99 protein-coding genes and 1 pseudogene (2 of these 100 running past the window's edge) are annotated in these 115343 nt (G+C 72.3%); 60 read left to right on the top strand and 40 right to left on the bottom strand.

The features are described 5' to 3' along the window. The 3 genes from HAV39_RS01990 to HAV39_RS01980 all read left to right on the top strand — a co-directional run. On the top strand, positions 1 to 1296 hold the 3' portion of the coding sequence (locus tag HAV39_RS01990; protein ID WP_191837397.1) for a DUF4132 domain-containing protein. It extends 1206 nt beyond the left edge of the window; 1296 of the gene's 2502 nt are visible here — the last part of the coding sequence; its start codon lies beyond the left edge, outside the window; it ends in the stop codon at positions 1294 to 1296. 125 nt (positions 1297 to 1421) lie between these two features. After that, positions 1422 to 5255, top strand: coding sequence for a S8 family serine peptidase (locus HAV39_RS01985; protein ID WP_239120703.1), 3834 nt, complete (start codon positions 1422 to 1424; stop codon positions 5253 to 5255). A 234-nt stretch (positions 5256 to 5489) separates the two neighbouring features. After that, on the top strand, positions 5490 to 6149 hold the full coding sequence (locus HAV39_RS01980) for a hypothetical protein (protein ID WP_191837396.1): 660 nt from the start codon (positions 5490 to 5492) through the stop codon (positions 6147 to 6149). On the opposite strand, the gene HAV39_RS01975 is transcribed toward HAV39_RS01980, so the two are convergent. The 4 genes from HAV39_RS01975 to HAV39_RS01960 form a co-directional block, all read right to left on the bottom strand. Next, positions 6112 to 6831, bottom strand: a complete 720-nt coding sequence (locus HAV39_RS01975) for a sulfite exporter TauE/SafE family protein (RefSeq protein WP_239120702.1) — start codon at positions 6829 to 6831, stop codon at positions 6112 to 6114. The genes HAV39_RS01980 and HAV39_RS01975 overlap by 38 nt on opposite strands. Positions 6832 to 6997: 166 nt before the next feature. Beyond that, positions 6998 to 8194 (bottom strand): NAD(P)/FAD-dependent oxidoreductase, encoded by a 1197-nt coding sequence (locus tag HAV39_RS01970; RefSeq protein WP_191837394.1) that lies wholly within the window; start codon positions 8192 to 8194, stop codon positions 6998 to 7000. Positions 8195 to 8286: 92 nt separating this feature from the next. Continuing rightward, positions 8287 to 9231: an RNA polymerase sigma-70 factor gene (locus HAV39_RS01965; protein ID WP_191837393.1), complete on the bottom strand. Its 945-nt coding sequence runs from the start codon at positions 9229 to 9231 to the stop codon at positions 8287 to 8289. 55 nt (positions 9232 to 9286) lie between these two features. Continuing rightward, the gene (locus HAV39_RS01960; RefSeq protein WP_191837392.1) at positions 9287 to 10264 is read right to left on the bottom strand and encodes an HTH domain-containing protein; all 978 of its coding nucleotides are present in this window, start codon (positions 10262 to 10264) and stop codon (positions 9287 to 9289) included. A 187-nt stretch (positions 10265 to 10451) separates the two neighbouring features. On the opposite strand from HAV39_RS01960, the gene HAV39_RS01955 reads away from it, so the two are divergent. Continuing rightward, complete coding sequence (locus HAV39_RS01955; protein WP_239120701.1) at positions 10452 to 10859, top strand: low affinity iron permease family protein; 408 nt, start codon at positions 10452 to 10454, stop codon at positions 10857 to 10859. A gap of 3 nt (positions 10860 to 10862) precedes the next feature. On the opposite strand, the gene HAV39_RS01950 is transcribed toward HAV39_RS01955, so the two are convergent. Continuing rightward, entirely contained in the window at positions 10863 to 11912 is a 1050-nt protein-coding gene (locus HAV39_RS01950; RefSeq protein ID WP_191837550.1) for a PHP domain-containing protein, read from the bottom strand. A 174-nt stretch (positions 11913 to 12086) separates the two neighbouring features. On the opposite strand from HAV39_RS01950, the gene HAV39_RS01945 reads away from it, so the two are divergent. Continuing rightward, positions 12087 to 12614: a hypothetical protein gene (locus HAV39_RS01945; RefSeq protein ID WP_191837391.1), complete on the top strand. Its 528-nt coding sequence runs from the start codon at positions 12087 to 12089 to the stop codon at positions 12612 to 12614. A gap of 113 nt (positions 12615 to 12727) precedes the next feature. Further along, positions 12728 to 12871: a GPGG-motif small membrane protein gene (locus HAV39_RS01940; RefSeq protein WP_191837390.1), complete on the top strand. Its 144-nt coding sequence runs from the start codon at positions 12728 to 12730 to the stop codon at positions 12869 to 12871. A 109-nt stretch (positions 12872 to 12980) separates the two neighbouring features. On the opposite strand, the gene HAV39_RS01935 is transcribed toward HAV39_RS01940, so the two are convergent. From HAV39_RS01935 to HAV39_RS01925, 3 genes are all read right to left on the bottom strand, one after another. After that, entirely contained in the window at positions 12981 to 14183 is a 1203-nt protein-coding gene (locus HAV39_RS01935; RefSeq protein ID WP_191837389.1) for a hypothetical protein, read from the bottom strand. Positions 14184 to 14230: 47 nt separating this feature from the next. Then, a complete protein-coding gene (locus HAV39_RS01930; protein ID WP_191837388.1) occupies positions 14231 to 14908 on the bottom strand; it encodes a TMEM175 family protein in 678 nt (225 codons plus the stop codon). A gap of 79 nt (positions 14909 to 14987) precedes the next feature. Continuing rightward, positions 14988 to 15704 carry an alpha/beta fold hydrolase gene (locus tag HAV39_RS01925; RefSeq protein ID WP_191837387.1) on the bottom strand — a complete coding sequence of 239 codons (717 nt, stop codon included), beginning with the start codon at positions 15702 to 15704 and terminating at the stop codon, positions 14988 to 14990. Between the two features lie 279 nt (positions 15705 to 15983). Between HAV39_RS01925 and HAV39_RS01920 the strand changes: the two genes are divergently transcribed. The 8 genes from HAV39_RS01920 to HAV39_RS01885 all read left to right on the top strand — a co-directional run bounded on the left by HAV39_RS01920 (position 15984) and on the right by HAV39_RS01885 (position 24837). Next, positions 15984 to 16793, top strand: coding sequence for a hypothetical protein (locus HAV39_RS01920; protein WP_191837386.1), 810 nt, complete (start codon positions 15984 to 15986; stop codon positions 16791 to 16793). A 135-nt stretch (positions 16794 to 16928) separates the two neighbouring features. Then, positions 16929 to 17195: a CopG family transcriptional regulator gene (locus HAV39_RS01915; RefSeq protein WP_191837385.1), complete on the top strand. Its 267-nt coding sequence runs from the start codon at positions 16929 to 16931 to the stop codon at positions 17193 to 17195. Beyond that, positions 17192 to 17581 carry a hypothetical protein gene (locus tag HAV39_RS01910; protein ID WP_191837384.1) on the top strand — a complete coding sequence of 130 codons (390 nt, stop codon included), beginning with the start codon at positions 17192 to 17194 and terminating at the stop codon, positions 17579 to 17581. The genes HAV39_RS01915 and HAV39_RS01910 overlap by 4 nt, the downstream gene beginning before the upstream one ends. A gap of 113 nt (positions 17582 to 17694) precedes the next feature. Continuing rightward, complete coding sequence (locus HAV39_RS01905; protein WP_191837383.1) at positions 17695 to 18198, top strand: hypothetical protein; 504 nt, start codon at positions 17695 to 17697, stop codon at positions 18196 to 18198. Beyond that, on the top strand, positions 18198 to 19580 hold the full coding sequence (locus HAV39_RS01900; protein WP_203736354.1) for a hypothetical protein: 1383 nt from the start codon (positions 18198 to 18200) through the stop codon (positions 19578 to 19580). Before HAV39_RS01905 ends, HAV39_RS01900 begins: the two co-directional genes overlap by 1 nt. Beyond that, a complete protein-coding gene (locus HAV39_RS01895) occupies positions 19577 to 20911 on the top strand; it encodes a VWA domain-containing protein (protein WP_191837382.1) in 1335 nt (444 codons plus the stop codon). Before HAV39_RS01900 ends, HAV39_RS01895 begins: the two co-directional genes overlap by 4 nt. A gap of 12 nt (positions 20912 to 20923) precedes the next feature. Beyond that, positions 20924 to 22036 carry an ATP-binding protein gene (locus tag HAV39_RS01890; protein ID WP_191837381.1) on the top strand — a complete coding sequence of 371 codons (1113 nt, stop codon included), beginning with the start codon at positions 20924 to 20926 and terminating at the stop codon, positions 22034 to 22036. Further along, the gene (locus HAV39_RS01885; RefSeq protein WP_191837380.1) at positions 22033 to 24837 is read left to right on the top strand and encodes a DUF5682 family protein; all 2805 of its coding nucleotides are present in this window, start codon (positions 22033 to 22035) and stop codon (positions 24835 to 24837) included. The genes HAV39_RS01890 and HAV39_RS01885 overlap by 4 nt, the downstream gene beginning before the upstream one ends. A gap of 242 nt (positions 24838 to 25079) precedes the next feature. Here HAV39_RS01885 and HAV39_RS01880 read toward each other — a convergent pair whose 3' ends face one another. Then, complete coding sequence (locus tag HAV39_RS01880; protein WP_191837379.1) at positions 25080 to 25586, bottom strand: NUDIX domain-containing protein; 507 nt, start codon at positions 25584 to 25586, stop codon at positions 25080 to 25082. A gap of 207 nt (positions 25587 to 25793) precedes the next feature. After that, on the bottom strand, positions 25794 to 26231 hold the full coding sequence (gene coaD / locus HAV39_RS01875; protein ID WP_191837378.1) for a pantetheine-phosphate adenylyltransferase: 438 nt from the start codon (positions 26229 to 26231) through the stop codon (positions 25794 to 25796). A 91-nt stretch (positions 26232 to 26322) separates the two neighbouring features. Between coaD and HAV39_RS01870 the strand changes: the two genes are divergently transcribed. Further along, a complete protein-coding gene (locus tag HAV39_RS01870) occupies positions 26323 to 26865 on the top strand; it encodes a hypothetical protein (protein WP_191837377.1) in 543 nt (180 codons plus the stop codon). 49 nt (positions 26866 to 26914) lie between these two features. Here HAV39_RS01870 and HAV39_RS01865 read toward each other — a convergent pair whose 3' ends face one another. Then, a complete protein-coding gene (locus HAV39_RS01865; RefSeq protein ID WP_191837376.1) occupies positions 26915 to 27556 on the bottom strand; it encodes a GNAT family N-acetyltransferase in 642 nt (213 codons plus the stop codon). Positions 27557 to 27705: 149 nt separating this feature from the next. On the opposite strand from HAV39_RS01865, the gene HAV39_RS01860 reads away from it, so the two are divergent. Then, entirely contained in the window at positions 27706 to 28800 is a 1095-nt protein-coding gene (locus HAV39_RS01860; protein ID WP_191837375.1) for a winged helix DNA-binding domain-containing protein, read from the top strand. 68 nt (positions 28801 to 28868) lie between these two features. On the opposite strand, the gene HAV39_RS01855 is transcribed toward HAV39_RS01860, so the two are convergent. Next, on the bottom strand, positions 28869 to 32855 hold the full coding sequence (locus HAV39_RS01855; protein WP_191837374.1) for a choice-of-anchor D domain-containing protein: 3987 nt from the start codon (positions 32853 to 32855) through the stop codon (positions 28869 to 28871). 321 nt (positions 32856 to 33176) lie between these two features. Here HAV39_RS01855 and HAV39_RS01850 point away from each other — a divergent pair, with 321 nt between their 5' ends. The 10 genes from HAV39_RS01850 (at position 33177) to HAV39_RS01805 (ending at position 51657) form a co-directional block, all read left to right on the top strand. Further along, positions 33177 to 34376, top strand: a complete 1200-nt coding sequence (locus HAV39_RS01850) for a cytochrome P450 (protein ID WP_191837373.1) — start codon at positions 33177 to 33179, stop codon at positions 34374 to 34376. Then, positions 34366 to 35910 carry an AMP-binding protein gene (locus HAV39_RS01845; protein WP_191837372.1) on the top strand — a complete coding sequence of 515 codons (1545 nt, stop codon included), beginning with the start codon at positions 34366 to 34368 and terminating at the stop codon, positions 35908 to 35910. The genes HAV39_RS01850 and HAV39_RS01845 overlap by 11 nt, the downstream gene beginning before the upstream one ends. Positions 35911 to 36046: 136 nt before the next feature. After that, the gene (gene panD, locus HAV39_RS01840) at positions 36047 to 36418 is read left to right on the top strand and encodes an aspartate 1-decarboxylase (RefSeq protein WP_191837371.1); all 372 of its coding nucleotides are present in this window, start codon (positions 36047 to 36049) and stop codon (positions 36416 to 36418) included. 3 nt (positions 36419 to 36421) lie between these two features. Continuing rightward, positions 36422 to 37510, top strand: a complete 1089-nt coding sequence (locus tag HAV39_RS01835) for a potassium transporter TrkA (RefSeq protein ID WP_191837370.1) — start codon at positions 36422 to 36424, stop codon at positions 37508 to 37510. A gap of 35 nt (positions 37511 to 37545) precedes the next feature. Next, positions 37546 to 38916, top strand: a complete 1371-nt coding sequence (locus HAV39_RS01830) for a DUF6002 family protein (RefSeq protein ID WP_191837369.1) — start codon at positions 37546 to 37548, stop codon at positions 38914 to 38916. After that, positions 38916 to 41339 carry a non-ribosomal peptide synthetase gene (locus HAV39_RS01825; protein WP_191837368.1) on the top strand — a complete coding sequence of 808 codons (2424 nt, stop codon included), beginning with the start codon at positions 38916 to 38918 and terminating at the stop codon, positions 41337 to 41339. The genes HAV39_RS01830 and HAV39_RS01825 overlap by 1 nt, the downstream gene beginning before the upstream one ends. Then, complete coding sequence (locus HAV39_RS01820) at positions 41336 to 42721, top strand: beta-ketoacyl [acyl carrier protein] synthase domain-containing protein (RefSeq protein ID WP_191837367.1); 1386 nt, start codon at positions 41336 to 41338, stop codon at positions 42719 to 42721. The genes HAV39_RS01825 and HAV39_RS01820 overlap by 4 nt, the downstream gene beginning before the upstream one ends. Continuing rightward, complete coding sequence (locus HAV39_RS01815; protein ID WP_191837366.1) at positions 42714 to 45134, top strand: lantibiotic dehydratase; 2421 nt, start codon at positions 42714 to 42716, stop codon at positions 45132 to 45134. Before HAV39_RS01820 ends, HAV39_RS01815 begins: the two co-directional genes overlap by 8 nt. Positions 45135 to 45136: 2 nt before the next feature. Next, entirely contained in the window at positions 45137 to 48724 is a 3588-nt protein-coding gene (locus HAV39_RS01810) for a non-ribosomal peptide synthetase (protein ID WP_191837365.1), read from the top strand. Next, a complete protein-coding gene (locus tag HAV39_RS01805) occupies positions 48721 to 51657 on the top strand; it encodes a type I polyketide synthase (protein WP_191837364.1) in 2937 nt (978 codons plus the stop codon). The genes HAV39_RS01810 and HAV39_RS01805 overlap by 4 nt, the downstream gene beginning before the upstream one ends. A gap of 7 nt (positions 51658 to 51664) precedes the next feature. Here the strand turns inward: HAV39_RS01805 and HAV39_RS01800 are convergent, their stop codons facing one another. Next, positions 51665 to 53038, bottom strand: a complete 1374-nt coding sequence (locus tag HAV39_RS01800; protein ID WP_191837363.1) for a condensation domain-containing protein — start codon at positions 53036 to 53038, stop codon at positions 51665 to 51667. Between the two features lie 52 nt (positions 53039 to 53090). Further along, a complete protein-coding gene (locus HAV39_RS01795) occupies positions 53091 to 54650 on the bottom strand; it encodes an MFS transporter (RefSeq protein ID WP_191837362.1) in 1560 nt (519 codons plus the stop codon). 274 nt (positions 54651 to 54924) lie between these two features. Between HAV39_RS01795 and HAV39_RS01790 the strand changes: the two genes are divergently transcribed. Both HAV39_RS01790 and HAV39_RS01785 read left to right on the top strand, forming a co-directional pair. Continuing rightward, the gene (locus tag HAV39_RS01790; RefSeq protein WP_191837361.1) at positions 54925 to 55422 is read left to right on the top strand and encodes an adenosine-specific kinase; all 498 of its coding nucleotides are present in this window, start codon (positions 54925 to 54927) and stop codon (positions 55420 to 55422) included. A gap of 75 nt (positions 55423 to 55497) precedes the next feature. Next, a complete protein-coding gene (locus HAV39_RS01785) occupies positions 55498 to 56427 on the top strand; it encodes an NADP-dependent oxidoreductase (protein ID WP_203736353.1) in 930 nt (309 codons plus the stop codon). Here HAV39_RS01785 and HAV39_RS01780 read toward each other — a convergent pair. The 3 genes from HAV39_RS01780 to HAV39_RS01770 all read right to left on the bottom strand — a co-directional run bounded on the left by HAV39_RS01780 (position 56424) and on the right by HAV39_RS01770 (position 58692). Beyond that, complete coding sequence (locus HAV39_RS01780) at positions 56424 to 56798, bottom strand: DUF4259 domain-containing protein (RefSeq protein WP_191837360.1); 375 nt, start codon at positions 56796 to 56798, stop codon at positions 56424 to 56426. The genes HAV39_RS01785 and HAV39_RS01780 overlap by 4 nt on opposite strands. 100 nt (positions 56799 to 56898) lie before the next feature. Continuing rightward, positions 56899 to 58116, bottom strand: coding sequence for an esterase-like activity of phytase family protein (locus HAV39_RS01775; protein ID WP_191837359.1), 1218 nt, complete (start codon positions 58114 to 58116; stop codon positions 56899 to 56901). Positions 58117 to 58233: 117 nt separating this feature from the next. After that, positions 58234 to 58692 (bottom strand): hypothetical protein, encoded by a 459-nt coding sequence (locus tag HAV39_RS01770; protein WP_203736352.1) that lies wholly within the window; start codon positions 58690 to 58692, stop codon positions 58234 to 58236. A 65-nt stretch (positions 58693 to 58757) separates the two neighbouring features. Between HAV39_RS01770 and HAV39_RS01765 the strand changes: the two genes are divergently transcribed. Further along, positions 58758 to 59240, top strand: a complete 483-nt coding sequence (locus tag HAV39_RS01765; RefSeq protein ID WP_191837358.1) for a hypothetical protein — start codon at positions 58758 to 58760, stop codon at positions 59238 to 59240. A 4-nt stretch (positions 59241 to 59244) separates the two neighbouring features. On the opposite strand, the gene HAV39_RS01760 is transcribed toward HAV39_RS01765, so the two are convergent. Beyond that, entirely contained in the window at positions 59245 to 60804 is a 1560-nt protein-coding gene (locus tag HAV39_RS01760) for a phospholipase D family protein (protein ID WP_191837357.1), read from the bottom strand. Between the two features lie 126 nt (positions 60805 to 60930). Beyond that, on the bottom strand, positions 60931 to 61914 hold the full coding sequence (locus HAV39_RS01755; protein ID WP_191837356.1) for a hypothetical protein: 984 nt from the start codon (positions 61912 to 61914) through the stop codon (positions 60931 to 60933). Positions 61915 to 62125: 211 nt separating this feature from the next. Here HAV39_RS01755 and HAV39_RS01750 point away from each other — a divergent pair, with 211 nt between their 5' ends. The 6 genes from HAV39_RS01750 to HAV39_RS01725 are packed head-to-tail and all read left to right on the top strand — an operon-like array spanning position 62126 to position 68821. Next, on the top strand, positions 62126 to 63277 hold the full coding sequence (locus HAV39_RS01750) for a LacI family DNA-binding transcriptional regulator (protein ID WP_203736351.1): 1152 nt from the start codon (positions 62126 to 62128) through the stop codon (positions 63275 to 63277). Next, the gene (locus tag HAV39_RS01745; protein ID WP_191837355.1) at positions 63277 to 64851 is read left to right on the top strand and encodes an FAD-dependent oxidoreductase; all 1575 of its coding nucleotides are present in this window, start codon (positions 63277 to 63279) and stop codon (positions 64849 to 64851) included. The genes HAV39_RS01750 and HAV39_RS01745 overlap by 1 nt, the downstream gene beginning before the upstream one ends. A 26-nt stretch (positions 64852 to 64877) precedes the next feature. After that, positions 64878 to 66155: an ABC transporter substrate-binding protein gene (locus HAV39_RS01740; protein WP_191837354.1), complete on the top strand. Its 1278-nt coding sequence runs from the start codon at positions 64878 to 64880 to the stop codon at positions 66153 to 66155. Then, positions 66152 to 67045, top strand: coding sequence for a carbohydrate ABC transporter permease (locus HAV39_RS01735; protein ID WP_191837353.1), 894 nt, complete (start codon positions 66152 to 66154; stop codon positions 67043 to 67045). Before HAV39_RS01740 ends, HAV39_RS01735 begins: the two co-directional genes overlap by 4 nt. Continuing rightward, positions 67035 to 67865, top strand: coding sequence for a carbohydrate ABC transporter permease (locus tag HAV39_RS01730; RefSeq protein ID WP_191837352.1), 831 nt, complete (start codon positions 67035 to 67037; stop codon positions 67863 to 67865). Before HAV39_RS01735 ends, HAV39_RS01730 begins: the two co-directional genes overlap by 11 nt. 2 nt (positions 67866 to 67867) lie before the next feature. Then, positions 67868 to 68821 (top strand): acetylxylan esterase, encoded by a 954-nt coding sequence (locus HAV39_RS01725; RefSeq protein ID WP_191837351.1) that lies wholly within the window; start codon positions 67868 to 67870, stop codon positions 68819 to 68821. 106 nt (positions 68822 to 68927) lie between these two features. Here the strand turns inward: HAV39_RS01725 and HAV39_RS01720 are convergent, their stop codons facing one another. Next, the gene (locus tag HAV39_RS01720; protein WP_239120698.1) at positions 68928 to 69581 is read right to left on the bottom strand and encodes a ribonuclease FAU-1 family protein; all 654 of its coding nucleotides are present in this window, start codon (positions 69579 to 69581) and stop codon (positions 68928 to 68930) included. Positions 69582 to 69680: 99 nt separating this feature from the next. Between HAV39_RS01720 and HAV39_RS01715 the strand changes: the two genes are divergently transcribed. From HAV39_RS01715 to HAV39_RS01705, 3 genes are all read left to right on the top strand, one after another. Beyond that, a complete protein-coding gene (locus HAV39_RS01715; RefSeq protein ID WP_239120697.1) occupies positions 69681 to 69977 on the top strand; it encodes an ArsR/SmtB family transcription factor in 297 nt (98 codons plus the stop codon). Continuing rightward, a complete protein-coding gene (locus tag HAV39_RS01710) occupies positions 69974 to 70360 on the top strand; it encodes a VOC family protein (protein ID WP_191837350.1) in 387 nt (128 codons plus the stop codon). The genes HAV39_RS01715 and HAV39_RS01710 overlap by 4 nt, the downstream gene beginning before the upstream one ends. A gap of 226 nt (positions 70361 to 70586) precedes the next feature. After that, a complete protein-coding gene (locus tag HAV39_RS01705) occupies positions 70587 to 71279 on the top strand; it encodes a hypothetical protein (RefSeq protein WP_191837349.1) in 693 nt (230 codons plus the stop codon). On the opposite strand, the gene HAV39_RS01700 is transcribed toward HAV39_RS01705, so the two are convergent. Beyond that, a complete protein-coding gene (locus HAV39_RS01700; RefSeq protein ID WP_191837348.1) occupies positions 71263 to 71955 on the bottom strand; it encodes an alpha/beta fold hydrolase in 693 nt (230 codons plus the stop codon). The two genes, HAV39_RS01705 and HAV39_RS01700, sit on opposite strands and share 17 nt — an antisense overlap. Positions 71956 to 72040: 85 nt before the next feature. Continuing rightward, positions 72041 to 72610: a TetR/AcrR family transcriptional regulator gene (locus HAV39_RS01695; RefSeq protein ID WP_191837347.1), complete on the bottom strand. Its 570-nt coding sequence runs from the start codon at positions 72608 to 72610 to the stop codon at positions 72041 to 72043. A gap of 105 nt (positions 72611 to 72715) precedes the next feature. On the opposite strand from HAV39_RS01695, the gene HAV39_RS01690 reads away from it, so the two are divergent. The 4 genes from HAV39_RS01690 to HAV39_RS01675 all read left to right on the top strand — a co-directional run bounded on the left by HAV39_RS01690 (position 72716) and on the right by HAV39_RS01675 (position 76751). Next, the gene (locus HAV39_RS01690; RefSeq protein ID WP_191837346.1) at positions 72716 to 73648 is read left to right on the top strand and encodes an SDR family NAD(P)-dependent oxidoreductase; all 933 of its coding nucleotides are present in this window, start codon (positions 72716 to 72718) and stop codon (positions 73646 to 73648) included. A 29-nt stretch (positions 73649 to 73677) separates the two neighbouring features. Then, positions 73678 to 74715 (top strand): MBL fold metallo-hydrolase, encoded by a 1038-nt coding sequence (locus tag HAV39_RS01685; RefSeq protein WP_191837345.1) that lies wholly within the window; start codon positions 73678 to 73680, stop codon positions 74713 to 74715. Positions 74716 to 74828: 113 nt separating this feature from the next. Beyond that, on the top strand, positions 74829 to 76184 hold the full coding sequence (locus HAV39_RS01680; RefSeq protein WP_191837543.1) for an MFS transporter: 1356 nt from the start codon (positions 74829 to 74831) through the stop codon (positions 76182 to 76184). Positions 76185 to 76298: 114 nt separating this feature from the next. Continuing rightward, positions 76299 to 76751, top strand: coding sequence for a hypothetical protein (locus tag HAV39_RS01675; RefSeq protein ID WP_191837344.1), 453 nt, complete (start codon positions 76299 to 76301; stop codon positions 76749 to 76751). Between the two features lie 89 nt (positions 76752 to 76840). Here the strand turns inward: HAV39_RS01675 and HAV39_RS01670 are convergent, their stop codons facing one another. From HAV39_RS01670 to HAV39_RS01660, 3 genes are all read right to left on the bottom strand, one after another. After that, positions 76841 to 77836, bottom strand: a complete 996-nt coding sequence (locus tag HAV39_RS01670; RefSeq protein ID WP_191837343.1) for a DUF6023 family protein — start codon at positions 77834 to 77836, stop codon at positions 76841 to 76843. Then, a complete protein-coding gene (locus tag HAV39_RS01665) occupies positions 77829 to 78443 on the bottom strand; it encodes a SigE family RNA polymerase sigma factor (RefSeq protein WP_239120696.1) in 615 nt (204 codons plus the stop codon). The genes HAV39_RS01670 and HAV39_RS01665 overlap by 8 nt, the downstream gene beginning before the upstream one ends. A gap of 194 nt (positions 78444 to 78637) precedes the next feature. Continuing rightward, positions 78638 to 79480, bottom strand: coding sequence for a CHAP domain-containing protein (locus HAV39_RS01660; protein WP_191837342.1), 843 nt, complete (start codon positions 79478 to 79480; stop codon positions 78638 to 78640). Positions 79481 to 79720: 240 nt separating this feature from the next. Here HAV39_RS01660 and HAV39_RS01655 point away from each other — a divergent pair, with 240 nt between their 5' ends. Then, positions 79721 to 80308 (top strand): GNAT family N-acetyltransferase, encoded by a 588-nt coding sequence (locus HAV39_RS01655; RefSeq protein ID WP_203736350.1) that lies wholly within the window; start codon positions 79721 to 79723, stop codon positions 80306 to 80308. 249 nt (positions 80309 to 80557) lie between these two features. Further along, a complete protein-coding gene (locus HAV39_RS01650; RefSeq protein WP_191837341.1) occupies positions 80558 to 80800 on the top strand; it encodes a hypothetical protein in 243 nt (80 codons plus the stop codon). A gap of 184 nt (positions 80801 to 80984) precedes the next feature. Here the strand turns inward: HAV39_RS01650 and HAV39_RS01645 are convergent, their stop codons facing one another. The 5 genes from HAV39_RS01645 to HAV39_RS01625 form a co-directional block, all read right to left on the bottom strand. Next, a complete protein-coding gene (locus HAV39_RS01645; RefSeq protein ID WP_191837340.1) occupies positions 80985 to 83252 on the bottom strand; it encodes a rhamnogalacturonan lyase family protein in 2268 nt (755 codons plus the stop codon). A 457-nt stretch (positions 83253 to 83709) separates the two neighbouring features. After that, positions 83710 to 84465 (bottom strand): ABC transporter permease, encoded by a 756-nt coding sequence (locus HAV39_RS01640; protein ID WP_203736349.1) that lies wholly within the window; start codon positions 84463 to 84465, stop codon positions 83710 to 83712. Between the two features lie 11 nt (positions 84466 to 84476). Next, positions 84477 to 85265: an ABC transporter permease gene (locus tag HAV39_RS01635; protein ID WP_191837338.1), complete on the bottom strand. Its 789-nt coding sequence runs from the start codon at positions 85263 to 85265 to the stop codon at positions 84477 to 84479. Then, a complete protein-coding gene (locus tag HAV39_RS01630) occupies positions 85265 to 86218 on the bottom strand; it encodes an ABC transporter ATP-binding protein (protein ID WP_373311807.1) in 954 nt (317 codons plus the stop codon). The genes HAV39_RS01635 and HAV39_RS01630 overlap by 1 nt, the downstream gene beginning before the upstream one ends. Positions 86219 to 86286: 68 nt before the next feature. Continuing rightward, positions 86287 to 87285, bottom strand: a complete 999-nt coding sequence (locus HAV39_RS01625; protein WP_191837539.1) for a zinc-binding alcohol dehydrogenase family protein — start codon at positions 87283 to 87285, stop codon at positions 86287 to 86289. 64 nt (positions 87286 to 87349) lie between these two features. Between HAV39_RS01625 and HAV39_RS01620 the strand changes: the two genes are divergently transcribed. The 3 genes from HAV39_RS01620 to HAV39_RS01610 all read left to right on the top strand — a co-directional run bounded on the left by HAV39_RS01620 (position 87350) and on the right by HAV39_RS01610 (position 91324). Continuing rightward, positions 87350 to 87559, top strand: a complete 210-nt coding sequence (locus tag HAV39_RS01620) for a helix-hairpin-helix domain-containing protein (RefSeq protein WP_191837337.1) — start codon at positions 87350 to 87352, stop codon at positions 87557 to 87559. 44 nt (positions 87560 to 87603) lie between these two features. Continuing rightward, positions 87604 to 88683 carry a protein kinase family protein gene (locus tag HAV39_RS01615; RefSeq protein WP_191837336.1) on the top strand — a complete coding sequence of 360 codons (1080 nt, stop codon included), beginning with the start codon at positions 87604 to 87606 and terminating at the stop codon, positions 88681 to 88683. Positions 88684 to 88924: 241 nt separating this feature from the next. Then, positions 88925 to 91324, top strand: a complete 2400-nt coding sequence (locus HAV39_RS01610) for a discoidin domain-containing protein (RefSeq protein ID WP_191837335.1) — start codon at positions 88925 to 88927, stop codon at positions 91322 to 91324. A gap of 156 nt (positions 91325 to 91480) precedes the next feature. Here HAV39_RS01610 and HAV39_RS01605 read toward each other — a convergent pair whose 3' ends face one another. After that, positions 91481 to 92452 carry an ArsR/SmtB family transcription factor gene (locus HAV39_RS01605; RefSeq protein WP_191837334.1) on the bottom strand — a complete coding sequence of 324 codons (972 nt, stop codon included), beginning with the start codon at positions 92450 to 92452 and terminating at the stop codon, positions 91481 to 91483. Positions 92453 to 92515: 63 nt separating this feature from the next. On the opposite strand from HAV39_RS01605, the gene HAV39_RS01600 reads away from it, so the two are divergent. The 3 genes from HAV39_RS01600 to HAV39_RS01590 are packed head-to-tail and all read left to right on the top strand — an operon-like array spanning position 92516 to position 95592. Continuing rightward, on the top strand, positions 92516 to 93724 hold the full coding sequence (locus tag HAV39_RS01600) for an MFS transporter (protein WP_191837333.1): 1209 nt from the start codon (positions 92516 to 92518) through the stop codon (positions 93722 to 93724). 57 nt (positions 93725 to 93781) lie between these two features. Continuing rightward, positions 93782 to 94933, top strand: a complete 1152-nt coding sequence (locus HAV39_RS01595) for a hypothetical protein (RefSeq protein WP_191837332.1) — start codon at positions 93782 to 93784, stop codon at positions 94931 to 94933. After that, the gene (locus HAV39_RS01590) at positions 94930 to 95592 is read left to right on the top strand and encodes a hypothetical protein (RefSeq protein WP_191837331.1); all 663 of its coding nucleotides are present in this window, start codon (positions 94930 to 94932) and stop codon (positions 95590 to 95592) included. Before HAV39_RS01595 ends, HAV39_RS01590 begins: the two co-directional genes overlap by 4 nt. Before the next feature lie 20 nt (positions 95593 to 95612). Here HAV39_RS01590 and HAV39_RS01585 read toward each other — a convergent pair whose 3' ends face one another. Together HAV39_RS01585 and HAV39_RS01580 are read right to left on the bottom strand one after the other, a co-directional pair. Then, on the bottom strand, positions 95613 to 96098 hold the full coding sequence (locus HAV39_RS01585; protein WP_191837330.1) for an SRPBCC family protein: 486 nt from the start codon (positions 96096 to 96098) through the stop codon (positions 95613 to 95615). A gap of 3 nt (positions 96099 to 96101) precedes the next feature. Beyond that, on the bottom strand, positions 96102 to 96443 hold the full coding sequence (locus HAV39_RS01580) for an ArsR/SmtB family transcription factor (protein ID WP_191837329.1): 342 nt from the start codon (positions 96441 to 96443) through the stop codon (positions 96102 to 96104). A 127-nt stretch (positions 96444 to 96570) separates the two neighbouring features. Here HAV39_RS01580 and HAV39_RS01575 point away from each other — a divergent pair, with 127 nt between their 5' ends. Then, on the top strand, positions 96571 to 97101 hold the full coding sequence (locus HAV39_RS01575) for a DUF2510 domain-containing protein (protein WP_191837328.1): 531 nt from the start codon (positions 96571 to 96573) through the stop codon (positions 97099 to 97101). 7 nt (positions 97102 to 97108) lie between these two features. On the opposite strand, the gene HAV39_RS01570 is transcribed toward HAV39_RS01575, so the two are convergent. Both HAV39_RS01570 and HAV39_RS01565 read right to left on the bottom strand, forming a co-directional pair. Beyond that, positions 97109 to 98479, bottom strand: a complete 1371-nt coding sequence (locus HAV39_RS01570; RefSeq protein ID WP_191837327.1) for an FAD-binding oxidoreductase — start codon at positions 98477 to 98479, stop codon at positions 97109 to 97111. Between the two features lie 143 nt (positions 98480 to 98622). Beyond that, entirely contained in the window at positions 98623 to 99336 is a 714-nt protein-coding gene (locus HAV39_RS01565; RefSeq protein ID WP_191837564.1) for an SMI1/KNR4 family protein, read from the bottom strand. 79 nt (positions 99337 to 99415) lie between these two features. Between HAV39_RS01565 and HAV39_RS01560 the strand changes: the two genes are divergently transcribed. Together HAV39_RS01560 and HAV39_RS01555 are read left to right on the top strand one after the other, a co-directional pair. Next, complete coding sequence (locus tag HAV39_RS01560) at positions 99416 to 100315, top strand: LLM class flavin-dependent oxidoreductase (protein ID WP_239120695.1); 900 nt, start codon at positions 99416 to 99418, stop codon at positions 100313 to 100315. A 130-nt stretch (positions 100316 to 100445) separates the two neighbouring features. Next, a complete protein-coding gene (locus HAV39_RS01555; protein ID WP_191837325.1) occupies positions 100446 to 102611 on the top strand; it encodes an FUSC family protein in 2166 nt (721 codons plus the stop codon). Between the two features lie 99 nt (positions 102612 to 102710). Here HAV39_RS01555 and HAV39_RS01550 read toward each other — a convergent pair whose 3' ends face one another. Together HAV39_RS01550 and HAV39_RS01545 are read right to left on the bottom strand one after the other, a co-directional pair. Beyond that, positions 102711 to 103691, bottom strand: coding sequence for a TolB family protein (locus HAV39_RS01550; protein WP_191837324.1), 981 nt, complete (start codon positions 103689 to 103691; stop codon positions 102711 to 102713). Further along, on the bottom strand, positions 103688 to 105052 hold the full coding sequence (locus HAV39_RS01545; RefSeq protein ID WP_239120694.1) for an MFS transporter: 1365 nt from the start codon (positions 105050 to 105052) through the stop codon (positions 103688 to 103690). Before HAV39_RS01545 ends, HAV39_RS01550 begins: the two co-directional genes overlap by 4 nt. Before the next feature lie 334 nt (positions 105053 to 105386). Here HAV39_RS01545 and HAV39_RS01540 point away from each other — a divergent pair, with 334 nt between their 5' ends. The 3 genes from HAV39_RS01540 (at position 105387) to HAV39_RS01530 (ending at position 110344) form a co-directional block, all read left to right on the top strand. Then, positions 105387 to 106808: a CBM96 family carbohydrate-binding protein gene (locus HAV39_RS01540; RefSeq protein ID WP_191837323.1), complete on the top strand. Its 1422-nt coding sequence runs from the start codon at positions 105387 to 105389 to the stop codon at positions 106806 to 106808. Between the two features lie 69 nt (positions 106809 to 106877). Beyond that, the gene (locus tag HAV39_RS01535) at positions 106878 to 108068 is read left to right on the top strand and encodes a hypothetical protein (RefSeq protein ID WP_203736347.1); all 1191 of its coding nucleotides are present in this window, start codon (positions 106878 to 106880) and stop codon (positions 108066 to 108068) included. Between the two features lie 374 nt (positions 108069 to 108442). Further along, positions 108443 to 110344 carry a glycoside hydrolase family 3 protein gene (locus tag HAV39_RS01530; RefSeq protein ID WP_191837322.1) on the top strand — a complete coding sequence of 634 codons (1902 nt, stop codon included), beginning with the start codon at positions 108443 to 108445 and terminating at the stop codon, positions 110342 to 110344. A 37-nt stretch (positions 110345 to 110381) separates the two neighbouring features. On the opposite strand, the gene HAV39_RS01525 is transcribed toward HAV39_RS01530, so the two are convergent. Further along, complete coding sequence (locus HAV39_RS01525; protein ID WP_191837321.1) at positions 110382 to 111482, bottom strand: AI-2E family transporter; 1101 nt, start codon at positions 111480 to 111482, stop codon at positions 110382 to 110384. 117 nt (positions 111483 to 111599) lie between these two features. Between HAV39_RS01525 and HAV39_RS01520 the strand changes: the two genes are divergently transcribed. From HAV39_RS01520 to HAV39_RS01515, 3 genes are all read left to right on the top strand, one after another. Next, positions 111600 to 112337, top strand: a complete 738-nt coding sequence (locus HAV39_RS01520) for a DUF1152 domain-containing protein (protein WP_244958730.1) — start codon at positions 111600 to 111602, stop codon at positions 112335 to 112337. After that, positions 112337 to 112498, top strand: a complete 162-nt coding sequence (locus HAV39_RS42470; protein WP_203736466.1) for a hypothetical protein — start codon at positions 112337 to 112339, stop codon at positions 112496 to 112498. Before HAV39_RS01520 ends, HAV39_RS42470 begins: the two co-directional genes overlap by 1 nt. 93 nt (positions 112499 to 112591) lie before the next feature. After that, positions 112592 to 113002 (top strand): VOC family protein, encoded by a 411-nt coding sequence (locus HAV39_RS01515; protein WP_191837320.1) that lies wholly within the window; start codon positions 112592 to 112594, stop codon positions 113000 to 113002. Between the two features lie 296 nt (positions 113003 to 113298). On the opposite strand, the pseudogene HAV39_RS01510 reads toward HAV39_RS01515, so the two are convergent. Then, positions 113299 to 113616 (bottom strand): annotated as a pseudogene (locus HAV39_RS01510) (metallophosphoesterase family protein); the annotation flags it as partial. A gap of 185 nt (positions 113617 to 113801) precedes the next feature. On the opposite strand from HAV39_RS01510, the gene HAV39_RS01505 reads away from it, so the two are divergent. After that, the gene (locus HAV39_RS01505; protein ID WP_191837318.1) at positions 113802 to 115094 is read left to right on the top strand and encodes a lactonase family protein; all 1293 of its coding nucleotides are present in this window, start codon (positions 113802 to 113804) and stop codon (positions 115092 to 115094) included. Positions 115095 to 115181: 87 nt separating this feature from the next. Here the strand turns inward: HAV39_RS01505 and HAV39_RS01500 are convergent, their stop codons facing one another. Next, on the bottom strand, positions 115182 to 115343 hold the final stretch of the coding sequence (locus HAV39_RS01500) for a LysR family transcriptional regulator (protein ID WP_191837317.1). 738 nt of this gene lie beyond the right edge of the window; 162 of the gene's 900 nt are visible here — the last part of the coding sequence; the start codon falls outside the window, past its right edge — the gene reads right to left on this strand; the stop codon is at positions 115182 to 115184.

Here is a 115343-nt window from a genome sequence, read left to right as displayed (position 1 = left end):
CTCGGTCCGAACCGGCGGCACAGCCACGCCGCCGCGGTCGAGGTCGCCCTGGAGCACCTGGCGCAGCTCGCGGGCCTGCCCGACGCGAGCCGCCTGGAGACCGACTGCGAGGTCCGTCTCGCGGACGACACCCCGCCGCCGTGGTCGATCGGCGACTACGCGGTCGCCGTGGTGATGGACGGCCCCGACCCGGTCATCACGGTGACGGGCAGCGGCAAGCCGCTCAAGACCGTGCCCGCGGCGGTGCGCGCCGACGCCCGCTACACGGCGAGCCGGGAATACCAGGACCTGCTGCGCGACCAAGCCCGGCGGCTGCGCACCGGCGTGATCGAACGGCTCGTCGCCACGGGCGCGGCGGTCACCCCGGACGAGCTGGCCGCGCTGCGGCGCCTGCCCGCGGGCGCGTCAATGCTGCCCGCACTGCTGTGGCGCGACCACAACGGCGCGGTCGGACTGCTCGACGACGTCGACACCACCGGCCCGATCACCGCCGTGCACTCCCACGACCTCTACGCCGACGGGCAGCTCGCCCACTGGCAGGCCGAAGTGGTGCGCCGCCGCCTGCGCCAGCCCGTCAAGCAGGCCTTCCGGGAGCTGTACGTGCTGACACCCGCCGAACGCGACACGGTCGACGCCTCGCGGCGTTTCGCGGGCCACACCGTCTCCGGCCGGGTCGCCGGGCAGCTGCTGGCGGGGCGAGGCTGGCGCACCCACCACCAGTACGCCGACCACCAGGCCACCCGCCCGGCAGGCGGCGGGCTGACGGCGGCCCTGCGCTGCGACTTCCACGGCCACTTCGGCATGGGCCACGTGGAGATCGGCGAGCTGCGCTTCCTGTCCGGACGCGACACCGTGCCGCTGGCCGAGGTGCCACCGATCGTGTTCTCCGAGGTCATGCGCGATCTCGACCTGGTCGTCTCGGTGGCGGGCACCGACCCGGCGCGGCTGGACTCCCCGGCCCGCGCGCAGAGCCGCGCGCAGGTGCTCACCGCGCTCATCGAGGACCTCGGCCTGCGCCGGGTCACCGTCGAGGGCACGGCCGCCGTGGTGCACGGCTCGCGGGCCGTCTACCGGGTGCACCTGACCAGCGGCAGCATCCACGTCGAGCCGGGCGGCTACCTGTGCGTGGTCCCGGACGGGTTCGGCGCCAAGCCGCACCGGCGGCTGTTCCTGCCGTTCGCCGACGACGATCCGATGACGAGCGTGGTGCTCAGCAAGGTGCTGCTGGTGGCCGAGGACGAGAAGATCACCGACCCGTCGATCCTGGCGCAGCTGGCGGTTCTCGGCTCGCGCTGAACCCGGCTGTCCCGGCGGTTTTCCGCCTGGCCGGACCTACCTCAGCCGGGTGCTCGTGCGTGGTGCGGCGGTGAACGCCGGTTGTCCACCTGGTGACATGTCGCCTTTGCGCAGCCCGCGCAGTGGTGACCTTGGACACGTCGCCGCTGAAGAATCCGATCAACTTCGCCGCGGCCAGCGGCGTTGATCGCGAGGAGCTGCACACGATGTGGTCACCCCTGGGCCGCGCCACCGCCGCCGGCGGTATGGCGGCCGTACTCACCTTCACCGTGGTCGCCACGGCGCAGCAGACCGCTGCCGCCGCGGCGTCCGCGCCGGACCGGACCGCGGCGACCCCGACGGCCGGTGCGCAGTCGGTCACGCTGATCACCGGTGACGTCGTCACCGTGAGCGACGCCGGCGGTGGCCGGCACACCGCCGCGGTGCGCCCCGCGGCCGGCCGTGAGCGGATCACCTTCCACACCGTGGAGGTGGACGGCGGGCTGCGGGTGCTGCCGTCCGATGTGGTGCCGTACGTGTCCTCCGGCGCGGTCGACGCCGACCTGTTCGACGTGGAGGAGCTGCTCGCCGCCGGCTACGGTGACGCCTCCGCGACCGGCTTGCCGCTGATCGTCCGCTATGCCGCGGGCGGTGCGAACGCCATGCGCGCCAGCGCCGACGTCACCGCGGTGCGCGACCTGCCCAGCATCGGCGGCGCGGCCGTGACCGCGGGCCGGGCCGGGCTCGCCGGGTTCTGGCGGGCCACCGCCCCGACGGCGCCGACCGCGGCCGGCGTGGTGTCCTCGGCCGGCCGCGCGCGGACCCACGACGAAGCCGGACGCCTCGGCGGCGGCATCGAGCGGATCTGGCTCGACGGCCGCGTCAAGGCCGCGCTGGACCGCAGCGTGGCCCAGATCGGCGCGCCCGCGGCCTGGGCCGCCGGTTACGACGGCAAGGGTGTCGACGTCGCGATCCTCGACACCGGCGTCGACGCGAACCACCCCGACCTGGTCGGGCGGATCGGCCAGGCCCGCAACTTTACCGACAGTCCCGACGCGGTGGACCGGCACGGGCACGGCACCCACGTCGCCGCGACCGTCGGCGGCACCGGCGCCGCCTCGGGCGGCACCCGCAAGGGCGTCGCACCGGCCGCGAACCTGCTGGTGGGCAAGGTGCTCAACGACGGCGGATCCGGCTACGAGTCGTGGATCGTCGCGGGCATGGAGTGGGCCGTCGAGTCCGGCGCCGAGGTCGTCAGCATGAGCCTCGGCGGCTCGGCCACCGACGGCCAGGACCCGATGAGCCTGGCCGTGGACCGGCTGACCGCCGCCAGCGGGACGCTGTTCGTCATCGCCGCGGGCAACGAGGGCAGCGAGTACAGCGTCGGCTCGCCGGGCGCGGCCGCGTCCGCGCTGACCGTCGGGGCCGTCGACCGCGACGACAACCTCGCCGACTTCTCCAGCCGAGGCCCGCGCCTCGGCGACGAAGGCCTCAAGCCCGAGATCACCGCGCCGGGCGTCGGCATCGTCGCGGCCCGCGCGGCCGGGACGTCGATGGGCACCGTGGTCGACGCGAACTACACGACCGCGTCGGGCACCTCGATGGCCACCCCGCACGTGGCGGGCGCGGCCGCGCTGCTGGCCCAGGCCCACCCGGGCTGGAAGGCCGGACAGCTGAAGAACGCCCTGGTCAGCACCGCCCGCGCCAATGCCGCGCTGACGGTCTACCAGCAGGGCGCGGGCCGGGTCGACCTGTCCCGGGCCGTCGCGCAGACCGTGTACGGCACCGCCACCGCCGACTTCGGCCTGCTCACCGTCGCGCCGTCGGCGCAGGTGGCGAGCCGTACGCTGACGTTCACCAACACCGGCAGCGCCGCGGTCACCCTCGACCTCAAGGTCGACGTGCGCAACCTCGACCGGGGCGTGGCGGAGACCGACGCGCTGACCACCGGCGTGTCCCAGGTGACCGTCCCGGCGGGCGGCACCGCCGACGTCAGCGCCACCCTCGACCCGGCCAAGCTGGACCGGGGCCGCCACAGCGGCGTCATCACGGCGACCGGCCCCGTCGGCGTCGCCCTGCGCACCGCCGTCGGCGTCACCATGACCGGCCCGCGCCACAAGGTGACCCTGCGGGCGATCGACCCGGCCGGAAACCCCGGCATGGCGCCGGTCGTGATGCTGCACGGCGAGGACAGCCGCTCCGACACCCTGACCTGGCTCGTCGGCAACGACGGCACCGTCGAGGTGGAGGAGGGCACCTACCTGCTGCAGGGCCTGATCGAACACGGCGCGCCCCTCGACGAGCAGGTCACCCTGATCACCGACCCGGAGCTGAAGGTCACCCGGGACATGACCGTCCTGCTCGACGCGCGCAAGGGCACCCCGATCCGCATCGAGACGCCCAAGCCCGCCGAGCAGCAGGCGATCCTCAGCTACTACGTGCACCGGGTGCACGGCAACGGCCGCAGCATCAGCCACGGCGTCATGCACTTCAGCACCGTGCAGCAGGTCAACGTGACCCCGACCAAGCTGGTCACGGCGGGCACGTACGAGTTCTCCTCGCGCTGGCAGCTGGTCGCGCCGCTGGTCCAGGCCCAGATCGACGGGGTCAAGGGCCCGCTCGACATCAACTTGCTGCACCTGTCGCCCGGCTACGACGGCCCGCGGCGGCTGAAGCTGGTCCGGGCCGGCACCGGCACCGCGCAGCAGCTCGCGGCGGCGCGCGTACGCGGCGCGGTAGCCCTGGTCGAGACCGCATCCGACCGCACCGAGCAGGACCAGATCGCGGCAGCGGCAGCGGCCGGCGCGGCGGCGATCGTCATCGTGCGCCCCGCCGACTGGTCGGCGTGGACGGTCTGGGAGCCGCAGGGCGAGCGGGAGCCGATCCCGGCCATGGTGGTCGCCTATGACGACGGGCAGCAGCTGCTGGCCCGCACCATGCGGTCCGGCGCGACGATCGACCTGACCGTGACCACGTTCAGCCCCTACCTGTACGACGTCTTCCACGTCGAGCACGGCCGCGTCCCGCAGCAGATCGTGCACCGGGTCACCGCCGCCAACTCGATGCGGATCGACACCCGCTACGCGCACAACGGCGGCGAGCCGTTCGCGCGGGAGCAGCGCTTCGGGTGGCGGCCGTGGCAGGACTACTCCTGGAACGACACGACCCGGTTCGTCGCGACGCCGTCGGTGCGCGAGGAGTGGGTGTCGGCCGGTGACTCGGTGTGGCAGCACCGGGTGCACCAGGAGTACCCGTGGGGCGGCTGGGGTCCGCTCGCCGGCGGCATCACCGACCAGCCGCGCAGCTACCGGCCGGGCCGTACGCGGGAGACGTGGTTCGGGCCGGTGGTCCGGCCGGCCGCGGCCGATGGCCTGCTGTCCACGCGGATGGGCGACGTGCTGTCGCTGCGGGTGCCCGAGTTCGTCGACGCCGACGGCCACGCCGGATTCCGGGAGGGCGACCAGGTCGCGGCCAAGCTGTGGCGCGACGGCGCTTTCGTGACCGAACTGCCCCACGCGATGGCCGACGTGGAGGTCCCGGCCGGCGCGGCCGGCTACCGGCTCCAGCTCACCACCGCGCGGGCGACCGCCGAGTGGGCGCGGGCGACCCGCACCGACACGACCTGGGAATTCCGGTCCGCGACGGTGCCGGGTGACAAGGGAGCGCCGTTGCCGCTGCTGCAGGTCGACTACCAGGTGCCGGCCGGGCTCGACGGGTCGGTCGCCGGTCGGCCGCACCCCGTCGGGATCGGGCTGCGCCATCAGGAAGGTCTGCCCACGCCGCGGCACACGACGCTGGTCGTCGAGGTGTCGTTCGACGAGGGCGCGAGCTGGCGGGCGGTGCGGGTGACCGGGCGCGGTGACGCGTACACCGCGCACCTCCCGGCCGGTGCCGGCAGCGTCTCGCTGCGGACCCGGGCCACCGACGGGGCGGGGAACACGGTCACCCAGACCGTCGTCCACGCGTACGACCTGCGCTAGCAGGACCGGATGGGCGTTCTCTGAGCGGGAGGGCGCCCATCCGCCTGAACTCCGCCGCCCCCCTGGTTCGTGCCGGGAGGTTTCTCGAGTCCGGCGACACTGTGCCACCCGCAGGTGTCGCCAACCCCAGCGGCGCATCCGAATGCTCGCGTCAGGGCCAGGGGGTCAGGCTTCTCCGGCTGGAAGATCCAATAATCCACGACGGTCGGCCTGAACTGCAGCCATGATGCACGGGTGACGAGCGACGAGACCTACGTGCTGGCGGGCTATGTGGCGGGTTACCGGTGGAAACCGCCGGCACAGGACTGGACGAAGCATCTCCCGGCCGCCGTTGTCAGCGTCAGCGAATGCCTGACCGATTTCCTTCCCGAGGACCAGGACACCCTCACCGCTCCATGGCATACAACTCTTCAGGACGCTGTCAATGCATCCCATCAGGCATCTGCGGGGGCAGGGGCCGCGCATGTACTGGCCGTGAGCATTCCGGCCTCAGCGGTCCTCGACCTAGCGGCCATGATCGAAAATTGGATCGGCGCCTACCCGCACCCGATCCTGTCGAACCTTACCCAGCCGAACTCTCCGGACGGTATCGTCCAGGGATTCGAGGTGCTCGGCTTCGAGACCGGCCGGTTCCACTCCTGGCTCTGCTACGACCTTCTCGGTGAGGCGATCGGCAAGCTCGACGTCTGCACGAACGACCACGGCCTACTGGATACTATCGCCGAAGCCCGGCAAGTCGCAGATGCGGCTAACAGCAACCGCGGCACACCGCAGGGAACCCCCGAAGAAGTCACGTGGTTTCCAGCGCTCATCACGGAGCACGACCGAAAGCGGCTGCCGGCGCGACGCTGTCCCGTCAGAGTCCGGCGAGGAACAGCAGTCCGGCGATCATGAGGCCGCCTTCGACGAGGTGTACGAACACCCTGTCACTGATCTTGCCGACGAGCCTCTTGCCGGCCCAGGCTCCGGCCAGAGTCGCGGGGATCAGAGCCACACCCAGCAGGAGGACCTGACCGGTGAGCAGATCACCGGCACCGTAGGCGGCGATCTTCGCGGAGTGCAGGGTCAGCGCGCACGCGGCCTCCGTGCCGAGGTAGGCGGCCCGGCGCAGGCCCTTGGCGAGGAAGAACGGTGCGGTGAGCGGGCCGACGGAGCCGAGCAGTGCGGAGCCGAAGCCGGAAACTGCCCCGACGGCGATGAACGCCCTGTCCGAGGGCGGCTTCGGGTGCGGATTCGCCCTCCGCCACACCACCACCGCCAGCAGGAAGACGCCCAGCAGCCGTGTGAGCGGGGACAGCGGCGCGTGCGCGAGGAGCAGCCCGGTGGCGACGGCCAGGGGCACCGCGCCGATGGCGAATCGGCCGATCAGCTGCCGGTCCAGTTCACTGCGGTTGAGCCAGACCCGCCCGGCGTTGCTGGACAGCTGCACGATCGTGAGCACCGGAACCGCGACCCGCAGTCCGAACAGGCCGGTGAACACCGGCAGCAGCAACACGCCCCCGCCGAAACCGGCGACCCCCGACAGCACCGCCAACGCGAACGCGGCCACTGAAGCCGACACCAGAGTCAGGACCACCGCCGCAGCTGCCCCCCACGAACCGGACCGTGGCGAATCCACGGTCAGTGGCCCGACCATCGCAGCTCATCATTGCCCCGGCAACGCCATTACCAGCTCCATGACCAGTGGACCGACGGCGGAGCGGACGGCCTCGCGTCGAGGCCGTCCGCACCGCGTTCGCGCGCTACGCCGTCGCCCTGGCGACCGACCCCGTCGCGGCCCGGTCCCGCGCGACGCGGTGGCGCCGGGTCGGCACGCCGAGCGTCGGGTTCGCCACGCCCCAGGCCGCGCCCTTGCAGATCACTTCCTTGTACGCGGCGGCGAGCCGCCCGGTGAGCACGGCCGACACGGCACGGTCGTCGGCGGTGACGTACTGGATCAGGCCTTCCTTGCGGCCCAGCGAGATGCACTGGTTGAAGTAGCGCAGGTGCGCGGTGGGGAGCTTGCCGCCGGTCAGGCGCGCCGCGATGCTGTCGGCGGCCTGCCATGCCATCGGGGTCCCCGAGGCGCACGACATCCGCAGCGGCTTGTCCCCGGCGCCCATCGCCATGGCCGCGTCGCCGACGGCGTAGACGTCCGGATGAGAGACCGAGCGCATGGTCCCGTCGACCACGATCTGACCGGTGCCGGTGACCTCCAGGGCGGTCGCCTGCGCGATCGGGTGGACGGCGAAGCCGGTGGTCCACACGGTGACCGCGGCCGGGATGGCCCTGCCGTCGGCGGTGGCGACGTGGTCGGCGGCGACGGCGCTGACGGCCGCGTGCTCGTACGCGGTGATCCCGAGCTTGCCGAAGACCTTGCCGAGGTGGTCGCGGCCCTTGGGGGAGAGCCAGCCGCCGAGGCCGCCGCGAGCGGCGAGCGCGACGTCGAGGTCGGGGCGGGCCTCGGCGATCTCGGTAGCCGCCTCCAGGCCGGTGAGGCCGCCGCCGACGATGAGCACGGTCTGCCCGGCGTCGAGGCGGGCCAGGCGTTCCCGCAGCCGGAGCGCTCCGGGGCGGCTGGCGATCTCGTACGCGTGCTCGGCGGTCCCGGGCACGCCCTGGGCGTTCCAGCCGCTGCCGAGGGCGTAGACGAGCGTGTCGTAGGCGAGCTCGTCGGCGCCGTCGGCGTCGGTGACCGCCACGGTCTTGCGGTCGACGTCGACCGCGGTGACCTTCGCGAGCCGCAGCTGGACGCCGGTGTCCGCGAACATCTCGGTGAACGGCCGGGGCTTGAGGTCCTGTCCGACCGCGACCTGGTGCATGCGGACGCGTTCGACGAAGTCGGGCTCGGCGTTGACGAGGGTGATGGCGGCGTCGTCGCGGTGCAGCCGCTTGGCGAGGCGGCCGGCGGCGATCGCGCCGGTGTATCCGGCGCCGAGGACGATGATGCGGTGCTGCATGTTCCTACTCCTGTCCGTCGCGGGTTCGCCTCTTGAACCGGACGGCCCGCCGTTTCCTGACAGGTATCGCTGTGAAGCACCTCACAGCCTGGTCAGAAAGCGTTGAACAGGGGTTTTCCGTGGTCGACCGTCGCCCAGTGCGCGGTCGCGCGGGCGAGCTTGTCAGGGTTGACCTGGTTGCGGAACGCGGCGATGCCCTCGGCGGTGACCTCCAGGCACATGATGCCGACGACCCGGCCGTCCAGGACCGCCACCACCGCGGGGCCGCCGTTGGCCGTCGAGGCGTGGACCTCCGGTGAGCCGCCGACGATGGCCCGCTTGGCCTCGGCAGGTTTGAACAGGCCCCAGAGGAACTTCGCGACCGCGACGGCACCCTCGAACGCCCTGGCACGGGCCGGGACCTTGCCGCCGCCGTCGCCGATCGCGATGGCGTCGGCGGTGAGCAGGCGTATGAGCGGCTCGGTCCGGCCGCTGGTCGCCGCAGCCAGGAACTCCTCGACGATGCGCCGTGCGGCGGCCTCGTCGATCTCGGTGCGGGCCTTGCCGTCCGCGACGTGCTGCTTGGCGCGGTGGAAGATCTGCTGGCTCGCGGCCTCGGTGAGGTCGAGGATCTCGGCGATCTCCCGGTGCGGGTAGTCGAAGGCCTCGCGCAGCACGTACACGGCGCGCTCGTTGGGGGACAGGCGTTCCAGGAGGGTGAGGACCGCGTAGGAGACCGACTCGCGCTGCTCGGCGGTGTCGGCGGGGCCGAGCATCGGGTCGCCGCCGAGCAGCGGCTCGGGCAGCCACTCGCCCACGTAGGACTCGCGGCGCGCCCGCGCCGAGGTGAGCTGGTTGAGGCACAGGTTGGTGAGGACCTTCGTCAGCCAGGCCTCGGGGACCTCGATGCGGTCGACGTCGGTGGCCTGCCAGCGCAGGAACGTCTCCTGCACGGCGTCCTCCGCCTCGGCGGCGGAGCCGAGCAGGCGGTAGGCCACGGCCTCCAGGCGGGGCCTGGCGGCCTCGAACCGGTCGACGTCCTCCGCGGTCAACGGCATGGCCCGATCCTAGCCAGCGGCACGACCGGGCCGCCGCGACGGGCTTGTGCCCTCGTCAGAGCCAGCCGTGGCGGGCGGCGTGGTAGGCCAGCCCGGGGCGGGTGTCGACGCGGGCCAGCGCCATCAGCCGGTCGAGTCGGCGTTGGACGGTGCGTCGGCTGACGCCGAGCTGGGAGGCGATGGCCTTGTCGGGCAGGCCGCCGATCATCAGGGACAGCACGTACAGCTCGGCGTCGTCGGGGGCGTCGGCGGTCGCGGTGTCGGCCTCGCCGGGGGCGTGGACCGGGGTGGCCATGGCCCAGTAGGCGTCGAACAGCGCGGTGAGGGCGTTGAGCAGCTCGCTCGGGCCGATCACGGCGGCGGTGGTCTCGCCGCCGCCCGTCTCGCGGACCAGCGGGCAGATCGCGGTGGTGCGGTCGGCGATGGCGACCCGGATCGGCAGGCTGGGCAGGATCCGCGCCTGCTGGCCGAGCCGCACGCCGGCCAGTGCGTTGTCCAGGACGCCGGGGGAGCCCAGGAACTCGCGGTCGTAGATCACCTGGTAGCGCACCCCTCGGCGCAGCGCGTCCAGCTCGGCCGTGTTCTCGCCGCTGGGCAGCGCCACCGGGTTGGACCGGCAGAACCAGAGCATCTCCTCGCGCGCGCTGTCCTGCAGCTGCTGCAACCGGTCGCGCAGCGCGCCGCCGCCGATGATCACCTCTACCAGGTGGTCGGCCTCCGACCGGCGCACCCCGGCCCGGTATTCGTCGTTCAGCTCGGCGACCAGCTGCCGCGCGCGTTCCAGGGCCTCGTGGCGGCGCAGCAGCTGGTTGCCCAGGGCGACGGCGGGCGGCAGGGGCCGGAACACGGTGTCCTCGCCGGGCTGCGTCGCCGCCAGGCCGCGGGCCCGCAGCGCGTACAGCACCCCGGTCGCCTCGGCGAGCGACAGGGTGGTGAGCGCGGCGAGCTCGTCCGGCCGGGCCCGGTCCAGTTTCACCAGGATGCGGTAGGCGTGTTCTTCCAGCGTGGGGAGCAACTCCAGCTCGTCAGGCATCGTGCGGGCACCTCCGATGTGCGGATCTTGCGGGTTGACCACCGGTACTGACCTTCGCGGGTAGCTCGCGGTTCCCTGCCGCGGATCCGGACTTTCGGTGTGTTCCGGAACCGGGCCGCGGTGCGGGCATGGAATGCGCCGCGGGCGGGCAATACCCGGTTGTGTCGCGACGACGGGAGGGACGGTCATGACCGGACGCAAGGGGGACATGCCTTCATCGGTGTCCGGTAAGGACATGTCGCCGTTCGATCACTTCGCGGAGGCGGCCAGCACCTTCGCGTCGAAGGCGTGGTTCTTCGCGCTGTGCGTGCTGCTGATCCTGGTCTGGGCGCCGTCGATCGTGTTCATCGGCAAGGTCGACACCTGGCAGCTGATCATCAACACGGCGACGACCATCGTGACGTTCCTGATGGTGGCGCTGCTGCAGAACAGCCAGACCCGAGCCAACGAGGCGGTGCAGCACAAGCTCAACGCGATCGCCGACGGGCTGGCCGACCTGATGGAGGCCCAGAGCAAGGAAAACGAGCAGCTGGTCCAGGACATGGTGGAGCTGCGCGACGCGGTCGGCCTGGAGCACCGGGAGGGCACCCGCTGAGGGTCAGGACCGCTCGCGGCGGGTCCAGGCCAGCAGCCGGTCCAGCGGCCAGGTGTTGACCACCCGGTCCACCGGCACGCCGCAGCGCGCGGCCCGCTCGCAGCCGAAGCGCAGCCAGTCCAGCTGCACGCTGTAGTGAGCGTCGGAGTCGATGGCGAACAGGCAGCCCGCCTCGACGGCCAGCCGCAGCAGCCGCTTGGGCGGGTCCAGCCGGTCCGGGCGGGAATTGATCTCGACGGCGACGCCGCGGTCCGCGCACGCGGCGAAGACGACCTCGGCGTCGAAGGTGCTCTCCGGCCTGGTCTCGGTGGCGGTGCCGCCGCCCGCACGCCGCAGCACGCGGCCGGTGCAGTGGCCCAGGATGTCGGTGTGCGGGTCGGCGACGGCGGCGAGCATCCGCGGCGTCATCACCTCGGTCGGGGCGCGCAGCTTGCTGTGCACGCTGGCCACCACGACGTCGAGGCGGCCGAGCAGCTCGTCGGTCTGGTCCAGCGACCCGTCGTCGAGGATGTCGACCTCGATGCCCGACAGCAGGCGGAAGCCGTCGGAGTAACCGGCGTTGAGGCGTTCGACCTCGGCAAGCTGATCTTCCAGCCGCTGCGCGGTCAGGCCGCGGGCGACGGTGAGCCGGGGCGAGTGGTCGGTGAGCACCAGGTACTCCCGGCCCAGGGCACGGGCGGCGTCGGCCATCGCGGCGATGGGCTCGGCGCCGTCGGACCAGTCGGAGTGGCTGTGGCAGTCGCCCCGCAGCGCGCTGTGCAGCGCCTCGACGGCCTCGTCGAGGGGCCGGTCCGCGGTGGCCAGCATGCGGCGCAGGTAGACGGGCTCCTCCCCGGCCAGGGACTCGGCGACGCAGCGGGCGGTCACCTCGCCCAGCCCGGGCAGTTTGGCCAGGGTGCCCTGGGCGGCGCGCTCGGCCAGCTCGGCCGGGTCCGTGTCGGCGACGGTCTGCGCGGCCCGGCGGAAGGCCCGGATGCGATAACCGGCCTCCCCGGCGCGCTCCAGCTCCACGGCGATGGCCAGCAGGTCGGCGGCGGGGTCCCGGTTCACCACCGAGTTGTACCCCGTCGTATCGGACATGTCACATCCTTGCGGCCCGCTGAGCGTACGCAATCAAGATCATGGAAGGTTGCCCGGCCTGGTGGTGGCTAACATTGCTGATCCTCGCTGGCCCCAGCGAGGCAGGCCGCACCGCCGCGGCCTCGTGCCACCCCGAATGAGGTAGTCGTGACCGCAGGCCTGGCCCCCGTCATCGCCGCCACCACCCACTGGCTGACCCGGGCATACCCCTCCGACGGCGGACCGGCCCAGGCGGCCCGGCTGCTCGCGCAGGCGCGCCAGGCCGCCACCGTGGCCGCCTGGCTGCGCTACCCGACGTCGCTGGACGCCGGGCTGCTGGCGATGGTCGGCACGGGCGGCTCCGGCGGGCTGGACCGGGTCATGCGCCGCGACGAGCACGTCGAGGACGACGCCAACGACCGCATCTGGCGGGGCTGGGTCGACGAGATCGTCGCCAGCTGGGCGGCGTGCCTGCTGTCCGACCCGCGCCTGGCCGCCGACGCGGTCGCCGCGACCGCCGACTGCGAGCACGCAGAGGCCGGTCCGCGCGACTTCGGCCGCCTCACCACGCCCGACGCCGAGGACAGCCGCGCCGCCGCCCTGCTGCGCCACCCGGACCTGGTCGCCCCGGTCGCCAACATGCACCGGGCGAACCTGATCGAGCGCCTGCGCCTCGACCCCGTCGAGGTCGGCTGACCGGGCGAATGCGCCGCACGGACGCCCGTTCGGTTTGACACGTTTGACCCTGGGGTACCCGGAATGTCATGCGGGCCCGACCGGGGTCGGCAGGTCACCCGAGGGAGCAAGAGATGGCCACGCTGCTGTGGATTCTCGCGGTCGTGCTGGTGGTCGCGGGAATCTTCGCCCTGATTCGCAAGGAAATACTCTGGGGCATCGTGCTGATCGTCGTGGGCCTGCTGGTGGGCCCGGGAGGCGTCAGCATCTTCACCTGAGCCCGTCCGCTCGCATCGGACCGCTTCGCGCTGTTCGGTCCGATGCGAGCGGGGCATGCGGTGTGGGCGCGAAAGGCCTCCGCGGGGAGGTTCGTCACGTGCTCGGTGATCAGTCGACGGCGTGGGCGCGCAGCTGCTCCATGACCGCCGGGGCGGGCCAGTCGCCGACCTGGTAGCGAGCCGGTGCGAGCAGCGGCTCGGGCGTCAGCTCGACGAGCCGGGCGACCTCGCGCCACGGCACGCGGCCCCAGGCCTCGCCGTCGCGGACGAAGGAGACGAAGTCGGCCTCCGGCAGCAGCGAGGTGATGCCGTCGGTCCAGGTGGTGACGGTGATCGCGGGCTCGTCGGGGCGGGCCGCGGCGATGAGGGACGCCACGAACACATCGATGCCGTGCTCGGCGTACTGGGCGGACAGCCAGCGGGTCTGCGCGCCGTACTCGTGGTGGGCGAGCACGACCGCGGCCCGCCGGGCGGGCACGTGGTCGGGGTGGCCGGGCGGCGGCGCGTACGCGGTGACCCGGCCGCGCTCGTCGGCGATGTAGCCGACCGGTGAGATCCCGCGGGTGGCCTCGTTGAACTCGTTCTCGATGAGGGAGAACAGGCCTGGCATGCCGCCCTCGCCGAGCGGGCACAGCAGCACCGTGTTGACGTCGGGCACGAAGGCGACGACCTGGGCCTGCATCGCCTCGCTGATCCCGGCGAGCCAGCCGGGCGCCAGCAGCAGCGAGGTGAAGTAGCCGTCACCGGTGTCGACCATGCGGACCAGCGCGCCGGCGTCCGGCCAGGCGCGGCTCAGTGAGCGCTCGGCGATGTGCTGGAGGTTCTGGCGGGCCGCGGCGAAGACTTCGTCGGCGGTGACCTTCCAGTCGTCGAGGCGGGGCGGGGTCACGTAGGCCATGGACTCGGGACGGTCGACCACGACCAGTTCGCGCAGGTGTGGCAGGGCCGCCCGGGACAGCGGCGGCACCATGCCCATCGGGCCGCCCTGCCCGAACGTCGCCGCGCGCAGCACCGGCCGCAGCCGGGGGCGCACCTGATCCCAGGTCTCGTCCTCGTGCGGGGTCATGATGATGCGAACGAGCTGCGTGATCCGGGCGTGCCGGGCGGACGTCCCGGCGCCCTCGCATTCGGCGAAGACGTTCGCCAGGTAGATCCACACCGGGCCGGTGGCGCCGTCACGCCAGGCCGCGATGGCGAACCTGCCCGCGTCGTAGCTCGCCCGCCGGACCCCCGGAGCCTGCCGGGTGATCCGGAGCGCCTCGGCCGCGAACCTGTCCCGGGGCGATCCGAACAACCTTCCCAGCAATCCCATGGCGGCCAACGTAGTGGATGGCTGTCGGCCGCGTGGGCCCGGCCAGGTCAGGTCGGCCTGGACTGCCGATGCGGCTGCGCCGGCGGGGCGGTCTCGTGCGGCGAGCGAGCCGGGGCGGCCTCCCGGGCCTCATGCTCGCGGAACATCCGGTCGATGCGCGGGTCGGGCACCACCCACATGATCACGACGGTGACGAAGCAGGCCAGTGCGATCCATACGCCGAGACGGCCGCCGATGACCAGGGCGCTGAGGATACCGCCGACGTCGAGCACCAGGGAGATCTTGCCCTTGCGGTCGTCGCCGACGGCCCGGCGCAGTGGCGAGTCCGGTCCCTGGTGCCGGATGATCACCGTCTGGAGCACGACGTAGGCCAGTGCCGAGGCGAGCAGGTTCAGTCCATAGACGACAACCGGGACCTGCTCGAATCCCGACTCGTCCACCCAGGCCGTCGTGAACGGGAACAGCGACAGGCAGAACAGCAGCGCCAGGTTCGCCCACTGCACACCGCCGCTGACCCGCTGCACCAGGTGGAACATGTGGTGGTGGCTGTTCCAGTAGATGCCCACGTACACGAAGCTGAGCAGGTACGTCAGCAGCCCGGTGCCGCTCGAGTGGAGGAAGGCCGAGAGGTCGTGGCCCTCCGGCACCTTCAGCTCCAGCACCATGATCGTGATGATGATGGCGAGCACTCCGTCGCTGAACGCCTCCAGCCGACTGGCTTTCACCGTGTCACCGCCTTTCTTGCCGCTGTCGCCGGGTGGAGGGGGTGAGGCCTCGGGGAGGGAACCTCACCCCCGGATCGGGTTACGCCGCGTCCACGGCCTCGAGGATCGACGCCGTCACGGCGTCGGGCTGCGAGACGCTGATCGCGTGGGACGCACCGGGCACCTCCCGGATGCCCTTGGCACCCGCCCGGTTCGCCATGAAGTGCTGCAGGGCGGCCGGGATGCACAGGTCGGCGTCGCTGAAGACGAACCACGCGGGGACCGACGACCACGCGGGCGCGTCCGTCGGCAGCCCCGTGGTGAGGGCGATCTCGGTGACGGGGCGCTGCGTCGCGCACATCACGGCTGCCCGCGCGCTCGCCACGTCGGCGGCAAACTGGTGGTGGAAGGCGTCCGGCCGGATGGCGAGCTCCTGGCCGCCGGACGCGATCGGGTAGGCGGCCAGCGCCTGGCCGAGGGTGCTGCCCGGGAACCTGGTCGACAGCTCGAACGCGGACTCGCCCGTGGCGGGCGCGAAGGCGCACACGTAGACCAGCCCGACGACCTTGTCGTTGCGGGAGGCGGCCTCGGTGATGACCATGCCGCCGTACGAGTGGCCGACGAGCACCACCGGCCCGTCGATCGTCGCGATCACGTCGCGGACGTAGGCGGCGTCGCCCGACACGCTGCGCAGCGGGTTGGCGATCGCGACGACGTCGACCGAGCGCTCCTGCAACCGCTGGACCACCCCGGCCCAGCTCGCGGATTCGGCGAAGGCGCCGTGTACGAGGACGACGGTGGGCTTCCGGTCGGTCATGGTGTTCTCCAGTTCGTAAGGTTTGCCCTGCTCGAACAGCTAAGACAGGGCAGCCGCGGAGCTTGTGACGGTGCGTGACCTACGTCACTATCTGCAGTCGTAGCCTCACTGAGAGTCGATATCGGGGCTCATCCGTAACGGACGGTGATCGCGCGAGGCCCAGCGAGTACTTGCACATGCGGGTGAATGGGGCCAAACGACGCATGTCGTAGTCGAACAACTACGCAGCGTCAGATAGGGTGACCGGGCTCTGACAACCCGGACCCACAGGGAGTGTGTATGAAGACTCGCATCGGTGCGCGCCGCTGGGCCACGACGCTGCTGGCCCTGCCACTGCTCGCCATCATCGCCGCGGTGGCTCCCGGATCCGCGTCCGCCGAACCCGACGGCGGCGGTGGCGATCGGGATCAGCGTGATCACTGGGGCGTGATCGCCCGCAACACGATCGGTTCCCCTGTCGCGGATCTGCGCAACGGTCCGTTCACCAGGTTCAACGCGACCGGCACCCTGGTGCGTCCGCCTTACGGCCAGGGCAGCCTCGGCATCGAGGTGGCCAACGACTCCACGACCCTCGGCCCGTCCAGCGAGAAGGTCGACTTCGGCAACGAGGTCGACTTCTTCGGCAAGCCCGTGGCGGACCTGACCCGGGTCGGCTTCCACGTGTTCCAGACCGGCGAGAACATCTCTTACGGCGGCACGACGGTGAACATGCCGAACATCCGGTTCGAGATCAACCCGAACCTGGCCACGAACACGACCACGTACTCCTCGCTGGTGTGGGTGCCGGACGAGTCCCCCACGCCGAACGGCTGGAGCCCGTTCCTCGACGCCACCCTGACCGGCAAGTGGTTCCTCACCGGCGCCGCGGGCACCGTGACCGGCTGCAACCAGACCACCCTGTGTGACTTCGCCGGCGTGCAGGCCGCGCTTGCCGACGGCGGCGCCGCGGCGACCATCTACACCGCCGCGGTGGGCAAGGGCCGTGACTTCATCTGGGTCGGCGCCGTCGACGGCCTGCGCATCAACGACACCATCTACGACTTCGAGGAGTCGGGCGTCAAGACCATCCGGCCCCGTCCGGGCGTCTGACCCGTAGGCGCACCAGGCGTGTCCGGCCCCTGGCCGGGCACGCCTTCGCCGTACGGACCACCAGGCCGGCGACGTCGTCGTCACCGTCGGCCGCGACGACGCTAGTTGATCAGTATTACGGTGTACGGTTATCGTATGAACAGAGAACAGGTGGACCGCACCTCGATCAGCCTGCCGGTTGACCTGGCCGAATACGCCCGCGCCAAGGGCAACGGCAACACCTCGGCATACCTGGCGAGCCTGATCGAGAAGGACCGCCGCCTGGACCGGATCAAGGCGATGCTGGTCGAGCACGGATACACCGGCGACCAGGCGATCACCGACGACGGTGTGGCGGCCATGCGCGACCGGCTGCACCGGGTGCGCCGGGAGCGGGCCAACCGCCGCCAGCAGGCCGCGTGAACATCACCGTCGTCCTGGACACCTCCGCGCTGCGCGCCTACGCCCGGCTGGACAGCGTGTCCGTGGGGGAGCTGCTGCAGACCGTCGCCGAGGACGGCGACCTGGCCGGGATACCGGTGCTGGTCTTGGTCGACCTGTGGCCCGACCTCGGCAAGGAGGAGCAGAACCTGGTCACCGACCTGATCGCGCGCGCGGACAGCCCGGTGCAGGTGCTGCCGATGCACACCGACCTCGTGCCCGCGGTGGCCGCCTCGGCGCGCGAGATCGGGCACGGCCAGGCCCACGCCGTAGCCGTCGTCCAGGACCTCGGCGCGACGCTGGCGACCTTCCACCCGGAGCGCTACACCGGCATTCTCGACCCCTACGACGTGCTCGAACTGTCCTAGTCCAGGAACGACGGGCGCCCGAATGGAAATTGTCGGGCGGCGCGGGTAATTTCACCGCGCCGCCGAAGCCGACCTTGGCCGGTGGAACCGCCGTTCAAGGAGGTGCAGGCAGGGTGAACGCTGCCCAGAAACCGTGGGAGGAGCGCAGCGCCGCGCGTGTGGTCGCGCCCGCGCGGCCGCGCAAACTCGCCAAGGTGCCGTTCGTGGAACTGGCCGACGGCCGGCTGCAGGGAGTGGTGTCCAGCGGCTCGGACATCGAGCGGGTGTACGTCTCCTCGCTGACCGCCGCGAACCACTCGTTCCACTGCAGCACCAACAACAACCGCCCATGCGGCGGCATCCGCTCCGGCGGCTGCAACCACCTGCGCGCCCTGGCCGACGAGGCCGTGCTGCAGCACGGCGTCGAGCGCGTCGCCCGCTACCTGCGCGCCGACGTGGCCGCCGACGCCACGACCGGCGCGGCCGTGCTGTCGGCGGTCAACGCGTGGCACGAGCCGTCGGCGGGCGCGCCGGTGTTCAGCCGCTTCCTGCGCCACCTGGCCTACCTGGAGCTGTCGGCGACCACCGAGCCGCTGCCCGAGCTGCACTGGTTCCCGGCGGGCGGGGCGGTGCGCTGATGCGGTTCGACCTGCTGACGGCCCCGGTCGACGGGGTGCCCGAGGCGTACGACGTGGTGGCCGGGTTCGACGGCGCGCTGGTGGCCGGGCTGCTGCGCCCGGGCGCGGAGCAGATCGCGGCGCTGCACGCGCTCGCGGCGGCCGTGTCGGGCACGCCGCTGGCCGGCCGGGTGGCCGAGGCGGTGGACAAGACCGTGGCCGGCTCCATCTCCGACGAGCACCTGGCGGCACTGGTCGCGGCCCGGTCTGCGCTGCTCGGCGCGGCCCACGACGCCCTGCTGGCACGGCTGGACGAGGCAGCTGGGCGCACCCGTGACCCGTGGCCCGCGTCCGGGCCTGGCACCGCGGCGGGCATGGACAACCTGCTGGCCGCCGCCCGGTCCTGGCTGTCCGATCTGGCCATCGCGGGCTGGCGCGGCATCGACCACGACCTGGTGGCGCACGCCGACCAGGCGGTGCAGGCACTGCTCGCCGAACCGCGGCTGCGCCGGCTCGGCGCGCTGCTCGACGGCTTCGCCGGGGAGCTGCGGGCCTGCGCGCCGGGCGCGACGATGCCACGGGTGCCGGTGCGCCGCTGGGCCGACCTGTGGGCCCGCGCGGTGCTACTGGCCCAGCCGGGCGCGCTGAGCGCCGGCGAGGCGGGCACGGTGTCGGGTCGGCTGCTGCCGCTCGGCGTCGACCTGCACGAGCACCCGACCGCGGTGCAGGCGCAGGTCCACGCGGTGCTGGAGACGGCCGACGGGCCTCGGCTGGTGCGCGCGAGCGTCGCCGCGCCGAAGGTGGACACGCTGGTCGGGTCCGGAGTGTGGCAGCTGCTGCGCGGCCACAGCTCGCTGCTGGCGGCCGTCACCGAGCAGCGCGCCATGGACCTGGTCGACATGCCCGTCACCGCGGGCGGCGACCTGATCTGGTCCGACGAGCACGCGAAACCGGGCACGCCCGCCGAGCCGTTCGCGACGGCCCGGGTGCAGCTCGCGGTCGCGGCCGCAGCACCGGTCCCGCCGCTGGAGCGGCACCCGGTGCGCCTGGCCGAGCCCGTTCTCCTGGAGGGGTACACCGCGACGGCCCACGACGACGGCGTCACGCTCGCCCTGCCGGGGCTGACCGTCGAGGTCGACGTCGAACGGATGCACAGCGCCGGGCCGCTCACGCCCGCGCTGGTGGCGGCGTCGACGGCGTGCATCGGGCTGCTGCGCTGGGACGGGTGCTGGACGGTTCAGCCGCTCGCCGTCGAGGCGCAGGTCAAGCGCAAGACGCTCGCCGTGCACGCGGGCGCGTGGGCGGGCGGGGCCGGTGACGCCGCCGGAGCCAAGGCGGAGGCCGCCGCCGCCGACGCGGTCAAGGTGCTGCGCGAGCGGGCCGGAAGGTTGCTGCGCAGATGACCGTCGACGCGGACTTCAACCGCCGCCAGGTCATCTACTGGCGGCTCATCGCTCGGCTGTTCAGCCGCGAGGAGCAGAGCACCCTGGAAGCGGCCAGCCTGGCCGTCATCGAGGACGTCGGCCTGCCCGCTTCGCTGCTCGACCCGTCGGTGTCGATCGACAACATCGTGCAGCGCTTCCCCGACCTGGCCACGGAGTTCGACGGCCTGATGGCGGCCGAGAACCTTCCCGCAGCCGACGTCCGCGACACGGCCGACGAGGTGCGCCGGGCCGCGCTCGCGGCGAAGCTGCTGCTCAACGTGTTCGACACCGGGTCGGGCTCGGTGTCGGCGACGCAGCTGGCGCGCTGGCAGTCCGACGCGGGCTGGCTGGAGCGGGCGCTCGGCGAGGAGCCGGGCAGCCTGCGCCGGCAGGGCGGCGGGGGAGCGAGCGGCGGGCAGGGCATGGGCGGCACGCTCGGCGAGCTGGAAGGTGACCTGGTGAGCCGGATGCAGTTGCGCGAGGTGCTGGCCGACCCGAAGCTCGCCGCGCAGCTCACCCCGAGCATGTCGCTGATCGAGCAGCTGCTGCGCGACAAGTCGAACCTGTCCGGGGTCGCGCTGGCCAACGCTAAGTCGCTGATCCGCCGGTTCGTCGACGAGGTCGCGGCGGTGCTGCGCACCCAGGTGGAACGCACCGCCACCGGCAAGATCGACCGGAGCGTGCCGCCCAAGCGGGTGTTCCGCAACCTGGACCTGGACCGCACCATCTGGAAGAACCTGACCAACTGGAGCCCGGACGACCAGAAGCTCTACGTCGACCGGCTGTTCTACCGGCACACCGCCAGCAAGACCACGCCGTCGCGGCTGATCGTGGTGGTGGACCAGTCCGGTTCGATGGTCGACTCGATGGTGAACTGCACCATCCTGGCCTCGATCTTCGCCGGGCTGCCGAAGGTCGACGTGCACCTCATCGCGTACGACACCAGGGCCATCGATCTGACGCCGTGGGTGCACGACCCGTTCGAGGTGCTGCTGCGCACCAACCTCGGCGGCGGCAACAACGGTCCCGTCGCGATGGCCATGGCCCGCCCGAAGATCGCCGAACCGGCCAACACCGCGATGGTGTGGATCTCGGACTTCTACGAGTTCGGCGCCTCCCAGCCGCTGTACGACAGCATCGTCGCCGTGCAGCGCTCCGGGGTGCGGTTCATCCCGGTCGGCTCGGTGACCAGCTCCGGCCAGAACATCGTCAACCCGTGGTTCCGCCAGCGCTTCAAGGACCTCGGCACGCCGGTCGTGTCCGGCCACATCCGCAAGCTCGTGTTCGAACTCAAGAACTTCCTCGCCTAGGAGAACTGCACCATGACCGAGATGCTGCGCGCCCCCGCCGAGACCAAGTACGCCGAGGAGCTGGACTGGCTGGAGTCGATCGACGACGGCCCGAAGCCGTTCTCGTGGCGGCTGAGCCCCAAGATGGTGCGGCTGTTCATCCTGGGCAGCGAGCGCGCCGACGGCCTGCCCCGCGAAGTCGCCCAGAAGTGGTTCGGCGACCGCAGTTTCGTCGAACGCGCCATCGTGACGCTGGCCTCCGACCGCGGACTGCTGCTCATCGGCGACCCGGGCACCGGCAAGAGCTGGCTGGCCGAGCTGCTGGCCGCCGCGATCAGCCGCAACTCGACCCTGGTCGTGCAGGGCACCGCGGGCACCACCGAGGACCACATCAAGTACTCCTGGAACGTGTCGGCGGTCATCGCCAACGGCCAGTCCCGGGCCTCGATGATCCCGTCGCCGATCATGACGGCGATGGAGCAGGGCGTCATCGGCCGCTTCGAGGAGCTGACCCGCTCCACCAGCGACGTGCAGGACGCCCTGATCTCGATCCTGTCCGAGAAGTACGTCTCCATCCCCGAGCTGGACGACGACAACATCGTGTTCGCCAAGCCCGGCTTCTCCATCATCGCGACCGCCAACAGCCGCGACCGGGGCGTCAACGACCTGTCGTCGGCGCTCAAGCGCCGGTTCAACTTCGTGCGCATCCCGGTGGTGACCAACAAGAAGAGCGAGGCCGAGATCGTACGCTTCCGCACCGTGGAGCTGCTGCGCCGGCACCAGATCGAGCTGGACCTGCCGCCGACGCTGCTCGACATCCTGCTGCAGAGCTTCGCCGACCTGCGCGCCGCCGCCGCGTCCGCGGGCAGCGACGACGAGAAACTCGAATCGGCGCTGTCCACGGCCGAGCAGATCGGCGTGCTCGAAGACGCGATCCTGCACAGCAACTTCTTCGGCGACCGCGCCCTGCGCGCACAGACCCTGGCCGGCTCGCTGGTCGGCTCGCTGGCTCGCCGCACCCCGGAGGACCTGGCCATCCTCAACAAGTACTGGCACGGCGTCGTCGAGCCGCGCAGCAAGGCCGAGGGCGGCTCGTGGACCGAGTTCCTCGAAGGCGGCCGCGAAGCGATCAAGACGCTGTCATGAGCACACCGACCTTCGGGGCGCTGCGCACGCAGCTGCTCGACGCGGCGGCGGCGCTCGCCGACGGGCCGGACGCGCTCGCCGGGATCCTCTCCGGCATCGTGGACGACGTCGACCGGGCGCTGGCCGAGCCGCTGGAGATCTTCCCGGTGTGCCACCACTCGCCCGCGTCCGCGATGGCGATGGCCCGCAGGCTGCGCGAGAAGCAGCCCAAGGTCATCTACCTGGAGCTGTGCGAGGACATGACACCGCTGCTCACCGAGCTGCGCAACTGCCGCCTGCCGGTCGCGGTGCAGGCGTTCGCGTCCGAACTGGACGGCTTCCCGCAGGACTGGGCGCCGCTGTCGGTGGTCGCGCCGATCACCGACGCGTCGGCCGAATACCAGGCCATCGCGTACGCCCTGGACACGCCCGGGGTCGAGCTGGTGCTCGTGGACCGGTCCACCGACCACGTGTTCCAGTGGCAGCCGCGCAAGGACAAGTCGGCCGAGCCGACCGCCGAGCCCGGCGTGGAACCGGCCGAGGACGCCGACCTGCACGGCGACGCCGTCGGTGTGGAGATCGGCGACCTGCGGCCGCGCTTCGCCGAACTGGAGGAGCACCTGCTGCACCACGGCAAGGTGCGGCACTGGTCGGAGTGGTGGGACCAGTACGTCGAGCAGCCCCTCGGCGACGCCGACTATGACACGTACCGGCAGGTCATGGTCCTGATCGGCAGCCTGTTCCGGCGGCTGGCCCCCGGCGCGCACGACCGCGTCACTTCCGACGAGGAACGCGAGCGCTACATGTGGACCCGGATGCGGCAGCACCTCGCCGTATCCGGCATCGACGCGGCCGACACCCTCTACGTCTGCGGGGCTTTCCACGCCGCCAGCCACGTCGACGAGTTCGGCCTGCACGGCGCGGACACCTACGAGATCAGCCCCCGGACCGCCACGAAGTGGCACTACGGACTGATCCCGTCCAGCCACTCCTCGATCGAGGCCCAGTTCGGGCTGGCTTCGGGCGCGGTGTCGATCGCCGCGGCGGTCTTCGCGAAGTCACTGAGCCGCACCGGCGTCGTCCCGTACCAGCTGGAAGGCCAGCAGGGCGGCCGGGCGGCGAAGAAGAAGGCCAAGCCGGTCGCGCCGGTGTCGTCGCAGTCGCAGCAGGTCGCCGACCGGCTGTCCGGGTTCCTCGCCCGGCCGCCGGTGCTCGACACGCTCGACGAGGACGAGCTGCTCGGCTGGTCCGTGGAGATCGTCCGGCTGGCCCGGCGCAACGGCTACCTGTCCAGCACCGCCGACGCCATCGCCGTGTTCGAGACGTCGATCCTGCTCGCCGGGATGCGCGGCCGGGCCCGGCCCACCCCGTACGACTTCCAGGACGCGGCCGTCACCTGCATCGAGAAGGAGTCCGTGCCCGGCCGCCGCGACGTGCGGCGGCTCTGCGAGATCATGCTCGGCGGCGACCGGATCGGGCAGGTCGGCTACGAGTCGCTGCCGCCGCTGGCCCGCGACGTGCACGACCGGCTCGCGCCGCTCGGCCTCAAACTGGAGCAGCGCGGCGTGCAGCGGGCCCTGCTCGACATCGCCGGCGATCCGGTGCTGGGCAAGTGCTCCGACCTGCTGTGGATCCTGCGGCACCTGCTGCCCCAGGGCGCGGCCCGCCCGATCATGGGTGAGCGGCGGCTCGGCCACCGGGCCATCCAGGAATCCTGGGACCTGGCGCTGGGCACCCACCAGCGGGAGCTGATCGAACTCGGCTACGAGGGCATCACCGTCGAGCAGGTGCTCGAACAGCGGCTGCGCCGCTCGGTATGGGGCCCGCAGGCCACCGCCGCGGTCGCCCTCGGCGCGGTCGAGGACGCCACGCTGTACCTGCGCAGCCGCCGCTTCGCCGACGAGCTGGGTGCTCGCGCGGTCGACCTGCTGGCCGCCGAACGGACCGTCGACGACGCCCCTGACGTGCTGCGCCGGGCCCGCCGCCTGCTGGCCCACTACCGGGCCACCGAGCCGGTGCTGCCCGCCTGGCTGGAGGCGTTCGTCAAGGCCGGGTACGCCCACTACTGCACGCTGCTGCCGAAAGCCTTCGTCGAGGAGGAGACCGGCACGAAGCAGGTCGCCGCGATGCTGGGCTTCCTGTTCAGCATGGAGAGTCTGGCGCTGTCGCTGGGCTGCGACCGGGCCCAGCTGGAGCTGGCTGTGGCGCAGTCGCACCCGACGACGCCCGGCAAGACGGCGCTGCTGTGGGCCGCGCAGCACCAGCTCGGCGTGCTGCCCCGGACCGAGCTGCGCGAACGCTGCGCGCAACTGCTGGACAACCCGCTGGTGCTGCCCGCGTACCCGCAGTATCTGAGCGGGTTCGTGCAGGCCCTGGAACCGGTGCCGGCGCTGGCCGGGTTCGTCGTCGAGGCGATCTCGCAGGCGTTCGGGCGGCTGCCCGACGCGGTGCTCCTGCCGTGGCTGCCGACGCTGATCACGACCCTGCGCAAGGAGGGCGGCGACCACGTCGGCCTGCTGGTCCGCGAGGCCGGCCGGGTATTCCCAGGAGACCTCGCGACCCTCGACGCGTGGACCCCGCCCTGGTCGGCGGCGGCCGTGGACCCGGCGGCTCCGGCCGTCGCGCCGCGCGGCCAGGCCGGTCCGGTCGCGGTGCTGCTGGCCGCCCATCCGGAGCCGACCGACGCGCTCGCCGCCCTGCTCGGCTGCGACGGCACCTGGGCGGAGCCGGCGCACGCATCCGGCACCGGCCCGGTCAACGACCTGCTGACCCGGTATCCGGAGTCGGCCGCCGAGCTGGCCGTCGCCATCGGCGTCGGTTAGTGGTCTTGGGGCCGTGGTGGAACCGCCTCCACCACGGCCCTCGGCCGGGGCATTCCGTTAAATCGGGCATCCCGCAGTAAATCATGACGCCACCCGTGCTCGCTCGCTGGAACTCGCCGTGCCCGAGGCGGATCTCGCGGCGGTCGGCGACATGCTGCCACTGACCTGATCCGCCGATCCGTGGCCGTGCACCGCAGCGCGTCAGAGTCGTGGTGCCGAACCGATCGAGCCGGTGGGGGCGATCATCGCCAGGTCGACACCAGGTCACGCATCCGGGACGCGTCGTCAGGGAAGTAGCTCTCCCAGTCCTGATCCAGCCTCATCCAGGCAGCAGGTTGCCCATGCTCGCCGGTCAGGGGTGTCGAGGGGTCGACGACCGCGACGTAGGAGAGCGACAGCGTCACCGGCATCTCGGGATGGAACGAGCGCACGGCCGCCGCCGCCGGCTGGGCGAGGAGCTCGACGTGCAGCCCGGTCTCCTCGAACAACTCTCGCGCCGCCGCCTCGCGAGGCGTCTCCCCGGGCTCGACCATGCCGCCCGGCGGCACCCAGGCCCGCCAAGGGTGCCGGACCAGCACGACCCGGGTAAACTCCGGATCGAACACCCACGCCTCGGCTCCCAGCGGCTCCATCGGCTCCGGTGCCACGGCATCGAGCCATGCGCGAGCATCGTCGAACTCCATCACGGCCGCTGCCACATCACTGCGCACCGCGTCGAGGATGTGCTGATCGAGTCGGCCACGGATCATGGCGGCAAGGTAGCCCACCGGTCCGACATTTCACCGGCGGACGAGTGCGCTCAGGACCCGTTCGCAGTGGGCGGGATCGATGGTGGGGCCGTGTTCGACGACGAGGTTCCACGACGCGCGTAAGCCACTCGGCGGACTGCTCGGGCACCTTGATCACGAGTCTGGGCCTGTTCTCGCCGTCATCAGACGCGCGCACGCGTCATGACCTCAGGCTCGCAAAGCCCGCACGGCGGTGGACGACATCGTCACCAATTCAGGCCGAGCCGGCACGAACAACGTCGTCACGCCCAGCGCCTCGTTCGTCGCGGCGAGTTCGTGCTCGTACAGGTAATCGGCCGAGTTCCTGACCCCGCGGATGATCACCCTGCACCCGTTCCGCCGGCAGTAGTCCACGGTCAACCCGTGCCAGGTGGCCACCGCGACGTTCTCCCAGCCCACCGGAAGCGAGCTCCTGATCTCCCCCGCCCGGGCGGCAGTCGTCTGGGACGGCCGCTTGGCGCCGTTGACGGCAACCAGGATCGTGACCTGGTCGAACATGTGGCGTGACCGGTCGACTACGTCAAAATGACCTGGCGTGAAGGGATCGAACGTCCCTGGATAAACCGCTCGGGCGGACCCGAGGCCGCCAGCGGAGGCATGAGGCACCGAGCCAGAGTATGCCAACACCGAACGCGGGCGCAGACGTGCGCACCTTCGCCGGGCAGCGAAGGTCGCATCGTCGCCCTAGAGTCGTGACGTGAGCCGGGCGCGCGGACGGTGGATGTGGACGGGCGCGATCGCGCTGCTCGGGATAGCGGCGAGCTGTCTCCTCGTATGCCTGACCTACGAGTTGGAGCATGGCGACAGCTGGAACGTCGGGGAGGGGGCCGTCTTCGAGGAAGGCGCCCGGAACGTCGCCGTGCATGAACTTCGACCAGGCAATGCGGTGCGGATCGCCGTCACGGTCCGCAATCCGGGGCCGCTGCCGATAGCCCTCGACGAGGTCGCGCTCAGCAGCCCGGACGTGGCCGTCGACGCCGTGACGATGCTCGAACACGCCGGACAGAGCGCGGAGTGCTGCCGGCCCGAAGACGCCACGCCGTTCCGGCCGGTGACCGTCGGCCCGAACGACCAGATCATGATCTGGCTGGCGCTGCGGGTCACCGGCGTCAACCCTTACCCGCCGTGCTCGGGCTTCGCCGTGGAAACCGCCGACCTCAGGTACCACGTGTTGCGCTTTCCCCGCACGCAGTCGCTGCCACTGCGTACCGGCATCGCATTTCGCACTCCCTGTTCGTAGCCCGTCGGCGGCGGGCGTCGCCCACGCGCACCGATCGGCCCCCAGCTCGTCAGAGGCCGAAGGTCGGCAGGCAAGCCGCGATCCCGTGCACCGTCACCGCGGGTCGCTGCTGCTGAAGCCACCTTTCCCGGGTGAGCCGGAGGCGGTCGGACACCAGGGCCTCGTCGCCACGCGCGTCGACGGAGATGCCGTCGTGCTCGTAGCCCAGCTTGCGGGATACGCCCTGGGAGGCGTGGTTGTCCTGGAACACCTCGGTGCGCGCGGCGCGGGCGCCGAGGTGCTCGAAGGCCAGCGTCAGCAGGCCGGTCCGGGCCTCGGTGCCGTAACCCTTGCCCTGGTGGTCGATCCCCAGCCACGCCGATGTCATGACCTCCCGAACGACCGGGAAGTCGCGTGAGCGGAGTGTGACCACGCCGAGCGGAGCTTCGTCGCGGAAGACCCCGAGTCCCAGCTGCCACGCTGCCGGGCTCCAGTCGGCGAGCTTGCCCCAGTGTCCCTGCAGCACGGAGCGCGCCCGGTCGTCGGCGCTGCCTTCGGTCCAGGGCGTCAGGAACGGACGTTCGTCCGCGCGGTGCACCCCGAGGCCCGCGAGGTGGGCGAGCTTCGCCAGTTCCTCCTCACGGGGGAGGCGAAGTTCGAGCCGAGGTGTGGAGACGGCAAGCCCGTACAGGGGCCACAGGTCAGCGAGCATGGGCATGATCCTGACGAGCGGGCTGTCCCGGTGCCACTGGTTTTCGGCGACGCGGCCCTGTCGGCGGCGTCGAGCACGCCGAGCAGTGTCGCGGCGGCATCGGCCGTGCTCACGGCGGTCGCGGCGGCAAGGCATGAAATGATCCACCCATGCTGACCCGCCGCGACCTCAACCGTGCCCTGCTCGCGCGGCAGCTGCTGCTGGAGCGCTCACCCCTGGGCCCGCTGGAGGCGGTCGAGCACCTCGCCGGGCTGCCCGCCCAGTCGCCGAATCCGCCCTACCTCGGGCTGTGGACGCGGCTGCGCGAGTTCCGCGTCGAGGATCTGTCGGAGCTGGTCACCGCACGGGCGGCCGTCCGGGTCGGGCTGATGCGGGCCACGCCGCACCTGGTCAGCGCCCGGGACGCCCGGACCTTGCGGCCGCTGTTGCAGGGTGTGCAGGAGCGGCATCTGAGCGCCGCGTCCCGCGATCGGCTGCGCGGAGCGGACCTCGCCGAGATCGCCGCGGCGGGGCGGGTGCTGGTCGAGCAGCGGCCGTACACGGTCAAGGAGCTGGGCGCCGCGCTCGCCGAGCGATGGCCCGACGCCGATCCCGCCGCGCTCGGGGCGGCGGCGCGGGCCGGCCTGCCGCTGGTGCAGGTGCCGCCGCACGGGCTGTGGGGCGCGGTCGGGCAGCCCGCGTACACCACTGCCGAGCACTGGCTCGGCGCGGGCGACGGCCCGCCGGCCACCGTCGACGACCTGGTGCTGCGGTATCTGGCCGCGTTCGGGCCGGCGACCGTCCGGGACATGCAGGCCTGGTCGGGGCTGGGCGGGCTGGGCGAGGTCGTCGACCGGCTCGGCGACCGGCTGGTGGCCGACCGCGACGAGCAGGGAGCCGAGCTGCTCGACCTGCCCGACGCCCCGCTGCCGCACCCGGACACCCCCGCGCCCGCCCGTTATCTGGCGGACTTCGACGCGATGCTCGACGCGTACGACGACAGTCTCCGGATCATGGACGACCGGGACCGGCGCGACGTCTTCGCGGTGCCCGGGGTCGTGCCCGGCACGGTCCTGGTCGACGGCTTCGTCCAGGCGATCTGGACGATGACCAGGAAGAAGGGCGCGGTGACGCTGGTCGTGCGCCCCCTGTTCCAGATTCCGACCAGGGACGTGCAGGACCTGACGGAGGAGGGCGAGCGGCTGCTCGCGTTCGCGGCTCCCGACGCGACCCGCCGTGACGTGCGTTTCAACTCCCGCTGGTGATCGGCCTGCCATGGCAGAGGGCCGACGCCACGCGGTAGCGCGACGCCGGCCCCTGGACAGGCGGAAACCTAGGAGGTGTACGCCTCGAATTCGGAGATCTGCCCGGCCGGCCAGCCGCTGTTGGCGGTGACGGTCAGCCGCAGGTGTCGCGCCGTGGCCGCCGTGAAGGTGATGGTCACCGTGTTTCCGGTGGCCGGGTCGAAGGTGTAGGTCGCGGTCGCCTTCAGGGTGTTGAAAGTGGACCCGTCGGTGCTGCCGGTGACGGCGACGGCCTGCGTGCGGGTGGCCCAGGCGGTGGCCGGCGGGAGCTTGAGCACGACCCGGCCGACCGCCTGCGCGGAACCCAGGTCGACCTGCACCCACTGCGGGAACGCGTTGTTGTTGCTCTCCCAGTAGCTGCTGGCGTTGCCGTCGGTGACGTTGCCCGAGCCGTAGTTCTGGGTGTTGGACGACTGGCTGGTCGCCTTGTTCAGGGCCAGGTTGACGTTCGCCGCCGGGGTGCCGGTGCCGCTCAGCGTCACCGTGGCCGGGCTGTTGGTCGCGCTGCTGGTGACCGTCAGGGCCCCGGTGCGGGTGCCGGTCGCGGTCGGCCGGAACACGGCGGTGACCAGGCAGGACGCCCCGGTCGCGAGGGTGCTGCCGCAGGTGTTGGTCTGCGTGAAGTCACCGGTCGCCGTGATCGAGGAGACGGTCGCGGCGGCAGTGCCCGTGTTCGACACCGTGATCGTCTGGCCGGTGCTCGATCCGCCGACGGCGGTCGCCGCGAACGTGATCGCGGTGGGGGCGGCCGACACCGACGCGGTGCCGCTCGTGGTGCCGGTGCCGGTCAGCGTGACCGCCCTGGGGCTGTTGGTCGCGTTGCCGGCGATGGTCAGCGTGCCGTTGCGCACGCCGGCCGCCGTGGGGTGGAACGTGACCGTGACGGTGCAGTTCGCTCCGGGGGCGAGGGTGGCGCCGCAGGTGGTGACCAGGGTGTAGTCGCCGGTCGCGGTGATCGACGAGACGGTGGCGGTGGCGGTGCCCGTGTTGGACAGCGTGACCGTCTGCCATTCGCTGTTGTCGTTGACGGTGGTCGGCTCGAACGTCAGCGACGACGGGTTCGTCGCGAACGTGGCCGATCCGGTGCCGGTGCCGGTGGCGTAAACCTCGAAGGCCGAGATCTGGCCTGCGGGCCAGCCGGTGTTCGCGGTGATGTTGAGCCGCAGGTAGCGGGCGTTGACGGCAGGGAAGACGATGCTGACCGTGTTGCCGGTGGCTGGGTCGAACGTGTAACCCGTCGATGCGACGACGGTCGAGAAGTTCGACCCGTCGAGGCTGCCCTGCACCGACAGGGTCTGCACCCGGGTCGCCCAGGCCGCCGGCGGCGGTAGCTTGAGGGTCACCTTGCCGACGCTGGTCGACGCGCCGAGGTCGACCTGGACCCACTGCGGGAACGCGTTGTTGGCGCTCTCCCAGTACGAGCCCGCGTCGGTGTCGGTGACGTTGCCCGCCGGGTAGCCGCCCTGTGCCGAGGAGGCCGACGTCGGCCTGCCCGCCGCGACGTTGACGGTGCCGGTCCCGGTGACGCCGGTGCCGGTGAGCTGCACGGCGATGGCGCCCTGGCCGTCGTCGCCGGTGATCGAGTAGACCGCGGACTGGGCCCCGACGGCGGACGGCGTGAAGGTGACCGTCTGGTGGATGACGTCGCCGGGGGAGAGCTGCTGGCCCTCGGAGACGGGGGTGGTGGTGTTGAACGCGCCGACCGGCGGCGCGGCCTTGGTCAGGGTGAGGGTGATGTTGCCGGTGTTGGCGATGTCGAAGGTGTGCGTGGCGGTCTGGCCGACCGGCACCGAGCCGAACGCGACCGGGTTGGGGGTGATGGTCAGGTGCGGCGCGCCGGTGACCGCGGTGCCGGAGATCGGCACCGTCACCGCACCCGCGTTGCTGGTCACCGTCAGTGAGCCGGTCTGGTTGCCCGCGGCCGTCGGGGTGTACTTCACCGACACCGAGACGGACGCGCCGGGGGCCAGCGTGGAGCCGTTGGCGGGGAATCCGGTGGCGGTGAACGGCGCCGCGGGCGGCGTGGACCCGGTGATGGTGACCGCCGAGGTGCCGGTGTTGGCGATGCTCACGCTGATCGTCTTGTTCGCGCCGGTCGGCACGGTGCCGAACGACAGCGCCGACGGCGTCGCGCCCAGGCCGGTCTGCGTGCCCGTGCCGTGCAGGTCGAACGAGACGACGCCGCTGTCGGTCGTGAAGGTCAGGGTGCCGGTCGCGCCACCGGTGCCGGTCGGGGTGAACCGCACCGGCACGGCCAGGGTCTGCCCGGTGGTGAGGCTGCGCGGCAGTGCGGGCGGGGTGGCGCCGAACGGGGCCGCGGTCGTGATCGCCGAGATCGTCACGGCGCGGGTGGCGGTCACCGTGACGGTGGCGTTGGCGGTGCCGGCGACCGCGACGTTGCCGAAGTCGGTCGGCGGGCTGTTCAGCGCCGAGGTGGTGGGCCGGCCGAAACCGTAGATCCGGCCGTCGCGGGTGCCGACGTAGACGCGGCCGTTGTCGGTGGCGGGCGTGGCGAACTTCGTGGCGGTGCCGATGGGCGCGGAGTAGCGCAGGTTCAGCCGCCCGTTGACGGGCAGCGCGTCGTACGCCCGCAACTGGCCGTTGGCGCCGGTCGAGGCGTCGCTGTAGACGACCCAGACGATGGCGGTGCCCGACGTGGTGCCGGTGGACGTGACGACCGGCGAACCCGAGGTGTAGCCGAACGTCGACGAGCTGGTGCCGGCGGAGCTGAGCACCGGCAGCCCGCTGCCGTTGACGCCGTACTTCAGCGCGCGCAGGAAGCCCTGGTTCTCGACGTTGTAGACGTAGCCGCCGTCGCCGCCCCAGAACGCGGGGTGGCCCCAGACGCCGTTGTACGGCCCGGCGGGTGCGCCGACGGAGGCGTCGGTGCCGCCGGGACCCTGCGCGTTGCCGCCGAGGTTGTCGCGGTCGAGCAGGTAGACGCGCCCGTCCTTGCCGGTCTGCACGAGCAGTCGCGGGTGCGCCGGGGTGCCGAACCCGGCGGGCAGCGCCATCGGGCCGCCGGAGCCGAAGTCGGTGTCGTCCTGGTCCAGCCTGGTGTTGTTGAACGGGCTGAAGAAGTCGCGGGCGGTCAGCGAACCGTCGCTGTTGACCTGCAGCCGGATGACCGACTCGGCCAGCGTGCCGGGCGGGCTGAAACCGGGGCCGGGGGCGGGAGAGACGCCGTTGCCGGTGGCCACGATGATCCGGCCGGGGCCGTCGGAGACCAGGCCGCCGCCGGACTGCCAGATGCCGGCCATGCCGTTGGACCGGCCGGCCTCGGTCGACCAGAGCGTGGACATGGCCGGGGTGCTCGTCTTGACCCCGGCGACGTAACCGACGTACGGGCCGTAGTCGCAGTGGCTGGCGAACCCGGCGTAGATCACGCCGTCGAGCAGCAGCAGGCCCGGCCGCTGGGCGGCGGTGCGCGGGTTGAACACGTTGGCCGGGTCGTTGGTCGGCGAGCCCTGGATGGTGACCGGCCAGCCGGCCCGCTCGACGCCGGTCGCCGGGTTGACCGAGTGCAGGTAGAAGTGGGGGTGCGCGGTGTCCGGGCCGTCATTGACCTTGGCCATGAAGTACACGGCGTTGGTCGCCGGGTCGTACACCGGAGTGCTGGTGATGCCGATGTCGGGCACCAGGTCGCCGCAGCCGATGGCCGAGGCGGGCCAGGACGGGCCGACGTTGCGTGACCAGGTGACCGCGCCGGTCACCGCGTTGAGGCCGTAGACCCAGTTGCGTTCGGTGACGGCGATGACGGTGCCGGCCACGACGATCGGCTGGGCGTACACCTGGCCGTCGACGGCGGTGGAGAACAGCTGGCCGAAGTCGGCGGCCGACACCGCCGAGGGCGCCAGGCCGGGTTCGTTCTGGTCCCAGCCGGTGCGCAGGGTGTCGACCGAGATCGTGGTCTCGTCGGCGGTGGCGTTGGGGGGCAGCACCAGGACGGCGGCCAGGAGCAGTGTTCCTGGGAGGAGTCCGGCGAGCAATCGACGTATGCGGGTGGAGAGATGCACGACCTACTCCTCGGTGAGGCACCGGCGTCCGGCGGGTCCGGGTGGGCCGTGGCGGCGGGCACCGTCCGGCCTGAATGGAGCGAACGGTAATCTTGTCGATACCTGGCCGCAAGATACCGACATTCAATTGAAATATTTGTAGACCAACGCTCTCAAGATTTTGCACTGCTGCCACCCGCGGTCGATGCCGACCGCTCTGTCCGATATGTAGACGCGTCGCTGGGATGTCCGTCGTGACCAGGAAGTCCGCGGTTCGGACGAGAGTTTGTCCATAGACGAGTCCCGTTCCCAGTGCTCCCGCCATGTGGTAGGACTGTGGCCATGGACCTGGGGATGCTCCTTTCCGAGCAGGGACGCGTGGATCCGCCCGCGCTCTACGCGCGCCTGCACCGCGAGGGCGTCGCGCAGCCCGTCGACGACGGCGCGCAGGGCTTCGCCGTCGCCGTGTACGGCTTCGAGGCGGTCGGCCAGGTGCTCAAGGACCCCCGGTTCCGCCAGCTCGACGCGGCCTACCTGGACCTGCACACCCCGCAGTGGCGGCGGCACCCCGCGCTGCGGGTGCTGCGCGACTCGATGTTCTTCACCGACGGCCCGGCCCACGACGGCGTACGGCAGATCATCGGGCGGGCGTTCACCGCGCGGCGGGTGGCCGCGCTGGAGCACGCGATGACCGACCTGACCCACCGGCTGCTCGACCGGCTGGCGCAGCTGGCCGCCGACGGGCCGGTCGAGTTCATGGGCGAGTTCGCCTACCTGCTGCCGAGCAGCGTGATGGCCGAGCTGCTGGGCGTGCCGCAGGACGACCTGGCCTGGTTCCGGCCGCGCGTGCTGGCGATCGGGGCGATCCTCGAACTCGACGGCGCGAACTGGCGCAACATGGTCCGCGCCGACACGGCGGCCAAGGAGCTGTCGGCGTACTTCACCGACCTGGTCGCGCTGCGCCGCGCGGATCCCCGCGACGACCTGATCAGCCTGCTGGCCGCCACCGACCTGAGCGACGACGCGCTCGTCGCCAACCTGATCACCACCTTCAACGCCGGGTTCGTGACGACCACGCACCTGCTCGGCAACGGCCTGACGATGCTGCTGGAACGGCCGCGGCTGCGGGCGGAGCTGACCGCGGGCAACGTCGGGTCCTACGTGGACGAGATGCTGCGGTTCGAGCCGCCGGTGCAGATCCTGGTCCGGTACGCGCCCGAGGACGCCGAGATCGAAGGCGTGCCCTGCCCGGCGGGGCAGGCGGTGCTCGTGATGATCGGCGCGGCGAACCGGGACCCGGCGCGGTTCACCGACCCGGACGACTTCGACCCGGCCCGGCCCGATCCGGGGTCGCTCAGCTTCGGCTTCGGCCCGCACTACTGCCTCGGCGCTGCGCTGAGCCGCCTGGAAGGCCAGGTCGCCTTCCCGGCGCTGTTCGAGAGGTTCCCCGACCTGGCGCTGGCGCAGCAGCCGGGCAACGCGCCCAAGCCGCTGATCCTGCGGGGACACGACACGCTCAGCGTCGCCTGCCATGGTGCCTGAGGGCGACTACGTCAGGCGCGGGCTGGAGCTGTTCGCGGGCCACGGCACGGCCGAGGCGATCGTGTCCGGCGACCGGCGGATCACCTACGCGCAGCTGCGCGCCGGGGTGCTGGGCATGGCGGAGCGGCTGCGCGGGCACGGCGTCGCGGCGGGTTCGGCGATCGCGGTCCTGGCGGGCAACCAGCCCGAGGCCGTGTACGCGCAGCTGGCACTGCACCTGCTCGGCTGCCGCTCGGTGTGGGTGGCGCCCAACGCCCCGCCCTCGCTCAGCGCGCAGTACCTGGCGCTGGCCGAGGTCGACGGGTTCGTCTACGACGCCCGCACGCATGCCGCGCCGGGCGCGGCACTGGCCGGCCGGCTGCCGCACCTGCGGGTGCTGTGCATCGGCGCGGGCGGGGCCGGACCCGACGTGGCCGGATCGTCCGGTGACACGCTGCCGCCGGCGGCCGACGCCGAGCCGCAGTCGCTGTTCCAGACCGGCGGCACGACGGGCCTGCCGAAACTGGTGCACCACCGGCACGACTTCTTCGCCGGTGTGCTCACCGCCGCGCAGCGGCACCTGGACGCCGGCGCCCCGCGGCTGCGGCAGCTGGCGGTGGCCGGGTTCTGGCACTCCAGCCAGCAGGCCGCGGGCCTGATAACGCTGTTCAGCGGCGGGCTGCTGGTGCAGCACGACGGCTTCGACGCGGGGCGGTTCCTGGCCACCGTGCAGCGGGAGCGGATCACCGTGGCGACGCTGCCGCCGCCGATGCTGTACCAGGTGCTCGACCATCCGGACCTGGCGAGCACCGACACCGGCAGCCTGACCATGCTGTCGTGCGCGGGCAGCGCGATCGCGCCGTCCCGGCTGGCGCAGGCCATGGCGCGATTCGGGCCGGTGCTGCTGGTCGCGTACGGCATGAGCGAGGCGACGCTGCTCGCCGCGTACCCGACCGCGCAGCACGATCCGGACCGGCCCGAGCGGCTGGCCTCGTGCGGCAGGCCGCTGCCCCCGTCCCGGGTCGAGATCCGCGACGACGCGGGCCGGCCCGCCGCTCCCGGCGAGGTCGGGGAGGTCTGGGCGGCGGCGCGGCTGATGACCTCCGGCTACTGGGGGCAGCCCGAGCTGACCACGCAGACGCTGGTCGACGGCTGGCTGCGCACCGGGGACGTCGGCTACTTCGACGCGGACGGCTACCTGTACCTCGTCGACCGGGCCAAGGACATGATCGTGACCGGGCTGACCTCGTCCAACGTGTACTCCCGCACGGTGGAGGACGTGCTGAACGCCCATCCGGCGGTCAGTGCCGCCGCGGTGATCGGCGTCCCCGACGAGAAGCTGGGCGAGGCGGTGCACGCGGTGCTCCAGCTCCATCCGGGCGTCTCGGTCGACGTCGACGAATTGCGGCAATGGTGTGTGGAGCGCCTCAATTCACTATGGGCACCGCGCAGCATGGACGTCGTGGAGCGCCTTCCGCTGACCGGATTAGGCAAGATCGACAAGCGGCTCTTGCGGACGAAATACCTGGATAACAGGGATGTGGCGGCGCACTAGAGCGCGCTCTGGCATATCTGTGACAGCAACTATCTGTGCGAGTATTTCCATGTGACAATGGCTTCCGCGAAGGTCGGGACCTTCGCTGTCGAACCCCCACTCGGACGTGTTCGTGTCATCGGAGGCTGCGCGGAATATGTACCGCACCATGCTCAAGTCCAAGGTCCACCGGGCCACCGTCACCCAGGCCGAGCTGCACTACGTCGGCTCGCTGACGCTGGACCCCGACCTGATGGACGCCGCCGACCTGCTCCCCGGTGAACTCATCCACGTCCTGGACGTCACCAACGGGGCCAGGCTGGAGACCTACGTCATCGAGGGGGAGCGCGGCAGCGGTGTGGTCTGTGTCAACGGCGCGGCCGCGCACCTGATCCACCCTGGCGACCTGGTCATCATCGCGGCATACGCGCTCATGGCCGACGACGAGGCGCGCGACGCCAAACCGAAGGTCGTCTTCGTCGACGAGGGCAACCGCATCGCCTCGGTGCACAGCGATCCCGCCGTCTGAGCCATGACGAACCAGCACATCGCCATCGTCGGCAGCGGCTCGCTGGCGACCTCGATCTGCGAGTCGCTGGCCTCGCTCGCGCCGCCGCTCGGCGCGCTGAACGCGGCCCCGATCGAGGTCACCGTGCTCGCCCGCAATCCCGACGCGGTGGCGGTGATCGCCCGGCACTGCCGGGCCCGGGCCGCCGTCGCCGGCACGGCGATCAGCTTCACCGGCGAGCGGCTCGGCGAGGAGACCGCCACCCTGGCCCGGTTGCAGCCGACCTACCTGGTGTGCTGCGCGTCCGCGCAGTCGCCGTACGAGAAGGTGCACCGGCCCTCGCCGTGGACCACGCTGATCGGCGCGGCCGGGTTCGGGGTGACGCTGCCGCTGCAGGCCACTGTCGCGGTGCGGCTGGCCCGCGCGATCGGCGCGGCCAGCCCGCACACCACGCTGATCAACGGCTGCTTCCCCGATGCGGTCAACCCGCTGCTGGCCGCCATGGGGCTGCCGGTGCTCTGCGGCATCGGCAACGTCGCCACCCTGGCGGCCTGCCTGCAGGCCGCGCTGGGGCTGCCCGACCAGCGCCGCCTCGCCGTGCTCGGCCACCACGCGCACCTCGACGCCCCGGACGATCCGGGCGACGACGTGCTGGCGTGGCGTGACGGCAGGCCGGTGTCCGGGGTTTCGGCGCTGCTGGCGCCCGACCGGGCCCTGCCGCGCCCGGCGCTCAACGCGATCGCCGGGCACGCCGCGGCACGGCTGCTCATCGACCTGCTGTCCGGCGCGGAGGTGCACACCAGCCTGCCCGGACCGCTCGGCCTGCCCGGCGGCTACCCGGTCCGGCTGGCCGACGGCGGGCTCGCGCTGAACCTGCCGGGGCTCAGCCCGGCGGAGGCGATCGAGTGGAACGTGCGCGCCGGACGGCGCGACGGGATCGAGCTCGGCGGCGGCCGTGTCCGGCACCTGCCGGCGGCCGTCGCCGCGCTGGAACCCCACCTGCCCGAGCTGGCGCAGGGCTGGGATGCCACCGACTACGACGCGGTGCAGGACCTGTTCCGCGTGCTGCGCCGACGGCTGCGGGCCACGAGCCCGCGCCCGGCGCTCATCTGACCGAACCATCGAGCCGACCTCACGAAGGAGCAACGGTGCTCACGACAGCGACCGTCCCGGTGACCCGCAATCTCATCGTCGACTACTACGAGGTCATCGCGGCCGCCGTCGACCGGCTCGGCGCCGGGCCCGGCGGCCCGGCGGGCACCGCCGCCTTCGCACCGGGGTTCGACCTGCCCGCCCTGACCGACGAGGTGCGCCAGTTCTTCGCCGCCGCCACCGCGACATGGCGGGAGCTGGGCGCGCACGGCGGCCACGGCGTGCAGTTCATGGACCTGACCGGCAACCCCGGCACGCACACCACCAAGACGTTCCCGTCCATGCTCATCGTGGCGCGGGCGGTCGAGCACATCCGGCGCACCGGCGAGTCGATCTGCATCTTCACCCCCACCTCGGCCAACAAGGGCATCGCCCTGCGTGACGCGGTCGGCCGGGCGATCGCCGCGAAGCTGGTCACGCCCGAGCAGCTGCGCGTCGTCGTGCTCGCCCCCGGCTCGACGCGGCACAAGTTCCGCCGCGACCCGCTGTCGGCCGACGCCGCGCTGCGGGCCGCGAACCCGCTGCTGCGCTTCGCGGGCGAGGAGCCCGAGGGGGTCAAGGCGCTGGGGCGGGCCTTCGTCGACGCGTACGCGCAGGAGGCGTACGACAAGCACGGCACCGCCCTGTGGTTCTCGCTGGCCCTGCCGAACTACCTCGTCGCGGACGCCGCCCGCGCCGCGTTCGAACTGGACGCCGCCCCGGCGATCGCCGCCGCCCCGCGCTGGCACGCGCACGCCGTCTCCAGCGCGTTCGGCCTGCTGGGCTACAACCTCGGCCGCGACGTGCTGGAGGACTCGGGCCGCGCGGACGGCTCACCGCGGCCCGGATTCCTGCTCGTGCAGCACCTGGGCACCCCGGACATGGTGCTCAACCTGCGCCACGGCTCGTTCTCCCGCGACCGGCTGCCGGCATACCGCAGGGACGCCGCGACCGGGCTGTGGGCTCAGGACGCCGACCCGCACTTCCCGGCCGTGACCGCCGACCCCGGCGAGGTGCTCGACCCGACCTTCTACACGCACCAGCCGGTCACCTCGCCCGCGATGAACGACCTCATCGCCCGGCACGGCGGCGACGGCATCACGGTGTCGCGGCACGAGTGCGTCGCCCGCTACCCGCAGCTGCGGGACTGGCTGCGCGGCACCCTGTGCGAGCTGCCCGCAGACCCGTCCGACCTGCGCGAGTGGTCGATCGTCATGGCGCTCACCGGGGTGCTCAACGCCATCGACCGAGGTCTCGTGCCCGCCGGGCGGGAGATCGTCGTGCACGGCTCGGGCAGCTACCGCGACGACGACTACGCGGTCTGCGAGCCGGACGCCGAGGTGTCCACCGTGGAGGAGATCGCGGCGGCGGTCCTGGGCGGCCGCTGATGGCGATCGTCGTGCCCCGGGCGGCGCTGGACGCGCTGGCCAGTGCCTGCGCCGTGCCAGCCGAGCACGCCGCCCTCGTGGCCGTGGCCCTGCTGGCCCGCCGCTACACCGGCCGTGCCGCGCAGACCGTGCGGTCGCCCGACGGTGTCGCCACGTTCGACCTGACCAATGACCAGACCGTCCGGGACCTCGTCGCCACCGACGAGGTCGTCCGGGATCAGGTCGCGTCGCATGGCGGCGAGCAGCTCGCCGACCTGGCCGTGCTGCCCGACGGCGGTGAGCTGGTCGTGTCGGGCTGCCCGGCGGAGCTGGCCGGGCCGTTCGCGGCCGACCTGGCGACACTGCTCGCCGTGATGGCCGCCGAGCCGGAGCGGTCCACCGTGGACCTGCTGCCGGAGTCCGCGTACGAGCAGGCCCGGCCGGTCGACCGGGCGGCGCTGCACGGCGGGCCGCGCCGGGAACCGACCGGATGGGGGCCGGGGGACACGATCTGCTCGGCGTTCGCCGCGCAGGTGGCCCGGCATCCGGACCGGGCCGCGGTGCTCGCCGACGACGGGGAGCCGACCTATCGGCAGCTCGGGTCGGCGGTGGTCGCCACCGCGGCGGCGGTCCGGGCCGTAGCCGGTGACGGCGGTGGCACCCGACGGGCGGCGCTGCTCTGCCGCCACGGCGCGGCCACGGTCACCGGGCTGCTCGCGGCGCTGACGAGCGGCCGGGCGTACGTGCCGCTGGAGCCCAGCTTCCCGGCCGCGCGGCTGGCGCACATCCTCGCCGACAGCGACGCCGACGTGCTGCTCGTCGACGCCGCACACGCCGGCCTGGCCCGCCGGGTCGCCGCCGAGGCGGGCCGCCCGGACGTGACGACGGTCCACATCGTCACGACGGCCCCATCCGGCGACCTCGACGAGCTGGTGGCGGCACTGGCCGGACCGGCGACGCCGGACGATGCGGCGTACCTGCTCTACACCTCCGGCTCGACCGGCGCGCCCAAGGCCGTGGTGCAGAGCCACGGCAACGTGCTGTTCGGGGTCGCCAACCACATCCGCAACTTCGCGATCACCCCGGCCGACCGGACCAGCGTGCTGACCTCGTTCGGGTACGACATGGCGGTCACCGACCTGTTCGGCGCGATCCTGTCCGGGGCCGCCGCGGTGCCGTCCGACATCCGCGCGCACGGCCTCGGCCACCTCGCGCAGACCATCGCCCGGCACGGGGTGACGGTCTACCACTCCACCCCCACCGTCTACCGCTACCTGCTGGCCGGGCTCGGCGCGGACGGGCGGCTGCCGAGCGTGCGGGCGGTGCTGCTCGGCGGCGAGGAGGTCACCCGGCACGACGTGGAGCTGTGCCGCCGCCACTTCGCCGCCGGGGCGGTGTTCGTCAACGGGTACGGCACCACGGAGATCAGCTTCGCGGCGCAGCACCACCTCGGACCCGACGCCCCGCTGGAGCACGCGGTGGTGCCGATCGGGCACCCGCTGCCCGGCATCGAGGTGGTGCTGGTGGACGCCGCCGGGCGTCCGGCCTGCCTGACCGGCGAGGTCGTGGTCCGCTGCGCGCACGTCGCGCTCGGCTACCACGGGCAGCCTGAGCTGACCGCCGGCCGGTTCCGGGAGTATCGCGGCACGCGCGCCTACTGGACCGGCGACGTCGCCCGGCGGCTGCCGGACGGGCGGCTGGTCTTCCTGGGCCGCGCCGACCGCCTCGTCAAGATCCGCGGCTACCGGGTCGAGTTGGGCGAGGTCGAGTCGCGGCTGGCCGCGCTGCCCGGCGTCGGCCAGGCCGCCGTCGTCGCCCGTCCCGCCAGGGACGGCACCAAAGAGATCATCGCGTACGCCGTGCCCGCGCGCGACGCGGCCGTGGAGCCGGACCGGCTGCGGGCGGCGCTGGGCGAGACGCTGCCCGAGTACATGGTGCCCCGGGCCGTGGTCGTGGTCGGCGCGCTGCCGATGGGCGACACCGGCAAGCTCGACGTGCGCGCACTGCCCGAACCCGCCGCCGTCGTGGCTCGGCGCGGCCCGGCCGGGCCTGATCCGCTGGAGCAGCTGATCGCGGCGGCGTGGTGCGAGGCGCTCGGTGTCGCCGAGGTCGACCGGCACACCGCGTTCTTCGACCTCGGCGGGCATTCGCTGCTGCTGGCGCTGGTCCAGGAGCGGCTGGCGGCCGTGCTCGGCGAGCGGATCTCGATGCTGCGGCTGCTGGAGTTCCCGACCGTCGCCGGACTCGCCGCCCACCTGCGCCCCACCATGCTCACGACGGCCGCGACCGGAGCGCCGTCGGCGGACGTCAGGTCGGCAGGCTTGCAGTCCACGGCAGACGCACCGTCCACGGCAGATGCCGGGCAGGCACACGTCGCCGAGCGGATGCGCCGGCGGCGGGCGGCGCGGCAGGGTGCGGCGGCACGGGCGGAGACGCCGTCATGAGCGACGACGACCTGATCGCCGTCGTCGGCATGGCCTGCCGCGTGCCCGGTGCGCCGGACGCCGCGACGCTCTGGCGCAACCTGCTGACCGGCGTGGACGCGGTCCGCCGGTCCACCCCGGCCGAGCTGGCGGCCGCCGGTCTGCCCTTGGACGGCACATATGTGCCCGCGTTCGGGTGGCTCGACGGGCTGGAGGACTTCGACGCCGCGCTGTTCGGATACGGCGCGCACGAGGCCGCGCTGCTGGACCCGCAGCACCGGATCTTCCTGGAGACGGCCTGGCACGCGCTGGAGGACGCCGAGCTCGACCCCGCGCGGGCACCGGCCCCGATCGGCGTGTTCGCCGGCTGCGGCGTGAACCGCTACCTGCGCCACCACCTGGTCGGCAACCCGGCCGTGAAACCGGCGGGCGCGCTGCCCGACGACTGGGACGACGCGCTGGCCGGGGGCACCTGTGACTACCTGCCCACCCGGGTCGCGTACGCGCTGGGGCTCACCGGACCGGCCGTGGCCGTGCAGACGGCGTGCTCGTCGTCGCTGGTCGCGGTGTGCCAGGCGGCACAGAGCCTGCTCGACTTCCGCTGCGACGCCGCGATCGCGGGCGGGGCGGCGGTCGCGTCGACCCGGCAGCTCGGCTACCGATACCGCCCCGGCGGGACGTGGGCCGCCGACGGCGTGTGCCGCCCGTACGACGCCGACGCCACAGGGCAGGTCTTCGGCAACGGCGGCGGTGCCGTGGTGCTCAAGCGGCTGGCCGACGCGGTCGCGGACGGCGATCACGTGTACGCGGTGCTGTCCGGCTGGGCGGTCGGCAACGACGGCGCGGCCCGGGCCGGGTTCAGCGTGCCCGGCGTGGCCGGTCAGGCGGCCGTGGTCGCCGAGGCCCTGGCCGCCGCCGACTGGGACGCGGGCAGCGTCGGCTTCGTCGAGGGCCACGGCAGCGGCACGCCGTTCGGCGACGCGATCGAGGTCGAGGCACTGACCCGCGCGTTCCGGGCGTCGGGCGCGCAGCAGGGCCAGTGCGTGCTGGGCTCGATGAAGCCCAACACCGGCAACCTCGACGCCGCCGCCGGAGTGCTCGGCCTGATCAAGGCCGTGCTCGCCGTACACGACGGGAAGATCCCGCCCACCCTGCAATTCCGCCGTCCGCACCCCGATGCGGACCTCGCGGCGTCGCCGTTCACGGTCAGCGCCGAGGTCCGCGACTGGCCGGGCCCGCGCCGGGCCGGGGTCAGCTCGTTCGGGCTGGGCGGCACCAACGCGCACGTGCTCGTCGCGCAGCCTCCGGCGGCCGTGTCGGCGGCGCCGCGGCTGCCCGTGCCCGGCCACGCGTTCCAGCGCAGCCGCCATTGGATCGAGCCCGCGGCGAGCGGCCATGCGTGAACCCGACGAGGCGGGGCGGCCGAAGGAACCACAGCCGGACGGGCTCGTGCCGCTGGGCGACACCGGATGGCAGGTGTGGCGGTCGGCCGTGCTGCGCGCGCCCGGCTTCCCCGCGACGGGCCTCGACCTGCTGGCCGCGCCCGAGTGCGCGACGGAGGCCGACACGCTGCTCGGCGTCGCCGGCGACCGGGCCGCGTTCGACGGCGCGTTCGCGGCCGCGACCCGGCGGATGACCGCGCGGCTGCACGACATCGCCGCCGATCCGCTGTTCCGTGAAGCCGTGACGTGGCAGAGCCTGAACGCCGTCGAAGCCCTCGACGGCCTGCTGCGCGCGGGCCCCGACGCGAACCGCAACTCGCGCCACCGCCCGCGCGAGATCCTGGTGACCCGCTACTGGCAGCGCTACTGCGCCAAGAACGACACGATCGGCTTCTTCGGCCCCGTCTGCTGGACGTCGCTCACCGACGGCGATGTCGCCGCCCGGATCGAGCCCGGTCCGGACCTGGTGCGCGCCCGTGTGGTCGACCTCGAACGCCGGGTCCTGTCCGCGTACGCCGACCGGCTCGCCGCCGACCCCCGCTGCCGGCCCTGGCTACCCGTGACCCGGCAACCCCACCTGGCGCTACGCGGCGACGAGCTGCTGGAGGCGGGCCTGCCGCCACGCCCGCTGACCCCGGCGCAGGCCGCGCTGCTCGCCGCGAGCGACGGCACGCGCAGCGCCCACGAGGTGGCCGCGCTCGCGCTCGCCGATCCGCGGACCGGGCTGCGCGCCGCGTCCGACGCCCTGCTGGCGCTGACCCAGCTGACCGAGCAGGGTTTGCTGCGCTGGGGCATCGAACTGCCGTTGACCGTCGCCGCCGAAGCCGGACTGCGCCGACACCTGGCCGCCATAGCCGAACCGGCGGTACGTGACGAGGCGCTCGCCGGGTTGGCCCGGCTGCTCGCCGCCCGCGACGGGCTCGCGGACGCCGCGGGCGACGCCGCCGCGGTCCGGGCGGCCCTGCTGCGGCTGCAGGACGAGTTCGTCGCGGTCACCGGCGGCGACGTGCTGCACCGCCCCGGGGCCACCTACGCCGGTCGCGGCCTCGCCTACGAGGAGACGCTGCGCGACCTCGACGTCTCCTTCGGCGAGCCGCTGCTGACCATGCTCGCCGACACGCTGGTGCCGCTGCTGGAGGCCGCCCGGTGGCTGACCGCCGCGATCGCCGCCGCGTTCACCGCCGCGCTGCGCGAGCTGTACGACGACGCCGCGGCCGACGGACCGGTCGCGCTGGGCGACATCTTCGACGCCGCCCTCGGTGTCCTGTTCGGGCCGGGGCCGGTCGCCGACGTGCTCGCCGACTTCACCTCCCGGTGGACGCGGCTGCTCGGGCTGACCGGGTCGAGCGCGCCCGGTGAGCTGGACCGGACCGGCTCCGGCTCGATCACCCTCGATCCGGCCGGTGAGTTGGGCGGGACTGGCTCCGGTCCGATCACCCTCGATCCGGCCGAGGTGCGCGCCCGAGTCGCGCGGTTGTTCGGCGCGGCCGCGCCCGGCTGGACCGCGGCCCGCCTGCACAGCCCCGACCTGCACGTGTGCGCGCCGAACGCGCAGGCCCTGGCCGACGGCGACTTCACCGCGGTGCTCGGCGAGCTGCACGTCTCCTGGCTCACCTGCGACAGCGGCACCCTCACCCGCTTCCACCCCGATCCCGGCGCGCTGCGCGCCGCGCTGCACCGCGACCTGGGCGACCGGACCCTGCTGCTCTACCCGACGGACTTCCCCGAGTTCACGGCCCGGATCGCGTTCACCCTCGACGGTCCCGGCGACGTCCGGCTCGGCTACACCCCGGCACCCGTGCCGGATCCGGCACAGGTGCTGCCGCTGGCCGCGGTCACCGTGTCGCTGGTCGACGGCGAGCTGACCGGCCGTGCCCCGGACGGGCGGACCTGGCCGCTGCTGGAGCTGTTCGGCCCGTTCCTGTCGTCGCGAGCGGTCAACGCGTTCAAGGCCGCCGCCGACGGCGCGTACACCCCGCGGGTGAGCATCGGCCGCCTCGTCGTGCACCGGCAGACCTGGCGCACCACCGTCGCGGACTGCGCACTGGACCCCGAACCCGCCGACGAAGCCGCCCGCTACCTGGCCGTACGCCGGTGGCGGGATCGCCTCGGGCTGCCCGAGCAGGTGTTCGTCCGGGTCGGGACCGAGGTGAAACCGGTCTACGTCGACTTCACCAGCCCGGCGTACGTGGCGGCGTTCGTCGCGATGGTCCGGGCCGCGTCGCGCACCGGTGGCCCCGGGGTGCCGCTGACGGTCTCCGAGATGCTGCCGGGCACCGAGCAGGCGTGGGTGCCTGACGCGGCCGGTCGGCGCTACTTCAGCGAGCTGCGGATGGCGATCCGCGACCCGGCGTCCGCGCCGACGAGGAGATGACCATGTCGACGGAACACGGTGCAGCCCTGGTGTATCCCGACCGCAGGTATCCCGACCTGGTCGCCGACCACGCGGCGACGTCCCCCGACGCGGTCGCGGTCCGCCAGTGGGACAGCGTGCTCACGTACCGGCAACTGTGCGCGGCGGCCGGCGACCTATCCGCGGCCCTGCGCGTGGGCGGCCCGCAGCCGCTGGTCGGGGTGTGCGCCGATCGGCGGCCGATGCTGGTCGCCGGCCTGCTCGGAGTCCTGGCTTCGGGCGCGGCCTACGTGCCGCTCGACCCGGCCCTGCCGCCCGCCCGCCTGCGCGACATCGCCCGCGAGGCGGGCCTGCGCACGGTCGTCTGCGACCCGCTCGGCGCGCATCTGCTGGCCGACGCGGACCTGGAATTGCTGCCCCTCCCGCACCCGCCGGCTCCCGGCGCGTCGAGTCACCGACCGGCTGACCGCGTCCCGGCCGGTCACGCCCCAGCCGGTCATGCCCCGGCCGGTCACGCATCGGCTGGACACGGATCGGCCGACCCGTCCCCGGCCGATCGCGGACTGGCCGGCTGTGCCGCGGCGGCCGACGACCTCGCCTACGTGATGTTCACGTCGGGGTCGACCGGCCGCCCGAAGGGCGTGATGATCCCGCACGAGGCGCTGACCGAGTTCGTCACCAGCCTGGCCGATCTCGCCGGTCTCGGCCGCGACAGCGTCGCGCTCGGGTTCGCGTCGACCGGGTTCGACGCCTCCGTCATCGACCTGCTGGCGCCGCTCGCGGCGGGCGGCACGGTCGCGCTCGCCGGGACCGCCGACCGGGCCGACCCGACCCGGCTGCAGCGGTTCTGCGCCGAGCACCGGGTCACGGTCGCGTTCGTGCCGCCGGCGGTGCTGCCCGTGCTCGACCCGTCGGGCCTGCCGGACCTGCGGGTGGTGCTGACCGGCAGCGAGGCTCCCGGCCCGGAGCAGGTGGCCCGCTGGACGGCCGGCGGCCGCCGCTTCCTCAACCTGTTCGGTCCCACCGAGACGACCGTGCTGGTCACCTGGTTCGAGGCCGGCGGCGAGTGGGACCGGCCGCTGCCCATCGGCCGCCCGGCCGCCAACCACCGGGTGTACGTCGTGGACGAGCGGCTGCGCCGGGTCCCCGACGGCGTGCCGGGCGAGCTGCTGGCCGGAGGTGCGGGGCTGGCGCGCGGCTACCTGGGCGCGCCGGACCTCACCGAGGAGCGGTTCGTGCCCGACCCGTTCTCCGGGGTGCCCGGCGCGCGGCTCTACCGCACCGGCGATCTGGTGGTCCGGCAGCCGGACGGGCTGCTGCACTTCCTCGGCCGCGTCGACCGGCAGGTGAAGATCCGCGGTCAGCGCGTCGAGATCGGCGAGGTCGAGGCGGTGCTGCGCAGCCATCCCGCGATCGGGCACGCCGCCGTCGCCGCCGTCGACGGTCCCGGGGGCACGCGGCTGGTGGCGTTCACGACCGGTGCCGCCAGTCCGCGCGAGCTGCACGAGCACTGCGCCGCCCGGCTCGGGGCCGCGATGGTCCCGGCCCGGATCACCGTCGTGCGGCGGCTGCCGCTGCTGTCCAGCGGCAAGGTCGACCTGGACCGGCTCCTCGCGGACACCGCGCCGCTCGTCGACGAGACGCCGTTCGCCGCACCGGCCACGCCGGTGGAGACCGAGGTCGCCGCCGTCTGGGCGGAGCTGCTGGGCCTGGCCCGGGTCGGCCGGGACGACGACTTCTTCGACACCGGCGGGCATTCCATCACCGCGATGCGGCTGGTCGCCGCGCTGCGCCCGCGGCTGCGCCGCGACGTGGCCATCGAGGACGTGCTCCAGGGCCGCACCTTGCGGGCGATCGCGGCCCGCGTGTCGGCCGCGGCCGCGCTGGGCGACGAACCGCCGGTGCGCGGACGCCCGCCCGCGCTGTCGCCCGCGCAGCAGCGACTGTGGTTCCTGGAGCGGTACTCGCCCGAGGCGGCGGCCGCCTACAACATCGTGCTCGCCGAACGCCTGCGCGGACCCCTCGACCGGCAGGCGCTCGGGGACGCGCTGACCGCCGTCGCCGCCCGCCACGAGGTGCTGCGCTGGCGCATCCCGGACGCCGACGGGGTGCCGTACGCGGTGGTCGACCCGGTCGCCCCGGTGCCGCTGCCGGTGACGGACCTGAGCGCGCTGCCCCCGGCCGAACGCGAACGGGAGCTCGCCGCGCAGCTGGCCACCGAGGCGGGCGGCCGGTTCCGGCTGGCCGCCGACGCGCTGTGGCGGCACCGGCTGTTCCGGCTCGGGGAGGACGAGCACGTGTGGGCGGTCACCGCGCACCACGCCGTGTTCGACGGCTGGTCACAGGCGATGCTCTACGACGACCTGGCCACCGCGTACGCCGGCACGGCCCTGCCGCCGCTGCCCGCCACCTACGGCGACTACGTGGCCTGGCGGGCCGACCGGCGCGAGCAGCGCGCCGACAGCGACCTCGACTGGTGGACGTCCCACCTGGACGGCGTCCCGACCGTGCTGGAGGTGCCCGGTGACCGGCCGCGGCCCGCCGAGCAGACCTACCCCGCCGGCTTCTGCGGCACCTGGCTCGACGCCGACACCACCGCCGACCTGCACCGCTTCGCCCGTGACCACGGCGCGACCCCGTCGGCGGTGCTGCTCGCCGCGTTCGGGCTGGTCCTGGCGAGCTGGGCCGGGCAGGAGGAACTCGTGCTCGGCACCCCGGCGGTCGACCGCCGCCACCCCGACTTCGAGCCCATGGTCGGGTTCTTCGTCGACATCACGCCGCTGCGCCTGCGCGCCGATCCCGGCGCCGGCTTCGCCGCCCACGTGCGCGCGGCCCGCGACGAGCTGATCGCCGCGCTGGCCCACCCCGAAGCGCCCCTGGAACGCCTGGTGCAGGCGTTCGGGCTGGGCGGTCAAACCGTCCGCAGCCCGCTGGTGCAGGTGCTGTTCAACGTGTTCAACTTCGCCGCGCCCCGGCTGGACCTCAAGGGCCTGGCCAGCGAGCCGGTGCCGGTGCCCGCGCCGGGGTCGGCGTTCGACCTGACGCTCTACGGCGTGGAGCGCGACGGCCGGATGCGCCTCGAGATCGTGCACAACAGCGACCTCTACGACCCGTCCCGGATGGACCTGCTGCTCGACTCGCTGCGACAGGTGATCACGCGTGGCGTCGCCGACGGCGCCCTGACCGGCGGCGACCTCGCTCCGTCGCGTGGCGTCGCCGCCGTCGAGTCTCCCCGAGCCCGGGTGCGACCCGTGCGGCCGGACCGCTTCGCCGATGTGCCGCCGGCGACGGCGACCGAGCTCGCCGTCGCCGCCGTGTGGTGCGAGGTGCTCGGCCGCGAAGCCGTCGGGGCCGTGGACAACTTCTTCGACTCCGGCGGCGGCTCGCTGGCCGCGGTCACCGTGCAGCAGCGAATCAACCGGATGCTGGGCCGCGAGCTGCGCGTCGTCGACCTGTTCCGCTATCCGACCGTCCGGGCGTTGGCGTCGTTCCTGGACGGCGCGACGACCGCCGACGGCACCGACGACGCGGTCGCACAGGCGCTGCGCCGGGGCGCGGCCCGGCGCGCGCGGACCCGGCACCGCGCCGCGAACGAAGGAGAGCCCCAGTGACCGACGACCTGACCGACGGACCCGAGCCCGTCGCCGTGATCGGCATGGCGTGCCGGGTGCCCGGCGCGGCCGACCTCGCCCGGTTCTGGGACAACCTGGTCGCCGGGCGGAGCGCGCGCACCGAGCTGAACCGCGAGCACCTGCTGCGCGCCGGAGTCCCGGCCGAGCAGGTCGACGACCCGGACTTCGTGCCGGTCGGCTACCTGCTCGACGACGTCGAGAACTTCGACGCGGCCCTGTTCGGCATGACCCCGCGCGAGGCGGCGCTGGCCGACCCGCAGCACCGGCTGTTCCTGGAGCTGTGCCACGCCGCGCTGGAACACGCGGGCTGGGACCCGGCCCGCCACTCCGGTGACATCGGCGTCTACGGCGGACGGGGCATGGAGACCTACCGCTGGCAGCACATCCACGCCAACCGGGCGGTGATGGCGGTCACCGACCACACCACCATCGGCAACGGCAACCACGCCGACACGTTCACCACGCTCGCCTCGTACCACCTGAACCTGCGCGGTCCCAGCGTCGGCGTCTACACGGCCTGCTCGACCTCGCTGGTCGCGGTGCACACGGCCGCCGAGGCGCTGCGCGCGGGCGAGTGCGACATGGCCCTGGCCGGCGGCGTCAGCATCGAGCTGCCCGCCGATCGCGGCTACCTGCACCGTGAGGGCGCGGCCGACTCCGCCGACGGGCACTGCCGCCCGTTCGACGCGGCCGCCTCCGGGGTCGTGGCGGGCAGCGGCGGGGGAGTGGTGCTGCTCAAACGGCTCGCCGACGCGGTCGACGACGGCGACCACGTGTACGCGGTCGTGCTCGGCAACGCCGTCAACAACGACGGCGCGGCCAAGGTCGGCTTCACCGCGTCCGGGGTCGCCGGGCAGGCCGCTGCCATCGCCAACGCGCTGGCCACCGCCGGTGTCGACCCGCGCACCGTGACCTACGTCGAAGCCTCCGCGACCGGCAGCCCGCTCGGCGACGCCATCGAGGTAGAGGCACTGACCTCCGTGTACGGCCGCGGCCGCGCCGACCGGCAGTGGTGCGCCCTGGGCTCGGTGAAGTCGAACATCGGCCACCTCAGCCAGGGCGCGGGCGTCGTCGGTCTCATCAAGACCGCGCTCGCCCTCGACCACGGACTGCTCCCGGCGAGCCTCGGCTTCACCGCCCCGAACCCGGCCCTGGACCTGGCGGCGACCCCGTTCTACGTCAATGCCGCCCTCGCCGGCTGGGAGCCGGGCACGACCCCGCGCCGGGCGGCGGTCAGCTCCTTCGGCATCGGCGGCACCAACGCCCACGTCGTGCTCCAGCAGGCCCCTGCCCGCACGTCCCCGGCGCGGGCCGGATCGTCGACGGGCGGGCCGGAGATCCTCACGGTCTCCGCGCGCACCGCCACGGCCCGTGACACGGCCGCCGTGCGGCTCGCCGACCACCTCGCCACGGCCGTTGACCTGGACCTCGCCGATGTGGCACACACGCTGCGGGTCGGCCGGGCCGAGCACCCGTACCGCACGGCGGTCGTCGCCACCGGCCCCGCCGACGCCGTTACCGCGCTGCGCGACCCGCAGCGCCGCCTGTCGGCCGTCGCGGCCGCGCCGCCGCAGGTGGTCCTGCTCTTCGGCGATCAGGCCGCCGTGCCCGCCGGGCTCGGCCTGTACGCCGCCGAACCCGCCTTCACCGAAGCCGTCGACCGGTGCGCTGCGGCAACCGGTCGCGACGTCCGTGAGCTGCTGTCCGATCCGCTGCTGGCACCGTTCATCGTCGGTTTCGCCACGGCACGGCTCTGGCAGTCATGGGGTGTGCGTCCCGCCACGATGCTCGGCCACAGCGCGGGGGAGTACGTCGCGGCGACCCTCGCCGGAGTGTTCGACCTGCCCGACGCGCTGCGCCTGGTCGCGCTGCACGGACGGCTACAGCGCGTGGCCGCCGCCGACGCCGCGTACACCGTGTCCGCGAGCGCCGAGAAGCTCGTCGCCCTGTTGCCGCCACAGGCGTCGATCGTCGCTGTCGACGGCCCGGCGAGCTGCGTCGTCACCGGCCCGGTCGAGTTGCTGGAACGGCTCACCGAACCGTCCGGCCGCAAGATCGGCACACGGCGGCTGCGCACCGTACACCCGTCCCCGCCCGCCGTGACCGACGCGATGGTCGCCGAGCTGACCGCAGCGGTCGTGGCCGCGCGTCCATCCGCGCCGAGCAGCCCCTACCTGTCCTGCCGCACGGGTCTGCCGGTAACCGCCGACCAGACCCGCGACCCGGCGTACTGGGCCGGTCTGCTGCGCGAAGCTGTCCTGTTCGGACCGGCGATCGCCACCGCGCTGACCGGTGGTGCGACGGTGTTCCTGGAGTGCGGGCCCGGCCGACGGCTCGCGGGCCTCGCGCAGATGCAGGCGCCCAGGGACGGCATCCCACCGCTGCACAGCCTGCCCGCCGCCACCGACGCGACCGCCACGGACCCTGCCGACGACCTGGTGACCTGCTACGCGGCCGCGGGCAGGCTCTGGGCGCACGGCGTGCCGCTGACCTTCCGGGGCACAGGACGGCGCGTGGCGCTGCCCGGCTATCCCTACGAGCGAACCCGACACTGGATCGACCCCGATCCGCCTGCGGCCGCCCTGCCCCCGGTCACCGGCACCGCGACCACGGCCGCCGCAGCCGCCGCCGGCCCGGTCACCGGCGGAACCGTCGCGGCCGGTGGGGACACGGCCGCACCGGAGGTGGCCGCCGTGCTCGCGCCGATCTGGTCGTCGCTGCTGGGCATCGAGCGGATCCGGCCCGACGACGACTTCTTCGCCATCGGCGGCACGTCGCTGACGGCGGTGCAGCTCGTCGCCCAGGTCCGGGTCTCGTTCGGGGTGCGCCTGTCGATGCGGTTGATCTTCGACGCGCCGACCCTGGCCGCGATGGCCAGGACCATCGAACAGCGCCGGGCCGCCAAGGTGTGACCGGCGCTCAGTCCTCTTTGACCAGCTCCGACACGGGAAGGTCGGGGTCGTCGACGGCGGCGCGCAGCAGGCGCTCGTAGCCGTCGGCGAGCCCGGCCACGGTGTCGTGCGCCAGCAGCCCCGTGTCGTAGACGAACGTCGTCGACAGGCCCGCCGGGCCGGGCCGGGCGTACACCATCAGGTCGTGCAGCACCTTGGGGATGGCCAGCGGGAAGTCCTCCACCCGCAGGCCGGGCAGCGTCAGCCGGCTGGCGACCTCGACCTCCTCGTGCAGGAACATCGCCTGGAAACCCTGTGCCCGCCCCGGTTGCGCAGGCTCGTCCAGCGCCGCGACCACCTGCCCCCACGGCAGGTCCTGATGGTCCAGGGCGTCGATCACCGTCTCCCGGGTGCGCGCCAGCACCTGCCGGAACGTCGGGTCGCCGGACAGGTCCCCGCGCAGCGCCAGCGCGTTGTTGAACAGGCCCACCAGCCGCGCCAGCTCCGGCCGGGTGCGGCCGACCCCGGCCACCGGGATGCCGATCGCGAAGTCGTCCCGGCCACTCGCCTTGAAGAGCAGCACGTGCAGCGCCGCGAGCAGCACCATGAACCGGGTGCAGCGCGCCGACCTGCCCAGCTCCTCGACCTGCCAGACCAGCTCAGGGTCGAGGACCCGGGCCAGCTGTGCCGCAGGCGCACCCTTCGTCGCGGGCCTGGGCAGCGCGTCGAGCAGCTCCAGCGGGGCCAGCCCGGCGAGCTGTTCGCGCCAGTACTCCCGGTCCTCGTCCTCTTTCTCCGTGTCGGCGACGGACTGCGACCAGGCGAAGTCGCCGTACTGGACGGGCAGCTCGGGCAGCTCCGGTGGCACGCCGGCGGCCAGTGCCGGGTAGAGCACGCCCAACTCGCGGTCGATGACACCCAGCGACGCGCCGTCGGCGAGGATGTGGTGGATCGTCATCCGCCACACGTGGTCGTCGTCGGCCAGGCGCAGCAGCGACGTGTGCACGAGCGGGCCGGTCTGCAAGTCCAGCGAAAGCGTGCGGCGCTCGTCGAGCAGCTCGCGGGCCCGCTGCTCGCGCTGCTCCGCCGGCAGGTCCCGCAGGTCGAGCACCTCCATCGCGACGCCGTTCGCGGGGCCGACGACCTGCACCGGCCCGTCGGGCCGGGCGACGAACAGCGTGCGCAGGATCTCGTGCCGGTTCACGACCGCGTCGACGGCCCGTGCCCACGCGTCGGCGTCCAGCGGGCCGCGGAACCGGTGCACCAGGTCCACCAGCGGCGACATGCCACCGGGGTAGCTGGTGCACAGCAGCCACCAGCGGGCCTGCAACGGCGTCAGCGGCAGCTCGACCAGATGTGACGGGCGGACGTTGAGGGGCGGCTCGCCTGTCACATCAAACATGGTGAACATCTTGGAGCCGGGTGCCGATGGTGTCCAGCGGTCCGTCGGGTACCTAACCGCGTTCCAGGGCTCGGGTCAGCTCGGCCAGCTGCGGTTCCAGGTGTGCCAGCCGCGCGCGTACCGTGCGGGTCCGGTTTTCGGCCAGGGCACGGTCGTGGTCGATCGTCGCCCGCAGTGCCGCCCGCACCGGCTCGACCTCCAGCCGGGCCAGTGCCGCGACCGCGGTCCCGGGCGGCACGGTCCGCTCGGGCAGCAGCCGGCGCAGCCCGTGCCGGGCCCGCACGGTCCACCGGCCCTCGGCGTAGCGGAGGCTGACCCGGGGCCCGGCGGCCGCCCCGGCCAGCCCGTACAACGCGGGCAGCGGCTTGGCGTCGCCGGGTCTGGGCTTCGGGGGCGCGGTGTCGTCGAGCTCGCGCCACAGCCGGTGCCCGATCACCGGAGTGAGCGTGACCGCGAAGTACAGGCCGGTGGCGACCAGGATCGCGTCGGTCAGACCGAGGTACCGCACGAGGAATCCCGCGAGCAGGCCGCCCAGCGGCGCACCGCCGAACGCCACCGCGGTGATGATGCCGCCCATCCGCGACAGCATCTCCTTCGGCGTCCGCTGGTAGATCATCGCGCTGACCGTCGGGTTGAGCGACGACATGGCGATCCCGCCGACCAGCGTCACCACGACGATCACCAGCAGGTCGTCGGTGAGGGCCAGCACGATGAACCGCGGCACCCCGCCGATCAGGTATCCGGCCACCAGCATCGGATAGCGCGGCAGGATCGGCGCGAGCCACGCCACCAGCACATTGCCGGCGATCAGCCCCAGCGCGTACGCGGTCGCGACCGCCCCGAGCGCCGCCGGGTCGTCCATCGTCTCGTACACCCACAGCGGCACGAACACCACGGCGCTGGCCTGGTTGAACAGGTTGGTGAAGAACAGCATCCCGGTGACGGCGCGCATCAGCCGGTTGCGCCGGAACCAGGTGAACCCGTCACGCAGCGCGGTGAAGTACGGCACCGCCGTGGTCGCGTCGGCCGACGCCGTCACCGCGGCCCGCACCGGAACCATCAACACGACCGCGACCGCGTACGTGGCCGCGTCGATCCAGATGCCGCCGATCGGACCGAACACCACCACGGCTATCCCGGCCAGCGACGAACCCGCCAGCGTCGAGGTGCGCAGCACTCCCTCGCGCACCGCGGCGACCCGTGCGTAGTCGCTGCCCGCCGCGCCCATCAGCGGCACCACCATGGTCGCCTTGGCCCGGTCGCCCTGCGCCCGCAGCACTCCGAGCACCCCGACCAGGACCAGCAGCAACCCGAAGCCCCGCGTGCCGACCATGGCGACGGCGGCCGTCACCGCGACGCTGCCCAGGTCCGACCACAGCGACGTGCGCCGCGCCCCCACCCGGTCCTGCAATGGCGCGGCCAGCACGCCGCTGACCACATAGGTCAACGTCTCGACACCGGCGACCAGGCCGACCTGCACCGGATCGCCGGTCGTGACGAGCACCAGCCACGGCACCGCGAAGAACGTCATCCGGGTGCCGATGTTCGAGACGGCCTCGGCCGCGATCAGCCTGACCAGGTCCGCCCGGTGCTGCTTCGGTGACGTGTCCAAGCCGGATCAGGCCGCCCGCACCGGCTCGGTCAAGGTCTCCTCCACGGCTGACTCACCGCCGGTCGCGCTGTCCGGCGGGAAGCACAGCATAGAGCCGCGTCGCTGTGAGCGGCGCACGTACACCCGCGGTGGCGTTTGCTGGTACGCGGCGTGTGTGCCCGAAAGTCCGAAGCCTCCGACGGCGGCGGACTACGCCGACTCCGATCCGCCTTGAAGCCGTCGCGGCTACAGTCGAGAAGGGGACCACCCACGGCCGTATGCGAGGGGGCGCGGCATGGCCACCGGATCGGTGACCATTGAGGTCGTCGCGGTCGACACGCCCGATGACATCAATGTGATCATCGGGCAGGCGCATTTTGTCAAGACCGTCGACGACCTGCACGAAGTGCTGGTCGGCGTCAGCTCACACCTGCGCTTCGGCATCGGGTTCTGCGAGGCCTCCGGCGCTCGGCTGGTGCGCCGCTCGGGCAACGACGGTGAACTGGTCGGCCTCGCCGTCGAGGCCGCCCGGGCGATCGGTGCCGGCCACTGCTTCGTCGTGATGCTGGGCGAGGGCTACCCGATCAATGTGCTGAACCAGGTGAAGGCTGTTCCGGAGGTGTGCACCGTCTACTGCGCGACGGACAACGCGGTGGAGGTCCTCGTCGCCGTGACGAAAAGTGGCAGGGGAATCCTCGGCGTCGTCGACGGTCGCCCGCCGCTGGGAGTGGAGACCGATGCGGACGTCGCGGCGCGCCGTGAGCTGCTGCGCGAGCTCGGCTACAAGCTGTGACCCTGCGGAGCGCGACATCGGCTGTCGACTAGACGGACGGAGAGGAGCGCCGGGCGGATGAACACGATGTTTGCCGTGAGAGCTCACGCCAGGGGCGGCCCGGAGCAGCTCGTGTACGAGCAGGCACCGCGACCCGAGCCGGGACCGGACGAGGTCCTGGTCGCCGTGAAGGCCGCGTCCATGACACCCCAGGAGCTCACCTGGCCGGAAACCTGGACATACACCTCGGACGGGTCGGGACCCGAGCGCACGCCGGTCATCCCCTCTCATGAGTTCTCCGGGATCGTCGCGGCCACCGGGCCGGGGGTGGACGGCCCCGCCGTCGGCGACGCCGTATACGGGCTGATCCCGTTCAACCGCAACGGGGCGGCCGCCGAGTACGTCACCGTGCCCGCCGCCGTCGTGGCGAAAAAACCCCGGACCGTCGACCATGATCACGCGGCGGCGCTGCCCCTGGCTGCGCTGACCGCCTGGGAGGCCCTGCGGGAGCACGCAGGGCTGCAGGCCGGTCAGCATGTGCTGATCCAGGGCGGCGCGGGCGGCGTGGGCATGTACGTGGTGCAGCTCGCCGCCGCACTCGGCGCGCAGGTGAGCGCCACGGCGGCGGCCGCCGACCTGGAGTTCGTCGAAGGACTCGGCGCCGAGCAGGTCATCGACTACAAGGACCAACGCCTCGAGGACCATGTCCACGACGTTGACGTGGTGGTCGACCTCGCCGGTGCGGACGCGCAGGCGCGAGCCTGGCCGGTCCTGAAACCGGGCGGGATCCTGGTCGCCATCTCCACCCCGCCCGACCAGGAGGAGGCTGCCCGCCACGGGGTGCGCGCGACCTACTTCATCGTCAAACCCGACCGGGAGGGGCTGCGCTCGATCGCGGAGCTCGTCGACGACGGCCGGGTGCGGCCCGTGCTGGACCGCGTGCTGCCGCTGGCCGAGACACGGTCAGGCTACGAGGCGCTGGAGGCCAAACGCCGCGGCAAGATCGTCATACACGTCGCCGACTAGGCACGATCCTCTTCGGCCAGCTCGGACAGCTGGTCGAAGGTCCGGACCAGGACGGCCCGCCGCTGCTCCTTGTAGGCGGGCTTCGGTTCCAGCCCATCGATGGTCGCGTCCCACACGGCCAGGTATCGCGCCTTCCAATCGGCGATGACCTCGGGATCGGGCAGGCAGGCGCCGACAAGGCCCTGCTGTGCGATGAGGTGGAGCAGTTCGAGGTTGCACGGCACCGCGACGCCCCAGTACTCGTCGGGTTCGATCCGGACGGGATCGCCGGACATCGCCTCGGCCACCTCGGTGATGAGCCGGTCGGTCACCATCGACAGGTGATCGGCCGCGGTGTCGTCGTCGAAGTTGCCGCTGCCCCAGGTCCCCATGCGCCCTCCCGCGTCGCCGGTGAGGAGCGTACCGCCGCGCCGCGTGCGCCCGCGGCGCCGGGCGCGGATCCGTGCAGGACCCGCGCCCGGCCATGGCACGTCAGCCGAGCACGCGGTGGTCGGCGTGCAGGGAGCGGTCGAGCCGGATGGTGATGAACTCGTTGTCGTCCGGGCGGCCTGCGGTGCGGCCGGACGAGAACGGGAAGTTGTTGTCGTTCAGCACGGCCAGCGTCCGGTTGTCGAGGATGAGCACGTCCTCGATCGTCTGGAACGGGAAGCGGAACGTGCCGGCGGTGCCGCCCAGGTGCTTCGGGTCGGCGATGTTCAGCAGGTCGGCGACCAGCGTCTTGTCGACCTGGCCGTTCCGGTCGCGGTCGGCCAGGTCCACGAGGTAGATCTTCTTGAACGCGGCCGCGTCGCCCTGGTTGTTGTCCCGCTCGATGACCAGGAAACGCTGCTTGTCGACGGCGATGAAGTCGCCGATGGCGTTGGCGGGCGACTCCAGCTGGTACGTCCAGCGCTTGGCGGTGTACGCGTTCGCGCCGCGGTCGAACTGGTTGATGCGCAGGGCGCCCGCGGTGTCACCGCTGACCGTGCCCTCCAGCAGCGGGTACAGGTACTTGCCGTCGACCGAGGCGGCCATGCCCTCGAAGCCCTTGCTGCTGCCCAGGTTCGCGGTCACGCCCAGCCGGGCGGCGCTCTCCGGGGCGTTGACGCCCGGCAGCGGCACCGGCGCGGCCAGCAGCCGCCCGGCCCGGTCGAGGTGCAGCAGGTACGGACCGAACTCGTCGCCGATCCAGTAGCTGCCGTCCTCGGCCTTGACGATCGACTCGACGTCGAAGTCGGCGCCGGTCAGCACGCGGTCGGCGCGGGTCAGCGGCCACGATACGAAGCCGGACGGGTCGGTCAGGTTGATCCCGCCGACGGCGTCGACGGCACGGGTGCCGAAGTCGGGGATGAGGCGCTGGATGCGCAGCACGAAGTCGCCACTGTTGTTGATGTTGCCGTAGCCGTTGTCCGACAGCACGTCGTAGCTGCCGTCGCCGTTGCGGGCGATGCCGCTGAAGCCCTGCACGGGCTGGTCGGCGAACGGCGGCGTGACGCCGTTGACCGGAGCGGTGCCGAGCAGCGAACCGGACGGGTCGCTGGCGGGCACGAAGGTCAGCGCGGGCAGCTTGGCGAAGCCGGTCAGCACGGCCGGCCCGAAGTCGCCGGACCGCTCCGCCTCGGCCGGGGCCGCCGAACCGCCGGTGGGCAGGGCGACCGCCAGGGTGAGCACGGTCAGGCCGGTCAGGGCCAGCCGGGGCAGACGTGTCATGAATCCTCCTCGAACGGGTAATCGACCCGGACGTTAGACATCCCGGTTGAACCCGCCGAGAACGTCCGCTCAACGGCGTATGGAGATCGCCGTGCGGACGTACCGTGCGCCGGCCGGTCAGACGTTGTGCACGCGCGCCTGCATCGCGAGTTTGTGCTGCAGTCGCCGCAGGGTTCTCATCGTCTCCTCGTCGGACAGGCCGGTGGTGGTCGACCACTCATATCCCGATCCGAAGATGTCGCTGGCGAAGACGATCTCAGTAGCGAGCAGCGACCGTCGCCAATCCTGCCGGCTGAGCGGATGTCCAGCCTTGATGGCCGCCCTGAGGCGGTCGGTCTGCTGGTACATGTCCGCGACTGCCTGAAAGCCCATTGCCACCGCGAGTGCGTCAGTGGCATGGGCAGGCCCGCCCCACTCGCCGAAGCCGCGGACGAGCAGGTGGCGTTCGGCCTCGGTCAGGTCGATCGATACTGGCTCTTCGAAGGTCACGTGGCGATCATGCCGCCGTTCGAAGGTCTCCGCGTTCTGGACTTCGGCATGTGCCACCAGGGCGTCGGACAGGGGCTTGTCGGTCATGCGGCAAGACGATAATGGAGATCCGCTCGACCCCTGGGGCGACGGCCTCGGCCATACTCTGCTGGATGAGCACTCTCTACCTTGCCCGGGTGCTGGGGCACGAACCGGTCGTCCTGGTCGAGTGCGTGACCGTGCATCCCGATGCGGGCCTGCCGCCCCACGCAGCCGATCAGGAGAGCCGGGACGCCGCGCGGCGGTTCGTGTTGCGCCTACTTGCCGACGGTGACGAGGCTGGCGACGACGAGGGCATGGAGCAGGCCCTGGCTCGCCGGGACGCCGCCGACGACGACGGTCTCGTCGAGGAAGCCGTGTCCGGCGTCCGGCGGGTGCGGGTGCTCGACATCGGGTTCGACGACGCATTCTGGCAGGAGCACCGCGACCAGTGGTGGGCCACGGCCGAGGTGGTGCCGGGCGTGCCGGTGCGGGAATGGCTGGCACAGCCCAGCGACTCGTGCCCGTACCAGGTGGCGGTGTTCGAGGCGGTGCTGCGACCGGGTGTGCTGCGCCGCCCGCGCCGGGAGGCGTTCGGCAGCACGGCGTACTGGTGAGCGCTCAGAAGCGGTTGCGCACGCGCATGGTGCTGGGCCGTCCGTCCGGGTCGCAGATCAGCTCGTAGACGAGCCGGGCGGGCAGCTGCCGCCAGCCGCGCACCTTCGGCGGCTGGTAGCGGCGCAGCCGGGTCCGCGGGCGCGGGCCGGCCCGGCCGGACGCGTGCCAGTCGTCCAGCTCCCGCGCCGCGGCCGCGAACAGGTCGAACGCGGTCCGCGCAGCGCGCAGCCGCGGGTCGGGCCCGTCACCGCCGAGGTGCTCGCTCATCAGCTCCAACCGCAGGTCCCGGGCGTACGCCGGGTCGGCCGACTCGTCCACCACGGCGCAGGTCAGTTCGGAGTCGTAGGTCCAGGACCGCAGGTTGAAGTTGTCCGACCCGACCGTCGCCCACGCGTCGTCGACGATGCAGGACTTCGCGTGCACGTAGATCGGCGTGCCGGCGGCGTTCTCCAGGCCGTACACCGCGACCCGGTCGCCGCCCGCCTTGCCGAGCACCTTCATGGCCTGCTTGCGCCCCCACGACTCGGCCCGGGAGACGGCGGGGGAGGCGGCGTCCGGCGCGAGCGGCACCACGCAGATCAGCCGCAGCTCCGGATTGTCCCGCAGGGCCTGCGCGAACGGCCGGATCACCCGCGCCGACCACAGGTACTGGTCCTCGACGTAGATGAGCTGCTGCGCGCGGGCGAGCGCCTTGAGGTAACCGCGGGCGATGCTGCGCTCGCCGCGCGGCGCGAACGGGTAGCGCCCGAGCCGCCGCCGCGGGTAGGTGCGCAGGGTCTGCACGCTGTGCGGGCCGCGGGCGGGCGGGTCGGGCAGCGGCGCGGGCAGCGCGGGGACCTCGGTGCGCAGCCGGGACAGCTTGTCTCGGATCCAGTCGATCAGGTTGAGGGACAGTGCGCTGGGGTCCTTCCAGCGTTCCCGGAAGACGTGCTCGACGTCGCCGACGGCGGGTCCGCGCAGTTCCAGCTGGATGTCGTGCCAGGGCGGGTTCGGCCCGTAGACCTCGGCCATCGGCGGGGCGAGGGGGTCGCCGCCGTGTGCGGCGTCGTCGTTGCGGCCGCGGCACAGGTCGATGCCGCCGACGAAGGCGACGTCGCGTTCGGGGCGGCCGGGATGGCGTACCACGAAGAGCTTCTGGTGGTGGGAGCCGCCGAACCGGACCCGCATGTCGAGCAGCACGTGCGCGCCGGCGGCCTGCAGCTCCTCGGCGAGCTGGCGGTTCTGCGGGGAGCTGAAATGCAGCCAGTCCGGGTGCGAGCGCCACAGCAGGCCGTACACCTGGACTCCGCGCCGTGCGGCGTCGCCGAGCACCTTGGTGACCTGGGTGCGCGGTCCGTCGAGCTTCTCGTCCGGGTCGCCGCGCCAGTCGGTGAACATGACGACGTCCCCGGCTTGCGTGCCGTGGAGCACGTCGACGAGCGTGCTGAAGTACGTCGCCCCGTGCACCAGCGGGCGGGCCAGGTTTCCCCGGCTCCAGGCGAGGCCGTCGGCGCGGCGTCGGTCGATGCCGGTGGCCGGGTTGCCGCGCTCGTCGGCGGACAGGAACCAGGAGTCGGGGGTCACGCCAGGACCGTACCCGCGCTGGGAGTGTCGAATCCCGCGCGGTCGGAAAGGAGATCGCCGTTTCCGGTCAGAACGTGGTGTCCGACCACAGATTCCGACCGGAAACGGCGTTCACGCCCCGAGCCGTCAGACGGCCCTGGCCACCGCGATGGTCGCGTCGAGGCGTGGGCCGGCCTCGTAGAACATGTACTCCACGCCGCCGTCGGTGCCGAAGCTCGCGGCGGCGCTGCGGCCCCGGTCGGGCCCACCGTCCATGGCGTAGTGGAATACGCCGAGGTGCACCTCGCGGTCGAAGCTGTTGCCGACCTCGGTGAGGTACATGTCGCCGCCGTTGCCGTGGTAGACGACGTACGTGGTGTTGTTGCGCTTGAGCACGTGCGGCGCGGCGATGTCGACCTGCCCGTCGGGGCCGGGCGTGACCAGCGGTGTCGGGTCGAAGGAGAAGGTCTTGCCGTCGTTCGACCAGCCCCAGAAGATCTTGCGGGTGCCGTTGGTGACGCCCATGAACACCATCACGTACTTGTTGCCCAGGCCGGGCACGGTGTGCTCGAAGACGCGGGCGTACGAGGTCTCGGTGCAGTTGGGGATGACCCCGGTGTGCAGCACCCGCCCGAAGTAGGTGAAGTGCACGCCGTCGGTGGACCAGGCCATCCGGGTGGTGTTGTTCTCGCCGTGGAAGTACAGGTAGAACTTGCTGTTCGCGGCGTTCCAGATGACGTGCGCGCTCGACACGTGGCTGACCGCGTAGTGCGGAGCCCAGTTGTTCGAGATGATCGGGTTGTTCGGGTACTCGGTGAACTGGCCGCTCAGGGAGTTGCCGTAGGCCAGGCAGATGCCGCCGGGCGCGTCGTGCGGGGCGTAGTACAGGTAGTACCTGCCCAGCGGTGAGGCGATCTTGTCGTACACCCCGCGGATGCACGGGAAGATCAGCTCACCGGTGGGGTTGTAGCGCAGGTTGGCCTTGTTGAACGGGGTCCCGAGGTACTGGTACGTCGGGAATCCCGCGGGCGCGGCGTGGGCCGGGCTGCCCAGTGCCGTCCCGGTGAGCCCGCCTGCCGCCGCGGCTGCGCCCGCGACCAGCAGTTGCCGGCGATTGAGGAGCGGTTTCATCGGTGGTCCTTCCCATCGATGGATATAACCGAAAGTAACGGTGAGTCTCGGGCTCGCGGCGTCCGGGCGTCAAGGGGCTAATACGAATTAGTTCAGGAACTTCGGCGCGGGCGATTTTCGTTGTGGGCCTTGACGAAGCGCCCGAAAGGCCGCAGGATCTCATCTCACCGAAACAACTAATGCGCATTAGCCCGAGGATTGGACACGCACCGTGACCGGAGCCCGCAGGCGGGTGACCCAGCAGGACATCGCCCGCATGACCGGCGTCAGCCAGGCGACCGTCTCGCTCGTCCTCAACGGACGGTCCGACGCCGACGTCAAGCTCTCGGCCGAGACCCGCGAGAAGGTGCTGCGGGCCATCGCCGAGACCGGCTACGTGGCCGACCCGATCGCCCGGCGGCTGGCCGCGCGGCACAACCGGATCATCGGCGTGTTCACGTACGAGCCGGTGTTCCCCAGCGCGAACAGCGACTTCTACCACCCGTTCCTGGTCGGCATCGAGCAGCAGGCCGAGGTGCTCGGCTGCGACCTGCTCCTGATGACCAGCACGCCGGTGGTCGACGGGCGGCGGCGCATCTTCCACGGCGACAACCGGCTGCGGCTGGCCGACGGCAGCATCCTGCTCGGCCGCACCATCGACCGCGCCGACCTGGCCCGGCTGCTCGCCGAGGAGATCCCGTTCGTCTCGATCGGCCGTCGTGACGACGCGGGCGGCCCGGTGCCCTACGTCGGCGCGGACTACGCCGCGGCGACGGCCGAGATAGTGCGCCGGGCGGTGGACCTGGGCCACGACCGGCTCGCCTACCTGGGCCTGGGCGCGGGGCCGGAGTCGTGGGCCGACCGTGGCCGCGGGTTCCGCGACGCGGTCGCCTCGGCAGGGGTCTTCGGCGGCCACTTCCCGACCCCGGTGTCCGGCGGTCCCGGCGGCGGCACGCCCGCACCCGGCGAGCAGGCGGCCGCCGACTCGCAACGACATGACGCGCGGCCGGCCCGGGGACCAGGTCGCGGCGCGTTGTCGGAGCAGGCCGCGACCGCGGCGCGCGACACCGCCGCCGTGCTCGATGCCGCGCTGGCCGCAGGTATCACCGCGGTGATCGCCGAGGAGCACGCCGACGGGGTCGCGCTGTTCGAGCTGGCCCGCGCACGCGGAGTCGCGCTGTCGGTGGCGACGCTCGGGGAACCGACCCGGGCCGCGCTGCCGACCGCGGTGGAGTTCACCAGCCTGCGCATACCGCGCCAGGCCATGGGCGCGCAGGCCGTCGAGGTCCTGACCGCCCTGATCGAGGGCACGCCCGGCGCGCGGCAGCGGCTGCTGCCGTGCGAGGTCGTGCCCGGCGAGACGCTCACCGAAAGAGGTAACTGATGCAGGCCGAGATTCTGGTGGTCGGGGGCGGCCTCGGCGGGGTGGCCGCGGCGCTGGGCGCGCTGCGGGCCGGGCGCCGGGTGGTGCTCACCGAGGAGTACGACTGGCTCGGCGGGCAGCTGACCAGCCAGGCCGTGCCGCCGGACGAGCACAGCTGGGTCGAGCAGTTCGGCGTGACCGCGAGCTACCGCGCGCTGCGCGAGGCCATCCGCGACTACTACCGGGCCAACTACCCGCTGATCCCCGCCGCCAGGGCGTGGCGAGAACTGAACCCGGGCGGCGGCCACGTCAGCCGGCTGTGCCACGAGCCCCGCGTCGCCGTCGCGGTGATCGAGTCGATGCTGGCGCCGTACCGGTCGTCGGGCCGGTTGACGGTGCTGCAGCCGTACCGGCCGGTGGCCGCCGACACCGACGGCGACCGGGTCACCACCGTGACCGTCGAGCACGTGCGCACCGGCGACCGGCTCACCGTCGAGGCGGCGTACACCCTGGACGCGACCGAGACCGGCGAGCTGCTCCCGCTGACCGGCACCGAGTACGTGACCGGTTTCGAGTCGCAGCACGAGACCGGTGAGCCGAGCGCACCGGACGCCGCGCAGCCGATGAACATGCAGGCCGTGTCGGTGTGCTTCGCGATCGACCATGTCGACGGCGACCACACCGTCGACAAGCCCGCGCAGTACGACTTCTGGCGCTCCTACCAGCCGGACTTCTGGGGCGACCGGCTGCTGTCGTTCCGCTCGCCGAACCCGCGCACCCTGGCCATCAGCGAGCGCAGCTTCACCCCGAACCCCGACGACGACCCGCTGTCGGTCGTCGCCGACCAGCGGGTCAACCCCGGCGACGGCAACCTGTGGACGTTCCGCCGCATCGCGGCCCGCAAGCTGTTCACGCCGGGCGCCTATGAGAGCGACATCTGCCTGGTCAACTGGCCGATGATCGACTACTTCGAGAGCCCGGTCATCGACGTCCCCGACGCCGACATGCACCTCGCCAACGCGAAGCAGCTGTCGCTGTCGGTCCTCTACTGGCTGCAGACCGAGGCCGGCTTTCCCGGCCTGCGGCTGCGCGGCGACGTCACCGGCGGCACCGACGGCCTGGCCATGGCTCCCTACATCCGGGAGTCACGGCGCGTCCGAGCCGAGTACACCGTCGTCGAGCAGGACCTGTCGCTGGCCGTACGCGGCGACAAGGGCGCGGTGGAGTACCCCGACGCGGTCGGGGTCGGCATGTACCGCATCGACCTGCACCCCTCCACCGGCGGCGACAACTACATCGACGTCGGCTCGTGTCCCTTCGAGATCCCGCTCGGCGCGCTCATCCCGCGCCGCATGGAGAACCTGCTGCCCGCGGGCAAGAACATCGGCACCACGCACATCACCAACGGCTCGTACCGGCTGCACCCGGTCGAGTGGAACGTGGGCGAGGTGGCGGGGGCGCTCGCGGCGTACTGCCTGAACAACGGCCAGTCGCCGCGCGGCGTGCGCAACACCCCGGAGCACCTGTCCGGGTTCCAGGCACAGCTCATCCGGGACGGCGTGCAACTGCGCTGGCCCGACGTCTCCGGCTACTGACCGGCCACCTTGAGTTGGAGTTATCGATGAAGATACGCGCACTGCTCGCCGCCGCGACGGCCGGCGCGCTCGCCCTCGGACTGGCCGCCTGTGGCGGTGCGGAGGAGCCGAGCACCGGTCCGGTGTCGCTGCGCATGACGGTGTGGTCCTCGAACGAGGCGCACCTGAAGCTGTTCAACGAGATCGCCGACGCCTACAAGGCGAAGAACCCGCGGGTCACCGAGGTCAAGTTCGACCCGATCCCGTTCGAGAGCTACACCACCACGCTGACCACCCAGATCGCCGGCGGCAACGGCCCGGACCTGGCCTGGCTGCTGGAGAACTCGGCCCCGGACTTCGTGAACTCCGGCGCGCTCGTGCCGCTCGACGACACGCTGGGCAAGGCCGAGGGCTACAACGCCGCCGACCTTAGCGCTTCGGCGACGAAGTTGTGGAAGGCCGACGGCAAGCTGTTCGCCTACCCGTTCTCGACCTCGCCGTTCGGCGTGTTCGTCAACACCGACATGGTCAAGGCCGCCGGGCAGCAGACCCCGGCCGAGCTGATCGCCGCCAACCAGTGGACCTGGGAGAAGGCGGTGACGGTCGCGGCGGCGTCGTCGGCCAAGAGCGGCAAGGCCGGTCTGGTCGTACGCGACTTCGACTACAAGAACTGGGACAACCTGTCCACCGTCTGGACCGGCTGGGGCGCGCAGGCGTGGACCGCCGACGGCAAGGGCTGCGGGTTCGACCAGCAGCCGATGGTCGACGCGATGACGTTCCTGCACAACGCGATCTTCACTGGCAAGGCGCTGCCCGGCCCCGGCACCACCGCCGACTTCTTCGCCGGCGAGGCCGCCATGACGATCACCCAGATCTCGCGGGCGTCCCTGCTCAAGGAAGCCAAGTTCGGCTGGGACCTGGTCCCGCTGCCGACCGGCCCGAAGGGCGAGTACGCCGTCATCGGCCAGGCCGGGCTGGGCGCGCTGAAGAAGGGCAAGAACGCCGACGTCGCCGCCGACTTCCTCGCCTTCTTCACCAACCCCGCCAACTCCGCCAAGCTCGCCGCGTACTTCCCGCCGCCGCGCACCTCACTGCTCACCGCCGAGACCCTCGCCAAGACGAACCCGCTGCTCAAACCCGAGCAGCTGCAGCAGGTCGTCATCGACGGCATCTCCAGCGGCGTCGTCAAGCCCAGCCACACCGGCCAGGCCGAGATCGCCCAGGCGGTGCGGGCCGCGCTCGACCCGCTGTGGAAGCCCGACGCCGACGTCAAGGCGGTCCTCGGCGGCGTCTGCTCGGCCATCAACCCCCTACTGGCCAAGTGAGCACTCGCTTCTGGACGGGTAGCCGGCGCGACACCCTCGCCGGCTACCTGTTCATCGCCCCCCAGCTCATCGGCTCGGTGCTGTTCGTGTTCGTGCCGCTGGGCCTGGTGTTCTGGTACAGCCTGCACGAGTGGAACGTGCTCGCCGACACGTTCACCTTCGTCGGCGGCGAGAACTACCAGGCGCTCGCCGACGACCCGAAGCTCGCCGACGCGCTGGTCGCGACCGGCTTCTTCTCCGCCGGGCTGGTGGTGCTGAACCTGAGCCTGGCGCTGCTGCTGGCGGTGCTGCTCAACCAGCGGCTGCGCGGCACGGTGTTCTTCCGGACGGTGTTCTTCTCGCCGGTCGTGGTGAGCCTGGTCGCCTGGACCATCGTGTGGAGCTTCCTGCTCCAGGACAACGGCGGCATCAACGGCCTGCTGGAGACCGTCGGCATCGACGGGCCGAACTGGCTGCGCGGCGAGGGCACCGCGATGATCGCGGTGATCGTGGTGCAGGTGGTCAAGAACGTCGGCCTGAACATGGTGCTGTTCCTGGCCGCGCTGCAGGGCGTGCCCGCCAACCTGTACGAGGCCGCCACCGTCGACGGCGCCAGCCGGCGCCGGCAGTTCCTCAGCATCACCGTGCCGATGATCAGCCCGACCATCCTGCTCACGTCGATCATCACGGTGGTCGGCTCGCTGCAGGTGTTCGCGCAGATCGCCGTGCTCACCCAGGGCGGCCCGGGGACCTCCACCACGGTGCTCGTCTACTACCTCTACCAGCAGGCGTTCCAGTTCCACCACTTCGGATACGGGGCCACCCTGTCCGTGCTGCTGTTCGCGATCGTGCTGCTGCTGACCCTGGTCCAGTGGCGTATGCGCCGGAAGTGGGTGTTCCATGAGTCGTAGGGCCAAGACCGCCGTGTACGGCGTGCTGTGCCTGCTGGCGCTGCCGTTCCTGTTCCCGACCTGGTGGATGGTGACCTCGTCGCTCAAGCCGGTCGGCGACATCTTCGCCTTCCCGCCGACGCTGTGGCCGACCGACGTCAGCTTCGACGCGTACGCCAAGGCGTTCGAGCTGCAGCCGTTCGCCCGGCAGTACGTCAACAGCATGTACATCGCGGCGCTGGTCACGATCGGCACGCTCGCGGTGTCATCGCTGGCCGGGTACGCGTTCGCGCGGATCAGGTTCAAGGGTGCGAACGCCTGGTTCGTGGTCATCCTGGTCGGCCTGCTCATCCCGAGCGAGGTCACCATCGTGCCGCTGTTCAAGATGTTCGACGCCTGGGGCATGGTCGACACGCACTGGCCGCTGATCCTGGTGCCGATCCTCGGCGCGCCCAGCGTGCTGGCCACGTTCATCATGCGGCAGTTCTTCCTCGCCCTGCCCGGCGAGCTGGAGGAGGCGGCGAAGGTCGACGGCCTCGGCCGCTTCGCGATCTTCCGGCTTATCGCGCTGCCGCTGGCCCGCCCGGCCCTGGGCGCGGTCGCCATCTTCACCTTCCTGCACAGCTGGAACCTGTACCTGGAACCGATCGTGTTCCTGTCCAGCTCGGAGATGTTCACCCTGCCGCAGGCGCTGACCCAGTTCGTCGACGCGTACGGCGGCCCGATGTGGGACATCCAGCTGTCCGCGGCGTCGCTGACGGCGCTGCCGGTGCTGGTGGTGTTCGTGATCGCGCAACGCCAGTTCATCGAGGGCCTGGCCCACACGGGCCTCAAGGGATAGCCATGCCGATCACCGAGCCGAACCCGGGGGAGTACCGCAGCGCGCTGCGGGCGCCGGACGACTTCGACGAGCACTGGGCGCGCACGCTGGCCGACTCGGACGCGTTCGCGCTGGACGCGAGCTTCACGCCCGCGTGGCGGCGCGCGATCGAGGTCCACGACGTCACCTTCGCCGGGTTCGGCGGGCATCCCGTCAAGGCCTGGCTGGCCCTGCCCGCCGGGACCACCGAGCCGCTGCCCTGCGTGGTCGAGTTCCCGGGCTACGGCGGCGGCCGCGGGCTGGCGCACGAGTGCCTGCTCTACGCCGCCGCCGGCTACGCCCACCTGCGCATGGACGTACGCGGCCAGGGCAGCGGCTGGAGCCACGGCGACACCCCCGACCCCGTGGGAACCGGACCGCAGCATCCCGGGTTCATGACCCGCGGCGTGCTCGACCCCGGCACCCACTACTACCGCCGGGTCATCACCGACGCGGTCCGCGCGGTCGCCGCCGCCCGCGCGTTCCCGCTGGTCGACGCGTCACGGGTCGCGGTCACGGGGGAGAGCCAGGGCGGCGGGCTGGCCCTGGCCGTCGGGGCGCTGGTGCCGGACCTGGCCGCCGTCGCGCCGGACGTGCCGTTCCTGTGCGACCACCGGCGCGGGGCCGAGCTGGCCACCGCCGGGCCGTACCGGGAGGTCACCGCATACCTCGCGGTGCACCGCGGGCACGAGGAACAGGTGTTCCGCACGCTGTCCTACAGCGACGGCGTGCTGTTCGCCGAGCGGGCGACGGCTCCCGCGCTGTTCAGCGTCGCGCACATGGACGCCAGCTGCCCGCCGTCGACGGTCTACGCCGCCTACCACCGCTACGCGGGACCTAAGCGGATCGAGGTGTACCCGTTCAACGGCCACGAGGGCGGCGAAGCCGTCCAGGACGCCGCCCGCCTGTCCTTTCTCGACGAGATCTTCGCCCGCTGAGGGAGCGGTCGCCGTGGGTGCCCAATTTCGGGAAACTGCAGCATTCGGCCATCCGGTTCCCGCAGTTTCTCCGGAACCGCAGGCCCGGGGCGGGCGCCGCCCGTGGTCACCAGCTCCGCGGGCGCTCCCAGCCGGGCGGCGGCTCGTCGGCGGTCTCCGCGCCCCAGGCCGGGTCGGGCCGGAAGTCGCACCAGGTGCCGTCGAACGGGAACGCGCCCGCTTCGATCAGGTCGATCACCTCGCGCCCGGCCCGGCGCACCCGGGCCTCGTCCTCGACCCAGTAGTGCTCGGGCTGGGTCAGCCGCTCGGCGAACACGTCCTCGTCCTTCCAGCGCCACGTGCGGTCGGGCTCGACCCAGATGTCGAGGTCCCAGTCGGCGGTGTCGAGTCCGGCCAGGTGGTCGTCGCGCCATGCGACGCCGGGGCGCTCCAGGTTGGCGTACCAATTGCGGAAGTGCCCGTCGGCGTCGAAGAACCAGCGGATCGAGTAGTCGGCGCCCGTGGCGTGCCAGGACAGCACGCTGTGCCGGGCCACGAAGGCCATCGGGCGCTTGGGGCCGGTGACCCACTCCGCGAGCGGGACCTGCGCCATCGTGAGATCGTCCAGACGATTCAGGTGCCAGCCGGACGTGCCGCGGCTGCACCACAGCAGCAGGCCGCGCTCGTCGTGGCGGACCGCCCGCATCGGGTACAGCCCGCCGATCTGCCGGTTCTGGAAGTGGCGGACGCAGACCAGCTCACCCGGTTCGAAGATCACCATCCCGGCAACCTATCGGACCAGGTGGCCGGACTCCGGGAGGTGAGCCCCGGGCCCGGTGTCGGGCGGGCGACTTGATAGGCAAGTGATTACTTGCCTATAGTGGCTGACGTGGGTGACGTCTTCAAGGCACTGGCCGATCCGACCCGGCGGCACATCCTCGACGAGCTGGCCGAGCGGGACGACCAGACCCTGTTCGAGATCTGCGCCCGGTTGGGCACGAAACACCAGTTCACCTCGTCGCGGCAGGCGGTTTCCCAGCACCTGGAGCTGCTGGAGGCCGCCGGCCTGGTACGTACCCGCCGCGAGGGGCGCTACAAGTTCCACACCCTCGACACCCGCCCGCTCGCGCAGATCGCCGAGCGCTGGATCCGTGACAAGCCGCAGGAGAACCCATGAAGATCCACCTTGCCAGCATCCTCGTCGACGACCAGGCCAAGGCGCTGGCCTTCTACACCGACGTGCTCGGCTTCGTGAAGAAGAACGACGTCCCGATGGGCGAGTTCAGCTGGCTCACCGTCGTCTCTCCGGAGGACCCGGACGGCGTCGAGTTGGTGCTGGAGCCCGACCAGCACCCGGCGGCCAAGCCGTTCAAGGAGGCCCTGGTCGACGACGGCATCCCGTTCACCTCGTTCGCCGTGACCGACGTGCACGCCGAGTACGAGCGCCTGACCAAGCTCGGCGTCGTCTTCACCCAGCCGCCGACGTCGATGGGCCCGGTCACCACCGCGGTCCTCGACGACACCTGCGGCAACCTGATCCAGATCGCCCGCATGAACTGACCCGTCCCGCCCCGCCCTGCGGCCGCGGCGGCGCAAGGTCACCGGACTTGCCTGGCACCTGTGCGTATCTTGAAGCGCGATTCGCCCACCTGCCAGGCAAGTCCGGTGGTCTTCGGCGGTGGCGCGCCCGGTCGCGGCGCGGCAGCGGTGGTGTCGGATTGGCGCGGATCGGTGGAGGGACGGTTAGGCGACTGAGGTGGCGGGCGGGCGCGCCTAGGCTCCCGGCATGCGCCGTACCCTTCGCCTGCTTCTCGCCGCCGCCTGCGTGCTGGCCGCCGGCACCGCCTGCGGCTCCGACGAGGGCGATCCGGTCACCGCGCCCACGTTCTCCACCGTGGTCAGCCCGACTGCCGCCCCCGTCGAGTCCGCATCCGCCGCCCCGTCGCCGGCGCGCTCCTCGGCCCGCCCGTCGCCCGCCGCGCCGTCCTGGCCGTCGCCGGCCGACTGCGTCTCCTACAACCCGAACAACCTGACCGTGCAGTACGCGGCCGGCATCCACCAGGTCATGGACGGTTCGAAGGTCGTCGCGCGGCTGCACGGCGGCCCCGACGGCAACGTCGGCGACCAGGGCCTGGCGCTGGCGAAACGCTACAAGCGGCACTGCTTCATCGGACGCGGCAACGGCCGCGAGGACGCCAACGCCTACGTCTTCGACTACTGGCGCGACTCCTCCGGCCGGAGCACCGCCATCCCCGGCGAGGACGACGCGTGCTCGTCATATGACCGGGGCAACCTGCAGGTCAATGACATGGGCGGCGGTCAGGGCTGGCGGGTCAAGGACGACGACAACGTGCTGCACGTGTTCGACGACGAGTCCGACGCCCGCGACGGCCGCCTGGTCCTGGCCAAGTACGGCCGGATCTGCCGCCTGGGCAACCCGCCCGACGACGACCAGGACTTCGTCACGTACGGGAGGTGAGGAACCCGCGCACGGCGGCGACGAACTCGGCCGGCCGCTCCTGGTGCACCATGTGCCCGGCGTCGATGACGGTCAGCTCACCGTGCGGCAGGGCCTGGGCCAGCTCGGCGATGGTCTCCTGGCGCACGTAGCTCGCCGGTCCGCCGGAGATCAGCAGCGTCGGCACCGTGATGCCGCGCGCCTCGTCCCGCCAGCGCGGGTCGGGCTCGTCGATCTGGGACCGCAGCGCCAAAACCGCGTCCCAGTCGAACGACAACTCGCCCGCGGGCCGCTGCGGCGGCACCGGGGTGCGCGGGTACATCAGCCCCGCGTCCTCCACCACCAGGGCGTCGACCCGTTCCGGGAACCGGGCCGCGAACAGGTAGGCCACCACGCCGCCGAGGGAGTGCCCGACCAGGGCGACGCGCTTGAGCCAGAGCGCGTCCAGCAGCCCGGCGACGTCGGCCACGAGCAGGTCGATCGCGTAGCCGGAGGTCCGGTCGCCGCGGCCGTGGCCGCGCTGGTCGACGGCGTACACCCGCCACCGGTCGGCCAGCTGCTCCGCGACGGTGTCCCAGTCACCCGGCCCGCCGCCGCCGATCCCGTGCAGCAGCACCATGGGCGGCGCGTCCGGCTCGCCCCACACCCGGTACGCCAGCCGTACCCCGTCCACGTCGACGTGCTCGTAGTCGTTCATCAGCCGAACCTATCCTGCGCGGCGCAGGTCACAGGTCCGGCAGTGTCTCCCCGGGCCGGCGCGGCCGTGGCTGCGGGGCGGGCACTCAGCGGGCGGGCCGCAGCCCTTCGCGTACGACCTCGAGCACGCGGGCGGGTGCGGCGTCGCCGCCATACCGCTGCATGGCCTGGCAGCCGACCATCAGGGTCTTCACGTCGGCGACGGTGACGTCGGCGCGGACCGCGCCCGCGGCCTGTGCGCGTACCAGCAGTTCCCCCATCGCGTCCTTGAACGCCTGCTCGTGCTCGGGCATCGCGGCCTCGATGTCGAAGCCTTCCCCGGCCAGCGCGTCGACCAGGCCTTTGTCGGTGGCGCCGGCGGTGGTCATCAGGTCGAAGAAGCTGAAGAATCCCTCCCCGGGGTCCGTGGTCTCGGCCAGCTCGCGGGCAGTGTTCACCAGGTGTTCCACCCGGGCCACCACGATCGCCTGGTACAGCGCCTCCTTGGTGGGGAAGTGCCGGTAGACGGTGCCCGCGCCGACCCCGGCCCGCCGTGCGATCTCGTCGATGGGCACGCCGAGCCCCTCGGCCGCAAACACCTCGTAAGCGGTCTGTAGCACCTTGGCGCGGTTGCGGCGGGCGTCGGCGCGCAGCGGCCGTGCGGTCTCGCCGGTCATCGTGCTGCCCGGCGGGGGAGACGTGGGTCACTGGCTAACCGGGGCGCACGTTCCGTATAGTAAGTGGGGCGCACGTTCCGATTATATGCACTCCGAGGAGACGCCATGAACGCCACAGCCACCACGGCGGGCCGCTGGACCGCCACGGACGTGCCCGACCAGACCGGCCGGGTCGCCGTGATCACCGGTGCCAACACCGGCATCGGCTTCGAGGCCGCCAAGGTGCTCGCCGGCCGCGGCGCGACCGTGGTCCTGGCCTGCCGCAACCCCGACCGGGCCGGGGACGCGCTCGCCCGGCTCACCGCGTCGACCCCCGGGGCCCGCGTCGAGTTCCTGCGCCTGGACCTGTCCTCGCTCGCGTCGATCCGCGAGGCCGCCGCCGAGCTGCGCGGCCGCCACCCTGAGATCGACCTGCTGGTCAACAACGCCGGCGTGATGTGGACGCCGCGCAGCACCACCGCCGACGGCTTCGAGCTGCAGTTCGGCACCAACCACCTGGGCCACTTCGCGTTCACCGGCCTGGTGCTCGACCGGCTGCTGCCGGTCGTCGGCTCCCGCGTGGTCACCATCAGCAGCATGGGCCACCGCACGGGGCAACTCGACTTCGACGACCTGCAGTCCGAGCGCTCGTACGGCCGCCACCGCGCCTACGCGGCCTCGAAACTGGCCAACCTGATGTTCACGTACGAGCTGCAGCGCCGCCTGGAGACCGCCGCCGCGCACACCGTCGCGCTCGCCGCCCACCCCGGCGGCGCGGGCACCGAGCTCATGCGCAACTCCCCGCCGCTGATCCGGTTCCTCAACCCGGTGTTCGGCCCGCTGGTCACCCAGAGCGCCGAGCGTGGCGCGCTGCCGACCCTGCGCGCGGCGACCGACCCGTTCGCGCGCGGCGGGGAATACTACGGACCGGACGGTCTCGGGGAGGTCAAAGGATTCCCGAAGCGCGTCGGCTCCACCGCCCGCTCGCACGACAAGCTCGCCCAGCGCCGCCTCTGGCAGGAGTCGCTTCAGCTCACCGGCGTCACCTTCCCCGTCTGACCGACCAACCGACCACTAAGGACACCGAGATGCCCGCCATCCTCGCCGCACTGGGCGCGACACCCAGCGGAGCCCGCGCCGAGCGGGTACGCCAGTCGCCGCACTTCCGCGACGGCTCCTTCCGCAACAGCACGCCCACCCGCACCATGGTCGGCGGCGAGAGCCGCCCCAGCGTGCGTGAGTTCCTCACCGGCGGCGAGCGCCGCCGGCCGAGCGCCCCGGTGCCGCTGGTCACCGGCGAGCCCGCGACGTCCGCCGACGGGCTGCACCTGACCTGGTACGGCCACGCCACCGTGCTGGTCGAGATCGAGGGCGCGCGGGTGCTGCTCGATCCGGTGTGGAGCGACCGGTGCTCGCCGACCCCCGGCATCGGCCCGAAGCGCCTGCACCCGATGCCCGTGGCGCTGGCCGACCTGCCGCGTGTCGACGCGATCGTCATCTCCCACGACCACTACGACCACCTCGACATGCCCACCGTGCAGGCGCTGACCCGCAGCCAGCAGGCCCCGTTCCTGGTGCCGCTGGGCGTGGGCGCGCACCTGGAGCGCTGGGGCGTGCCCGACCACCGGATCATCGAGCTGGACTGGGAGGAGAGCGCCGACGTCGCCAGTCTGACCCTGACCGCCACCGAGGCCCGCCACTTCTCCGGCCGCACCCTGCGTCGCAACGGCACCCTGTGGAGCTCGTGGGTCATCGCCGGCGAGCAGCGGCGGGTGTTCTACACCGGCGACTCCGGCTACTTCGACGGTTACGCCGCCATCGGCGAGCGGCACGGCCCGTTCGACGCCACGCTGATGCAGATCGGCGCGTACGACAAGGGCTGGCCCGAGATCCACATGTTCCCCGAGGAGGCCGTCGCCGCCCACCTCGACCTGCGCGGCGACCTGCTCATCCCCGTCCACTGGGCCACCTTCAACCTGGCCCTGCACCCGTGGGCCGAGCCGGTCGACCGCCTCTGGGCCGAAGCGAAGGCCCGCGACGTCAACCTCGCCGTCCCCCGCCCCGGCGAACGCGTCGACGCCGCGGCCCCGCCCGCCCTCGACCCCTGGTGGCAGGCCCTCGTCTGAAAGCAAGGGCACCTTCACCTCGCCATGCGTTGTAGAAGGTGCCCTTCTTGACGGCTACCAGCGGCTGAGCTGGGCCGTCAGGCCAGGTCGGCCGGGCGTGCGGGCATGCGGCCCTGCCCGCATGCCCGCTACCGCTGCCGCGCGGCCCGCGGATAGGTTCGCGGCAGGCAACGGCGGGGGAGGCGGCGCTGACAGCGGCAGGGACGAGCACACCGTCGGGGCCTGAGGGCAGGCGCGGCCTGTGGCCGCTGCTGGTCGCGCAGACACTGTCCGCGCTCGGGGACTCGTTCTCGTACGTCGCGATCCCGCTGCTCGTCCTGCACACCACCGGCTCCGTCGCGCAGATGGGCGCGGTCACCGCGCTCGGCGGCGCGGCAGCACTGGTGACTGGCGTGTTCGCCGGCGTCGTCGTGGACCGGTTCGACCGCAGGCGGCTGCTGGTCGGCTGCGACCTGGCCCGGCTGCTGCTGTACGCGAGCATCCCGCTGGCCTGGCTGGCCGGACCGCAGGTGTGGCTGCTCTACCTGGTGCTGCCACTGGCGAGCGCCTTCGGCATGGTGTTCCGGGTGGCGCACGTGACCGTCGTGCCGAGCCTGGTGCCCGCCGAAGAGATCACCCGTGCCAACAGCCGCCTGTTCGCGGCGTCGTCGACCGCATACCTGGTCGGTCCGGCTCTGGCCGGGCTGCTCTCCGGACGGTTCGGCCCGACCGCGGCGATCGCGCTCGACGCGGCCACCTTCGCCGTCTCCGCCGCGGTGCTGCTCCTGCTCCGCCTCCGGCCGACCGGGGCGTCCGGCCGCCCCGAGGCGGGCACGCGGCCGATGGACGTGCTGCTGGCCGGGGCGCGGTTCATCGCACGGCATCCGGTGCTGCGGCCGCTGACGGTGCTGCTGACCGTCCTGAGCAGCCTCACCTTCGGCCTCACCGATGTGGTGATCTACCGGCTGAAACACGACCTCGGCCAGAGCGACGGCACCGTCGGCTACGTGCTCGCGGTCGGCATCGTGGGCACGCTGGTGGGTTCGGTCGCGGCGGCGCGGCTGCGGCGGCGGTACGGCTTCGCGCCGACGTGGACCGGGGCCTGGGCGCTGTGCGGCGTCGCCATGGCCGGAATCGGGCTGGCCGGGCGGGTGCCGCTGGTGGCCGCCGCGGCGACCGCGGTGCTCGGCTGCACCGCCGTCGCGGGCATCGTGTCGATGTCGCTGCGGCAGGAGGTGACCCCGGCCCCGCTGCTCGGCCGGGTCACCTCGGCCTTCTGGACCCTGCACTCGGCACTGACCCCGCTGGGCGCGGCGGCGCTGACCACGGCGGCCGCCGGGTACGGCTCGGCGGCGACCCTGATCGGTGCGGGCGTGCTGTGCACGGCGACCGCGGCGACCGCGCTGTGCACAGCCCTGTTCCGCACCTCGGCTGAGGCAGACCACGTGCCTGACGCGCTGCCCGGACGAGGAGAGGTCGGCGCGGCGTGACAGTCCAGTTCGGGCATACTGGACAGATCGCCCCGGACGTCGCCGGTCGAGCCGGCACGTGAGACGGTGCCGGCTCACGTCGACCGGTGCCGACCGCGAGGACGGAGACCGATCATGAAGTTGCCGCCCGGCGCGACCGGCTTCGGCACCGACTCTCGCCAATCGAAGAAGGATCTCCAAGACTTGGCAGCGGTCTGCCACCACGCCGCCCGCCGGACCGGCGGCGCCGTCGCTGAGCTGATCCCCCTCGGCGCGACACCCAACTTCCACACCGCGACGATCACCTATCCCGACGACAGGATCGCCGTGCTGCGGCATGGCCTGCTTCCCTGGCTTGCTCTCGCCAAGCCCACCCGCCCCGGCCAGGCCCCACGCGACTGGCTCGATCGAACCGAGCTCGCCGAGGCCATCGGCGAGGTGTCGGACCTTCGCATCCTCACCCGCGACGAGCTGCTACAGCCGCTCGGCAGCGCCGACCTCGCGGACCTCGCCGCTGCCGAGATCAAGCAGATCGCATACTGGCGGCCGACGACAGTCGGCGACCTGCTCTTCAACCTCTGGGACTGACTCGTGCTCGGGGCGCCCGCTGTCGCGAAAGGCCGGACGGCGGCCTGATCCGTGATCAGGCCGCCGTCGTGATCACCTCGCGGGTCGGCTCACTTGGTCACCATGTAGTAGGCGACGGCCACCGCCGATGCCTCCGGAGGGCGTACGAGCATCACCTTCAGCGTGGCGTCACGCTTCGACGTGATGGTGATCGTGATCGGCGAGGGCTGCTCGGAGCAGCGCACCGTCCTGGTGCTGCCGGCATCGCCCATCCTGAGCGTCGCCTTGATGGTGCCGGTTCCGGCACAGGTCAGGGTCAGCGCGTACGTGCCCGCCTTGGCATCCACGTTGGTGTCCAGCTTCTCGCCGGTGAACATGTCGCCGCCGCCCGTCTGGTCGCCGCTGGGTCGGGCCAGCGCGGTCTCCGCGATGGTCATCAACGGGTCGTTCACCATCACCGCGAACCCTGAACGGGCGCGGGCCAGCTGGTCGCCGGCCACCGACAGCGTGATGAGCCCCGGTGCCTGCAGCTTGACCTCGACACGTGCGGCCGCGTTGTAGTTGCGGTTGTCGGACGGGTCGGTGCACGGTGCGTCCATGGTGCCCTCACCGCTGTCAGCCCGCCAGGTCACGGTGAGGCTGCCGACACCCCGGCAGACGGCGAACAGGGTGTATCTACCCGCCGGCAGGGGGTGCTCGGCGGTGCCGAGCACATGACCGGACGCGTCGGCAGCGGCCACCGGTCCGAACACGGCACCCCTGCGCAGTTTCTCGGGCTTCATGCCCAGGCGCTCCAGCGCCTTCACGCTGAGCTGCCGCAACTGGTCCGGACTCAGCGTCGGCCCCGCGAGCACCGTGGGAGACGGGCTCGTGGACGGTGCCGCCGGCTCGACGGGTGCCGCCGCGCCCAGCCGCGCCGCCGAGTAGCCGCCAGCCGCCAGCACGAGCGCGGTCAGGGCCGCGACGGCCGAGACGCGAGTGTTGCGGCGCCGCCGTACGACTCGGCGTACGGCCGGCACCCCCGGCACGACGATCTCATCCGGCACCTGCATCCGGAACTGGAAGAAGGCGTCGGCCAGCGGCTCGTGCTCAGTCTGCTCAGGCATTGCGGACCTCCTCTGCGCCCGGGTTCGCGGGGGACTGCAGCTGCTCACCGAGCGCGACCCGTGCCCGGTGCAGCCACGACTTCACGGTGCCGGTCGACACCTGCATGGACTCGGCGACGTCGACGATGGCCTGGTCAGCCAGGTAGTGCAGCACCACCGCCTGGCGGGGCCGTGGCGGCAGCGCGCGCAGCGCCGCGAACAGGGCTACCCGGTCGGGGCTCGGCTCCGGGGTGTGCACCTCCCGGTGCCTGCGCCGGAACGCGGCGGCGACCCTGGACCGCCGGAAGTGCGAGGTGGCCAGGTTCCAGGCGACACGACGCACCCAGGCGACCGGATCGTCGTACGCGCTGACCTCCCGCCACCGCTGCAGCGCGCGGCAGAACGCCTCCTGCGTGACGTCCTGCGCCTCCTGCCGGTCGCCGAGATACGCGAACAGCTGCGTGGTCACCGAGGTGAAGTGCGCCGCATACAACTCGTCGAAGTCGTGGTGCCGCCCTTCGTCGCCCGTTCCTCCGGACCGTGAGCGCTCAGGAGCACGGCGGGCGCCGTGCGTCGGCGTCGCCGAGCCCGCCCCGGCTGCGTTCATCGAGTTTCCATCCCTGTCCATCCGATCCGTCCTACCGGCCCTGTCAGGCCGGACGGCGACAACACGAAGTTCCCGCGCTCCGGGTTGCGTCCGCATCGAATTTTCCGCAGCCGCCGTGGTCGTGGTGACGCGGCAGGTCCCCGGCTCCAGCGAGCCGGGGACCTGCCGCGTCACGGTTTGTGTCCGGGTGCTCGGCGAGAGTCACCCGGTGAGGATCACTTGAAGCGGACGAACTGGGAGAACTGGCTGTTGGCCGTACCGACCGACACGGTGCGGTGGCTGTAGGCCGACCCGCCGTTGTAGTTGTACTCGTCGACCTCGAACGTGCCGTTGCTGTTCACCTTGGTCACGAACGCGACGTGGCCGAAGGTGCCGCCGAGGCGGACCGCCACGTCACCGGCCTTGGGGCTGCCGTACACCGGGATGCCTGCGCTGCGGGCGGCGTTGGCCCAGTTGTTCGCGTTGCCCCAGTGCACGCCGTCGTAGTAGTTGTGGAAGTCGACGCCCAGGCGGCTGCGCACCGCCCACGCCGCGAAGCTGGTGCACTGACCCTTGTAGAAGTTCCACGGGTCGACGCCGGTCGTCTGCCCGCGGTAGGGGTAGTCGTCCTTCGCGGGGTAGCTGCCGCCGCCACCGGTCGGGGCGGGCTGGTGCGAGGCGTTGTTGTTCTTCAGCGTGGCGTTCAGGTTTACCTTCGCGCCCGACGCGATGTCCTGCGTCGCGCCGCCGAAGTCGCTGTTGTAGTACACGCGGATCGTGGAGCCCGTGCGGTTCCACGCCGACGCCGCGTTGTTCTTGACGCACACGCCCTGGCCGTTGCCGGCACTCTTGAACTCGTAGCACGTCGGCTGGGTGGCGCCGTAGTCGGCCAGCGACGAACCGTGGTCGGAGACCGACCCGGCGAAGTCGCTGTTGTAGTAGTAGCAGAACTCGCCGCTGTCGCAGACACCGTCGCGTGACGCCGCCTGGGCCGGTGCCGCGGCGGCGCCGACGCCGACCACGGCGATCGCGACGGATACGCCGATGGCGCGGAGCGCGCGTCCGACTCTCCTTGACATGGATTCCCTCCCCGAGGATGGAGCTGATGTGCACGGTGAGGCGAATCTACGAAGATGACTTACACATTCTGTACATTCTGGCTACAGGCCTGGGCCGTGCCAGGGCGGAGCCCACCTGATGCCGGCCCGCCAGGCCGTACCCACCGCGTGATCGACGATCTGTCCGGCGGGGACGGCCCTGACGCCGCAGTTCCCGAAAACTGCGGTGCGCCGGCCGACCACCGACACTAAGGTCGCGCCATGGAGATCCGTAATGTGATGCCGACCGAAGAGCCGGCTGCCGAGGGGGTCGTCGCGGCGGCATTCGGCGAGCCGGCGGACGGGCGCGTGGTGCAGATGATGCGAGCTCTGCAGGCCAGCGGAGCAGCTCGGGCGAGTCTGGTCGCTGTTGTCGACGAGGAGCTGGTCGGGCACGTCGGTCTCTCGCGCGGCTGGGTGGACGCTCGACGCGAGCTGGTCGAGGTTCTGGTGCTCTCCCCGCTGTCGGTGCGTCCCGACCTCCAGCGCCACGGCGTCGGCACCGCGCTGGTCGCGGCGGCGCTGCAGACCGCCGGAGATCGTGGCGCGCCGGCCGTTTTCCTGGAGGGCAGCCCGAACTACTACGGACGCCGCGGGTTCAGCTCCGCCTCCGACCTTGGGTTCGACCGGCCCTCGACGCGTATCCCGGACCCGGGGTTCCAGGTGGCGCTTCTTCCGTCGTACCAGCCGTGGATGGTCGGCCGGCTGATCTATCCCGAGGCGTTCTGGACCACTGGCACGGTCGGTCTGCGCGACCCCGAGCTGGCGCGGGTGGAAGCTCAGATCGCGTCGGGGCGCACGGGCGGCTGAGCGCCGGGATGAGCTGGCCCGGATCCGCTCATGCACTTTTGTTCCATGCAAGACTGGCCGACGGATAAGGGTGCGGTCAGGTGGAGTCCGCTGGCACGGACGGCTGCAGAGGTTCGAATCCTCCACCCGCCACCGGTTGAGTCCGGCCGTCTAGGGCGGCATGCGGGAACATCTTGGGCCGAGGCCAAGCGGTATGTCGTCCCGACGTCTGCCCTTGCTCGGCTTGACGGTCGTGTGTCTAATGGGCCGGTGCTTGATCACTTGACCGTGCTGGTGGGCAGCTGTCTGGGGGCCGGCGATACCCCCAAAGACGCCTCGCCACCGGTTGTCATCTGTCTGGGTGTCTGTTTCGTCATATTCGCTCTGCTCTGGATGCTGCTGGCCCCGGACGACGAAAGGCGGCTCATCGTCGTGACCATCGGGGCAGGGTGGGGAGTGTGTGGGCTCTCGGCGGTGATTCTCGGTATCGCGCGCGCCGCCACCTGCGGATGATTCAGACCACTCGTGGCACCACCCAGGCTCCCCGATGCTCCTGCGGACGTCAGGCGGGGTTGCCGTGCCCGGTTTACGCCGGGGCGTCAGGACCGGACCCGCCGCGCCATTGACGGCGTGTTCGACGAGAACGGCCCTGACGGCCTGGTGACGGCCTGACGTGATGATCAGGCCACGAAGGAGATCATCTCACGTAGATGTTGGGCGAGTTCGGCGTGCTCATGCCGTCGCCGATGAAGAAGCTCGGGTGCGGCGGCTGGTTGTAGGCGGTGTTCTGCCACGCGATCGCGACCCGGTACATCGGGTCGTGCATCAGGGTGTGGATGCGCCGGTCGGTGGTGTTGGTCGTGGCGTAGATGCGCAGCGCGGTGTTGTCGCTGGTACGCCAGATGACCTCCTCTCGCCAGTCACCGAACAGGTCGGCCGACAGGGCAGGGGTGGACTTGGTGCCGTTGTTGGAGGCGACGTTGCTGCCGGTGAGCAGGCGGGTGTCGCCGCCGGTGCCGTACTTGTCGATGTGCGTGCCGTCGAGCAGCTCGCGCACCGGGTCGCCGTCCCACCAGACCAGGAAGTTGATCGAGCTGGGTTCCCGGCCGAGGGAGGCGCCGTTGGCGGTGTTGCGCAGGGTGGTGTCGCTGGCCGACCAGGCTTCCGCGCCCGGGCTGCCGGCCCAGATGTCGCCCGCGACACCGCGGCCGTTGTCCGCGCCGGAGGCGGTGCTCCACAGGATCTGGCCGGTGCGCGCGTCGGCCAGCCACGAGCCGGGCTGGCTGGTGGACTCGCTGACCTTGAACACTTCGAGGCCCGCGCGGCTCGGGACCAGATCGCCGACGTGCAGGGTGTCGCCATGGCCGCGGCCGGTGTTCCACAGCGGCGTGCCGTTGTCGTTGATGGTCATCGCGCCGAAGATGATCTCGTCACGGCCGTCGGCGTCGACGTCGCCGATGGACAGCTGGTGGTTGCCCTGCCCGGCGTACTGGCTGCCGGCGCTGTTGGAGTCGAACGTCCAGCGGCGGGTCAGCGAGCCGTTGCGGAAGTCCCAGGCGACGATGACGGTGCGGGTGTAGTAGCCGCGCGACATGATCAGCGACGGGCGGGCGCCGTCGAGGTAGGCCGTGCCGGCCAGGAAGCGGTCGACCCGGTTGCCGTAGCTGTCGCCCCAGGACGACACGGTGCCGCGCGCCGGCTCGTAGCTGACGGTGGACAGGGCCGCGCCGTTCAGGCCGTTGAACATGGTGAGGTATTCGGGCCCGGACAGGACGTAGCCGTCGCCGTTGCGGTAGTCGGCGCTGGCGTTGCCGATCACGGTGCCGACGCCGTCGCGGGTCGCGTCGGCGGTCTTCATGGCCACCTCGGCGCGGCCGTCGCCGTCGTAGTCGTACACCTGGAACTGGGTGTAGTGCGCCCCGGCCCGGATGTTGCGGCCCAGGTCGATGCGCCACATGCGGGTGCCGTTGAGCCGGTAGGCGTCGACGTAGACGTTGCCGGTGACGCCCGCCTGGGAGTTGTCCTTGGCGTTGTCGGGGTCCCACTTGAGGACGATCTCGTACTGGCCGTCGCCGTCGAGGTCGCCGACGGACGCGTCGTTGGCGGAGTAGCCGCTCGCCGGCGCGGAGATCGGCACGTCCAGGTAGTTGCCGCCGGAAAAGCGCAGCGACGCCGGTGAGGCGGCTTGCTCGGTGCCGTCGACGACGGCGCGCACGGTGTACGAGGCGTCGGCGGCGGCACCGCTGTCCAGGTAGTTCGTGGAGTTGGTGATCGGCGAGGAGTTCACCTTCGTGCCGCCGCGGTAGACGTTGAAGCCGGTGCTGTAGGACTCGGTGCCGAGCAGCCGCCAGGAGACCAGGTTGGCGCTGCCGGAACGCACGCTGACCAGCCCTCGGTTGAGGTCCTCCATCTGCTTGGCTCCGGACGGCGGCGGGCCCGACGGTGACGGGCTGGGCGAGGCGGGCGCCGACGGCGACACGGACGGCGATGCCGACGGCCGCGGGGACGCCGACGCGGACGGCGACGGCGCGGCGGAGGTCGGGGCGGGCGCTCCGGTGCAGGTGGTGCCGTTGAGCGCGAAGCTCGCCGGGGCCGGGTTCGACGTGTTGTTCCACGAGGCGTTGAAGCCGAACGCGGTGCTCGCGTTGGTGGCGATGGGCGCGTTGTAGCCGGCGTCGGTGACCGAGACGTTCGCGCCGGACTGGGTGAAGCTGCCGTTCCAGAGCTGCGTGACGGTCTGCCCGGCGGTGAAGGCCCAGGTCAGGGTCCAGCCGTTGACGGGGTCGCCGAGGTTGGTGATGGTGACGTTGGCGCCGAAGCCGCCGCCCCACTGGTTGGTGACGGCGTAGTCGACCCGGCAGCCGGCGGCCGCCTGGGCGCTGACCGCGGTCACGACGCCCGCGGTCAGGACGGTGACGGTGGCGGCGGTGAGCACCGCGAGCCGCCGTCGGGTACGTGTGGGCATGTGCCTCTCCCGAGGAATGGGTGCGGACCGGGCAGGCGCCCGGCACGGTGATCGGGGGATGGAGGATCAGGCGGGATGCCGGCGGGGTCGCCTCGCCGTCGCGGGCGCGCGGCCCGATGCGGTGGATGACGGAGTCGACGCCTGACCGGCCTGGCTCGGATGCGTGCCCGGTGCATCCGTTTCGCCCTTTGGGCGGTAGCGTGCCCTGCTCCCGGCAGAGATGTTAGACCTGTCGATGGATGGCCACAAGCGCAGCCGACCCCGGCATGCGGGCGGAAACGCACTGCGGCCTGCGGCTGCGGCGCGGTAGTCACACCGTTTTGATCACGCGGGAAGGTGTCAACGGCACTTGCCGAAGTCCTGGCGCTGCGCGCCGACACCGTACGCCGGGTGGGCGCTGCCGGGAGGTTAAGAAGGGCACCTTCTTCTACGAATAACGATAAGAAGGTGCCCTTCCTTAGGGAAGGAGGAGGCGGGAGAGGCGGCGGGTGGCCAGCCAGGAGCCGAGGGCGGCCATGGCGAGCAGGTAGCCGACGGCGACGAGCATGCCGGGGTGGAGGTGGCCGGTGGTGAGGCCGCGCAGGAGTTCGATGCTCTGGTAGAGCGGCAGCGCGGCGACCGCGGGCCGTAGTGCGGCTGGGTAGACCGACAGCGGGTAGAACGTGGTCGCGAACAGGAACATCGGCAGCATGACCAGTTGCAGGTACTGCTGGTGGTGGAACTCGCGGATCACGGTGATGGCGGCCATGCCGGCGGCGGAGAAGGCGTACGCGATGAGCACGCAGGCGGGCAGCGCGAGCAGTGCCCACCACGAGTGGACCATCCCGAACCCGGCGATCACGACCAGGAAGCAGGCCGCGGACAGGGTGCTGCGCAGCACCGACGCGGCCATCTCGCCGTACGCGATGTCGCGCACGGTCAGCGGTGTCGTGACGATCGCGTCGTAGAACTTCTCGAAGCGCAGCCGCCACCAGACCGCGCCGGTGGTCTCCGCGATGGCGCTGTTCATGGCGGACGTGGCCAGCAGCGCTGGGGCGACGAAGGCCGCGTAGGCGACCGCGCCGCCGTCGCCGTCGATGAGCTGTCCGATGCCGACGCCGATGGACATCAGGTAGAGGAACGGCTCGAACACCCCGTTGACGGCGAGGTTCCACGGCCGGCCCTTGCGCAGCACCCACAGGTGCCGCAGGACGATCACGTGCGCTGCGGGCATCATGGTCCCTTTCACGGGTGCAGGTGGCGGCGGAAGTTGCGGCGGGCGAGCAGGTAGCCCGCCAGCGCCATGGCCGACAGGTACGCGGTGTGGGTGAGGCTGCCCGCCCAGGTGGCGGTGCCGAGGGTGAGGGTGCGGCACAGTTCGACGCCGTGCCACAGCGGGGTGAGCGCGACCAGGTGCTGTGCGGCCTCGGGCAGCTGGGTGGTGGCGAAGAACGTGCCGGAGAACAGGTACAGCGGCATCACCACCCATTTGAACAGCGTCTGCACCGGGCGTACGTCGGGTAGCGTCACCGCCCACGCGGTCACCGGCATCGCGAAGGCGAACCCGGTCAGCGCGGCGGCGGGCAGCACCAGTGCGGCCAGCGGCGACGTCGCGACGCCGAACGCGAACATGACGGCGCAGAACGCGGCCGCGCCGATGGCGACCTTCACGGCCATGAACAGCGCGTGCCCGTTGAGCACGTCGACGGGTTCGAGCGGGGTCGCCACCGCGACCGGGTAGGCGCGGCCGGGCATGCGGTGGTAGCTGACCGGGAACGCCGATTCGATCATGCCGTTCTGCATGGACGCGGCGGCGAGCATGCCAGGGGCGAAGAACGCCAGGTAGCTGACGCCGCCCAGGGCCGCCACGTCCGAGCCGACCAGGGTGCCCAGCCCGGCGCCGATGGCGATCAGGAACAGCAGCGGGTTGGCCACGCTGATGACGATGGTGCCCTTCCAGTTGCGCCGGTAGTGCAGCCAGCAGTAGCGGTAGAAGCGCAGGGCCATGCCCCGCGGCGCGGTGGCGGGCGTCATCAGTCCACCAGCGTCCGGCCGGTCAGCGCGAGGAACACGTCCTCCAGGCTGGACCGGCGCACCAGCGCGGTGACCGGGGTCAGGCCGAGGGTGTGCGCGGCGGCCAGCGCGGCGTCACCCTCGGCGGTGTACCACAGCAGCCGGTCGGGCAGCTCCTCGATGCGGTCGCCGGTGACGGCCTGGCGCAGCTTGTCGAGGGCGGCGGCCTGCTCGCCGATGCCGAAGCGCAGTTCGAGGACCTCGCGGGTGGCGTGCGCGGCGATCAGCTCGGCGGGGGAGCCCTGCGCGACGATCTTCCCGCCGTCCATCACCACGAGCCGGTCGCACAGCTGCTCGGCCTCGTCCATGTAGTGCGTGGTCAGCACCAGCGTGACGCCCTGCTGCTTGAGCCGGAACAGCCGGTCCCACAGCACGTGCCGGGCCTGCGGGTCGAGGCCGGTGGTGGGCTCGTCGAGCAGCAGGATCTCCGGTTCGTTGATCAGTGAGCGGGCGATGGTGAGCCGGCGGCGCATGCCGCCCGACAGCGCGTCGACGCGCTCGGCGGCCTTGTCGGACAGCTGCGCGAAGTCGAGCAGGCCGGTCGCCCGCTCGTCGATGACGTCGGTGGACAGTCCGAAGTAGCGGCCGTAGATGAGCAGGTTCTCGCGCACGCTGAGTTCGGTGTCGAGGGCGTCGTCCTGCGGCACGACGCCGATCCGGGCGCGGATGCGCCGGCCGTCGGCGGCGGGGTCCATGCCGAGCACCCGCAGCGTGCCGGCGGTGGGCGGGGAGACGCAGGCGAGCATGCGCATGGTGGAGGACTTGCCCGCGCCGTTGGGGCCGAGGAAGCCGAAGGCCTCACCCCGGTGCAGGGCGAAGTCGATGCCGGCGACGGCGGTGAAGGGGGCGGAGCGTTTGTCCCGCGGCGGGTAGGTCTTGACGAGCCCCGTGGCTTGTGCGATCACGTCTGACACAGCCGCCAGCGTAAGGAACGAGACCGAAAATCTGCAAGAAATTTACATGCCCGAGCAAAATCCGAACTTCACGGTACGAGCACCGCCGCGCCCTCGACCCGGTCGCCCGCGAGGTCGGCCAGCGCGTCGTCGGCGCGGTCCAGCGGGTACACGGTGGTCGTGACGTGCAGCGGGTGTGCCGCCGCCAGGGCCAGGAACTCGCGCCCGTCGTCGCGGGTGTTCGCCGCCACGCTGCGCAGCTGCCGCTCCTCGAACAGGTGCCGTTCGTAGTTCAGCACCGGGATGTCGGTGAGGTGGATGCCCGCGACGGCCAGGGTGCCGCCCCGGTCCAGGGCCGACAGTGCCGGTGGCACCAGGTCGCCGACCGGCGCGAACAGGATCGCCGCGTCCAGCGGCACCGGTGGTGGCTCGTCCGCGCCGCCCGCCCAGGCCGCACCCAGGCCCAGGCCCAGCTCGCGGGCGGCGGGCGAGCGGGTCATCACGTACACCGTCGCGCCCTGGGCGATGGCGACCTGGGCGGTGAGGTGCGCGGACGAGCCGAAGCCGTAGATGCCCAGGGTGCCGCCAGGCGGCAGCTCGGCGCGGCGCAGCGCCCGGTAGCCGATGATGCCCGCGCACAGCAACGGCGCCAGGTGCACGTCGTCGTATCCGTCCGGCAGGCGGTAGGCGTAGTCCGCGGGCACCGTGGCGTACTCGGCGTAGCCGCCGTCGGCGTCCCAGCCGGTGTAGCGCGAGGACGGGCACAGGTTCTCCTGGCCGCGGCGGCAGTACACGCAGGTCTGGTCGGTGTGGCGCAGCCACGCGATGCCCGCGCGGTCGCCGGCCGCCCAGCCGGTCACGGCGTCGCCGTGCGCGGTGACCTCGCCGACGACCTGGTGACCGGGGATCACCGGGCTGCGGTGGGGCGGCAGGTCGCCCTCCGCGACGTGCAGGTCGGTCCGGCAAACCGCGCAGGCGCGCACCCGTACCAGCAGCTCGTCCGCGGCCGGGACGGGCACCGGCCGGCGCACCGCCCGCAGCGGCCGGGTCGCGATCGGGCCCGGCGCGGCGACCTCCCACGCAGCCATGGTGTCCACGCCTCCATCATCGTCGTGCCCGGCGGTGTCAGGGCGCTGATCTACCATCAGGGCCATGGGCGCAGCGGCGGGGGACGAGATCCCGAAGATCAGCGGGCCGGCGAACGGCGCCCTGGCCCTGGCGGGACACACCACCCTGACCGCGATCTCGCAGCTGACCAAGAAAGACCTGCTCGACCTGCACGGCGTCGGGCCGAAGGCGATCCGGATCCTGCGGGAGGCGCTCGCCGAGCGCGGCCTGACCTTCGCCGACGAGCAAAAGTGATCAACTGGAGGTAGCCTCCCGTCACGACGACGGGGAGGACCACCATGGCACCGCAGAGTGACGGCCTGGCCTATGGCGCGCGGCTGGCCCGCCACTACACGGCCTCGGCCGCGCTCGCGCTGCTCAGCGACGCCGAGCTCGCCGACCGGTTGGCCGCGGCCCAGGTCGTCGGCACGGGCATCGGCGGCGTCACTGCCCGGCTGGACCTGGGCGGGACGCCCGTGTTCGTCAAGCGCATCCCGCTGACCGACCTGGAGCGCCGCCCCGAGCACGTGCGCTCCACCGCCAACCTGCACGATCTGCCGCCGCACTGCCAGTACGGCATCGTCTCGCCCGGCTTCGGGGCCTGGCGGGAGCTGGCCGCGAACACACTGACCACCAACTGGGTGCTGGCCGGTCGGCATCCGGGTTTCCCGCTGATGTACCACTGGCGAGTGCTGCCCGGCGCCCCGGCCGCCGCCTCGGAACATGCCGACGTCGAGGGTGCGGTCGCGTTCATGGGAGGCGACCCGGCCGTCCGTGACCGCCTCGACGCGCTGGCGGGGGCCTCGGCGAGCCTGGTCCTGTTCCTCGAACACCTCCCGCACCGGCTCGGCGACTGGCTGGCCGGACCGGTCGCGGCGGGCGGGGACGAGCTGGTCGCGGCCTGCCGGATGATGGAGCAGGGCCTGGTCGGCGGTGTGGACTTCCTTCAGTCGCACGAGCTGCACCACTTCGACGCGCACCTGGGCAACCTGCTCACCGACGGACGCCACGTCTACTTCGTCGACTTCGGGCTGGCGGTGTCGCCGCGGTTCGCGCTGTCGCCGCGGGAGTCGGCGTTCCTGGCCCACCACGCCACCCACGACGCCGGATACGTCAGGATGAGGCTGGTCAACTGGCTCGTCCAGCACGTGGTCGGCGTGCCGATGCCGGAACAGGGCGGGCCCGTCGAGCGTAACGCCTACATCCGAGAGTGCGCCGCGGGCAGGCGGCCCGAGGGCATCGCTTCCGAGCTCGCCGACATGATCGTTCGGCATGCGCCGGTGGCCGCGGTGATGAACGACTTCTACCGGCAGCTGTTCGACGGCGCGATGCAGACGCCGTACCCGGCGGACGAGGTGGCGCGCGCACTGACCCGATGACTCGCCGATTGCAAGCAGTTGCACGGACCGTTGCTACAAACGGTGATGTTGCGAGTCGGTTTTGGAATTGTTTCCGTCGACATCTTGCCGTGCCCGGGGCACGGGCATAGGGTTTTGCCAATCCCCGCCCGGGGATGCGGTCCCGCTCACCGCCGTTCGCTGCCGGACATCCGATGTCCGGCGACGGAGGGTGCCACGCTCCCGCGCCCGCCCCTCCGGCAGTGCAGGAAGGGAGTGCGTCATGGCAGTATCCCGGCGGAGGTTCGTGACCTCCGTGGCGTCCGGATCGGCGCTGGCCGCCACCGGCGGCGCCGTCGCGGGAGGGCTCACCGCGGCGAGCCCGGCCGCGGCGGCCAGCCCGCCCGGCGACGTCGTCGGCAAGATCTCGGTCGGCTACCAGGGCTGGTTCGCCTGCACCGGCGACGGAGCCCCGATCAACGGCTGGTGGCACTGGAGCAACAACTGGGGCCAGCCGCCCTCGCCGAGCAACAACGCGATCGTGTCCTGGCCGGACATGCGCGACTACCCCGCCCAGTACCAGACCGCGTACGCCAACCTCGGCAGCGGCCAGCCCGCGAAGCTGTTCTCGTCCTACGACCAGTCGACGGTGAACCTGCACTTCCAGTGGATGCAGCAGCACGGCTGCGACACCGCGGCGCTGCAGCGGTTCAACCCGTTCGGCGGCGAGGGCCCGACCCGCGACGCGATGGCCGCCAAGGTGCGCACCGCCGCGGAGGCCTACGGGCGCAAGTTCTACCTCATGTACGACGTCACCAACTGGACGAACATGCAGTCGGAGCTGAAGACCGACTGGACGACCAAGATGTCGGCGTACACGTCGTCACCGGCGTACGCCCGCCAGAACGGCAAGCCGGTCGTCTGCATCTGGGGCTTCGGCTTCAACGACCCGGGCCGCCCGTTCACGCCGGACGTCTGCCTGGAAGTGGTGAACTGGTTCAAGGCCCAGGGCTGCTACGTCATCGGCGGTGTGCCGACCTACTGGCGGCAGGGCATCAACGACTCGCGCGCGGGATTCTTCAACGTCTACACGGCCTTCAACATGATCTCGCCGTGGATGGTCGGCCGCACCGGCGACGTCGCCGGCCTCGACTGGTTCTACACCAACGTCAACGTGCCCGACCAGGCGGAGTGCAACAACCGCGGGATCGACTACCAGCCGTGTGTGATGCCCGGGGACCTGTCCTCGCACCACCGCTTCCACGGCGACTTCTACTGGCGGCACCTGTACAACATGATCCGCGTCGGTGCCCAGGGCCTGTACGTGTCGATGTTCGACGAGTACAACGAGGGCAACCAGATCGCCAAGACCGCCGAGAACGCCTCACAGGTGCCCACCAACTCCGGCATCGTCACCCTCGACGAGGACGGCACGGTCTGCTCGTCCGACTACTACCTGCGCATCACCGCCGACGGCGGGCGCATGCTCAAGGGCCAGCTCGCGTTGACCCCGACCCGGCCGACGCAGCCCGTCGTCGGCGGTCAGCCGCCCGTGGACACGAACCTCGCGCTCAACAAGCCCACCTCGGCCAGCAGCACCAACGCGAACTTCGTGCCCGCCAACGCGGTCGACGCCAACCAGGCGACCTACTGGGAGAGCGTCAACAACGCATTCCCGCAGTGGCTGCAGGTCGACCTCGGCGCGGCCGCCACGGTCAGCCGGGTCGTGCTGAAACTGCCCGCCGGGTGGGAGACCCGCACCCAGACGCTGTCGGTGCAGGGAAGCACGAACGGATCGTCGTTCAGCACGCTGGTCAACTCCGCCGGAGTCGTGTTCAACCCGGCGGCGGGCAACACCGCCACACTCAACTTCACCGCGGCCACGGCCCGGTACATCCGGATCAACATCACCGGCAACACGGCCTGGCCCGCGGCGCAGTGCTCCGGGCTGGAGGTGTACGGCACGTCCCAGCCGCCGCAGGGCGACACCCAGGCCCCGACCGCGCCGGGCAACCTGACCGTCACCGGCCAGACCAGCAACAGCGTGTCACTGTCCTGGCAGGCGTCCACGGACAACGTCGGCATCACCGGATACCAGGTGCGCCAGGCGGGCAACGTCGTCGCGGGCGCGACCGGGACGTCGTACACGGTGACCGGGCTGAGCCCGTCGACCACCTACAGCTTCACGGTCACCGCCCAGGACGCCGCCGGCAACACGTCGTCGCCGTCCAACACCGCCACGGCCACCACCAGCTCCGCGCCCGCGTCCAACCTGGCCCGCAACAAGCCCGCCCAGGCCAGTAGCTACACGCAGAACTACGGGCCGGGCAACACCGTCGACGGCAACGCCGACTCCTACTGGGAGAGCGCCAACAACGCGTTCCCGCAGTGGCTGCAGGTCGACCTCGGCGCGGCGACCACGATCAGCCGCATCGTGCTCAAGCTGCCGCCGCCCGCGTCGTGGGCCAGCCGCACCCAGACGCTGTCCGTGCAGGGCAGCGCCAACGGCTCGACGTTCAGCACGATCGTGAACTCAGCCGGGTACACGTTCAACCCGTCCTCGGGCAACACCGTCACCATCACCTTCCCGGCGACCTCCACCCGGTACGTGCGGCTGAACTTCACCGCCAACACCGGCTGGCCCGCGGGGCAGGTCTCCGAGTTCGAGGTCTGGGCCGGCTGACCGCCGCCGTCCCCGGCGGGCCGAAACCGGCCCGCGGTCCGCGACGCCGACGCGGACCGCGGGCCGCGCAACGCGGCCGCCGTGCCGGACACGCCCCTGCCCCGGGCGTGCCCGACACGGCGGCCGTCCGCTTGCCGGGCTGAGGCGGACGGGATGTCACGAGGCGAGGGCGTCGCCACGTGCGGTGCGCAGGTGCAGTACGACGCGGCCGTCGCGCTGCGTGCTCACCAGGCGCGCGGCGCGCAGCACGTTGAGATGCTGGGACACCGCGGCGGGGGTGACGTCCAGCCGGGCCGCGAGGTCGCCGGTGGTGGCGGGCTGGGCCAGCGTGACCAGCAGCGCCGCCCGGGTGCGGCCGAGCAGGTCCGCGAGCGCGTCCGGGACCGGTCCCGGCTCGTGCCACAGGGCGGCCACCCCGCGGGCCGGGTAGCGCAGCGTGCCGTCGGCGACCGGCCGGGTGCCGACCGCGACTCTCGGCCAGCAGAACACGCTCGGGCACAGCACCAGGCCGTGCCCGCGCAGCGTGAGCGGCTCCGGCGCGTGCGGCGGCCGCCGGTGGTGCACCGAGAGCTCGCCGTCCGACCAGTGCACCTCGTCGTGCAGGTCGGCGAAGAGCCGCTCCACGCCTCCCGAGGCGAGCAGCCCCGCCCGGTGGGTGATGTCGGCCTCCAGCACCCGGCGCACCCGCGTCCAGTACGGCGCGACCAGCTCGGTGTGGCAGGCGCGCAGCGCCTCGACGACGGCGCGCAGGCCGGTGCGGGGATCGGCGGCCAGCTGCCGCAGCGGCCCGAGCCGGGCGCGGTGCAGCCCGGCGATCTCGGCGCGGACCCGTGACGACGGGGTGGAGGCGATGCGCCGCAGCTCGTGCTCCAGCTCCGGCAGCCGGGAGTCCGGCGGCGGCAGCAGGAACGACGGCTTGACCATGTCGTCGTGCAGCAGATCCGCCAGCAGGCGCAGGTGCGGCACGTCTTGCAGCACCCATCTGACCTGTTCGACCCACGGCAGGTGCACCGCGTGCACCCCGGGCCGCAGCAGCGCGTCCAGCGCCATGACCGTCTCGTACACCGGCGAGAACGCGAAGCGCACCCGCGCCATCTCGGCGCCGCCCATCCGGATCACTGTGGCCACGGGGCGAATGTAGCCGTGACTTAATCGTGGCACCGCCGGGTTTCCGGCTCCGACGATGCGCGCATGACCTCCACGATCACTGCCGCGCCGCCGCGACTGGGCCGGGACTGGCGCCTGCTGCTGAGCGCCGGGACCGTCTCCATGCTCGGGGACGGCGCGTTCCTCGCCGCACTGCCGCTGCTGGCGGCCACGATGACCACCGATCCCGGCCTGATCGCCGGGATCACCGTCTGGGGCAGCATGCCGTGGCTGCTGGCCGCGCTGCCGATGGGCGTCTACGCCGACCGGCACGACGGCCGCCGCACCATGACCGCGGCGCAGCTGGTCCAGGCGGCGCTCGTCGCCGCGCTCGCGGCGATGGTGACCGCCGGGGCCGGAGGCATGGTCCTGGTGTACGTGATCGCGTTCGCGGTCGGGCTGGCCGAGACGCTGGCGCACATCAGCCTCCAGAAGCTCGTGCCCGCGATCGTGCCGCCCGCGCAGCTGGAGGTCGCCAACGGGCGACAGCACGCGGCGCTGTTCAGCAGCAAGCAGTTCCTCGGTCCACCGCTGGGCGCGCTGCTGTTCACCGTCGCCGCCGCCCTGCCGTTCTGGGTCGACGCGCTCACCTTCCTGGCCTCGGCCTTGCTGGTGTGGCGGATCCGTGCCACGACCCGCGTCGCGCGTCCTGCGGTGTCGCTGCGGGCCGGGATCGGCGAGGGTGTGCGCTGGCTGGCGGGCAACCGGCTGCTGCGTACCCTCGCCCTGCTGTCCGGGGTGGCGAACCTGGCCAACTTCCTGGCCATGGCGACGTTCGTGCTGTTCGCCAAGCAGGTGCTCGGCCTCGGCGACGTCGGCTACGGCGTGGTGCTGGGCCTGATGGCGGTCGGCGGCATCTCCGGCGCCCTGGTCAGCGGGCGCGTGGTCGGGCTGGTGGGCGGGCGGCGGACGGTCACGTTCACGCTGTTCGCCACGCCGCTGGCGATGCTCGCGATCGGACTGGCCGCCCGGGACGTGGCGACGGTGGCCGCGCTGGCTTTCGTCACGTCGTTCGGCGCGGCGCTGTGGAACGTCGCGGCGGGCTCGCTGCGGCAGCGGACCGTGCCCGGTGACCTGCTCGGGCGGGTGAGCAGCGTCGGGATGATGGTGACGTGGGGCGCGCAGCCGCTGGGGGCGTACCTCGGTGGGCTCACCGCGACCTGGTGGGGCCTGTCCGCGGCGTGGGTCGTCGCGGCGGTGCTGCGCCTGACCGCCGCGACCGCGGCGCTGCCCGCGCTGCGCGAGTGGCGGTGAACCGCCCTGTCGGCCGGGGGACAGCGGCCGGACCGTCCGCATGGGACCCTGGGCGCGATGCGTACCCTCGCGCTGCTCAGAGTCGCGCTGCCGCTGGCCGCCCTGGCCGCGTCGGTGCTGGCGGCGTCGCCCGCCCGCGCGGAGGTCGGCCGCGTGTCGGTGCACACCGAGGCCGCCGAGTTCGGCCCCGGCGCCGCGCCGCAGCAGTTCACGGTGGCCTGTGCCCCGGAGGAGCAGCTGGTCAGCGGCGGTTATGCGGGCGTCGACCCGCAGCTGAGGATCGTCGCCAGCCATCCGTCCGACGGCCAGGGGACCCCGGTCGCCGACGGCGCCGCGCCGCGGGCGTGGACCGTCGGCGTGGTCAACGCCGCTCAGGCCGTCCGCACGCTGAGCGTCTCGGTCACCTGCCTGGTCGGCGGCGACAGCACCGCCGGGGTGTACGCCGGCACCCAGTCCGACCCGTCCGACCCGTCGGTCGAGGTGGTCTGCCCGCAGGGCACGGTGCGCACCGGGGGCGGTTACTGGGCGGTCTGGTACGCCCGGCTCGGCGCGGCCCGCGTTGACGGCAGCCATCCCGCCGGGACGCGGGGCTGGGCCGTCGACCTCACCGTGCCCGCGAACCTGCCTGCCCGCTCCTCGGCGACCGCCCTTGTGGTCTGCCACACCGGTCCCGTCGTCGCTGTCGCCACCGAGCCCACCGAGTTCGACCTGCAGCAGGCCTCGCCGGTGTGCGTCGTCGGCGCGGCCGCGAACGTCTGCGTGGTGCCGCAGTCCGGATCGGGGGGCGCTCGGTGTCCCGCTGGCATGGTCCTAACCGGCGGCGGCTACCGGATCGTGTCCGGTGGGCCGCTGACCGGGCAGGCTGCCGTCGTGGACGGTCCGGCGTCGGCGGGCGGCTGGACGGTGAGCCTCACCGGGACCACCGCGCAGGGCACTCGGGTCCGGGTGCGTGTGGAGCCGGTCTGCCTCGGCAGCGTCGTCCGGCCGAGCGAGCCGCCCAGCGATCTGCTCCCGGACCGTGGCGCGCGCCTGAACCAGGCGCTGGCGCTGGCCGGCGGGCTGCTCGGGTTGCTGCTGCTGATCCTGCTGGCGGCCCTGCTCCTGCGGCGGTCCGGCCGACGGTCCGGGCCATCCGCGCCGGGCATCGAGGTCGTGGTGCGGACGGCCCGCTTCCGCTACCGCGACGACGCGTACCGGGAGGATCTGTGACCACCGTCCGCGACATCGTCTTCGGGGAACTGATTCCCGGCAAGGCCGGCGAGGCTGCCGGGCAGGTCGCGGCGGCCGCGGAGCGGCTGGCCGGGGCCGGGGTGGTCGCCGACCAGCCGCAGGCGCCCGCGGCGGCGCTGGCGCGCGCGGTGCTGACCAAGGTCGCGGAGCTACTGGACATCGAGGTCTCCGACGTGTTCGTCGGCGCGTGGAAGACCAGGTCGGCGCTGCTGACCGCGGCCCGGGAGACGCACGCGACGCCCGGCCTGCGCCGGGAGGTGACCATCCGCAGCTTCACCATGCCCTGGGAGTACGAGGCCGAAGTGGACGTGGTCGTCGACGGCTCCGTGGTCACCACGCTGACTGCGGCGGTCACCTTGCAGCTCACCGTCACCGCGCTGGCGGCCGTCGTCGAGGCGGGCCGCCTCATCGCGCTCACCGCGGGCGACACCACCGCCCGCGGCGAGCTGCGGGTGCGTTGCTCGTCGCCGGAGGCCGAGCACATCGTGGCCGAACGCGAGCAGGCGGTCGACCTGCGTCGTGAACTCCGTCTCGGTGGTGGCGGCGTGGCCCTGGTCGACGGGGCCGACGACGTTCCGGCGCAGCGGCCCGCACCGTCCGGTGCGTCCGCCACGCCGGAGCCGCCCGCCGCCGGTTAGCGGGCGGGTCGGTCGGCTGCTCACGAGGCGAGCAGGGCGTCGATCTGGTTGATCGACAGGGAGGCGCCCTCGACCATGCCCATGTCGAGCACCTGCTGCAGGGCCTCGGCCGACTCGTAGGTGCCGACGTAGGTCGCGCGCGTTCCGCCGTCGTGCGCGGCGAACGAGTACACGTTCTGGGAGACCGGCATGTTCGGGTTCGGGGTGAAGTCGAGGTCGGCGAAACCGTCCTCGAAGGCGAAGCTCGTCGGCTCGTCGACGGCCGTGACGAGCCAGTAGCCGGCGTGCTTGTCGCCCTCGGGGCCGGTCATGAAGTAGGTCACCCGCCCGCCGGGCCGCAGGTCGTGCTCGACCACGGTCGACGGGTAGGTCGGCGGGCCCCACACCTTCTCCAGCTGGCGGGGGTCGGCGTAGACCTGCCAGACGCGCTCCACCGGCGCGGCGAAGTCGGCGACGATGGTCAGGGTCAGGTTGTCGAGGTCGTGCCGGACGTCGGTCACGGGCATGGGTCAGTCCTCCTGGTCGGGATCGGATGCGATGAGGTCGTCGATGCGCGCGATGCGGCCGCGCCAGACCTGCTCCAGCTCGGCGAGCATGGACGCCACCGAGCGCACCGCCGCCACGTCGCCGCTGACCAGCTGCTCACGCCCGCTGCGGAGCTTGGTGAGCAGGCCGGCCTTCTCCAGCACGGCGACGTGTTTCTGCACCGCGGCGAAGCTCATGTCGTACTTCGCCGCGAGCGCGGAGACCGAGTGCTGCCCGGCCAGCACCCGGCGCATGATGTCGCGCCTGGTGCGGTCGGCCAGCGCGTGGAAGAAGGCGTCCGCCTGGTCCTCGCTGCGCTCGGTCACGCCACAAACATACAACCAAACGGTTGTACGTTGTCAAGTCTCGGGTGCGGAGGTTGTGGTTCAGGCGAAACAGGCTGGTAGGCACGCCCGCTGATACACTGCTGTACCCCGATGACCAGGAGAAACAGTGCCGCTCACGCCGCCGGCCGGCTGGTATGCCGGTGCCGATGACTACGTCCGCTACTGGACCGGGCAGCGCTGGTCGGACCATCTCGTGCCATCGGGCCGGGCGGTGCCGCCACCCGTTCCGGCGAACCGGATCGCCACCGGCATGCCGCGCGCCAGGTGGGCGCGGACGGCACGGGCGGTCCTGCTGTTGATCTCAGCGCTGGGACCGGCCGCCCTCGTCGCGGATGTGGCGCTTCGCCTGCTGCCCGCGACCGCCTCGCCCGACGACTTGGCACGATGGCTGGTGTTGTCGCTGCTCGCGGTCCCGCTGGGCTGGGTGGCGCCGCAGGTCGGCTACCGCGTCAGGGACGTGCTGTTCCTGCTCGTCCCGGGGTATGCCGTGCTGTGGGCCTGCCGGGTGGTCTGGCGCTACTCCTACCTGCCGTTCGCCGACTGGCTGCCCCGCGAGCAGGACGCGATGAACTGGCGACAGGTGCCACACCCCGTTCACGCGGGCGAGCTGCTCTTCGTGCCCGCCCGCCGCGACTGACGGCCTGTCACGGGCGAATGTTCTGGTTCAGGTGGAACAGGTTGTCCGGGTCGTAGGCGCGCTTGACCTCGACGAGCCGGTCGAAGTTGCCCCGGTAGTTGGCCCGGATCCGCTCCTGGTCGTCGCCGGCCATGAAGTTGATGTACCCGCCCTCCTCCGACAGCGGGGCGGTGGCCGCGTAGTAGTCGCGCACCCAGGCCGTGTTGGCCTCGTTCTCCGCCGGGTCGGGCCACATCCCCGCGATGACCACGGCGAAGTTCGCGTCCCGGTAGGCGAACGCGGTCGCGTCCGGCGCGACCCGGTGACAGGCCCCGTTGATCGGGTAGATGTGCACCGTCGAGTTGACCACCGGCACCTTCGGCCCGTGCGTCAGGTGGGCCTCGATCGCGTCGTCGGTCAGCTCCTTGACGAAGCTCGCCTTCCAGTAGTGCTGCAGCCCCGCCGGGACCAGGCCGTCGAATGCGGTGTTGAGCGCGGCGTACGGCATCGGGCCGATCATCTCGGCGACCGGCGGCGCGACCGCGCGGATCCGGTCGATGATGCGCTGCCCGTCGGCCGTCGACCCGGTCCAGCAGTTGACCATGGCGATGAACGGCTCGCCGTGCCGGTCGGCGGGGATGAACGGCAGCGGCGGCGCGATCTGGAACGCCGGGAAGCCGCCGTACTGCTCGGGCGCGTCGGCGATGAAGTCGCGGAAGAACGCCAGCAGGTCGCGGACGTGCGCCAGCTCGAAGAAGATCGGGCCGCCGTAGATCTCGTCGACCGGGCTGAGCGCGAACTCGAACGAGGTCACCGCCCCGAAGTTGCCGCCGCCGCCGCGCAGCGCCCAGAACAGGTCCTCGTGCTCCTTCTCGCTGGCCACTACCGCCCGGCCGTCGGCGGTGACGACCTCCGCCGACAGCAGGTTGTCGCAGGACAGCCCCAGGCCGCGGGCGAGGTAGCCGATGCCGCCGCCGAGGGTGAGCCCGCCGACGCCCGTGGTGGAGATGATGCCGCCGGTCGAGGCCAGGCCGAATTCGCCGGTCGCGGCGTTGAAGTCGCCCCAGGTCGCGCCGCCCCCGGCGTGGGCCGTGCGGGCGTGCGGGTCGACGGTGACGGCGCGCATACCGGACAGGTCGGCCACGATGCCGTCGTCGACCGTGCCGAAACCGGGCACGCTGTGCCCGCCGCCGCGTACCGCCAGGTCCAGGCCGTTCTCGCGGGCGTAGTCGACCACGGCCCGCACGTCGGCGGTGCTCGTGCAGCGCACCACCGCGCGCGGCCGCCGGTCGAACATGGCGTTGTGCACGGTCCGGGCCTGGTCGTAGCCGTCGTCGCCGGGCGTGATCACCTGCCCGGACACGCGGGCGCGCAGCTGCTCGATCGTCGATGTGGCCATGTCGGTGCCCCCGTCCGAATCGCGGCGGGCCGCACCACGCCCAGCCGGCGCGATCATCGGGCACGGTCGGCGACAGGCGGCCCTCTGCCCACGCTAGCGGGCCGACGGGCACGATCGTGCCGAAACGGTGGCAGCCGTGCGGGTCAGTGCCCGCCGCGCCGTGTGTCCCGGCCCGGGGCGGGGCGCGGCTGAACGGGCGGCGGCGGCCACTGGCGCCGGGTGATTCGCCTGGTCAACGGTGTGGCCACGGCGGGTGGTCCGGCCGGTGCGGTGCTGTCGGCCCGCGGCACCCGGCGGGGCCGGCGCTCGGGCGGCCAGACGGGCTTCGGCTTGCACACCCACTGCGGCTCGATGCTGCGGGCGTCGCTGCCGTCGTGGGTCTCGACGAGCCAATCGGCCAGGGTCAGCCCCTGCGGGGCGCGGGCGTGGTCGAGGCAGCAGCCGTGCGGATCCCAGCCCCACATCGGGCCGGACGGGTCACGGAAGTCGACCAGCCACATGATCGCGCAGCCGACGTCGTACACCGGGACCACACCCGGCGGGTGGCCGGGCCGCCCGCTGGTCTCCTCGTACATCGCGACGATGTCCATGTCCTCGCTGGTCCAGGCGTCGTCGCCGACACCGGGGACGTCGTCCCGCGGCCCGAAGCCGCCGTTGGCGACCTCCAGGTAGATCCGGCGCAGCAGCGGCGGCACGGGAAAGCCGATGACCTGCTCGGCCTCGGCGATCACCGCAGGGGTGGCGAGCCGGGCCGGGCCCGCCCAGGACCGGGATTCCGGCAGCCGGGCCCGGAGGCGGGCGAGCAGCTCGTCCTCGGTCATGCCCGCACGGCGGGGGTGGGCGTCGGTTTCGGACACAGGTCGGAGATTAGCCCGACCGGCCGACGTCGGCGGTGCCGTACCGCGCCCGTGGTCGTGCTGCGGCATCATTTCCGGCGTGACCGAGTTGACTGCACGACCTGAGACCAGAGTGGGCGCGGTTTTCGTGCCGCAGTTGCCGCCCGAGCGGCTGCGGTCGGTGGCACAGGCCGCCGACCAGGCGGGGCTGGACGAGCTGTGGCTGTGGGAGGACTGCTTCCTGGAGAGCGGCATCACCGCGGCCGTGGCGGCGCTGGCCTGGACCGAACGCCTCACCGTCGGGGTCGGGCTGCTGCCCGTGCCGCTGCGCAACGTCGCGATCACCGCGATGGAGCTGGCGACCCTGCACCGGCTGTTCCCCGGCCGCGCCCGGATCGGGGTGGGGCACGGCGTGCAGGACTGGATGGCCCAGGTCGGCGCGCGGGCCGAGTCACCGATGGCGCTGCTGCGTGAGCACCTGACGGCGCTGCGGGCGCTGCTGTCCGGCGAGCGGGTCACCACCCACGGCCGCTACGTCCGGCTGGACGGGGTGGCCCTGGACTGGCCACCGCCGTACCGTCCCGAACTGCTGGCCGGGGCGACCGGCGACCGGACGCTGCGGCTGTCCGGCGAGGTCGCCGACGGCACCATCCTCACCGGTGGCACCACCGTCGAGCAGGTGCGCCGGAGCCGGGGACTGATCGAGGAGGGCCGGGCGAAGGCGGGGCGCACCGAATATCACCAGGTCGTCGTCTACCTGCACGCGGCGACCGGGCCGGATGCGGCGGCGCGGCTGGAGGCCGAACGGGTGCGCTGGGGCTACGACACCATGGCCGGGCACGGCGTGGCCGGGGGTGCGGAGGCGGTCGCCGAGGCGGTGCGCACCTGGGCGGAAGCGGGCGTGGACACGGTGGTGCTGCAGCCCACCCCCGACGACCCCGACCCGGAGGGTTTCATGGCCTTCGTCGCGCAGGAGGTCACCCCGCTCGTGCGGAACTGACCGCGCCGCCACCCGATCCGGGAGACGCTGAGGGGGTGAGCGGGCGGGTCGAGCCGGCCGGGTGTCGTGCACCCGGCACCGGACACGGAGCGGGTCCCCGGCCGCGCGCCGCGGCCGGGAAGGCGGCCGCGTGAACTGGTGGCGTGGGCTGTGGTCGCCGACCGCCGCGCTGCGGGCGATCCGGGCGGCGGTGCTGGTCCCGGCGCTGTTCGCGTTCGCGCTGCTGGTGATCAAGTCGCCGCAGGTCGCCACGTTCACCGCGTTCGGCGGTTTCGCGAGCCTGGTGCTGGCGGCGTTCGGCGGCACCCGCCGGGACCGGGCGGTGGCGCACGCCATGCTCACCACCGCGGGCGCGGTCCTGATCGTGATCGGCACGCTGGTCAGCCATGCCGTGGTGGCCGCCGCGATCGCCACCGCGGTCGTCGCGTTCACCTCGTACTTCGCCGCCGTGATCGGTCCGAACGACGCCTCCGGCGCGGCCGCCGCGATGCTGCCGTACATGCTGGCGGCGTCCGCGGCCGCCCCGGTCGGCGTCATCGGCGACCGCGTCGCCGGGTGGGTCCTCGCGACCGGGGTCGGCGGCCTGGCCGTGGTGCTGATGGCACCCCGCACGGCGGGCGCGGAGCTGCGCCAGGCCACCGCCACGCTGGCCACCGGGCTGGCCGACCTGCTGGAGGCGGGAGCACTCCGGGCCGCGCTGCCGGAGCTGCGGGCCGCCGTCGCGGATGCCACCCACCGCATGATGGCCCTGTTCGTGTCCGCGCCGTACCGGCCGAGCGGGCTGGTCATCGCCGACCAGGCCATGGCCGGGGCGGTCAACCAGCTGGAATGGTGCAAGGGCCTGGTCAGCGACGGCATCGACCGGGTCGGCGACCTGCGCGACACGCCGCTGACGGTGCGGGCCCCGTTGGAAGCGTCGGCCAGGGTGCTGCGGGAGGCCGCCGCGGTGCTGCGCGGCGAATTGGTCGACCCCGACCTGAAGGGCCTGGAGCAGACCTGCGCCGACAGCGTGGCCCGGCTGACCGGCCCGGGACGGCCGGACGCGGACGCGACGGAACTGGTGGTCGCCTTCTACGGCCAGACCACCGCGAACTGCGTCCGCGCCTTCACCACCGACGTGCTCATCGCCACCCGGGGCGCCGATCCGCTGACCGCCGCCAGCAGCGTGCGCCGCTGGTACGGCCTGTCCCGGCCGGACCGGCCGCCGCTGCGCCGGCTGGTCACCCTGGCCGGGGTCGCCGGGATCGTGCTGCGCAACGCGAGCCTGCGCTCGGTGTGGTTCGTCAACGCGCTGCGCGGCGCGCTGGCGCTGTCCGCCGCGGTGGTGATCGTGCAGGTGAGCGGGGTGCGCAGCGGGTTCTGGGTGCTGCTGGGCGCGCTGTCGGTGCTGCGCACGAGCGCCGCGTCGACGGGCACACAGGCCGTCAAGGCGGTCGTCGGCACTGCCGCCGGGGTCGCGGTCGGGGCGGCGCTGCTGCCGTTGCTGGGCCCGTCGCCGTGGGCGAGCTGGGGCGCGCTGGCGGTCGCGGTGGCCGTGGTGGCGTACGGGCCGGGCAAGCTGCCGGACATCCTGAGCCAGGCGGCCTTCACCGTGGTCATCCTGGTGCTCTACAACATCCTCGCGCCGACCGGTTGGAAACTGGGCCTGGTGCGGCTGCAGGACGTGGCCATCGGCTGCCTGGTCAGCCTGGTCGCCGGGCTGCTGGTCTGGCCGCGCGGGGCCGGTGATCTGGTCCGCGACGACGTCGCGGAGATGTTCAAGGTCGGCGGGGTGCACCTGACCGAGGCGGTGGCGTGGGCGCTGGGGCGGCGGACGCGGCCGCCCGAACAGGAGGTCCGCGCGGCCGCGTCGGCGTTCCGGCTGGAGGATGCGCTGCGCGGCTACCTCGCCGAACCCGGGTCGAAGCGGATGGACCGGCAGGACCTGTGGCGGCTGGTCATCTCGGGGGTGCGGCTGCGCCAGACGGCGAGCGCGCTCGACGACCTGACCCCGCGCGACGCCGCCCCGGACCCGCGCTGCGACGCGCTGCTGCGCCACGCCGACGCGCTCGCCGCTTTCTACGCGGGCCTCGCCGAGCAGATCGGCGAGCCGACCGGGCCGATGCCGCCGCTGCTCGCGCCGCCGAGCCCGCCCGACGACGAGGTCCTCGGTGCCGGCGGGGACGGCACGCCCCTGCACCGGCTGCGCCGCCGCTGGGTCGGCGAGCACCTGCGCCACCTGGAACTGCACCTGGCCGACCTGGTCGCCCCGGCGCACGCCCTGGCCGACCAGCGCCGCCGCCCGTGGTGGCGCTGACCGGGAACCAGCCAAGATCGCAGTTTCGTGTCCAGAGCTGAGAGGGAAGCCCGGTTCCTGTCACGAAACAGCGATCTTGCGGCGCAACCGCCGGGACGGTCAGCCGAGGGCGGCGGGGGATTCGGCTCCGTCCAGGAGTTTCGTCGGGGTGCCGGTGCCGTCGGCGGGCACGGACCAGATCGACGGGGCGCCGTCGGGGGCGCGCAGGGTGTACGCCACGGTGCGCTCGTCGAGCCAGGCGGCCTGATCGTCGACGCTCTGCGTCTCGGCCAGGTTCGTCACCGCCATGGTGGACAGGTCGAGCACGGACAGCCGCCAGCCCCGCTGCGGGTCGCCCTCGATCGCCTGCTTGAACGCGATCCGGGTGCCGTCGGGTGACAGCGACGGGCACTCGACGTTGTCGGTGAGCGTGCGCAGCGTGCGCGCCGCGAAGTCGCCGTGGACCAGGTAGCGCTTGCCCCCGGTCGCCACGGTGGCGTAGAACGCGTTGTCGTCGGCGGTGAAGGTGACGCCCCAGAAGTTCATGTCGACGTTGCGGTAGGGCCGGCCCTCGCGGATGACCGCGAAGTCCTCCAGCGTGCCGACCATCGTGCCGGTGCGGGTGTCCAGGATGCCGGTGCGGGTGGAGAAGCCGCCGGTGCTGTAGGAGTCGCCGCCGACGAACGTGGTCCAGGCGACCATCCGGCCGCTGGCCGACACCCGAGCGCGGTTGGGCAGGCCGGGCACGGCGAACGTGCGCGTCGCGCGCAGCTGCCGGTCCAGCACCGTCAGCTGGTAGGACCAGGCGGTGTCGGGGTGGATGCACACGCCGGTGCCGGCGGCGGCGTAGACGCGTACGCACTCCAGGCCGGACACCAGCCGCGGGCCGGACGGATCGGCAAGCGAGACCGTGGCCGCGCGGCGGTCGGCGACGACCAGCAGGCGCGGGCCCGGGTCCAAGGTGATCTCCGTGGACGGCACGGTGTCGGCCGAGGCCGCCTCGCCCCTGGCCAGCTGGATGTAGCCGACGGCGACGGCGGCCAGCAGCACGGTGACGGCGGCGGCGATGGCGACGCGGGCGCGGGTGGACAGTGCGGTCATCGTTCGACCTCGGCATTCTGGTTCGTGCGGGCGGTGCTCGTCGCTGCCTGCGGCGGGTCGGTCGGGTCGTCCGGTTCGGGCAGCGGGCGGGAGCCGGCCGGACCGCCGGCGTCCGCCACGCCGCGTGGGGTCCGGAGCAGCAGCAGGGTCGCCGCGACGGCGACGACGACGGCGAGCGCGGCGACCCGGGAGGCGGTGGCCGGTCCCCAGGTCTGCCAGGCGAGGCCGAACAGGACCGAGGAGACCAGGTAGGCCAGCGCCTGGCCGGTCTGGATCAATGCGATGCCGGTGGTGCGCAGCCGGTCCGGCAGCACGGGCCCGGCCAGCGCCATCAGGATCCCGTCGGTCGCGGCGTAGAACAGCCCGTACAGCCCGAGGGTCACCACCAGCAGCGGCGAGCCGCCCAGCGGCCCGAACAGCAGCAGGTACGCGGCCGTCAGCGCGACATAGCCGCCGAGCATCACGGGCAGGCGGCCGATCCGGTCGGCGAGCACGCCGAGCGGCGCGGCCAGCAGCAGGTAGCCGAGGCTGGTCCCGGCGGCCAGCAGCGGGAACCAGACGGTGCTCAGCTCCTCGCGGCGCTGCAGCAGCAGGTAGACGAAGCCGTCGCCGATGGTGGCCAGGCCCAGCAGGCAGGCGGCCAGCACGAGGCGGCGCACCGGGGCGTCGCGCAGCAGCGCCGCGGCCTCGCGCAGGGACACCTTCGCCGTGGCGGGCACCGCCTCGCGGCGGTCGCGGACGAACAGCACCAGCACCATCACGCCCAGCGCGGCGACGCAGAAGCTGACCACGAACACGGCGTCGAACGAGTTCGCGGCCAGCGCCAGCACGCCGAGCGCGACCAGCGGGCCGAGGAACGCGCCGACGCTGTCCATGGCGCGGTGCACGCCGAACGCCCGGCCCAGCGACTCCGGCGGGGTGGACAGCGTGATCATGGCGTCCCGGGGCGCGGCCCGCAGGCCCTTGCCGGTGCGGTCGGCGGCGATGACCAGCCCGATCGCGGGCACCGAACGGCCCGCGGCCAGCAGCGCGAGCTTCGCCACCGCGGACAGGCCGTAACCGAGGCCCGCCACGGCCTTGCGGCGGCGGGTGCGGTCGGCGACGTACCCGCCGACGAGCCGCAGCAGCGCGGTCGCTCCGGTGTAGACGCCGTCGATCATGCCGTATGCCAACGGGCTGAGCTGCAGCCCCAGCACCAGGTACAGGGGCAGCACAGCGGTGACCATCTCGGACGACACGTCGGTGATCAGGCTGACCGTGCCCAGCGCGAAGACGTTCGCGCTGACCTTGGTGAACCGGCGTCGTCCGGATCGTTCCGCCGGGGGTGTGGCGGTCGGACTGGTGACGGTGGACAGGTACACGCGGTGACGCTCCTCCCGCGGCAAAGCGCCCGCGACGACGGTGCAGATGGGTCGACCCGGACCGTCCGGCGGCCACCGCGGTCGCGGCACGCCGCGGGCACCCCGCGTCGGGCACATCCTGAGCCGCTCGCGGTACGCAGGGCCCTCGCGCACACCACCACGGGGCGTGCTTCCGATGAACAGACGGTGTCACAGCGGCCGGTCGGCTGTGGACGCTCATCCGACTCACCCATGTCGTTCACCCGAACGTGTGCCCGCTGTTTCCAGGACTCCCTACATTCCTCGCACGGCCGCGCCGACCGTGCGGCCGTACACCCCCAGAAGGGCTCGAGTCATGGGAATCCGCAAGGGCCGCTTGGCTTTGACGGCCGGCACGGCGTTCGTGCTGACGGCCGCCACGGTCGCGACCGTGCTGACGGTGTCGGCGCAGACCGCCGCCGCCGCGACGACCACGTTCACCCCGGTCGCCGACACGTACGTGCAAGCCGACACGGCGTCGACCAACTACGGCACCTCGGTGCAGATCACCGTCGACAGCTCGCCGCAGCGCCAGATGTTCCTGCGCTTCACGGTCAGCGGTGTCAGCGGCACCGTGACCAGCGCGAAGCTGCGGCTGCGCCACATCAGCGGCAACGACGGCAGCGCCGCCGGCGGCACGTTCCGCGCGATGTCGAACACGTCGTGGTCGGAGACCGGCACGACGTGGAACAACAAGCCCGCCCTCGACGGGGTGTCGCTGGGCAGCCTCGGCTCCGTCGTCGCCAACGGGTGGTACGAGGTCGACGTGACCTCGTACGTCACCGGCAACGGCACGTTCAGCATCGGCGCGAGCTCGACCAGCAGCGACGGCGCCTACTACGACACGCGCGAGACCGGCGCGGACTCGCCGCAGCTGGTGGTCACCACCGGCACCACGCCGTCGCCGAGCCCGTCCATCCCGTCGCCGAGCCCGTCCACCCCGCCGCCGTCGGGTGACCCGGTGCTGGTCGGCGCGGGTGACATCGCCGACTCCGGCTCGGGCGACACCGCCACCGCGGCGCTGCTCGACGGGATCTCCGGCACTGTCTTCACCACCGGCGACAACGTCTACACCAACGGCACCGCGTCGGAGTTCAACAGCTACTACAACCCGACCTGGGGCCGCCACAAGGCGCGCACCCGCCCCGCGCCCGGCAACCACGACTACAACACCTCGGGCGCGACCGGCTACTACAACTACTTCGGCTCGGTCGCCGGCCCGTCGGGCCAGGGCTACTACTCGTACGACCTGGGCAACTGGCACGTCGTGTCGCTGAACTCGAACATCAGCATGTCGGCGGGCTCGGCCCAGGAGACGTGGCTGCGCAACGACCTGGCCGCCAGCAGCAAGCCGTGCACCATCGCGTACTGGCACCACCCGCTGTTCACCTCGGGCGCCAACCACGCCCCGTCCACCTCGACCCGGCCGCTCTACCAGGCGCTGTACGACTACAACGCCGACGTCGTCGTCTGGGGCCACAACCACCAGTACGAGCGCTTCGCACCGACGAACCCCAGCGGCACCGCCGACAGCTCGCGCGGCATCCGCTCGTTCGTGGCGGGCATGGGCGGCGCGGGCTTCTACGGCTTCGGCACCATCCAGCCCAACAGCCAGGCCCGCAACAGCGACACCTGGGGCGTCCTGAAGTTCACCCTCCACGCCAACAGCTACGACTGGCAGTTCGTCCCCCAGGCGGGCAAGACCTACAACGACAGCGGCACCGGCACCTGCCACTGACGATTCGAAGGGAACCTTCACCCAAGTCTATGTGGTGAAGGTTCCCTTCACTTCCTCTAGGGTGGTCTGATGTCGATTCACCGCAGATCCCTCCTGACCGGACTGATCGCCATCCCCGCCGCCGGCGCGGCCGGCGCCCTGATCGGCGCGGGCCCGGCCGCGGCCGCCCCCGCCTCGATCGACCGGACCGCGTTCAAGCTGCGCCGCCGTGCCGGCTCCTACGCCACGGCGATCGCCGGGCTGGACGCGGCGCTGCCCAACGTCAGCGTCCAGCACGTCCTCGACGACGGCAACCGCGCCGCCACGCGCATCACCGCGGGCGAGGGCGCGGGCCTGGTCACCAACTTCGCCGCCGGATTCCACTTCGAAAGCGGCGACGACAACACCGCCGAGTGGATCCCGCAGGGCATCACCACCAGCTCCGACGCGCTCGACGCGGGGGTGTACGAGGACCGCAAGGCCGTGCTCGTGTCCTGGTACTCCACCGGCGTCGACGGCCAGAAGGGCGTACGCGTCAGCTTCGTCAACCGCACCGACCCGCTCGCCCCGGTCTACCGCCACGTGCTGCTCGTCGAGCCGTACACCTCGGGCGGCGTGCACAGCTACCGCCCCGTCAACATCCACGCGGGCGGCATCGCCTGGTACGGCCACCACCTCTACGTCGTCGACACCAGCAACGGCCTGCGCGTCTTCGACCTGAACCACCTGTGGCAGGTGTCCAGCACGGTGTCGACGGCGTGCGGCCGCCAGTCGGACGGCAGCTACCAGGCCTTCGGCTACAAGTACGTGCTGCCGCAGTCGCTGGCCTACGACCAGGTCGGCACGGGGGCCCTGCGCTTCTCGTTCATCTCGTTGGACCGCACCACCGCACCGGACAGCTTCCTGGTGGGGGAGTACGGCAACCCGGGCACGGGGACCCGCCTGGTTCGCTGGGGCGTCGACTACACCGACCGCGAGCTGGTCCACGACACCGGCTCCACCACCGACGCGACCGCGAGCTGGGCCTACCGGGTGGACGTGACCTCGATGCAGGGCGCGCTGAGCCTCAACGGCAAGTACTTCCTGTCGACCAGCGACGGCGACGGCAACGACGGCGACCTGGGCACCTGGACCCCGGGCGGCGGTGTCGTCATGCACTACGACACCCTGCCCGTCGGCACCGAGGACTTCACCTACCGCAGCAGCACCGACGAACTGTGGACCGTCTCGGAGTACGCGGGCCGCCGCATGGCCATCTCCGTCAAGGCGGGCGCGTTCTAGCGCTCGATGTCACGAAGACCTTGCGCGAGCTGTGGGTATGCCTCGACAGCTCGCGCAAGGCCGTTCATGCGTACACCGGTGCTCCGAGTCCCCGGTGTCGGGGCCGGCGCCTGTCGATGCGATTTCTCCGCCCACGAAGCCTCCCGCGGCGCGGCCCGTCACGTACTCCTATGCGGACATGTCTCGCGGCTGCGGCACCGACAACGGACGACGCTCGCGACTTGTTACAGGTTCTGTTTCATGCACGCAGCATTATGTTCCAGCGATCCATTGACACCGGAAGGTGACAGGTGTTGGCTGACGGACGCCGTCGTGGCGATGAGGGCACTCGCGGCAGCACGGCCACCCATGTCGCGACGCCCCAGGAAGGCATCATGACCACGACCGTCATCGCTCCGCCGGCCGCGCCCCCGCCGCCGCCGTCCCGCCGCCGCCGTGGCCGGCTGCTCGCCGCGGGCCTCGTGCTCCTGCTGGCCGCCGCGGCCGCCGTCTACTGGCTGACCCGCGACGCCGACGACGGCGCATACGACCCCGACGCGCCCTATCTCGACGCGTCGCGCCCGGTGGCCGAGCGGGTCGACGACCTGCTGGGCCGGATGACCCTCGACGAGAAGATCGGCCAGATGACGCAGGCCGAGCGCCGCGAGGTGACCACGGGCGACGTCACCACGTACGCCCTGGGCTCGCTGCTGTCCGGCGGCGGTTCGGTGCCGACCGACAACACCCCGCAGGGCTGGGCCGACATGTACGACGGCTTCCAGACCGAGGCCCTGGCCACCCGGCTGCGCATCCCGATGATCTACGGCGTGGACGCCGTGCACGGGCACAACAACGTCAGCGGAGCGACGATCTTCCCGCACAACATCGGCCTGGGGGCGACCCGCGACCCGCAGCTGGTCCGCAAGATCGGTGAGGCGGTCGCCACCGAGGTCGTCGCGACCGGCCTGGACTGGGACTTCGCCCCGTGCCTGTGCGTGGCCCGCGACGCCCGCTGGGGCCGCACCTACGAGTCCTTCGGCGAGGACCCGGAGATCGCCTCCTCGATGACCACGATCGTGACCGGGCTGCAGGGCGAGAAGCTGGGCGGCCCGAACTCGGTGCTGGCCACCGCCAAGCACTACGTCGGCGACGGCGGCACCCTCGGCGGCAAGGACCAGGGCGACGCGCAGATCTCCGAGGAGGAGCTGCGCAAGGTCCACCTGCCGCCGTTCCAGGCGGCCGTCAAGGCGGGCGTCGGCTCGGTGATGGTCTCGTTCAGCTCGTTCAACGGCGAGAAGCTGCACGGCCACCGGTATCTGCTCACCGACGTGCTCAAGGGCGAACTCGGCTTCACCGGCTTCGTGGTCTCCGACTGGAACGCGATCGACCAGATCGACGGCGTCCGGGACGCGTTCACCCCCGCCGAGGTCAGCACCGCGATCAACGCGGGCATCGACATGGTGATGGTGCCCGAGCGCTGGCGCGAGTTCATCAGCGTGCTGCGCGACGAGGTCAACGCCGGCACCGTGCCGACGAGCCGGATCGACGACGCCAACCGGCGCATCCTGACCAAGAAGTTCGAGCTCGGCATGTTCGAGCGCCCGTTGGCCGACCGCTCGCAGTTCGACCAGGTCGGGTCCGCCGCGCACCGGGAACTGGCCCGCCAGGCCGTACGCCAGTCGCAGGTGCTGCTGAAGAACGCCGGCGGCGTGCTGCCCCTGAAGCCGAAGACGGGCAAGGTCTTCGTGGCCGGGCGCAACGCCGACGACATCGGCAACCAGTCCGGCGGCTGGACGCTGACCTGGCAGGGCAAGTCGGGCCCGATCACCGAGGGCACCACCATCCTGCAGGGCATCAAGGAGGCCGTCGAGCCCGGCGGCACGGTGACCTACAGCGCCGACGGCTCCGGGGTGAACCGCGGCTACGACGTGGCGATCGCCGTGCTCGGCGAGACGCCGTACGCCGAGTACGAGGGCGACCGCCCGGACGGGGTCAAGCTCGACAAGGTCGACCTGGACACCCTCGCGACCCTGCGCAAGGCGGGCGTGCCGGTCGTGGTGGTGCTGGTCTCCGGCCGTCCCGTCGACGTCTCCGCACAACTGCCGCAGGTGCAGGGGCTGATGGCCGCCTGGCTGCCCGGCACCGAGGGCGCGGGCGTCGCCGACGTCCTGTTCGGGGCGTACGCGCCGACCGGCAAGCTGCCCATGTCCTGGCCCGCGACCGCGGCCCAGGAACCCGTCAACACCGGCGACGAGAAGACACCCCTGTTCGCGTACGGCTACGGCCTCACCTACTGACCGGTCCCCGGCGATCTCGCACGAGGCGCGGCACGTCTCATTCGGGCGTGTCGGCCACCAGCCGTGCGAGATCGCCGGGCCCGTCGTCGCCGTCGGGCCCACCGCCGTCGACCTCGCCCTCGGCGCTGCCGCCGTCCCGGCGCGAGCGCATGAGCTGGGCAGTGTGCTGGATGATGGCGGCGGCGGGCGCGGCCAGCATGACCCCGAGGATGCCCGCCACCAGCCCGCCGACGACCGTGGACAGCAGGATCGTCAGCGGGCGCATGCGCAGCGCGGCCCCGTACGCGAACGGCTGGAGCATGGTCTGCAGCGTGCCGTTGGCCAGGAACACCACGACCGTCATGAGCAGCGCGGTCTGCACGCCGCCGGAAGCGAGCGCGATGAGCACCGCGTACGCCCCGGCCACCCAGGCGCCCAGGTAGGGCACGTAGTTGCCGAGCAAGGTGATGATCACGAGGGTGGCGATCAGGGGCACACCCAGCACCAGCGCGCCCAGCCCGACCACCGACGCGTTGAACGCCCCGAGCAGGGTCAGCCCGACCACGTACCCGCGGATGATCCGGCCGACCTGATCCATCCACGGGCGGCCCAGCGGCATCCAGGGTTCGGCCGCCCGGGCCATCGACGGCCCGTCCTTGAGCATGAAGAACGTGGTGAACAGGAAGACGAACGTGCCGATGAAGAGGCTGGCCGTGGTGCCGGCCAGGTTGCCCAGCGCCGGCACGATCCCGGACAGCAGCGTGGAACTGTGCTCCTTCAGCTCGTCCCGGGCCGATTCCGCGTTGGAGCCCACCACGCCCAGCGAGGTGAGCGTGTCGTGCAGCCGTTGCACCGCCTTGCCCAGCGCCGCGCTGAGCTCGGTCCACTGGCTGGCCAGGCCCTTCACGACCAGAAAGGTCACCACGGCGCCCAGCGTGAGCAGGAACAGGATCCCGAGGGTGGCGCAGAGTCCACGGCGTAGGCCGCGGCGAGCCAGGGCCTCCACGGCGGGGGACAGCGCGAGCGAGACGATCAGCGCCCCGACCAGGGCGATGACCAGCGGCTTGAGCAGGATGATCAGGAACACGAGGACGGCCGCGGCCAGGGCGATGCCGACGATCGCCCACGCCTTGGCGCCGACTGTCCGGAGCGCGTCCACCTGATCCGCCTTAATCCCTATGATCCGTTTTCATATTAGATGACGGATGTGTGCTCGCTCGGGGCTATGCGGATAAGCAGGTGCCCGCTTCCTGCCCACGAACTACCGTTCCCGGACATGCCCGCCGTCTTCGAACCGCCGCTGTCCGCTCGCCTGCGCGACGCCGAACACGTCCTGGTCGCGAGCGCGGGCGGCGGCTTCGACGTGTACGCCGGACTGCCCCTCGCGCTCGCCCTGCGCAACGCCGGCACCCGGGTCACCCTGGCCCGCTGGCTGGCCGCACAGGGCCACGACGCGACCGTGTACGCCTTCGAACGCACCGGCGTGCGCCCGCTGCGCGCCGCGTACCGCAAGCTCGTCGACCTGCTCGGCATCGACGCGGTCGTGCTCGCCGACGGCGGCACCGACATCCTCATGCGCGGCGACGAGGCGGGCTTGGGCACCCCCGAGGAGGACATGGCCAGCCTCGCCGCCGTCGCGGGCCTGCCCGTGCCACAGAAACTGGTGGTCAGCCTCGGCTTCGGCATCGACTCCCACCGCGGCATCTGCCACGCGCACGTGCTGGAGAACCTGGCCGCGCTGCAGCGAGACGGGGCGTTCCTGGGCGCGCTCTCGATCCCGCCGGGCAGCGCCGAGGCCGCCGCCTACTGCGACGCCGTCGCGCACGCCGCCGCCTACTGCGACGCCGTCGCGCACGCCGCCGCCTACTGCGACGCCGTCGCGCACGCCGCCGCCGTCACGCCGCAGACCGCCAGCATCGTCAACACGCAGATCGCCTCGGCGGTGCGCGGCGACTTCGGCGACGTGCACACCCTGGCCGCACCGAGGGCACGGAGCTGTTCGTCAACCCGCTGATGGCGATGTACTTCACGGTGGACCTCGACGGCCTGGCCCGGCACGCGCACTACCTGCCCCGGCTCGAACACACCCGCACCTGCGCCGAGGTCGCCCTGGCCATCGAGGAGTACCGCGAGGACCTGGACCGCCCTCGGGCCCGCCGCGCCATCCCGCACTGATCCGGCCGCACGGGATCGGCCTCCCGCGACCTTGACCTCAAGCCGGCTTGAGCAGGCAGCCTGGTGGGCACCACCGACCGCACGGGAGTCGCGATGACCATCGACCCGCGGGCGCACCTGCGCCTGGCCCGCCCCAGCCGCGACCTCGCGGCCGCCGAACGCTTCTACGTGGACGGACTCGGCCTGCACGTCCTCTACCGGGCGACGGCCAGCGGCCCCGGCGAGCACGACCTGCTGATGCTCGGCTGGTCAGGCGCGTCCTGGCACCTGGAACTGGTCGCAGGAGAGAACCTCGCGGCCCCGCCCGCGCCCAACCCCGAGGACCTGCTCGTGCTCTACCTGGCCGGGCCGGTCGACGACGCGCTGGTGGCACGCCTGGCCGCCGCCGGGGGCGTCCGGGTCTCGCAGGGGCCGTACTGGGACCGGTGGGGTGTCACCGTCGCCGACCCCGACGGCTACCGGCTGGTCCTGAGCACTCGGTCCTGGTCCAACTCGGCCGGCTGAGCCCGGTCCGCCGGGTCACCGCCGGCCGTTCGATCACGACTCGCTGCGTGCCGCCACCTCATGGCATACCCCCGAACGCATTTGCTCTGCACCCAAAGCCTTGCTCTGCACCCATCGGCGCAACAGGCACCCGCTCCCGTTGCGTATGTGGGTGCAGAGCAAGCGAATGGGTGCAGAGCAAATGCGCTGGAGAGACACTTCCGGGGCAGGGCCGCCATGTGCGCCGAACCACGAACTCGCGCGACGAAGGCCCTGATCGCTGCAGCGGCGGAACACCGGTTTCGGTGAGTCGCCGCCTAGCCGCCGACGCGGTGTACTTCGACAGCAGAGAGCCCGCCGCCTTTGATCTCCGCGGTGAGGAACGTGGCGTACGGCTGACGGCGGCGGTCGGTCGGCGATCCCGGATTGAGCAGGCGCAGCCCGGACGGGGCGGTGGTGTCCCACGGGATGTGCGAGTGGCCGAAGAACAGCACGTCGCTGTCGGGGAACAGGATGGCGCAGCGCCGTTCGCGGCCGACCGCCGGGCCGGTCTCGTGGATCACGGCGATCCGCAGACCGGCCAGCTCGGCGCGGGCCGTCTCCGGCAGCCGGGCCCGCAGGGCGGGACCGTCGTTACCCGGCGCGACGTGTGACGGGAGAGGCCGGTGGGGCGGCCCAGGACCGTCAGATCCTCGATCGCCGGTCCGCGCGCAGCGTGCGGGCATAGCCTGAGCCGTGAGTGCGCAGACTGCCCGGCCTTACCCGGACGCGGTGCGCCCGCAGTCTCCGCCCTCGGCCGCCGTCGCCGAAGGAGCCGCACATGAGCACGTCCACGGGTGTCCAGCCGCTGCAGGGTCCGCCCGCGGCCGGCCTGTTCCAGGGACGCCGCATCGTGGTGGTCAGCGACGCCGACGCGGTGCCGTCCGCACCGATGCAGGCGCATCTCGGTCCGCGCGAGGCGGGGCAGGAGGACACGCTCACCGTCATCGCACTGCCCCTGGCCTTCGACGGCACACCGCCGACGATGGGCACGATCGCCGCGTCGAACTCGGTGACGCCACCGCCGAGCGTGCTCGCGGTCGACGCGGAGGGCGCGCACGCGTACGTCGTGGAGACCCTCGGCCAGCGCGGCCCGGACGCGCACCTGCTGACCGACCTCGACGCGGGCAGCACGGTCCGGGCGTACGACATCAGGGACGCGGCGAAGCCGCAGCTGCTGTTCGCCTACCCGGCCGGGCACATGCCGCAGGCCGTGTCGCTGCACCCGCGCGGCGGGCTGCTCGCGATCGCGTGCGGGGACGTCTTCGCGATCCTCGGCCCGGACCCCCATCCGTCGCTGCGGCTGATCCCCGTCGGCCCGGGCGGCTTCGGCGACGCCTCCGTGCTGGTGCCGCCCAGCGAGGACGGCGAGCCGATGGTGCCGTCCTACGTGGAGTGGCATCCGAACGGCGAGCTGTTCGCAGCGTGCTTTCCCTGGCGGGACGAGGTGCGGCTGTATGCCGCGCACCGGGTGCCCGAGCTGTGGATCGAGCCGGTCGGGCCGCCGATCAGGACCGGGAGGTTCCCGTTCACGGGCCGGTTCACCCCGGACGGGCGTCACTTCCTCACCACGGACGTGCTGTGGGGCAGCAAGGCCGAGGCCGCGGAGGGCGAACCGGGGGAGGGGCGCCTGTCGCTCCTGCGCATCGACCCGGACACCGGGGCCGGCGAGAAGATCGGCGAAGCGGCCGTGGGCCGGAATCCTGGCGGTCTGGCTGTCAGCCGCGACGGCCGCCTCGTGGTCACCTCGAACCTGCGGAGGAGCCATCTCGCCTGGGGCGATCCGCGGCTCGACCGGCAGTGCTCGCTGAGCCTGCTCACCTTCGACCCGGCGGACGGCCGGCTGGAGACCGTGGGCGAGGAACTGTTCGACGGTCTGCGGCCCGAGGGTGTCGCCTTCGACGCGGACGGCAAGTTCGTCGTGGTGACCGTGTTCGACCATCTCGACCTCGTGCACCGTCGTGGCGAGCTGCGCTTCTTCGAGGTGGTCCGGGAGGGCGGGGCGCCGCGGCTGCGTCCGACGTACTACTCGATCGAGGTCATGCGCGGCCCGCACACGGTCGTCGTCGTGTGAGTGGTTAGGAAGGGCACCTTCCACGACGCATGGCGATGGGCCGAGCTGCTGCTCGCCTCGCTGACGCGAGTCGACGATGCCCTTCCTTCACGCCTGCTCGGCGAGGAAGGCGGTGGTGGCGGTGCGGATGGCGGCTACGCAGGCGGCGACGGCGGGGTGGTCGCCGGAGCCGCGCCGGTAGGCGATCCGGGTGCGCCGCCGCGAGGCCAGCGGCACCAGCCGGACCCCCAGCGGTGGCTGGACCGCGCC

The organism is Catellatospora chokoriensis, from assembly GCF_011297315.1.
Classification (GTDB): domain Bacteria; phylum Actinomycetota; class Actinomycetes; order Mycobacteriales; family Micromonosporaceae; genus Catellatospora; species Catellatospora citrea.
This window is presented reverse-complemented; position numbering and strand designations above follow the sequence as displayed.

Coding starts and splice junctions, on each gene's coding strand:
- HAV39_RS01625 (WP_191837539.1), bottom strand. CDS start 87,285: ATGGCTGCGTGGGAGGTCGCCGCGCCGGGCCCGATCGCGACCCGGCCG.
- panD (WP_191837371.1), top strand. CDS start 36,047: ATGTACCGCACCATGCTCAAGTCCAAGGTCCACCGGGCCACCGTCACC.
- HAV39_RS01920 (WP_191837386.1), top strand. CDS start 15,984: ATGAAGACTCGCATCGGTGCGCGCCGCTGGGCCACGACGCTGCTGGCC.
- HAV39_RS01775 (WP_191837359.1), bottom strand. CDS start 58,116: ATGACACGTCTGCCCCGGCTGGCCCTGACCGGCCTGACCGTGCTCACC.
- HAV39_RS01845 (WP_191837372.1), top strand. CDS start 34,366: ATGGTGCCTGAGGGCGACTACGTCAGGCGCGGGCTGGAGCTGTTCGCG.
- HAV39_RS01595 (WP_191837332.1), top strand. CDS start 93,782: ATGCGTACCCTCGCGCTGCTCAGAGTCGCGCTGCCGCTGGCCGCCCTG.
- HAV39_RS01610 (WP_191837335.1), top strand. CDS start 88,925: ATGGCAGTATCCCGGCGGAGGTTCGTGACCTCCGTGGCGTCCGGATCG.
- HAV39_RS01730 (WP_191837352.1), top strand. CDS start 67,035: ATGAGTCGTAGGGCCAAGACCGCCGTGTACGGCGTGCTGTGCCTGCTG.
- HAV39_RS01940 (WP_191837390.1), top strand. CDS start 12,728: ATGGCCACGCTGCTGTGGATTCTCGCGGTCGTGCTGGTGGTCGCGGGA.
- HAV39_RS01915 (WP_191837385.1), top strand. CDS start 16,929: ATGAACAGAGAACAGGTGGACCGCACCTCGATCAGCCTGCCGGTTGAC.
- HAV39_RS01890 (WP_191837381.1), top strand. CDS start 20,924: ATGACCGAGATGCTGCGCGCCCCCGCCGAGACCAAGTACGCCGAGGAG.
- HAV39_RS01570 (WP_191837327.1), bottom strand. CDS start 98,479: ATGGCCACATCGACGATCGAGCAGCTGCGCGCCCGCGTGTCCGGGCAG.
- HAV39_RS01970 (WP_191837394.1), bottom strand. CDS start 8,194: ATGCAGCACCGCATCATCGTCCTCGGCGCCGGATACACCGGCGCGATC.
- HAV39_RS01820 (WP_191837367.1), top strand. CDS start 41,336: ATGAGCGACGACGACCTGATCGCCGTCGTCGGCATGGCCTGCCGCGTG.
- HAV39_RS01705 (WP_191837349.1), top strand. CDS start 70,587: ATGCGCCGTACCCTTCGCCTGCTTCTCGCCGCCGCCTGCGTGCTGGCC.
- HAV39_RS01880 (WP_191837379.1), bottom strand. CDS start 25,586: ATGATCCGTGGCCGACTCGATCAGCACATCCTCGACGCGGTGCGCAGT.
- HAV39_RS01815 (WP_191837366.1), top strand. CDS start 42,714: ATGCGTGAACCCGACGAGGCGGGGCGGCCGAAGGAACCACAGCCGGAC.
- HAV39_RS01790 (WP_191837361.1), top strand. CDS start 54,925: ATGGCCACCGGATCGGTGACCATTGAGGTCGTCGCGGTCGACACGCCC.
- HAV39_RS01685 (WP_191837345.1), top strand. CDS start 73,678: ATGCCCGCCATCCTCGCCGCACTGGGCGCGACACCCAGCGGAGCCCGC.
- HAV39_RS01660 (WP_191837342.1), bottom strand. CDS start 79,480: ATGTCAAGGAGAGTCGGACGCGCGCTCCGCGCCATCGGCGTATCCGTC.
- HAV39_RS01895 (WP_191837382.1), top strand. CDS start 19,577: ATGACCGTCGACGCGGACTTCAACCGCCGCCAGGTCATCTACTGGCGG.
- HAV39_RS01530 (WP_191837322.1), top strand. CDS start 108,443: ATGACCACGACCGTCATCGCTCCGCCGGCCGCGCCCCCGCCGCCGCCG.
- HAV39_RS01745 (WP_191837355.1), top strand. CDS start 63,277: ATGCAGGCCGAGATTCTGGTGGTCGGGGGCGGCCTCGGCGGGGTGGCC.
- HAV39_RS01520 (WP_244958730.1), top strand. CDS start 111,600: ATGCCCGCCGTCTTCGAACCGCCGCTGTCCGCTCGCCTGCGCGACGCC.
- HAV39_RS01725 (WP_191837351.1), top strand. CDS start 67,868: ATGCCGATCACCGAGCCGAACCCGGGGGAGTACCGCAGCGCGCTGCGG.
- HAV39_RS42470 (WP_203736466.1), top strand. CDS start 112,337: ATGGCGATGTACTTCACGGTGGACCTCGACGGCCTGGCCCGGCACGCG.
- HAV39_RS01695 (WP_191837347.1), bottom strand. CDS start 72,610: ATGACCGGCGAGACCGCACGGCCGCTGCGCGCCGACGCCCGCCGCAAC.
- HAV39_RS01540 (WP_191837323.1), top strand. CDS start 105,387: ATGGGAATCCGCAAGGGCCGCTTGGCTTTGACGGCCGGCACGGCGTTC.
- HAV39_RS01955 (WP_239120701.1), top strand. CDS start 10,452: ATGACCGGACGCAAGGGGGACATGCCTTCATCGGTGTCCGGTAAGGAC.
- HAV39_RS01600 (WP_191837333.1), top strand. CDS start 92,516: ATGACCTCCACGATCACTGCCGCGCCGCCGCGACTGGGCCGGGACTGG.
- HAV39_RS01860 (WP_191837375.1), top strand. CDS start 27,706: ATGCTGACCCGCCGCGACCTCAACCGTGCCCTGCTCGCGCGGCAGCTG.
- HAV39_RS01640 (WP_203736349.1), bottom strand. CDS start 84,465: ATGCCCGCAGCGCACGTGATCGTCCTGCGGCACCTGTGGGTGCTGCGC.
- HAV39_RS01800 (WP_191837363.1), bottom strand. CDS start 53,038: ATGTTTGATGTGACAGGCGAGCCGCCCCTCAACGTCCGCCCGTCACAT.
- HAV39_RS01900 (WP_203736354.1), top strand. CDS start 18,198: ATGCGGTTCGACCTGCTGACGGCCCCGGTCGACGGGGTGCCCGAGGCG.
- HAV39_RS01505 (WP_191837318.1), top strand. CDS start 113,802: ATGAGCACGTCCACGGGTGTCCAGCCGCTGCAGGGTCCGCCCGCGGCC.
- HAV39_RS01825 (WP_191837368.1), top strand. CDS start 38,916: ATGGCGATCGTCGTGCCCCGGGCGGCGCTGGACGCGCTGGCCAGTGCC.
- HAV39_RS01535 (WP_203736347.1), top strand. CDS start 106,878: ATGTCGATTCACCGCAGATCCCTCCTGACCGGACTGATCGCCATCCCC.
- HAV39_RS01740 (WP_191837354.1), top strand. CDS start 64,878: ATGAAGATACGCGCACTGCTCGCCGCCGCGACGGCCGGCGCGCTCGCC.
- HAV39_RS01960 (WP_191837392.1), bottom strand. CDS start 10,264: ATGCCTGACGAGCTGGAGTTGCTCCCCACGCTGGAAGAACACGCCTAC.
- HAV39_RS01585 (WP_191837330.1), bottom strand. CDS start 96,098: ATGCCCGTGACCGACGTCCGGCACGACCTCGACAACCTGACCCTGACC.
- HAV39_RS01670 (WP_191837343.1), bottom strand. CDS start 77,836: ATGCCTGAGCAGACTGAGCACGAGCCGCTGGCCGACGCCTTCTTCCAG.
- HAV39_RS01700 (WP_191837348.1), bottom strand. CDS start 71,955: ATGAACGACTACGAGCACGTCGACGTGGACGGGGTACGGCTGGCGTAC.
- HAV39_RS01635 (WP_191837338.1), bottom strand. CDS start 85,265: ATGACGCCCGCCACCGCGCCGCGGGGCATGGCCCTGCGCTTCTACCGC.
- HAV39_RS01515 (WP_191837320.1), top strand. CDS start 112,592: ATGACCATCGACCCGCGGGCGCACCTGCGCCTGGCCCGCCCCAGCCGC.
- HAV39_RS01965 (WP_191837393.1), bottom strand. CDS start 9,231: ATGCCGTTGACCGCGGAGGACGTCGACCGGTTCGAGGCCGCCAGGCCC.
- HAV39_RS01885 (WP_191837380.1), top strand. CDS start 22,033: ATGAGCACACCGACCTTCGGGGCGCTGCGCACGCAGCTGCTCGACGCG.
- HAV39_RS01850 (WP_191837373.1), top strand. CDS start 33,177: ATGGACCTGGGGATGCTCCTTTCCGAGCAGGGACGCGTGGATCCGCCC.
- HAV39_RS01720 (WP_239120698.1), bottom strand. CDS start 69,581: ATGGTGATCTTCGAACCGGGTGAGCTGGTCTGCGTCCGCCACTTCCAG.
- HAV39_RS01550 (WP_191837324.1), bottom strand. CDS start 103,691: ATGACCGCACTGTCCACCCGCGCCCGCGTCGCCATCGCCGCCGCCGTC.
- HAV39_RS01765 (WP_191837358.1), top strand. CDS start 58,758: ATGAGCACTCTCTACCTTGCCCGGGTGCTGGGGCACGAACCGGTCGTC.
- HAV39_RS01690 (WP_191837346.1), top strand. CDS start 72,716: ATGAACGCCACAGCCACCACGGCGGGCCGCTGGACCGCCACGGACGTG.
- HAV39_RS01835 (WP_191837370.1), top strand. CDS start 36,422: ATGACGAACCAGCACATCGCCATCGTCGGCAGCGGCTCGCTGGCGACC.
- HAV39_RS01665 (WP_239120696.1), bottom strand. CDS start 78,443: ATGGACAGGGATGGAAACTCGATGAACGCAGCCGGGGCGGGCTCGGCG.
- HAV39_RS01810 (WP_191837365.1), top strand. CDS start 45,137: ATGTCGACGGAACACGGTGCAGCCCTGGTGTATCCCGACCGCAGGTAT.
- HAV39_RS01925 (WP_191837387.1), bottom strand. CDS start 15,704: ATGACCGACCGGAAGCCCACCGTCGTCCTCGTACACGGCGCCTTCGCC.
- HAV39_RS01935 (WP_191837389.1), bottom strand. CDS start 14,183: ATGGGATTGCTGGGAAGGTTGTTCGGATCGCCCCGGGACAGGTTCGCG.
- HAV39_RS01755 (WP_191837356.1), bottom strand. CDS start 61,914: ATGAAACCGCTCCTCAATCGCCGGCAACTGCTGGTCGCGGGCGCAGCC.
- HAV39_RS01645 (WP_191837340.1), bottom strand. CDS start 83,252: ATGCCCACACGTACCCGACGGCGGCTCGCGGTGCTCACCGCCGCCACC.
- HAV39_RS01770 (WP_203736352.1), bottom strand. CDS start 58,692: ATGACCGACAAGCCCCTGTCCGACGCCCTGGTGGCACATGCCGAAGTC.
- HAV39_RS01620 (WP_191837337.1), top strand. CDS start 87,350: ATGGGCGCAGCGGCGGGGGACGAGATCCCGAAGATCAGCGGGCCGGCG.
- HAV39_RS01710 (WP_191837350.1), top strand. CDS start 69,974: ATGAAGATCCACCTTGCCAGCATCCTCGTCGACGACCAGGCCAAGGCG.
- HAV39_RS01865 (WP_191837376.1), bottom strand. CDS start 27,556: ATGCTCGCTGACCTGTGGCCCCTGTACGGGCTTGCCGTCTCCACACCT.
- HAV39_RS01655 (WP_203736350.1), top strand. CDS start 79,721: ATGGAGATCCGTAATGTGATGCCGACCGAAGAGCCGGCTGCCGAGGGG.
- HAV39_RS01615 (WP_191837336.1), top strand. CDS start 87,604: ATGGCACCGCAGAGTGACGGCCTGGCCTATGGCGCGCGGCTGGCCCGC.
- HAV39_RS01780 (WP_191837360.1), bottom strand. CDS start 56,798: ATGGGGACCTGGGGCAGCGGCAACTTCGACGACGACACCGCGGCCGAT.
- HAV39_RS01675 (WP_191837344.1), top strand. CDS start 76,299: ATGAAGTTGCCGCCCGGCGCGACCGGCTTCGGCACCGACTCTCGCCAA.